Source organism: Enterobacter sp. Crenshaw (genome assembly GCF_024734705.1).
In the GTDB taxonomy this organism is placed as follows: domain Bacteria; phylum Pseudomonadota; class Gammaproteobacteria; order Enterobacterales; family Enterobacteriaceae; genus Enterobacter; species Enterobacter asburiae_B.
This window is the reverse complement of sequence record NZ_CP102932.1, coordinates 1,439,289-1,554,631: the sequence shown is the minus strand read 5'-3', so window position 1 is coordinate 1,554,631 and position 115,343 is coordinate 1,439,289. Positions and strand designations below refer to the sequence as shown.

At 55.7% G+C, this 115,343-nt stretch carries 97 protein-coding genes (2 of these 97 cut by a window edge); 30 read left to right on the top strand and 67 right to left on the bottom strand.

The genetic code is table 11. The features are described from left to right. Positions 1-1,061, top strand: partial view of an aspartate transaminase gene (gene aspC, locus NWV12_RS07240; RefSeq protein ID WP_033145106.1) — the 3' portion only. The gene continues 130 nt to the left of window position 1, outside the view; the window shows 1,061 of its 1,191 coding nt (coding positions 131-1,191); the start codon falls outside the window, past its left edge; the stop codon is at positions 1,059-1,061. 48 nt (positions 1,062-1,109) lie between these two features. On the opposite strand, the gene NWV12_RS07235 is transcribed toward aspC, so the two are convergent. The 7 genes from NWV12_RS07235 to cmoM form a co-directional block, all read right to left on the bottom strand. Then, positions 1,110-1,757, bottom strand: coding sequence for an MBL fold metallo-hydrolase (locus tag NWV12_RS07235; protein ID WP_033145105.1), 648 nt, complete (start codon positions 1,755-1,757; stop codon positions 1,110-1,112). A gap of 20 nt (positions 1,758-1,777) precedes the next feature. Further along, positions 1,778-2,329, bottom strand: coding sequence for a YcbK family protein (locus NWV12_RS07230; protein ID WP_033145104.1), 552 nt, complete (start codon positions 2,327-2,329; stop codon positions 1,778-1,780). A 174-nt stretch (positions 2,330-2,503) separates the two neighbouring features. Next, positions 2,504-4,327: a L,D-transpeptidase gene (gene ldtD, locus NWV12_RS07225; RefSeq protein WP_033145103.1), complete on the bottom strand. Its 1,824-nt coding sequence runs from the start codon at positions 4,325-4,327 to the stop codon at positions 2,504-2,506. 178 nt (positions 4,328-4,505) lie between these two features. Beyond that, entirely contained in the window at positions 4,506-8,957 is a 4,452-nt protein-coding gene (gene mukB, locus NWV12_RS07220) for a chromosome partition protein MukB (protein WP_101744466.1), read from the bottom strand. Next, positions 8,957-9,661: a chromosome partition protein MukE gene (gene mukE, locus NWV12_RS07215; protein ID WP_008499954.1), complete on the bottom strand. Its 705-nt coding sequence runs from the start codon at positions 9,659-9,661 to the stop codon at positions 8,957-8,959. Before mukE ends, mukB begins: the two co-directional genes overlap by 1 nt. Further along, on the bottom strand, positions 9,642-10,964 hold the full coding sequence (gene mukF / locus NWV12_RS07210) for a chromosome partition protein MukF (protein WP_048979733.1): 1,323 nt from the start codon (positions 10,962-10,964) through the stop codon (positions 9,642-9,644). The genes mukE and mukF overlap by 20 nt, the downstream gene beginning before the upstream one ends. 3 nt (positions 10,965-10,967) lie before the next feature. Beyond that, positions 10,968-11,747, bottom strand: coding sequence for a tRNA uridine 5-oxyacetic acid(34) methyltransferase CmoM (gene cmoM / locus NWV12_RS07205; RefSeq protein WP_023311004.1), 780 nt, complete (start codon positions 11,745-11,747; stop codon positions 10,968-10,970). Between the two features lie 123 nt (positions 11,748-11,870). Here cmoM and elyC point away from each other — a divergent pair, with 123 nt between their 5' ends. Next, entirely contained in the window at positions 11,871-12,650 is a 780-nt protein-coding gene (elyC, locus tag NWV12_RS07200) for an envelope biogenesis factor ElyC (protein WP_048979731.1), read from the top strand. Here the strand turns inward: elyC and NWV12_RS07195 are convergent. The 13 genes from NWV12_RS07195 to NWV12_RS07135 all read right to left on the bottom strand — a co-directional run bounded on the left by NWV12_RS07195 (position 12,627) and on the right by NWV12_RS07135 (position 27,554). Then, a complete protein-coding gene (locus NWV12_RS07195) occupies positions 12,627-13,520 on the bottom strand; it encodes a YcbJ family phosphotransferase (RefSeq protein WP_047651301.1) in 894 nt (297 codons plus the stop codon). The two genes, elyC and NWV12_RS07195, sit on opposite strands and share 24 nt — an antisense overlap. A 142-nt stretch (positions 13,521-13,662) precedes the next feature. After that, the gene (kdsB, locus tag NWV12_RS07190; RefSeq protein ID WP_048979729.1) at positions 13,663-14,409 is read right to left on the bottom strand and encodes a 3-deoxy-manno-octulosonate cytidylyltransferase; all 747 of its coding nucleotides are present in this window, start codon (positions 14,407-14,409) and stop codon (positions 13,663-13,665) included. Next, a complete protein-coding gene (ycaR, locus tag NWV12_RS07185; RefSeq protein WP_006174474.1) occupies positions 14,406-14,588 on the bottom strand; it encodes a protein YcaR in 183 nt (60 codons plus the stop codon). Before ycaR ends, kdsB begins: the two co-directional genes overlap by 4 nt. Positions 14,589-14,633: 45 nt before the next feature. Beyond that, complete coding sequence (locus tag NWV12_RS07180) at positions 14,634-15,863, bottom strand: winged helix-turn-helix domain-containing protein (RefSeq protein WP_048979727.1); 1,230 nt, start codon at positions 15,861-15,863, stop codon at positions 14,634-14,636. Positions 15,864-15,907: 44 nt separating this feature from the next. Further along, entirely contained in the window at positions 15,908-16,885 is a 978-nt protein-coding gene (lpxK, locus tag NWV12_RS07175) for a tetraacyldisaccharide 4'-kinase (protein WP_048979725.1), read from the bottom strand. Beyond that, on the bottom strand, positions 16,882-18,630 hold the full coding sequence (gene msbA, locus NWV12_RS07170; RefSeq protein ID WP_033145094.1) for a lipid A ABC transporter ATP-binding protein/permease MsbA: 1,749 nt from the start codon (positions 18,628-18,630) through the stop codon (positions 16,882-16,884). The genes lpxK and msbA overlap by 4 nt, the downstream gene beginning before the upstream one ends. Positions 18,631-18,666: 36 nt before the next feature. Beyond that, complete coding sequence (locus NWV12_RS07165; RefSeq protein WP_048979724.1) at positions 18,667-20,931, bottom strand: ComEC family protein; 2,265 nt, start codon at positions 20,929-20,931, stop codon at positions 18,667-18,669. Positions 20,932-21,145: 214 nt separating this feature from the next. Continuing rightward, complete coding sequence (gene ihfB, locus NWV12_RS07160; protein ID WP_008499965.1) at positions 21,146-21,433, bottom strand: integration host factor subunit beta; 288 nt, start codon at positions 21,431-21,433, stop codon at positions 21,146-21,148. A 170-nt stretch (positions 21,434-21,603) separates the two neighbouring features. Then, positions 21,604-23,277 (bottom strand): 30S ribosomal protein S1, encoded by a 1,674-nt coding sequence (gene rpsA / locus NWV12_RS07155; protein ID WP_014169387.1) that lies wholly within the window; start codon positions 23,275-23,277, stop codon positions 21,604-21,606. 111 nt (positions 23,278-23,388) lie between these two features. After that, positions 23,389-24,072 (bottom strand): (d)CMP kinase, encoded by a 684-nt coding sequence (gene cmk / locus NWV12_RS07150; RefSeq protein WP_013097305.1) that lies wholly within the window; start codon positions 24,070-24,072, stop codon positions 23,389-23,391. Between the two features lie 185 nt (positions 24,073-24,257). Further along, positions 24,258-25,541 carry a 3-phosphoshikimate 1-carboxyvinyltransferase gene (gene aroA / locus NWV12_RS07145; protein WP_048979722.1) on the bottom strand — a complete coding sequence of 428 codons (1,284 nt, stop codon included), beginning with the start codon at positions 25,539-25,541 and terminating at the stop codon, positions 24,258-24,260. A 69-nt stretch (positions 25,542-25,610) separates the two neighbouring features. After that, positions 25,611-26,699 carry a 3-phosphoserine/phosphohydroxythreonine transaminase gene (gene serC / locus NWV12_RS07140; RefSeq protein WP_029739497.1) on the bottom strand — a complete coding sequence of 363 codons (1,089 nt, stop codon included), beginning with the start codon at positions 26,697-26,699 and terminating at the stop codon, positions 25,611-25,613. A gap of 162 nt (positions 26,700-26,861) precedes the next feature. Beyond that, positions 26,862-27,554: a DUF421 domain-containing protein gene (locus NWV12_RS07135; protein ID WP_023310994.1), complete on the bottom strand. Its 693-nt coding sequence runs from the start codon at positions 27,552-27,554 to the stop codon at positions 26,862-26,864. A 127-nt stretch (positions 27,555-27,681) separates the two neighbouring features. On the opposite strand from NWV12_RS07135, the gene ycaO reads away from it, so the two are divergent. From ycaO to pflA, 4 genes are all read left to right on the top strand, one after another. Next, positions 27,682-29,442, top strand: coding sequence for a 30S ribosomal protein S12 methylthiotransferase accessory factor YcaO (gene ycaO, locus NWV12_RS07130; RefSeq protein WP_033145089.1), 1,761 nt, complete (start codon positions 27,682-27,684; stop codon positions 29,440-29,442). Positions 29,443-29,848: 406 nt separating this feature from the next. Next, positions 29,849-30,706 carry a formate transporter FocA gene (gene focA / locus NWV12_RS07125; RefSeq protein ID WP_008499974.1) on the top strand — a complete coding sequence of 286 codons (858 nt, stop codon included), beginning with the start codon at positions 29,849-29,851 and terminating at the stop codon, positions 30,704-30,706. A gap of 51 nt (positions 30,707-30,757) precedes the next feature. Further along, positions 30,758-33,040, top strand: coding sequence for a formate C-acetyltransferase (gene pflB, locus NWV12_RS07120; protein WP_048979720.1), 2,283 nt, complete (start codon positions 30,758-30,760; stop codon positions 33,038-33,040). A gap of 204 nt (positions 33,041-33,244) precedes the next feature. Beyond that, positions 33,245-33,985, top strand: coding sequence for a pyruvate formate lyase 1-activating protein (gene pflA, locus NWV12_RS07115; protein ID WP_048979719.1), 741 nt, complete (start codon positions 33,245-33,247; stop codon positions 33,983-33,985). A 35-nt stretch (positions 33,986-34,020) separates the two neighbouring features. Here pflA and NWV12_RS07110 read toward each other — a convergent pair whose 3' ends face one another. From NWV12_RS07110 to lrp, 10 genes are all read right to left on the bottom strand, one after another. Next, positions 34,021-34,542 (bottom strand): anti-virulence regulator CigR family protein, encoded by a 522-nt coding sequence (locus tag NWV12_RS07110; RefSeq protein ID WP_048979717.1) that lies wholly within the window; start codon positions 34,540-34,542, stop codon positions 34,021-34,023. 123 nt (positions 34,543-34,665) lie between these two features. Further along, positions 34,666-35,814 (bottom strand): MFS transporter, encoded by a 1,149-nt coding sequence (locus tag NWV12_RS07105; RefSeq protein WP_048979716.1) that lies wholly within the window; start codon positions 35,812-35,814, stop codon positions 34,666-34,668. Positions 35,815-36,089: 275 nt separating this feature from the next. Further along, a complete protein-coding gene (locus NWV12_RS07100; RefSeq protein WP_101744465.1) occupies positions 36,090-36,953 on the bottom strand; it encodes a dimethyl sulfoxide reductase anchor subunit family protein in 864 nt (287 codons plus the stop codon). 1 nt (position 36,954) lies between these two features. After that, positions 36,955-37,572: a DMSO/selenate family reductase complex B subunit gene (locus NWV12_RS07095; RefSeq protein WP_021240882.1), complete on the bottom strand. Its 618-nt coding sequence runs from the start codon at positions 37,570-37,572 to the stop codon at positions 36,955-36,957. 10 nt (positions 37,573-37,582) lie between these two features. Continuing rightward, positions 37,583-40,027 (bottom strand): dimethylsulfoxide reductase subunit A, encoded by a 2,445-nt coding sequence (dmsA, locus tag NWV12_RS07090; RefSeq protein WP_048979713.1) that lies wholly within the window; start codon positions 40,025-40,027, stop codon positions 37,583-37,585. A 211-nt stretch (positions 40,028-40,238) separates the two neighbouring features. Continuing rightward, positions 40,239-41,531, bottom strand: coding sequence for a serine--tRNA ligase (serS, locus tag NWV12_RS07085; protein WP_008499983.1), 1,293 nt, complete (start codon positions 41,529-41,531; stop codon positions 40,239-40,241). A gap of 92 nt (positions 41,532-41,623) precedes the next feature. Continuing rightward, positions 41,624-42,967, bottom strand: coding sequence for a replication-associated recombination protein RarA (gene rarA / locus NWV12_RS07080; protein ID WP_033145084.1), 1,344 nt, complete (start codon positions 42,965-42,967; stop codon positions 41,624-41,626). Positions 42,968-42,976: 9 nt separating this feature from the next. Continuing rightward, positions 42,977-43,591, bottom strand: a complete 615-nt coding sequence (gene lolA / locus NWV12_RS07075; RefSeq protein WP_023310983.1) for an outer membrane lipoprotein chaperone LolA — start codon at positions 43,589-43,591, stop codon at positions 42,977-42,979. A 128-nt stretch (positions 43,592-43,719) separates the two neighbouring features. After that, positions 43,720-47,430: a DNA translocase FtsK 4TM domain-containing protein gene (locus NWV12_RS07070; protein ID WP_048979712.1), complete on the bottom strand. Its 3,711-nt coding sequence runs from the start codon at positions 47,428-47,430 to the stop codon at positions 43,720-43,722. Between the two features lie 135 nt (positions 47,431-47,565). After that, positions 47,566-48,060 (bottom strand): leucine-responsive transcriptional regulator Lrp, encoded by a 495-nt coding sequence (gene lrp, locus NWV12_RS07065; protein WP_000228469.1) that lies wholly within the window; start codon positions 48,058-48,060, stop codon positions 47,566-47,568. 544 nt (positions 48,061-48,604) lie between these two features. Here lrp and trxB point away from each other — a divergent pair. The 5 genes from trxB to infA all read left to right on the top strand — a co-directional run bounded on the left by trxB (position 48,605) and on the right by infA (position 54,428). Beyond that, the gene (gene trxB, locus NWV12_RS07060; RefSeq protein WP_032638969.1) at positions 48,605-49,573 is read left to right on the top strand and encodes a thioredoxin-disulfide reductase; all 969 of its coding nucleotides are present in this window, start codon (positions 48,605-48,607) and stop codon (positions 49,571-49,573) included. Between the two features lie 114 nt (positions 49,574-49,687). Further along, a complete protein-coding gene (gene cydD / locus NWV12_RS07055; protein WP_048979709.1) occupies positions 49,688-51,454 on the top strand; it encodes a cysteine/glutathione ABC transporter permease/ATP-binding protein CydD in 1,767 nt (588 codons plus the stop codon). Further along, positions 51,454-53,175: a cysteine/glutathione ABC transporter ATP-binding protein/permease CydC gene (gene cydC / locus NWV12_RS07050; RefSeq protein ID WP_048979707.1), complete on the top strand. Its 1,722-nt coding sequence runs from the start codon at positions 51,454-51,456 to the stop codon at positions 53,173-53,175. The genes cydD and cydC overlap by 1 nt, the downstream gene beginning before the upstream one ends. Before the next feature lie 45 nt (positions 53,176-53,220). Continuing rightward, positions 53,221-53,925 (top strand): leucyl/phenylalanyl-tRNA--protein transferase, encoded by a 705-nt coding sequence (gene aat / locus NWV12_RS07045; RefSeq protein ID WP_048979706.1) that lies wholly within the window; start codon positions 53,221-53,223, stop codon positions 53,923-53,925. Between the two features lie 284 nt (positions 53,926-54,209). Beyond that, entirely contained in the window at positions 54,210-54,428 is a 219-nt protein-coding gene (gene infA / locus NWV12_RS07040; RefSeq protein WP_002211347.1) for a translation initiation factor IF-1, read from the top strand. 167 nt (positions 54,429-54,595) lie between these two features. Here the strand turns inward: infA and NWV12_RS07035 are convergent, their stop codons facing one another. Both NWV12_RS07035 and NWV12_RS07030 read right to left on the bottom strand, forming a co-directional pair. Further along, positions 54,596-56,125 (bottom strand): aryl-sulfate sulfotransferase, encoded by a 1,530-nt coding sequence (locus NWV12_RS07035; protein WP_048979705.1) that lies wholly within the window; start codon positions 56,123-56,125, stop codon positions 54,596-54,598. 22 nt (positions 56,126-56,147) lie between these two features. Next, complete coding sequence (locus NWV12_RS07030; RefSeq protein ID WP_048979704.1) at positions 56,148-57,701, bottom strand: bifunctional UDP-sugar hydrolase/5'-nucleotidase; 1,554 nt, start codon at positions 57,699-57,701, stop codon at positions 56,148-56,150. 122 nt (positions 57,702-57,823) lie between these two features. Here NWV12_RS07030 and NWV12_RS07025 point away from each other — a divergent pair, with 122 nt between their 5' ends. Further along, positions 57,824-59,098, top strand: coding sequence for an IS1 family transposase (locus NWV12_RS07025; RefSeq protein WP_143345999.1), 1,275 nt, complete (start codon positions 57,824-57,826; stop codon positions 59,096-59,098). A 144-nt stretch (positions 59,099-59,242) separates the two neighbouring features. On the opposite strand, the gene NWV12_RS07020 is transcribed toward NWV12_RS07025, so the two are convergent. The 3 genes from NWV12_RS07020 to clpS all read right to left on the bottom strand — a co-directional run bounded on the left by NWV12_RS07020 (position 59,243) and on the right by clpS (position 62,789). Next, positions 59,243-59,680, bottom strand: coding sequence for a hypothetical protein (locus tag NWV12_RS07020; RefSeq protein ID WP_048979700.1), 438 nt, complete (start codon positions 59,678-59,680; stop codon positions 59,243-59,245). A 481-nt stretch (positions 59,681-60,161) separates the two neighbouring features. Further along, complete coding sequence (clpA, locus tag NWV12_RS07015; protein ID WP_008499992.1) at positions 60,162-62,441, bottom strand: ATP-dependent Clp protease ATP-binding subunit ClpA; 2,280 nt, start codon at positions 62,439-62,441, stop codon at positions 60,162-60,164. 27 nt (positions 62,442-62,468) lie between these two features. Then, on the bottom strand, positions 62,469-62,789 hold the full coding sequence (clpS, locus tag NWV12_RS07010) for an ATP-dependent Clp protease adapter ClpS (RefSeq protein WP_006174393.1): 321 nt from the start codon (positions 62,787-62,789) through the stop codon (positions 62,469-62,471). A 267-nt stretch (positions 62,790-63,056) separates the two neighbouring features. Here clpS and cspD point away from each other — a divergent pair, with 267 nt between their 5' ends. Further along, positions 63,057-63,278, top strand: coding sequence for a cold shock-like protein CspD (gene cspD / locus NWV12_RS07005; RefSeq protein ID WP_006809408.1), 222 nt, complete (start codon positions 63,057-63,059; stop codon positions 63,276-63,278). Between the two features lie 70 nt (positions 63,279-63,348). Here the strand turns inward: cspD and macB are convergent, their stop codons facing one another. Both macB and macA read right to left on the bottom strand, forming a co-directional pair. Further along, the gene (gene macB / locus NWV12_RS07000) at positions 63,349-65,289 is read right to left on the bottom strand and encodes a macrolide ABC transporter ATP-binding protein/permease MacB (RefSeq protein WP_048979698.1); all 1,941 of its coding nucleotides are present in this window, start codon (positions 65,287-65,289) and stop codon (positions 63,349-63,351) included. Beyond that, complete coding sequence (gene macA / locus NWV12_RS06995; RefSeq protein ID WP_045887634.1) at positions 65,286-66,401, bottom strand: macrolide transporter subunit MacA; 1,116 nt, start codon at positions 66,399-66,401, stop codon at positions 65,286-65,288. Before macA ends, macB begins: the two co-directional genes overlap by 4 nt. 159 nt (positions 66,402-66,560) lie before the next feature. On the opposite strand from macA, the gene NWV12_RS06990 reads away from it, so the two are divergent. Next, on the top strand, positions 66,561-67,517 hold the full coding sequence (locus NWV12_RS06990) for a VirK/YbjX family protein (RefSeq protein ID WP_048979696.1): 957 nt from the start codon (positions 66,561-66,563) through the stop codon (positions 67,515-67,517). On the opposite strand, the gene NWV12_RS06985 is transcribed toward NWV12_RS06990, so the two are convergent. After that, positions 67,514-69,172, bottom strand: coding sequence for an ATP-dependent endonuclease (locus tag NWV12_RS06985; protein ID WP_048979695.1), 1,659 nt, complete (start codon positions 69,170-69,172; stop codon positions 67,514-67,516). The genes NWV12_RS06990 and NWV12_RS06985 overlap by 4 nt on opposite strands. 372 nt (positions 69,173-69,544) lie before the next feature. On the opposite strand from NWV12_RS06985, the gene aqpZ reads away from it, so the two are divergent. The 4 genes from aqpZ (at position 69,545) to hcr (ending at position 74,097) form a co-directional block, all read left to right on the top strand. Then, positions 69,545-70,240 carry an aquaporin Z gene (gene aqpZ / locus NWV12_RS06980; RefSeq protein WP_033145073.1) on the top strand — a complete coding sequence of 232 codons (696 nt, stop codon included), beginning with the start codon at positions 69,545-69,547 and terminating at the stop codon, positions 70,238-70,240. Positions 70,241-70,421: 181 nt separating this feature from the next. Beyond that, positions 70,422-71,321: a lysine exporter LysO family protein gene (locus NWV12_RS06975; protein WP_033145072.1), complete on the top strand. Its 900-nt coding sequence runs from the start codon at positions 70,422-70,424 to the stop codon at positions 71,319-71,321. Between the two features lie 144 nt (positions 71,322-71,465). Further along, positions 71,466-73,118, top strand: coding sequence for a hydroxylamine reductase (gene hcp / locus NWV12_RS06970; RefSeq protein WP_033145071.1), 1,653 nt, complete (start codon positions 71,466-71,468; stop codon positions 73,116-73,118). A gap of 10 nt (positions 73,119-73,128) precedes the next feature. Further along, positions 73,129-74,097, top strand: coding sequence for an NADH oxidoreductase (hcr, locus tag NWV12_RS06965; protein ID WP_039261537.1), 969 nt, complete (start codon positions 73,129-73,131; stop codon positions 74,095-74,097). Positions 74,098-74,187: 90 nt separating this feature from the next. On the opposite strand, the gene NWV12_RS06960 is transcribed toward hcr, so the two are convergent. After that, on the bottom strand, positions 74,188-74,622 hold the full coding sequence (locus NWV12_RS06960) for a DoxX family protein (RefSeq protein ID WP_033145069.1): 435 nt from the start codon (positions 74,620-74,622) through the stop codon (positions 74,188-74,190). 151 nt (positions 74,623-74,773) lie between these two features. Between NWV12_RS06960 and poxB the strand changes: the two genes are divergently transcribed. The 4 genes from poxB (at position 74,774) to NWV12_RS06940 (ending at position 80,085) form a co-directional block, all read left to right on the top strand. After that, on the top strand, positions 74,774-76,492 hold the full coding sequence (gene poxB, locus NWV12_RS06955) for a ubiquinone-dependent pyruvate dehydrogenase (RefSeq protein WP_039261536.1): 1,719 nt from the start codon (positions 74,774-74,776) through the stop codon (positions 76,490-76,492). A 38-nt stretch (positions 76,493-76,530) separates the two neighbouring features. Beyond that, positions 76,531-77,532 (top strand): low-specificity L-threonine aldolase, encoded by a 1,002-nt coding sequence (ltaE, locus tag NWV12_RS06950; RefSeq protein WP_033145067.1) that lies wholly within the window; start codon positions 76,531-76,533, stop codon positions 77,530-77,532. A gap of 10 nt (positions 77,533-77,542) precedes the next feature. After that, a complete protein-coding gene (locus tag NWV12_RS06945) occupies positions 77,543-78,979 on the top strand; it encodes an SDR family oxidoreductase (protein WP_048979694.1) in 1,437 nt (478 codons plus the stop codon). A gap of 92 nt (positions 78,980-79,071) precedes the next feature. Next, positions 79,072-80,085, top strand: a complete 1,014-nt coding sequence (locus NWV12_RS06940) for an NAD(P)-dependent oxidoreductase (RefSeq protein WP_048979761.1) — start codon at positions 79,072-79,074, stop codon at positions 80,083-80,085. Between the two features lie 102 nt (positions 80,086-80,187). Here NWV12_RS06940 and NWV12_RS06935 read toward each other — a convergent pair whose 3' ends face one another. The 15 genes from NWV12_RS06935 to gspC form a co-directional block, all read right to left on the bottom strand. Further along, positions 80,188-82,017, bottom strand: a complete 1,830-nt coding sequence (locus NWV12_RS06935) for a chitinase (RefSeq protein ID WP_029739472.1) — start codon at positions 82,015-82,017, stop codon at positions 80,188-80,190. A gap of 142 nt (positions 82,018-82,159) precedes the next feature. Continuing rightward, positions 82,160-82,612, bottom strand: a complete 453-nt coding sequence (iagB, locus tag NWV12_RS06930; protein ID WP_029739471.1) for a type III secretion system invasion protein IagB — start codon at positions 82,610-82,612, stop codon at positions 82,160-82,162. A gap of 133 nt (positions 82,613-82,745) precedes the next feature. After that, entirely contained in the window at positions 82,746-85,514 is a 2,769-nt protein-coding gene (locus NWV12_RS06925; RefSeq protein WP_101744464.1) for a glycosyl hydrolase family 18 protein, read from the bottom strand. 257 nt (positions 85,515-85,771) lie between these two features. After that, entirely contained in the window at positions 85,772-86,569 is a 798-nt protein-coding gene (locus NWV12_RS06920; RefSeq protein WP_101744463.1) for an A24 family peptidase, read from the bottom strand. Then, the gene (gspM, locus tag NWV12_RS06915; protein ID WP_033145062.1) at positions 86,566-87,051 is read right to left on the bottom strand and encodes a type II secretion system protein GspM; all 486 of its coding nucleotides are present in this window, start codon (positions 87,049-87,051) and stop codon (positions 86,566-86,568) included. Before gspM ends, NWV12_RS06920 begins: the two co-directional genes overlap by 4 nt. Then, positions 87,048-88,193 carry a type II secretion system protein GspL gene (gene gspL, locus NWV12_RS06910; protein ID WP_101744706.1) on the bottom strand — a complete coding sequence of 382 codons (1,146 nt, stop codon included), beginning with the start codon at positions 88,191-88,193 and terminating at the stop codon, positions 87,048-87,050. The genes gspM and gspL overlap by 4 nt, the downstream gene beginning before the upstream one ends. 15 nt (positions 88,194-88,208) lie before the next feature. Further along, positions 88,209-89,228 carry a type II secretion system minor pseudopilin GspK gene (gspK, locus tag NWV12_RS06905; RefSeq protein ID WP_101744462.1) on the bottom strand — a complete coding sequence of 340 codons (1,020 nt, stop codon included), beginning with the start codon at positions 89,226-89,228 and terminating at the stop codon, positions 88,209-88,211. Further along, a complete protein-coding gene (gene gspJ, locus NWV12_RS06900) occupies positions 89,225-89,905 on the bottom strand; it encodes a type II secretion system minor pseudopilin GspJ (protein WP_096151227.1) in 681 nt (226 codons plus the stop codon). The genes gspK and gspJ overlap by 4 nt, the downstream gene beginning before the upstream one ends. Then, complete coding sequence (gene gspI, locus NWV12_RS06895; protein ID WP_023310955.1) at positions 89,898-90,281, bottom strand: type II secretion system minor pseudopilin GspI; 384 nt, start codon at positions 90,279-90,281, stop codon at positions 89,898-89,900. Before gspI ends, gspJ begins: the two co-directional genes overlap by 8 nt. After that, positions 90,274-90,759, bottom strand: a complete 486-nt coding sequence (gene gspH, locus NWV12_RS06890) for a type II secretion system minor pseudopilin GspH (protein WP_023310954.1) — start codon at positions 90,757-90,759, stop codon at positions 90,274-90,276. Before gspH ends, gspI begins: the two co-directional genes overlap by 8 nt. Beyond that, on the bottom strand, positions 90,759-91,208 hold the full coding sequence (gspG, locus tag NWV12_RS06885) for a type II secretion system major pseudopilin GspG (protein WP_072196680.1): 450 nt from the start codon (positions 91,206-91,208) through the stop codon (positions 90,759-90,761). Before gspG ends, gspH begins: the two co-directional genes overlap by 1 nt. 2 nt (positions 91,209-91,210) lie before the next feature. Next, on the bottom strand, positions 91,211-92,419 hold the full coding sequence (gspF, locus tag NWV12_RS06880; protein ID WP_101744461.1) for a type II secretion system inner membrane protein GspF: 1,209 nt from the start codon (positions 92,417-92,419) through the stop codon (positions 91,211-91,213). After that, on the bottom strand, positions 92,419-93,897 hold the full coding sequence (gene gspE, locus NWV12_RS06875; RefSeq protein WP_101744460.1) for a type II secretion system ATPase GspE: 1,479 nt from the start codon (positions 93,895-93,897) through the stop codon (positions 92,419-92,421). The genes gspF and gspE overlap by 1 nt, the downstream gene beginning before the upstream one ends. Before the next feature lie 12 nt (positions 93,898-93,909). Beyond that, positions 93,910-95,835 carry a type II secretion system secretin GspD gene (gene gspD / locus NWV12_RS06870; protein ID WP_101744459.1) on the bottom strand — a complete coding sequence of 642 codons (1,926 nt, stop codon included), beginning with the start codon at positions 95,833-95,835 and terminating at the stop codon, positions 93,910-93,912. 13 nt (positions 95,836-95,848) lie between these two features. Beyond that, complete coding sequence (gspC, locus tag NWV12_RS06865; RefSeq protein ID WP_101744458.1) at positions 95,849-96,580, bottom strand: type II secretion system protein GspC; 732 nt, start codon at positions 96,578-96,580, stop codon at positions 95,849-95,851. 300 nt (positions 96,581-96,880) lie between these two features. Here gspC and NWV12_RS06860 point away from each other — a divergent pair, with 300 nt between their 5' ends. Together NWV12_RS06860 and NWV12_RS06855 are read left to right on the top strand one after the other, a co-directional pair. Continuing rightward, positions 96,881-98,455: an ExeA family protein gene (locus tag NWV12_RS06860; protein ID WP_101744457.1), complete on the top strand. Its 1,575-nt coding sequence runs from the start codon at positions 96,881-96,883 to the stop codon at positions 98,453-98,455. Further along, the gene (locus NWV12_RS06855; RefSeq protein WP_048979692.1) at positions 98,455-99,069 is read left to right on the top strand and encodes a hypothetical protein; all 615 of its coding nucleotides are present in this window, start codon (positions 98,455-98,457) and stop codon (positions 99,067-99,069) included. The genes NWV12_RS06860 and NWV12_RS06855 overlap by 1 nt, the downstream gene beginning before the upstream one ends. An 18-nt stretch (positions 99,070-99,087) precedes the next feature. On the opposite strand, the gene NWV12_RS06850 is transcribed toward NWV12_RS06855, so the two are convergent. The 3 genes from NWV12_RS06850 to NWV12_RS06840 form a co-directional block, all read right to left on the bottom strand. Beyond that, a complete protein-coding gene (locus NWV12_RS06850; protein ID WP_058842134.1) occupies positions 99,088-99,711 on the bottom strand; it encodes a helix-turn-helix domain-containing protein in 624 nt (207 codons plus the stop codon). A 260-nt stretch (positions 99,712-99,971) separates the two neighbouring features. After that, complete coding sequence (locus NWV12_RS06845) at positions 99,972-100,802, bottom strand: N-acetylmuramoyl-L-alanine amidase (protein WP_048979688.1); 831 nt, start codon at positions 100,800-100,802, stop codon at positions 99,972-99,974. Beyond that, entirely contained in the window at positions 100,799-101,122 is a 324-nt protein-coding gene (locus tag NWV12_RS06840; protein ID WP_023310944.1) for a heavy metal-binding domain-containing protein, read from the bottom strand. The genes NWV12_RS06845 and NWV12_RS06840 overlap by 4 nt, the downstream gene beginning before the upstream one ends. Positions 101,123-101,219: 97 nt before the next feature. Here NWV12_RS06840 and NWV12_RS06835 point away from each other — a divergent pair, with 97 nt between their 5' ends. From NWV12_RS06835 to artJ, 6 genes are all read left to right on the top strand, one after another. Further along, entirely contained in the window at positions 101,220-101,738 is a 519-nt protein-coding gene (locus tag NWV12_RS06835) for a lipoprotein (RefSeq protein ID WP_048979686.1), read from the top strand. Positions 101,739-101,964: 226 nt separating this feature from the next. Continuing rightward, positions 101,965-102,693, top strand: a complete 729-nt coding sequence (gene artP, locus NWV12_RS06830) for an arginine ABC transporter ATP-binding protein ArtP (RefSeq protein ID WP_047061479.1) — start codon at positions 101,965-101,967, stop codon at positions 102,691-102,693. Between the two features lie 19 nt (positions 102,694-102,712). Further along, positions 102,713-103,444, top strand: coding sequence for an arginine ABC transporter substrate-binding protein ArtI (gene artI / locus NWV12_RS06825; protein WP_008500032.1), 732 nt, complete (start codon positions 102,713-102,715; stop codon positions 103,442-103,444). A gap of 6 nt (positions 103,445-103,450) precedes the next feature. After that, the gene (gene artQ, locus NWV12_RS06820) at positions 103,451-104,167 is read left to right on the top strand and encodes an arginine ABC transporter permease ArtQ (RefSeq protein WP_023310941.1); all 717 of its coding nucleotides are present in this window, start codon (positions 103,451-103,453) and stop codon (positions 104,165-104,167) included. Continuing rightward, entirely contained in the window at positions 104,167-104,835 is a 669-nt protein-coding gene (artM, locus tag NWV12_RS06815) for an arginine ABC transporter permease ArtM (RefSeq protein ID WP_033145048.1), read from the top strand. The genes artQ and artM overlap by 1 nt, the downstream gene beginning before the upstream one ends. Positions 104,836-105,030: 195 nt before the next feature. Then, entirely contained in the window at positions 105,031-105,762 is a 732-nt protein-coding gene (gene artJ, locus NWV12_RS06810) for an arginine ABC transporter substrate-binding protein ArtJ (RefSeq protein WP_021240923.1), read from the top strand. 81 nt (positions 105,763-105,843) lie between these two features. On the opposite strand, the gene NWV12_RS06805 is transcribed toward artJ, so the two are convergent. The 10 genes from NWV12_RS06805 to rimK form a co-directional block, all read right to left on the bottom strand. Beyond that, a complete protein-coding gene (locus NWV12_RS06805; RefSeq protein ID WP_039261494.1) occupies positions 105,844-107,313 on the bottom strand; it encodes an ATP-binding protein in 1,470 nt (489 codons plus the stop codon). Then, positions 107,297-108,004 (bottom strand): response regulator transcription factor, encoded by a 708-nt coding sequence (locus NWV12_RS06800; RefSeq protein WP_048979684.1) that lies wholly within the window; start codon positions 108,002-108,004, stop codon positions 107,297-107,299. The genes NWV12_RS06805 and NWV12_RS06800 overlap by 17 nt, the downstream gene beginning before the upstream one ends. A gap of 72 nt (positions 108,005-108,076) precedes the next feature. Continuing rightward, positions 108,077-109,204, bottom strand: coding sequence for a 23S rRNA (uracil(747)-C(5))-methyltransferase RlmC (rlmC, locus tag NWV12_RS06795; RefSeq protein ID WP_048979682.1), 1,128 nt, complete (start codon positions 109,202-109,204; stop codon positions 108,077-108,079). Between the two features lie 40 nt (positions 109,205-109,244). Further along, a complete protein-coding gene (locus tag NWV12_RS06790) occupies positions 109,245-109,718 on the bottom strand; it encodes a YbjO family protein (RefSeq protein WP_023310935.1) in 474 nt (157 codons plus the stop codon). A gap of 65 nt (positions 109,719-109,783) precedes the next feature. Then, positions 109,784-110,629: a putrescine ABC transporter permease PotI gene (potI, locus tag NWV12_RS06785; RefSeq protein WP_029739447.1), complete on the bottom strand. Its 846-nt coding sequence runs from the start codon at positions 110,627-110,629 to the stop codon at positions 109,784-109,786. Further along, positions 110,626-111,579, bottom strand: a complete 954-nt coding sequence (gene potH, locus NWV12_RS06780) for a putrescine ABC transporter permease PotH (protein WP_033145043.1) — start codon at positions 111,577-111,579, stop codon at positions 110,626-110,628. The genes potI and potH overlap by 4 nt, the downstream gene beginning before the upstream one ends. Positions 111,580-111,589: 10 nt before the next feature. Then, complete coding sequence (gene potG, locus NWV12_RS06775) at positions 111,590-112,723, bottom strand: putrescine ABC transporter ATP-binding subunit PotG (protein ID WP_024907855.1); 1,134 nt, start codon at positions 112,721-112,723, stop codon at positions 111,590-111,592. A 143-nt stretch (positions 112,724-112,866) separates the two neighbouring features. Next, a complete protein-coding gene (gene potF / locus NWV12_RS06770) occupies positions 112,867-113,979 on the bottom strand; it encodes a spermidine/putrescine ABC transporter substrate-binding protein PotF (protein WP_048979680.1) in 1,113 nt (370 codons plus the stop codon). 351 nt (positions 113,980-114,330) lie between these two features. Further along, on the bottom strand, positions 114,331-114,807 hold the full coding sequence (locus NWV12_RS06765) for a YbjN domain-containing protein (protein WP_014169308.1): 477 nt from the start codon (positions 114,805-114,807) through the stop codon (positions 114,331-114,333). A 188-nt stretch (positions 114,808-114,995) separates the two neighbouring features. After that, positions 114,996-115,343, bottom strand: the end of a protein-coding gene (gene rimK, locus NWV12_RS06760; RefSeq protein WP_033145042.1) for a 30S ribosomal protein S6--L-glutamate ligase. It continues 555 nt past the right edge of the window; 348 of the gene's 903 nt are visible here — the last part of the coding sequence; its start codon lies off the right edge, out of view; the stop codon is at positions 114,996-114,998.

The following is a 115,343-nucleotide window of genomic DNA, read 5'->3' as shown; positions in this document are numbered from 1 at the left end:
CGGTACTGACCAGCGTTAAGAAAGCTGAGCAGTATCTGCTGGAAAACGAAACCACCAAAAACTACCTCGGTATTGATGGTATCCCTGAGTTTGGTCGCTGCACCCAGGAGCTGCTGTTCGGTAAAGGCAGCGCAATTGTGAGTGACAAACGTGCCCGTACAGCACAGACCCCAGGCGGTACCGGTGCGCTGCGCGTAGCGGCGGATTTCCTTGCGAAAAACACCTCTGTTAAGCGCGTATGGGTGAGCAACCCAAGCTGGCCGAACCACAAGAGCGTGTTTAACTCTGCGGGTCTGGAAGTGCGTGAATATGCATACTACGACGCGGCAAACCACTCTCTCGACTTTGACGGCCTGCTGGCGAGCCTGAGCGAAGCGCAGGCAGGTGACGTGGTTCTGTTCCACGGCTGCTGCCACAACCCAACCGGTATCGATCCGACGCTTGAGCAGTGGCAACACCTGGCGAAGCTGTCCGTTGAAAAAGGCTGGCTGCCGCTGTTTGACTTTGCCTACCAGGGCTTTGCCCGTGGTCTGGAAGAAGATGCCGAAGGCCTGCGCGCGTTCGCAGCCGTTCACCAGGAGCTGATTGTCGCAAGCTCGTATTCCAAGAACTTCGGTCTGTACAATGAGCGCGTGGGTGCCTGTACGCTGGTTGCCGCTAACGAAGAGACCGTCGATCGTGCGTTCAGCCAGATGAAATCGGTTATCCGCGCGAACTACTCTAACCCACCGGCACACGGTGCGTCTGTTGTTGCCACTATCCTGAGCAACGATGCGCTGCGCGCTATCTGGGAACAAGAGCTGAACGATATGCGTCAACGTATTCAGCGCATGCGCCTGCTGTTTGTGAACACACTGGCTGAGAAAGGCGCGGACCGCGACTTCAGCTTTATTATCAAACAGAACGGCATGTTCTCGTTCAGCGGCCTGACCAAAGAGCAGGTTCTGCGTCTGCGTGAAGAGTTTGGCGTGTACGCCGTGGCCTCAGGCCGCGTGAACGTTGCTGGCATGACGCCTGACAACATGGCGCCACTGTGCGAAGCGATTGTCGCCGTACTGTAATTTGTGCCCATAAAAAAGCCTGCATTATGCAGGCTTTTTTTATTCTGGTTACCAGACAGGCATCTCATCCTGAAGGAACGGATTATGGAGCCGTTCGTAGCCCAGCGTCGACATCGGACCGTGTCCAGGGATAAACGTAACGTCATCACCCAGCGGCAATAACTTTTGTTTAATCGACTGAATCAGCTGCCCGTGATCGCCGCGCGGAAAATCGCTGCGTCCTACGCCACCTTTGAAGATCACATCGCCGGAAATCAGCAGACGGGACTGGTCATCAAAGAAGACGATATGGCCTGGCGTATGCCCAGGACAATGCAACACCTGTAAAGTCACATTCCCTACGTTAACGCGCTCTCCTTCGTTCAGCCAGCGATCGGGCGTCAGGGGCTGACACTCATCAAGGCCAAACATGCGGCTTTGGGCGGGTAACCCCTGCAGCCAGAACTCATCTTCTTTTTCCGGACCGACGATCGGCACACCGTAGTGTTTAGCGAGTTCAGCCGCTGCACCCACATGGTCGAGGTGACCGTGCGTCAGTAAAATCTGCATGAGCGTCACGCCGCTGTCGGCGACTTCCTGCTTGATTTTCTCAGCGTCACCGCCGGGATCGACAAGCGCGGCCAGTTTAGTCTGTTCGCACCAGATCAATGAACAATTCTGGGAGAACGCGGTAACCGGAATAATACGATAGTTCATACTGCTCCTGTGTTTCGTTATTACCAGTGCCGAACCGGACCGGTATCAATATGCACAAAGTTGCTGCTGGGGTAATATCCTACACCACCTGCGCGCATAGATAACGCGGCTTTGCGAATATTGGCTAACGAAACGCCTTCAATATGGAAATCCATTGCCTGTCCCTTCGTGTGATAGCTTTTTTTGGCTACCCCGCGACTGTGGGCGCGCAGTTCATTATTGGTATCAATCGAACGATAGCCAGAAATGAGCTGCACCGGCCTGCTGGTGCCCAGCAGGCCCTGAAGGCGGAAAATCTGATCAAACAGTCCTGGATCGATGGCTTTTATTTTATTCGCGCGGAAATCACGGAAAAAATGGTTAAGTCTTGCTAATTCATCCTGAATATAGCCTCTGCCATCGAAAAACTCCGCTTTTAGCGACTCACCGGTATGCAGGTTATTGAGCGTTAAAACTCGCGGACGAGGTGTCGAGAGGGTGGCAAATGCTGGCGTCGGCAAGATGGCCGCTGCGCCAAGCGCAACACCACCTAACGCCAGCAGTTTGCGGCGATTAGCGTCAAATTTGTCCATGATAATCAGGTCTACAGGTAAAAGAAATCGTAATATGCTTAGCGCACGAAGGGCACCTTAACTGGCAAAACCAGGTACGTCAAGGCGCCCAACCCCAGTGAATACGCGGCTTACAGCGATATTGCCCCCTATTCACCCTAACTTACGACAATCATTTTTCCCGAACTGCTTCATTTACCTGATTAATTGTTCCGCTTTTGGCAAAATTTGTGCGCCGGATCGCGCGGTGAGATCATAATTGTAAATATCTGTACGATACTGGGTACGCCCGTCCTCACCCACAAATGCCGTCAGATAGTAAAGATTGACCGGAATATTGTGGCGAATATTCACGTAACGCGTATCCCCCTGCTTCAGGGCATCCGAGATACGCGTATCGTTCCAGCCCGCATCCTGCAACAGCATATTGGCCAGCTCTGAAGCTTTGTTCACGCGCACACAGCCAGAACTCAGCGCGCGCGTATCTTTCTGGAACAGATTGTGGTTCGGCGTATCGTGCAGATAGATCGCTTCTGAACTCGGCATGTTGAATTTGTAGCGCCCTAAAGAGTTATGCGCTCCGGGAGCCTGCTGGAAGCGGAACGGCAGATTCGACGCTGTGATGGTCGACCAGTCGACCATATAAGGATCGATGGCCTCTTTACTGTTCCATCCACGCATCACCGTGTAGCCATGACGTTCCAGATAACCCGGATCGTTCCAGACTTTCGGCAGAATGTCTTTACGCGCCAGCGTCGGCGGTACGTTCCACGGCGGGTTAACCACCACGTTATTCAGCGCGCTGCTCATCATCGGTGTTTTACGATCCGGACGCCCGACAATCACGCGCGACGCCAGCACTTCGCTGCCGTTCTGGTAATAGACCAGGGAATACGCCGGGATGTTAACCATAATTCCGGTAGAGAGCGTTCCCGGCAGCAAGCGCAAACGCTGGATATTGAGCGCCAGCACCCCTGCCCGCTGCGCAGGCGATACGTTCAGCCAGTCGCGCGTCGTCTGGCCTATGACGCCATCGGCCCCCAGCCCCTGAGCGGCCTGGAACTGTTTAACGGCCGCAACCAGCTCGCGATCGTAAGCCGCGGGTTTGTTGCTCAGGGCAACGGCTTTCTTCTCTTTAACTGGCGCTGACGGGCTGACGGCGACGTTTTGTGGATCGTCACCCGGGAGAACAATCTTTGGCCCGCCGTCAAGAAGACCGGAACGCGTCAGGATCTCGCGCAGGGCAGGAACATCGCTGCTCCACTGTCCCGGACGCAGCGTCGCGGTGCCGCGCATCTGCGGCCATGGACGCGTGTCCCCCACCAGCGTGAGGAGCGACTGGTGCAGAGTGGCATAGTGCGGATGCGCCGGTGCCAGGCTGGCAATAAAGCGCGGCAGTTCGCCGTTATCCAGCGCGAGCTGCCACTGGTTAATCACCGACAGCGCCGGCGTCGCCAGCTTGTACGGCTTATCGCTGTACAGCCAGCGGTTGCCGTTGACCGGAATACCCGCCACGAACTGCAGGTAGCCCATCATGGCATCGGAAAGCACCACGTCCCGCGCCTGCCCGGTGACGGCAGGATCGGTTAACAGCTCAACCCACTTTGTAAACTGCGGCTGAAACCCTGCAATCGCAACCTCTGCCAGCTGCTGCTGGAAGGCGCGCACGGCATCGCGATTTTCCCACATCGGTTTCATATCGCGGGCAGCATAGAGGAGCGTGAGCTGGTTGATATAGACAGGCGTGTAGCCTGACGGCAGCTCCGACTGCAGCTGCTGACTGAGCGATTCCGCGTCGATGCCTTCCGGCAGCGGTTTAATACCGGCCATGATAGCCGTCGCCGGAGACTGCTCCAGCGGCTGGGACAACGACGTTGGCTGAGCGCCTGTCGTTGCCGAGCTGTCAGTCGGCACAATTTCAGGCTCGTCGGCCTGGGCGGTTAACAGCGGAGCAAACATCACTGCCAGGCATAAACTCAGCGCAGACAGCTGACGACCACATTCTTTCTTTAGCAACATCCCTTGCCCCCTGTTTTCACGACATGCCCATCACGCTGGGGCTTTCTTTCATTATAGGTAGACGGCTAAGCTGTTGCCTTACCTTATGTAAAGAAGTTTAAAGATAACGCAGCCCCAAGCACAAGTTAAGTTTAAAAAAAAAGCGGCGCCAGTGCGCCGCTTCGGGTCAGAAGACGCTTCAGGAAGCGTCCGCCGTGGTTTCCGTCAACGACTCCGGCGGCTGCGGCGCAAAGCCACGCAGCCCCACAACGTGAACGTGTTCGCTGTTCTGGAACACCTTACGCACCAGTTTGTAGGTGGTGCCCTTCTCGGGGCTGATGTTCTCCGGCGCCGCGATAATGAGCTGCATATCGAGACGTTCGCAAAGCTCGAACAGCGTGGCAATCGAGCGGGCATCAAGTCGCGCCGCCTCATCCAGGAACAGCAGTCGGCATGGCGAGATATCTTTGCCGCGCAGGCGGCGCGCTTCATCTTCCCAGCTCTGTACGACCATCACGAGAATTGACATGCCGGTACCGATCGCTTCACCGGTAGAGAGCGCCCCGGATTCCGCACGCAGCCAGCCGTCTGAGCCACGGTTTACCTCGACTTCCATTTCCAGATAGTTACGGTAGTCCAGCAGCTCTTCACCGATGGTTTGTGGCGTACGCTGGCCCATATCAATCTGCGGGTTCAGGCGCTGATACAGCTTCGCCAGCGCTTCGGAGAAGGTCAGACGGTTGCTGTTGAACAGATCCTGATGCTGCTCGTGCTGCTCTGAGAGCACTTCCAGCAGCGTCGCGTGGGCCTCACGCACGTTGACGTTGAGGCGCACGCTGTTCACCTGGCCAAACGACACGCTCTGCAGGCCCTGGTTCAGCTGGCGGATACGGTTCTGCTCGCGCTGAATGGTTTTACGAATAATGTTCGCCACGCTGCGGGAGCTGATCGCCAGCTTCTGCTCGCGGGAGGTCAGTTCTTCCGTCAGACGGCCCAGCTCGATTTCCATCTGTTCGATGGCTTCGACCGGATCGTCGGTACGGATGATGTCCTGACGAATACGCTCGCGCAGGTGCTGGTAAACTGCCACGAAGAACTGGATTTTACGTTCCGGACGTTTCGGATCCTCCGACATGCGCAGCACGTCGCGCAGGTGTTCGTTATCCGCCACCGCCAGACGCAGCGCACCCAGCGCCTTATCCGACATGGAGCGCAGCTCATCGGCAGAGAGATACGCCAGCTCGCGGCGGTGCAGACGACGCTCAACGTTATTGTCTTTCACCATGCGCATCACCGCGCACCAGCCCGCCTTGGCGGTCACGACCTGCTCGCGCATTTCGTGATAGTCGCGTTCCAGCTTGCGCAGGCGACGGGTCAGGTTATCCATTTCGGCTTCGCAGAAGGTCAGCGCTTTTTCCAGCTGATTACGACGCGCGCGGTTATTGCTGAGCTGCGAATGCAGCTCGTCACGACGAATACGCGCGCGCTCTTCTGCCCCGCTGTCGGCACGAACGCCGATGTCCTGAAGCTCTTTCTGCAGATCGTTTAACAGCTCTTTCTTGGTGTCGAAGGAGCTTTTCAGCGAGGCTAGCACCTGGTTGTACTGGTTCAGCTGAGCGGAATGGCTGCGCATTGCTTCGCGGGCGCGAGTACGTTCCGCCTCCGCCTGCTCAAGGCGCTGACGCAGTTTTTCGTTCAGATCGCTGTTACCGCTCAGCATTTCAGCCGAATCGGAGTAGCCAAAGTGGGCCCGACGCTGCACCACTTCCGTCAGGGCAAACGCCTGCTGACGCGCTTCGCGCTGCACCTGCTGCGACCAGGCATAATCTTCTTTTAACTGCTCGAACTGTTCCGGGTCGCTCTGCAGGACAGACACGACGGGCTCCAGCTTCGCCAGCTGATTGCCATGCTGCTGAACGAAACGCGCGGCTTCCTGCGCTTCATCCAGACGCTCCTGGATCTCATCCACACGGTCAGCCAGCGTGTCATCCGCCAGCAGATTCAGGCGCGGCAGAATGCGGTTAAGGGCAGCGACGCCCTCTTTCGCCTGTTCAAACTGAACGCGACTCTGCTGGTTATCACTTTCATGGCTTGCAATCGCACGTTCCAGCTCGCCACGGCGGGTATTGAGCTTGCGGATTTCGGCTTCCGGATCCGCGTCAAACGCTACGGCGAGATGGCTGCCGATAAAGCGGCTGAACGACTGGTGCAAACGCTGGGTTTTCTGCACGTCAAACGACAGGGTCGCAAAACGTTCAGACAGCGTTTCACGCTCGGCGTGCAGGCTCTCGATGCGGCTTTCGCGCGCGGCGCGGCCAAACAGCGGCAGCTCCGGGAAGCGGGAATAACGCCACTGACGGTCGGCAATTTTCACCACCACCGCTTTTTCCAGCTCGTCGACGCTGAATACGCTGTCATCGAACGACTGCGGATCCCCTTCGATCAGATAGAGATCTTCCGGGCAATCTTCCAGGCCGGCAAGCTGCTCAGAAATCAGCGACAGATCCGGGACCACAATCGCGTTGCGGGATGGACCGTACAGCGCGGAGAAGTACGGGGCATCATCGAGGCCAACGTCGTCATAAATCTCGGACAGCAGCACGCCGCCAAAACGCTCCGCTAGCGCATTCAGGCGTGGATCTTCTGACCCGCCCGGCTGGCTTAAGCGCTCAATTTCTTCATCGACGTCGCGCTTGCGGGCGCCCACTTCATCACGCTCAACGATGGCTTCACGTTCGCGCTCCAGCAGCTGCTGCAGGTATTCGGTCACTTCCTGACTGGATTCGAACTGCTCGCCGCACTGCTCGCTGAGCTGGTTCAGGCTGCTTTGAGCCGCCAGCCAGACCGGCGCACGCTCCAGGAGCGTCTTCGAACGGGACTGAATCCGCTCCAGCTCCTGACGCAGGGCCATACGCTGTTCGCTGGCGTTTGATACAGTATCGGACAGGGCCGCAATACGCGCTTCCAGCTCCTGATGCAGGGCCTCAAGCTCGTCGAAATCGTAATTTTTCCCCTGACGCTTGCAGAATTCCGCCAGCAGACGCTCGGCTTCCTGCTGCTCACGCAGGCGCTGCTCCAGCTCGTTCAGACGCATACGCAGCGGCTGAACCTGCTCGGCCAGATGGCGCTGGTTCACACCGTCGCGCAGCAGTTCACGGGCAACGTCCCAGGCTTCGTTACGCGCCAGCGGGCCGTTAATCGCGACTACCAGCTGATAAGCCTGCTCAAACTGGCTGTGCGCCGTTTGCGCGACGCTCATTTTCTGTTCGAGGGAGAGCAGTTTCTCGGTGGCGTCCTGCTCTTTGGCCTGGAAGGTATCCAGCCACTCGTCGGCGCTGTCCGGCGTCAGGTCAGGCAGATGGCACAGCTCTTTTGCACGCTGTAATGCCTGCAGTGCCTGGGTGTACTGAATCGCTCGCGTCTGCTGCACGTCGAGTGCCTGCTGGTAATCGGCAAGCTGGCTTTTCAGCTCATCCACTTCCAGCTCGGCCGCTTCGGCGCGGGCTTCGTTCTCTTCCTGCATGTCGGCGGCTTCAGCCACCACTTCATTTTGCTCTTCGAGACGAATCTGCAGCTCATCGAGGTCCGCTTCATAGCGCTCGATTTTTTCTTGCTGACGCAACGCGGTCTGCACCAGGTTCAGGTGATCGCTGGCGGCCTGGTAATCGGCTTCCAGGTCGCCTTCAGCACCGTTGTGCTCACCCAGCTCGCGCGCCATTTCGACGTGCTTGTACTGCTCGGCCACAAGCTGTTTACGGGAGGTAAACAGCTCGCGACGGTATTCTAATGCCTGATCGAGATGCACGCGGCGCTCGTTGGCGTGGCGCATGTAGTCTGCCGCCACGTAGTTGGTGGCTTCGCTGATCAGGTGTTTAAACAGGTCGCGGTCAGACTGGGTAACGCGAATCGCTTCCAGCGTCATGCGGTTTTCGCGCAGCGCCGCTTCCATATCCTGGAAGGCCTTACGTACGCCGCTGTTTTCCGGCAGCAGGTAGTCGCGCAGGGAGCGGGTAATCGCGCTGGAGATACCGCCGTAAAGAGACGCTTCGATCAGGCGGTAGTATTTGCTACGGTCTGATGCCGTGCGCAGACGACGCGCCACCACGCCCAGATCGAACATCAGCGAGTGGTAGTCGGTAATGGAGTTAAACTGCTTGAACTGTACGCCTTCGATGGCTTCAAGCTTGTCTTTCAGCTCCTGCAGCGTCAGCACGCGCGCCTGGCGTTCGTTCAGGGTTTCCGTCAGCAGCGCCGTCGGCTGCACGGAGGTCGGCAGTCCCTGGATCGCAAACGGCTTGATATCCACTTTACGGTCGCGACCGGCGACCTGCTGCAGGCGCACGCCCACTACCACACGCTGATGACGGGAGTTAATGACGTCCAGAACCGAATAACAGACGCCGGCCTTCAGCTTACCGTGCAGACCTTTATCACGTGAGCCGCTTGTGGCTCCCGCTTCGGTGGTGTTACGGAAGTGAAGCAGCGTCAGATCGGGGATCAGCGCCGTAACAAAGGCCGCCATGGTGGTGGATTTACCCGCACCGTTACCGCCGGAGAGCGTCGTGACCAGCTCATCCAGATCGAAAGTTCGGGCAAAGAAGCCGTTCCAGTTAATCAGCGTCAGTGAGCGAAATTTACCGCGTTCAATCATTACTCTTCCTCCCCGCTATCCGGCAGATTCTCTTCATGCTCGTCATTGAGCTGCAAATGGTTTTCCACCGGCATCGCTTCACCGTCGCGGATCATGCGGAGCTGCGCTTCACGCGCGTCATCGCCCGCGCGCACGTCGGCGCCGAAGCGGAAGACAGATTCCGTAATGCGGAATTTGCTGCTGTCGTGGCCCATAAACCAGACCATCCCCAGACGGCGCAGACGGTTCAGGGAAGAGCGAACTTTTTCCTGTAATTTCTGACGGTCAAGATCCGACCCCGTGGAGCGGTTGTTCACCAGCTTCAGCAGCTTGCTTTCATCTGCCAGCGTCAACAGCTCGTCGTAAAGTTCCTGCTGGGTGAAGATCCCTTCATTCGCCAGACGTTCCGGGCTGAGGTAGAGGTAGCAAAGAATTTTGCCTACCATCATATCCAGCTCGGAGAGCACGGAACGCGGGATCAGCGTCGTGGAGCGCGGACGCAGGTAGAAAAACCCTTCCGGCGCGCGGATAAGCTCCACGTTGTAGCGCGCGTAAAACTCTTCCAGGTACTCCTGGAAGTCCATCAAAAAGGCGTGATTATCCAGCTCGTCTAAGCCAATGTGACGACCGGCACGCAGCTGGCTGTCCAGCGCCGGAAATAACGGATTCGCCAGCGCCTGTGCCAGCTTAACTGGCATCACTTGTTCAATATTTGTCAATGACATGCGCCTGTACCTTGGCTCCGTAATCGTTGATTGGCTGCCACTTCGGCGGCAGTCCGGTGAAATCTGCTTGCGCAACGCCCAGGCGCACCGCCTGGTCTACCACAATGCGGGCAATGTCGAAGTGGCGCGCGCGTGGATATTGCGCCAGATAGTCGCGCACCACGAGCCCAAGATCCAGCGGCACTTGTCTGGTTTTGTAGACAGCGAGCTGTTCTTCAATCATCGCCGCAAGCTGCTCGCGAATTTCGTTAAATTCTTCGTATTCCAGATCCGGCGGCAGTTCACCGGTCACCTCTTCATCGCGCAGCGCCATCTCTTCGTCGCGCATATCCAGCAGACGCTCGGCATTGGCGTAGGTCAGCGCCCACGGCGCATCGAAATAGGTCTGCACCGACTGACGCAGACGCTGAGCAAAGACGCGGTTTTTATCCATATCAATCGCGGTACGGATAAATTTATGCACGTGTCGGTCGTAGCCGATCCACAGGTCGATCGACTGCTGGCCCCAGCTGATAATGCGATCGAGTTTGCTTTGCAGGTCGAAGACCAGACGATCGACAAAATGCAGATCGTCGTGCGCCAGCGTCGCATCCTGGATGCGTAGCAGGTTAGCCTGCAGCTTGTCCCCTGCGGCTTCCAGCGTATCCTGGAGCTCACGCAGCGTGCCGGAGGTTTCTGACAGCAGAAGTTCACAGCTGGAGATGGCCGCTCGCCAGTCTTTATTCAGCAGCTGGGCAATATCATCTTTCACCTGCTGCTGCTGTTCGTCCATCAGGCGCTGGGTGAGATCGATACTGTCGAAAATCTCTGCCACCGAATATTTCAGCGGCGCGTAGACGTTACGGTGCCAGTGGAATTCGTCACCGTTTTCATCCGCCGCGTCGGCGGCGCGCTTAAGCTCACCCGCCACGATCGAGAGCTGCATGGAAAGACGCAGCGTAGAAAATTCACGCTGGCGAATATAGTAATCGGTGATGCCGATGCCCAGCGGCGTCAGGCGATAGATGGCGTTTCCTTCCGCCTGCTCGCTGGTAAAGCGGTTCAGCAGACGTTGACGCACCATATCGTTGATTGCGTTGTTGGCACGCACGCTAATGGTTTCGCTGGTTTGCTCAAACGCATCACTGACATGGCGGAACGCATCCACCAGTTCACCCTCGCTCATTTCACCGTCCAGCCGCTCGCCGTTCAGCGTGGCAACCGCCAGCAGGAAAGAGAGTCTGTCTACCGGCAGCGAGATGGAGAAATCGTTTTTCCTGGCCCAGGCAACCAGTTCGGGGACTGTCTGGGAAAATTCACTCATAGGTTATCCTTGCATCTGCGGCTTGTGCGCGGTGACGTGAATATAGCGGCCAAGGCTGATAAAAGGCTCCTGACGGCAATACCGCGTTTCTAATTCTGTTAAGGTGTCAAAACAGTCACGCTGTTTGTGTTTTTCACGCAGATAATCATGAAACACCCTGACGCCCGTCTTCCCGACGATCTGCCAGCCAATCGCTTCCAGCCAGCCATAAACCTGCTGTGGATCGCGCGGATAGTCCGGGGAAAGCGTGCGCTTTTTCTTTTTGGGCATCCCGACCTGCACATAGTCGAAGTTTCCTGCAACCATGTTGTGCATCAGGAAGCCGTTAGCATTGTAGAACATCAGCGACAGCGTGCCGCCCGGGCGCAACATAGACCACAGGGTTTGTAACACGCTTTGCGGATCGGCAACCCACTCCAGCACCGCATGAAACAATATCAGATCAACCTGTGTTTCCAAATGCTGTGCGATGTCCTGAGCGGCGCATTGTATAAAATGCATGTTGTCGCTCACACCTTTCTCTTCTGCAGCACGCGTCGCGCGGGCGACCATTTCAGCAGAAAGATCGCAAAGCGTGACGTGATGACCGCGCTCGGCCATTTTTATCGCCGTCTGCCCTTCACCGCCACCGGCGTCCAGCACGCGCAACGTTTGACCACCAAAGGTAGCCAGAATGGTGTCCAGATCCTGCCAGAGGATCGTCTGACGGAGCTGACCTTTCGTGGTGCCATAAATGTTGCGCGAAAACTTTTCCGCGATGTCATCAAAATTGCGATCCCGCATTGGGAAGTTCCACTCGCTAACTGCAAAACCGCTATTTTGTCACACCCGCGCGGAGAATGAACCTCTCTGGTGTAATATCACGGGTAATCACCTGCTATATGGTCAAAAAAGGAACCAAAAAGGATGCTTTTTACCCTTAAGAAATACATTGGAGGGATGATGCTTCCCCTTCCGCTGCTGCTCATCACCATCGCGCTGGGGCTGGCGCTGGTGTGGTTCAGTCGCTTTCAGAAGAGTGGCAAAACGCTTATCTCGCTCGGCTGGTTTGTCCTGCTGCTGTTGAGCCTGCAGCCGGTCGCGGATGGTCTGTTACGCCCCATCGAAAACACGTACCCAACATGGCAGGGAAATCAGAAAGTGGCGTACATCGTGGTGCTGGGCGGCGGATATACCTGGGATCCTGACTGGGCCCCCAGTTCAAACCTGATCAACAACAGCCTGCCGCGGCTAAACGAAGGCATTCGCCTCTGGCTGGCGAACCCGGGTTCAAAAATGATCTTCACCGGCGCGGCGGCCAAAACGAACCCGGTAAGTACGGCTGAAGCGGGTGCCAGGGTCGCAGAATCACTCGGCGTGCCGCGTTCCTCGATTATCACTCTGGACAGTCCAAAAGATACCGAAGAAGAGGCTGCCGCAGTGAAGCAGGCAATTGGCGATGTCCCGTTCTTACTGGTGACCTCCGCCTCACACCTGCCCCGCGCGATGATTTTCTTCCAGAAGCAAGGCCTGCACCCGCTGCCCGCACCGGCAAACCAGATGGCCATCGACGCGCCGCTCAACCCGTGGGAACGGGCGATCCCATCCCCGGCCTGGCTGATGCATAGCGATCGCGTCGGTTATGAGACGCTCGGGCGCCTCTGGCAGTGGCTGAAAGGATCGTCAGGCGAGCCAGGGCAAGAGTGATTTTGTTGCCAGATCGAAATTTGCGCGATTAAAACGTCCGGTGTTGACCAACTGCGCGACTTCGTCCCAGAGCAGGTAAAGCCAGCGCCGCCAGAGAAACGCTTCTGCAACGGGCGCGCGTTGAAGGTAGTGCCACAGTAAACCTTCCGCCGCCCCGCTGTCGCTGAGCCTGAACAGCTCGTATTCGCGCGGAGCCCAGAGCATGATCCCCGGCCCAAGCATCGCCAGAAGCTGATCGCTGCGGGAGTCCTTGAGCATGCTGCGCAGGGTGAAATTACCGTGAATCAGCACGCAGTTGTCATTAAAACCGTCGAATAGCGCCGGTAAGCACTCGCGGGTGCGAAACAGAATACGTTTGTCCTGCATGGTTAAACCGGTATTGCTGAACTGGTTGAGCGTTCCCCACAGCACTTCCACCCGCTGGCGATACCACAGCGGCCACAGGTTTTCCTGAGTGCTGTCGACCGGACCGACAAGCCCGCGGCTATCCTGACGGTGCCAGGCCAGCAGCGCCTCGACAATCTGGTCTTTTAACTGCTCCCAGCGTTCCGGCGTGCGCGCGGGCGCTTCAACGGGCACGCCGCGTAAACGCTCAATCAGCAGCACGTCCGGGCCGGGGTGTTCCTCGTGGGTCATCACGCCGTACACCGTCGGCATACGGACGGTTCCCTCCCGTGCCAGCATCGACATTTTCCATGCCAGCTGCCTGGCAACGCCCGGCGAGGTGAAACTTCTGGCCATCAGCGGCATTGGGTTGCCCTGACTGTCATACAACGACCAAAGCGCGGTATCGGCCTTTTCACTCACGCATTCGACCCGGCTTAATTTCTCACCCAGCAGATGGCTAAGTTCGGCACGCAGCTGTTCCATATGAGATTACCCCCATTAAGACTACTGCTTTTATAATGAGCGTCCTGAAGGGAGATGTCACCCGGAAGAGAACAATTAGGAAAAAGAAAGGGGAATTAGCGAGGGAGAGAACATCCCTCCGACAGGAGGGATGCAGGCGGGATTAGCGCAACTCGGCGCGAACGCGCTCAAGATCTTCCGGCGTATCAACGCCCGTTCCAGGCACTTCGCTGGCAACGGCAACGTGAATTTTTTCGCCGTACCAGAGCACGCGAAGCTGCTCCAGCATTTCGATCTGCTCCAGCGGACTCGGCGCCCAGGTAACATATCGACGAATAAAACCGGCCCGATAGCCGTAGATCCCGATATGACGCAGGAAAGTATCACCGATTGTCTCTTTAGAGAGCGCAAAGCGATCGCGATCCCACGGGATCGTGGCGCGGGAGAAATAGAGCGCATAGCCTTCGGCATCCATGACCACCTTCACCGCATTGGGATTGAATGCCTCTTCAGCGTGGTGAATGGGCACCGCGAGCGTCGCCATACCGACCTGACGCTGAGCCAGGTTTTCTGCCACCTGACGGATAATCACCGCCGGGATCATCGGCTCGTCACCCTGCACGTTCACGATGACCGTATCATCACTGAAGCCACATTTCTCAACCACTTCCGCCAGACGCTCGGTGCCGGACTGGTGATCGGCGCGGGTCATGCATACCTCACCGCCTGCCGCCTCAACCGCACGGGCGACGTCAGGATGATCGGTAGCAACAATCACGCGATCGGCACCGGATTCACGCGCACGCTCAAGGACATGCACAATCATCGGCTTGCCGTTGATATCCACCAGAGGTTTACCCGGCAGACGCGTTGAGGCATAACGCGCAGGAATAATGACAACAAAACTCATGGTTTGCTCTCTTCTGCCACCAGGGAACGAGCTTCATTTTCCAGCAGTACCGGAATGCCGTCACGCAGCGGGAAAGCCAGGCTGTCCAGCTTGCAGATCAGCTCCTGTTTGTCCTGGCTGTAGTAGAGTTTGCCGTTGCATACCGGGCAGGCAATAATTTCAAGTAAACGGTGATCCATAGTTCCTCCGTATGGGTAATCGCTAAAGCTTAACACATTCCCTTTTCAGGGAGTGCCTGTTTCCCAGCCACTTCGACAGGATGTAAACAGTCCGTCGGGCATCCGGCCCAGCGTCACGTCGCAGGCACCCTGCCAGCGCGCGAATTCGCTAATGGCGAACGTTAACCCTTTTTCCAGGCTCGCCGTCACCCTGACACCCTCTTCCAGATAAAGCGCAATAATTTCAAGCGTGCCTGTCTTGCGGTGCATTTTGGCGTCCATACGCCCGACCAGTTGCCCCTTATGCAGCAGCGGGAGAACAAAGTAACCATACTGGCGCTTTGGCGCTGGGGTATAACATTCCAGCCGGTAGCTAAAATCGAACAGCTGCTCGGCACGTTTTCTGTCCCAGACGACCGGGTCGAAAGGCGACAACACCGCACTGTGGGTTGCCTGAAGTTTCCCCTCCTGGGCCAGAGGCAGTAGCGGGAGGAGATCCGCATGCAGCCACATTTCGCCCAGCGTTTCCACCGTGACGGGGATGATGCGCTGTTCGCGTTGCCAGATATCCAGCAGCGGTTTCAGCGCGGGCTGGCGAAGGCGATAATAATCAGCCAGCCATTGCGGGCGGAAAATTCCCAGGCTGCGGGCGCTGTTTTCGAGCATGATAGCCTCGGCCGCCTCCTGGGTAAGCAGGTCACGCTCGTCGTCCCAGTGCGGCATCACGCGATGCGTCAGGTCGTAGACGCGCTGAAAATTACGCCGCTCAATCACCATGACTTTGCCAGAGGTAAACAGCCCTTCGAGATGACGTTTATGCGGCTTCCACTCCCACCAGCCGCTGGTGCCTTTGCGCGGGTGTTCAAAATCGGCGGAGCGTACGGGACCGTTTTCCTGAATATGCGCGATAAGCTGCTCAATTTCGGCAGCATGTTCCAGCATCCACGCCTGACGGTATTTCCAGCCCATCTTTTGAGGGGCAAGCATACGGTGGCGAACCAGGGCAAAATCGCTGCGGGGCAGGAAGCAGGCTTCGTGCGCCCAGTACTCCATTAACTCCCCCTTGCTGAGCGCCTCATCCAGCCACTGCGAAGGATAATTTCCCAGTCGGCTAAACAGCACCAGGTAAGGGCTACGGGCCACAATGTTAATGGTGTCAATTTGAAGCAGCGACATGCGCTGGACGGTAGAGAGAATATCGGCAGGCTGCGCGCGGCGGCGGGGCTTTTTAAGCAGTCCCTGGGCGGCAAGATGTAAATGACGTGCGGCTGAAAGCGAGAGTTGCGGTAAAGACATGCGTTATCCTGTCAGTCAAAGCGCCACCAGAACCGCGTAAGCGTTTATTTCACCAACGCAATCAGTTCCTTGAGCAAACGTTCCGGCTGCTCGCCGCTGAGTTCAGCGTCAACCGGCAGATACCACCAGTTATCTTTCGCAAAGGCACGGCATTTTACCGCATCTTTTTCGGTCATGATCAGCGACTGCCCGGGTACGGTCAGGGCGTCTACCTCCCCTTCCACCAGCGCCTGGTGGTCGGCCAGCGGAACGCGTTTTTCCAGCCGGGCCCCACACTGTTCCAGCGTCGCGAAGAAGCGCGGGGGATGACCAATCCCCGCCATCGCCACCGGTGAAGGCAGCTCAGCAACTGACCGGCGTTCCCCCGTCACCAGGTTGATCGCCAGGCCTGGCTGCAGGTACATCGGGATTTCACCCGCGTTTGCCTCACCGCCGTTCACAATCACCGCATCAACGGACTTAAGACGCGAAGCTCGTTCGCGCATAGGCCCGGCCGGCAGCCACCAGCCGTTACCGAAGCGGCGAACCCCGTCGATGACCACAATTTCTTTATCACGCGCAAGGGCGTAATGCTGCAGGCCATCGTCAGTGATAATGATTTGTACCGCGTGTTCGGCAAGCAGTGCCTGAACGGCGTCGCTGCGCACCGGGGAGACCGCAACCGGCGCGCCGGTACGCTGGAAAATCAATACCGGCTCATCACCCGCTTCGGCAGTCGTGGTTTCCGCCGTCAGCAGCAGCGGATAACGCGCCGCTTTACCACCATATCCGCGCGATACCACCCCCGGGCGGATACCGCGTTTTTGCAATTGCTCCACCAGCCAGATCACCACCGGCGTTTTACCGTTGCCGCCCGCCGTAAGATTCCCGACCACCACCACCGGAACCGGCGCGCGCCAGGCACGTTTCAGCCCCAGACGGTAAAGCAGACGGATAATGCCGCTCACCAGGCCGTATAGCCAGGAGAGCGGCAAAAGCAGGAGCCACAGCGGGGATTCACCGGACCAGATGCGTGCAATCATTCGCCAAACTGCATCTTATGAAGCTGGGCGTAAACGCCGCGGTGTTCCAGCAAATCAGCATGGCTTCCGCGTTCAACAATGATACCGTCCTCAACCACGACGATTTCGTCAGCCTGCTCGATAGTCGACAGACGGTGCGCAATCACCAGCGAGGTACGGTTCTTTTGCAGCTCATCCAGGGCAGACTGAATAGCGCGTTCAGATTCCGTATCCAGCGCGGAGGTAGCTTCGTCCAGGATCAGAATCGGGCTATCGCGCAGCAGCGCACGCGCAATGGCGATACGCTGACGCTGACCGCCGGAGAGCAGTACACCGTTCTCACCGATTATCGTATCCAGACCGTTATCCATCTTGTTGATAAAGTCCATTGCGTAGGCCATACGCGCGGCATTCTCAATCTGCTCACGGCTGTATTCATCCGTGCGCGCATACGCAATGTTGTTTGCCACAGTATCGTTGAACAGGTGCACGTTCTGGGAAACCAGCGCCACCTGGTTACGCAGCGACTGCAGGGTATACTCCCGCAGGTCATGACCGTCCAGGAGGATCTCACCTTCGTTAATATCGTAGAAACGGGTGATCAGGCTGGCAATCGTCGATTTACCCGAGCCGGAACGGCCCACCAACGCCACGGTTTTACCCGCCGGAATGGACAGGTTGATATTACGCAGCGCCGGCGTTTCACGTCCAGGATAGGCGAAAGTGACATTGCGGAATTCAACATCGCCACGGGCGCGCTCAATCTCGCGAGTACCTTCATCTTTTTCCTGTTCGGAATCCAGAATGCTGAACAGCGTCTGACAGGCGGCCATCCCGCGCTGGAACTGGGCGTTCACGTTCGTCAGGGATTTCAGCGGACGCATCAGGGCGATCATTGAGGAGAAGACCACGGTGATAGTACCCGCCGTCAGCGTCTCCATCACGCTAGGGAAACTTGCCGCATAGAGGACGAATGCCAGCGCCAGTGACGCAATCAGCTGAATAATCGGGTCAGAGATGGAAGAGGCCGAGACCATTTTCATCCCCTGCAGACGCATTTTATTGCTGACTTTATCAAAGCGTTTGGTTTCGACGTCCTGACCGCCAAAAATCAGAACTTCTTTATGCCCTTTCAGCATCTGTTCCGCGCTGGTCGTCACCTGCCCCATCGTGTTCTGCATATTCTTACTGATATTGCGGAAGCGCTTTGAGACGACGCGGATAGCAATAGAAACTATCGGCGCCAGAACGATAAGGATGATCGACAGCTGCCAGCTGTAATAGAACATCATCGCGAACAGGCCGATGATTGACGCGCCCTCACGCACAACGGTAATCAGCGCGCTTGAGGACGAGGAGGCTACCTGCTCTGAGTCGTAGGTGATACGGGACAGCAGCGTCCCGGTAGACTGCTTGTCAAAGAACGAGACCGGCATGCCCATCATGTGGCTGAACAGGCGACGGCGCATGGTCATCACCACTTTCCCTGATACCCAGGAAATACAGTAGCTGGAGATATAGCTGGTGATGCCGCGTAAGATCATCAGTCCGATAACCACCAGAGGCATCCATAGCAACACTGAGCGATCCGTTTTACCAAAACCGTCGTCCAGTAACGGTTTGAGAAGCGATAGCATAAAAGTATCGCTGGCTGCGTTGAGGATTAACGCTACTCCCGCCACGATCAGGCCTGTTTTAAAGGGCGCAATCATCGGCCAGAGTCGGCGGAAGGTTTGCCACGTGGAGAGATCTTTGTCGTTATGCATTCAAAAAACCAGCATTCGTTGAAATAGCCGCATATTCTACCCGTTATCGACGGGCTCGCCAAACCACTGATGATACCAAACGGGTAAAAATTGCTCTCGCAAGCGCCGGATTTGCCAGTGATGTTGCGAGAATGTCACCGATATTTGTCCAGAATGAGGGGTATCGTGCCAGATATACCCCTCTTTTCGATAACGTCGAACAACTTTTGCCGACGGGAATCGCCATGCGTTATAGCGGGCCGCTGAATCCAGGGCGATCTGACCTTCCACCCGCTGCACCAGCGGCAATGACGACGAAGTATTGCTGCCATGATGGGGCACCTGTATAAGCGTGGACGTCAGATAACGCCAGTAATGGCTAAGCATAGCCTGTTCCGCTTGCGCTTCAATATCCCCCGTAAGCAGAACACTCTGCTCACCGTCGTCCACCTTGACCACGCAGGAATGGTTATTTCCCTGAGCCGGGTAATTTTCGGGGGGCCAGTGGACGGTGAAGGAGAGTCCCTGCCATTTCCATCTCTGCCCGCGAAAACAGGGGCGATGTCCCGCCTGGCGCAATGGGCTTCTTACCCACGCGTCAGGCCACGCTTTTTGCAACGATGCGAGTCCTCCCGCATGGTCAAGATGCTCATGACTGAGAATAACGCCTTCAGGCCGCAGGTGATGCCAGCGAAGCCACGGGATGATCAACCGCTGCGCGCTATCCCCGCCCGGCCAGGCGAGCCCGGTATCATAGAGAATGGCTTTTCCCTGCCGTTCAATGACCATCGCCAGCCCCTGCCCCACATCCAGCATATGCAGCGTCCAGCTCTCGCTTTTTTCCGTTCGCCACAGAGGAAATGTCAGTAAGGCACTTCCTGCAAGACAAACGGCAGGAAGGGTTTTCCAGGCACGAAAGCGCCAGCCGATGATGATAAGCCAGGGCAGTAATGTCATGTACTGCCAGCGTTGGTCGACATTTTGCCAGCCGTCAGGCAGGCGCATGAGGAGCCAGAACAGCCCCGCAAGTGATTTATCGGCTGCGAACCAGACAACGCTTTCAGGTGCCGCCAACGGCAACAGATGAAGCAGCATACCGAGCAGAATCAGCGGCACGGAGACAAACGTCACCAGGGGAACGGCAAAGAGATTCGCGACCAGAGAAGAAATGCTGAAGCCGTGGAAAATCAAAACCTGTAGCGGCATCAGCAGCATCAGCATGCCGACCTGCAGATAGAGCAGGTTCAGCAACGGCCGTATACGTCGTGCCCTGTGCCAGCCAGGAAGAGGCAGCCACTGAAACCAGAAAATCAGCGCGCCGACGGCAAATGCAGACAAGAGCAGACTCTGTGAAAGTACAGCTAAGGGATCGCTTATCAGGATCGCCGCGATACAGCAGACCCATACCTGCCAGGGAGACCATTGCCGGGCAGCGATCCGCAACATTGCAAGCACAGCAAGCGCGATGACCGTTCGTAGCGCAGGAGGTTGCAGACCGGTAAGCCAGGCGTAGAAAGCGGCAAAGCATAACCCGGCCAGGAGAGGCATTTGCCAGTGGATCCAGTGGCTGGGTAATAAAAACTGTAGCCCACGTGCGAGTAACCAGGCGAGGGATGCCGCCAGCGCGATATGCAGTCCCGAAATCGCCATCAGATGCAGCGTCCCGGTTTCGCGCATCAGGTCTTGTATTTCCCGGGGCACATCCAGACGTTCACCCATTCCCAGTCCGAGTATAACCGCCCCCCATCGGTAAGCAGAAAGGCGGTTTTGCAGTGACATGAGATATTGCGCTCGCAGGCTGCAGCGTCCATCGACGAGTTCCGCACGTGTGAAGCGTCCGCTCAGCGTTTGATGGCGTGCAAAGGCGCTGCGCTGGGAATCATAACCGCCGTCGTTCAGTTCGCCATGGACAGGTCTGAGCCTGAGCGTCATGGTCCAGCGCTGACCGGCACACGCTTTCTGTGGCAGATAATTGCCATACAACGTTACGCCGGTAGAGGCCCACCAGCGCTTACCATCAACGCTAAGAATGTTTCCCTGATGCTGCGTTGCGCCATCTGTGGCGGTGATCGCTACCTCAGCCTGCACGGCCCCCGTGGTTAAATGCTGCATCGGCCAGACGCTCTCCTTCGCAGCCAGAATACCCCACACGCAACATAACAGCGTGATCCCCGCATACTTCAGTCGTACGTTTCGCCGTGCGACCAGCACGATCCCGCCAACAATCATTATCCACACGGTATGACGTGATGGCAGTTCAGGTAACCAGAGTAACGGGGCTATCGCCAGAATGACGCAGATGCTAAGCGCGGGAATTCCCATTGCTACCTCCCTGTTTCAGAGGGGCAGTATGTAATCAGGTAGAAGGAATTGTCAGATGGGAAAAGTGCGTTTTACAGCGTGCGCTGTGCTGTTTTTATCGGTTTGCAGAAAACGAAACGGAAAATGCGGGGTATCTTCAGAATGAAAGCGACAGACACAAAAAAAGCACCCGCAGGTGCTTTCTTTCGAACCCAGTTTAACCTGCTGGCTAAACTCAGTTGCCGTAAATATTGGCGCGATCGCGCAGTTCTTTACCCGGTTTAAAGTGTGGAACGTACTTACCTTCCAGCTCGACTTTATCGCCAGTTTTCGGGTTACGCCCGGTACGTGGAGCACGATAGTGCAGAGAAAAACTACCGAAACCGCGGATTTCAATGCGCTCGCCCTGGGCAAGAGTGGAGGCCATATGCTCCAGCATCTCTTTTACGGCATCTTCCACTGCCTTGGCAGGGATATGCGGTTGCTGACTGGCAAGTCTTTCAATCAATTCTGACTTGGTCATGATTCCTCCGGTTCCTTTCAAACCAATTAGCTGAACAGCTCATTAAACAAGGGCGGCCGTAGCCGCCCTTTGTTATTGATTACAGGACGAATCCTGCAATCTGTCAAGTTTGCTCCTCATCCTTCACGCTGTAAATGCGTTACAGCGCAAATGATGCTGAGAACCTGATATTACTCGCCTTTAGCTGCTTTGAAAGCTTCAGCCATTGCGTTGTTAGAGAAGTTTGCATCTTCCTGTTTGTTAACAGTTGCGATTGCATCTTTCTCATCAGCTTCGTCTTTAGCACGAACAGACAGGCTGATTGCACGGTTCTTACGGTCAACACCGGTGAACTTAGCTTCAACGTCGTCGCCTACGTTCAGAACCAGAGTGGCATCTTCAACGCGGTCACGTGAAGCTTCAGAAGCGCGCAGGTAACCTTCAACGCCGTCAGCCAGTTCTACGGTTGCGCCTTTAGCGTCAACTGCAGTCACTTTACCGTTTACGATTGCGCCTTTCTTGTTCAGTGCAACCCAGTTGTTGAACGGATCTTCTGCGAGCTGTTTAACGCCCAGGGAGATACGCTCACGCTCTGCGTCAACCTGCAGAACAACTGCAGCGATTTCGTCGCCTTTTTTGTATTCACGAACTGCTTCTTCGCCTGCAACGTTCCAGGAGATGTCAGACAGGTGAACCAGGCCATCGATGCCGCCGTCCAGGCCGATGAAGATACCGAAGTCAGTGATAGACTTGATTTTACCTTCAACACGGTCGCCCTTGTTGTGGGTTTCCGCGAACTGCTGCCATGGGTTGTTTTTGCACTGTTTCAGGCCCAGGGAGATACGACGACGTTCTTCGTCGATATCCAGAACCATTACTTCCACTACATCACCAACGTTAACAACTTTGGATGGGTGGATGTTTTTGTTGGTCCAGTCCATTTCGGAAACGTGCACCAGACCTTCAACGCCTTCTTCGATTTCAACGAAGCAGCCGTAGTCAGTCAGGTTGGTTACGCGACCAGTCAGTTTAGTACCTTCTGGGTAACGCTTAGCGATAGCTACCCATGGATCTTCGCCCAGCTGTTTCAGGCCGAGGGATACACGAGTACGCTCGCGGTCGAACTTCAGCACTTTAACAGTGATTTCGTCGCCCACGTTCACGATTTCGCTTGGGTGCTTAACGCGTTTCCACGCCATGTCGGTGATGTGCAGCAGGCCATCAACGCCGCCCAGGTCAACGAATGCGCCGTAGTCAGTGAGGTTCTTAACGATACCTTTGACTTCCATGCCTTCCTGCAGGTTTTCCAGCAGCTGATCGCGTTCTGCGCTGTTTTCGGATTCGATAACGGCACGACGGGAAACAACAACGTTGTTACGCTTCTGGTCCAGCTTGATTACTTTGAATTCAAGCTCTTTGCCTTCCAGGTGCAGAGTGTCACGAACTGGACGAACGTCTACCAGAGAACCTGGCAGGAACGCACGAATACCATTCAGCTCAACAGTGAAGCCACCTTTAACTTTGCCGTTGATAACACCGACCACAGTTTCAGCTTCTTCGTAAGCTTTTTCCAGCGTGATCCATGCTTCGTGACGTTTAGCTTTCTCACGAGAAAGCAGGGTTTCACCGAAGCCGTCTTCTACTGCGTCCAGAGCAACGTCAACTTCGTCACCTACCTGGATTTCCAGCTCGCCCTGGGCGTTTTTGAACTGCTCTGCCGGAATGGCGGACTCAGATTTCAGACCGGCGTCAACCAGTACTACGTCTTTGTCGATAGCAACAACAACACCGCGAACGATGGAACCCGGGCGGGTTTCGATTGTTTTTAAGGATTCTTCAAACAGTTGAGCAAAAGATTCAGTCATGTTTAATCTTCAGGTTAATATTAACGTCCACCTGGCTCCGTGCCGGATGGGGTTGTTTCACATACCCGCCGTCAATCCATTGCAGCGGGGGTACTACTAAATCGGTCGCGATTACGCGAGTGCCAGTTTTTGGCGCGCATATTGTAGCGCTTTTTCAATCACTTGCTCAATAGTTAAACTGGTTGAATCCAGAACTAATGCATCTTCTGCAGGAACAAGTGGGGCGACGGCGCGGTTACGATCGCGGTCATCGCGCTCTTTTATCTCGGATAAAAGGCGATCAAAGTTAACACTAAACCCCTTTTCCTGCAACTGAAGCATGCGGCGTTGAGCACGTTCTTCCGAAGAGGCGTCAAGAAAAATTTTCACTGGCGCATCAGGGAATACCACCGTTCCCATATCGCGTCCGTCAGCGATCAGCCCCGGGGCTTCACGGAACGCGCGCTGACGACGTAACAGCGCCTCGCGAACGCGCGGGAACGCCGCGACCTGAGAGGCCGCATTAGCCACTTCCTGCGTACGGATTTCGCCGCTCACGTCTTCCCCTTCAAGGATGACTTCCAGGTTGCCATCGGTCGATACGAAACGCACATCCAGATGCGCAGCCAGCGGAACCAGCGCTTCTTCAGACGCTACATCCACATGGTGATGTAGCGCGGCCAGCGCCAGCACGCGATAGATTGCTCCCGAATCTAAAAGATGCCATTGCAATGCTTCCGCCATCGCTTTGCACAGAGTACCTTTCCCTGCGCCACTCGGCCCATCAATGGTGATTACCGGGGCAACTGCCGTCATCTTTTTCTCCTTAAATAAGGCATACCGTTTACATGAACGCCGCGCATTATACGCGCCAACGTGCGCAACTGTTACCTTTGCGTGCAAATTACGGAATGATTGAAGCAGAGTGTAGAAGAAATGAGCGGAGGTGTTCGTAATGAAGCGTAAGCAAATGCCGCATCGGGCGATGCGGCAAGGCGTTATCAGGCCAGCGTGCTAATGCGTGCCAGCTGTTCGAAGTAGTCCGGGAAGGTTTTCGCGGTACATTTCGGATCAAGAATGGTGACAGGCGTGTCTGACAGCGCCACCAGCGAGAAGCACATCGCCATGCGGTGATCGTTGTAGGTGCCGATTTCCGCAAACTGCAGTTTTGCCGGAGGGGTCACGCGAATGTAGTCTTCGCCCTCTTCCACCTCGGCACCGACTTTTCGCAGCTCTGTCGCCATCGCGAACAGGCGGTCCGTCTCTTTTACGCGCCAGTTGTAGATATTACGCAGCGTGGTCGTGCCTTTGGCAAACAGCGCCGCCGTGGCAATGGTCATCGCCGCATCCGGAATATGGTTCATGTCCATGTCGATGGCGTTCAGCTCGCCGTGGGTACAGGAGATGAAGTCATCGCCCCAGGTGACAATGGCGCCCATTTTTTCCAGCACGTCCGCAAAACGGATGTCGCCCTGCACGCTGTTACGGCCAATACCGGTCACTTTTACCGTGCCGCCTTTAATCGCACCCGCGGCCAGGAAGTAGGACGCGGATGACGCATCCCCCTCAACAAGGTAGTTGCCCGGAGACTGGTACTGCTGCGCCCCGCGCACCACGAAGCGCTGATAAGACTGGTTTTCCACCTCAACGCCGAAGGTTTTCATCAGGTGCAGGGTGATATCAATGTACGGTTTGGAGACCAGCTCGCCTTTAATCGTAATAACCGTATCCTGCGGTGCCAGCGGCGCGGTCATCAGCAGTGCCGTCAGGAACTGGCTGGAGACGCTGCCGTCAACCTCGACGTGACCGCCGTTAAAACCGCCGCGCAGACGCAGTGGCGGATAGTTTTCCTGCTCAAGATACTCAACCTGCGCGCCGCCCTGACGCAGGGCATCCACCAGATGGCCAATCGGACGCTCTTTCATGCGAGGTTCGCCGGTCAGCACGATGTTGTTGCTACCCAGACACAGGGCCGCCGCCAGCGGGCGCATCGCGGTACCGGCGTTGCCCAGAAACAGCTCAAGCTCTTCGTCCGAGCGCAGCGCGCCGCCGTTGCCGGTCACTTCGCAGCGGGTACGATCGTCGGAGAGAGTGTAATGAACGCCCAACGCTTTCAGCGCATTGAGCATATGGCGCACGTCATCGCTGTCCAGCAGGTTTGTGAGGACGGTGGTGCCGTTTGCCAGAGCTGCCAGCAGCAGAGCGCGGTTCGAGACACTTTTTGAACCAGGCAGATTGATGGTGCCATCTACCCGCGCGATAGGTTGTAACGTCAGGGATTCCATGAAAACTAAACTCTCAACTCAACATAATAAAAACCCCGCAGGGACGCTGCGGGGGTGAAAAACAGCAAATTAACCGTGACGACGTTCGAAGTCGATCATGAAATCCGTCAGGGCCTTAACGCCCTCCAGCGGCATCGCGTTATAGATGGAGGCACGCATGCCGCCAACGACACGGTGACCTTTGAGCGCATGCAGACCTGCCGCGAAGGACTCTTCCAGGAACACTTTGTCCAGGCTGCTGTCCGCCAGCTGGAACGGCACGTTCATACGGGAACGGTTCGCTTTCGCCACATCGTTGCGGTAGAAATCGCTCTTGTCGATCACGCCATACAGCAGTTCAGCTTTCTGCTGATTGACCTTGTCCATCTGCGCCACGCCGCCGTTTTGCTTCAGCCATTTGAAGACCAGGCCGGAGAGATACCAGGCAAACGTTGGTGGGGTGTTGAACATCGAATCGTTATCGTTCAGCACGGTGTAATCGAGAATCGACGGACAGGATTTATGTGCTTTACCCAGCAGGTCTTCACGCACGACGACGATAGTCAAACCGGCCGGGCCGATATTTTTCTGCGCGCCCGCATAGATAACGCCGTAGCGGCTGACATCAATTGGCGCAGACAGAATGGTGGAGGAGAAGTCGGCGGCAACCACGACATCGCTGCCGAAGTTTGGCGTCTCGTCGATGGCAATCCCGTCAATGGTTTCGTTCGGGCAGTAGTGCAGATACGCTGCGTTATCGGAAAGCTGCCACTCGCTCATGGGCTTCACGGCGCGCAGACCGTCAACGGTCACTTTGGCGTCGATAACATTCGGCGTGCAGTATTTATGCGCTTCTTTAACGGCGCTTGCCGCCCAGTAACCTGCGTCAACGTAGTCAGCCGTCGTTTTGTCGCCGAGGATATTCAGCGGAACGCCTGCAAACTGGCCGCGTCCACCGCCGTGACAGAACAATACTTTGTAGTTCGAGGGAATATTCAGCAGATCGCGAAAATCCTTTTCTGCCTCTTCCGCCACCTGAATAAACTCTTTACCACGGTGGCTGATTTCCATCACCGACGTACCGAGACCGTTCCAGTCACAGAGTTCCTGTTGAGCCTGTTTAAGCACGTCTGCCGGTAACATTGCCGGACCTGAACTGAAATTAAAGACTTGAGCCATTTCCCCTCACCACGCTAAAAGCCATAAGTTATAACTGTGGATATCGGTTTTATCATTCAGTGACACGCGCCGCAATGTCTAAAACTTATGACCCGCGAAATGTGCCCCGCGTCACACAAAACAATCTGCCGCCTCGCCAGGACAAAACCGACAAAATGGCTGTCAGGTGATGCGTTTGGCCCGGCTAACCTTCGTCCATTCCGGATTTGCACAGCGGGGGCATAATTGACGATCCCCCGGCTGCATCGCGACTACATGGCTACATCTTACGCAAGCATACTCGCCTGACTCAGGTACGGTTCTGAAACGCTCGATCAGCATATCCGGCAGGATACACAGTCCCGGCTTCACCTCGTCGTCAGAATAGTAATAGACGCTGATCTGCCCGTTGGTTTCCATGATCGCCAGACGCACCTGCCCGAGCTGTTCAACGCTGTTCAGGCGAAGCTCCATAAAGAACTCAAACTCGGTCATATTGGCGCTTTGTACATTTTCCCAGGCCAGCTGTCCGTCCTCGACGATAACGACCGGCTTCCCTTCAAGCAGATCTTCCAGCTTTTCGCTTTTCGACATCAGCCACATGACAAGGCGATAAAGTAGCGCCAGTGAGACAAAAACGATAAACACCGGCACCATCGGCACGTCGTCATAAAAAGCGACGTCACCCGCCGCCGAGCCCAGCGTCAGGATGATCAACACCTCAAAGAGCGACATCTGCCGCACGCCTCGCCGGCCGGTGATTTTAAGAAACAGGAAGACGAGGACGAAGGTATACAGGCTGCGCAGCGCCACTTCACCCAGAAATTCAGGAGGAACTTTATCAAACGCCATCCGCTGGAGATCAAATGCTTTCATTTTTCTATGCCTTAACAGTCAGTTACTGCCACTAAGCATAGCCCAGCCTTTTATTTTCGCCGAAGATAGCACCCGTCACGCAAAACCCGTATCATTGCGCGCTTTACGTACGATAAAAGTGAACGCCATGACTCAAACGTTTATCCCCGGCAAAGACGCCGCTCTGGAAGATTCCATCGCTCGCTTCCAGCAGAAACTGACCGACCTGGGTTTTAACATCGAAGAAGCCTCCTGGCTCAATCCGGTACCTCACGTCTGGTCCGTGCATATTCGCGATAAAGACTGTGCCCTGTGCTTTACCAACGGTAAAGGCGCGACAAAAAAAGCGGCACTGGCCTCTGCGCTGGGTGAGTATTTTGAGCGTCTGTCCACCAACTATTTCTTCGCTGACTTCTGGCTGGGCGAAACCATCGCTAACGGCCCGTTCGTTCACTATCCAAATGAAAAATGGTTCCCGCTGACCGAAGATGACGAGCTGCCGGAAGGTATTCTCGACGCGCGCCTGCGTGCCTTCTACGATCCAGACAGCGAACTGACCGCCAGCATGCTGATCGATCTGCAGTCTGGCAATGAAGACCGTGGGATCTGCGCCCTGCCGTTCACCCGTCAGTCTGACGAGCAGACCGTATATATTCCGATGAACATCGTCGGCAACCTGTATGTGTCCAACGGTATGTCCGCCGGTAACACCCGCAATGAAGCACGCGTGCAGGGTCTGTCTGAAGTTTTCGAACGCCACATTAAAAACCGCATCATCGCTGAATCCATCAGCCTGCCAGAAATTCCGGCAGACGTGCTGGCGCGCTACCCGGGCGTAGTGGAGTCCATCGCTAAGCTGGAAGCAGAAGGTTTCCCAATCTTTGCCTATGACGGCTCGCTGGGCGGTAAGTATCCGGTTATCTGCGTAGTGCTGTTTAACCCGGCCAACGGTACCTGCTTCGCCTCATTCGGCGCGCACCCTGACTTCGGCGTGGCGCTGGAGCGTACCGTTACCGAGCTGCTGCAGGGCCGTAGCCTGAAAGATCTCGACGTCTTCACCCCGCCAACGTTTGACGATGAAGAAGTGGCCGAGCATACCAACCTTGAAACCCACTTCATCGACTCCAGCGGTTTAATTTCCTGGGATATGTTCAAGCAGGACGCCGACTATCCGTTCGTGGACTGGAGCTTTGCCGGTACCACGGAAGAAGAGTTCGCCACGCTGATGGCGATCTTCAACGCGGAAGATCGGGAAGTTTATATTGCCGACTACGAACACCTTGGCGTCTACGCGTGCCGCATTATTGTTCCAGGCATGTCCGACATCTACCCGGCTGAAGATCTGTGGCTGGCGAATAACAGCATGGGCGCGCACCTGCGCGAAACGCTGCTGGCTCTGCCGGGCAGCGAGTGGGAGAAAGAAGATTATCTGAACCTGATCGCCCAACTGGACGAAGAAGGCCACGATGACTTTACCCGCGTACGCGAACTGCTGGGCCTGGCGACCGGTAAAGACAACGGCTGGTATACCCTGCGCATCGGTGAGCTGAAAGCGATGCTGGCCCTGGCAGGTGGCGATTTGGATCAGGCCCTGGCCTGGACCGAGTGGACCATGGAATTCAACCAGTCGGTCTTCTCTGCCGAGCGCACCAATTATTACCGCTGCCTGCAAACCCTGCTGCTGCTGGCCCAGGAAGAGGATCGCGAGCCGCTGCAATACCTGAATGCTTTCGTGCGGATGTACGGAGCTGAGGCCGTAGAAGCAGCCAGTGCAGCCCTGAGCGGCGAAGAGCCCTTCTATGGCCTGCAGGCTGTTGATAGCGATCTGAAAGCCTTCCCGGCGCATCAGTCGCTGCTGAAGGCCTACGAAAAACTGCAGAAAGCAAAAGCCGCTTACTGGTCAAAATAAGCGCACATAACATTACCAGCTGTAGGCGTATTCAATCGTCTGGGCTATATTACGGGGCAATTTCATTGCCCCGTTTTTTATTTTCTTCGGCAATGACTGTTGATTGTAATAATAAAGTTAAACATGGGTAAATATAATAATATTTACCTGGGCTTTACTGTTACTTTTTATGGTAAATACTCCATATTAATTAACTGTGTCAGAGGTGGCTGAACGAAAAAATTCAACTCTTTTCATAACTTTTAAAATTTATTTTTATACGGATAATCAATTACTTACTCCGCATTTGCTGTAAAACCATACACACTGCGGGCCTATAAGCCAGGCGAGATATGATCTATATCAATTTCTCTTCTATAATGCTTTGTTAGTATCTCGTCGCCGACTTAATAAAGAGAGAGTTAGTGTGAAAGCTGACAACCCTTTTGATCTTTTACTCCCTGCTGCGATGGCCAAAGTTGCCGAAGAAGCGGGTGTCTATAAAGCAACGAAACACCCGATGAAGACGTTCTATCTGGCGATCACGGCTGGTGTGTTCATCTCTATCGCTTTCGTCTTCTACATCACCGCCACCACCGGTACTGCCGGAATGCCTTTCGGCATGGCCAAACTGATTGGCGGCATTTGCTTCTCACTGGGTCTGATTCTCTGCGTCATCTGCGGCGCCGACCTCTTCACCTCAACGGTGCTGATTGTCGTGGCAAAGGCCAGCGGAAGAATTACCTGGGGTCAGCTGGCACGTAACTGGCTTAACGTCTACGTGGGTAACCTGGTTGGCTGTCTGCTCTTTGTTTTGTTGATGTGGCTTTCTGGCGAGTACATGACCGCCAACGGTGGCTGGGGCCTTAACGTCCTGCAAACCGCCGACCACAAAATGCACCACACATTTATCGAAGCCGTTGCTCTCGGCATCCTCGCTAACCTGATGGTCTGCCTGGCTGTATGGATGAGCTACTCGGGTCGTAGCCTGATGGACAAAGCCTTAATTATGGTTCTGCCGGTTGCGATGTTTGTTGCCAGCGGCTTTGAGCACAGTATCGCGAATATGTTCATGATCCCAATGGGCATTGTCATCCGCGACTTTGCAAGCCCGGAGTTCTGGACCGCAGTTGGTTCATCCCCGGAAAGTTTCTCTCACCTGACTATTATGAATTTCATTACTGATAACCTGATCCCTGTCACTATCGGGAACATTATCGGTGGGGGTCTGTTAGTTGGGTTGACATACTGGGTCATTTACCTGCGTGGCGACGATCATCATTGATGGTTTTCTCAGGCAGTAAATAAAAAATCCACTTAAGAAGGTAGGTGTTACATGTCCGAGCTTAATGAAAAGTTAGCCACAGCCTGGGAAGGTTTTGCGAAAGGTGACTGGCAGAATGAAGTAAACGTACGTGACTTCATTCAGAAAAACTATACCCCGTATGAAGGTGACGAATCCTTCCTGGCTGGCGCAACTGACGCGACCACCAAGCTGTGGGACAGCGTAATGGAAGGCGTTAAACTGGAAAACCGCACTCACGCGCCAGTTGATTTTGACACCTCCGTTGCTTCCACCATCACTTCTCACGATGCTGGCTATATCAACAAAGCCCTTGAGAAAATCGTTGGTCTGCAGACTGAAGCACCACTGAAACGCGCAATCATCCCGTTCGGTGGTATCAAAATGGTTGAAGGTTCCTGCAAAGCGTATAACCGCGAGCTGGACCCAATGCTGAAAAAAATCTTCACCGAATACCGCAAAACCCACAACCAGGGCGTATTCGATGTTTACACCAAAGACATTCTGAACTGCCGTAAATCTGGCGTTCTGACTGGTCTGCCAGATGCGTATGGCCGTGGCCGTATCATCGGTGACTACCGTCGCGTTGCGCTGTACGGTATCGACTTCCTGCTGAAAGACAAATACGCACAGTTCGTCTCCCTGCAGTCTGACCTGGAAAACGGCGTAAACCTGGAAGCGACTATCCGTCTGCGTGAAGAAATCGCTGAACAGCACCGCGCGCTGGGTCAGATCAAAGAGATGGCAGCAAAATATGGCTGCGATATCTCTGGTCCGGCTACCAACGCTCAGGAAGCTATCCAGTGGACCTACTTCGGCTACCTGGCCGCTGTTAAGTCTCAGAACGGTGCAGCAATGTCCTTTGGTCGCGTATCCACCTTCCTGGATGCGTACATCGAACGCGACATCAAAGCAGGCAAAATCACCGAGCAAGACGCTCAGGAAATGATTGACCACCTGGTCATGAAACTGCGTATGGTTCGCTTCCTGCGTACTCCTGAATACGATGAGCTGTTCTCTGGTGACCCAATCTGGGCAACAGAATCAATCGGTGGTATGGGCGTAGACGGCCGTACTCTGGTAACCAAAAACAGCTTCCGCTTCCTGAACACCCTGTACACCATGGGTCCTTCTCCGGAGCCGAACATCACCGTTCTGTGGTCTGAAAAGCTGCCTCTTAACTTCAAGAAATTCGCCGCTAAAGTGTCCATCGATACCTCTTCTCTGCAGTACGAGAACGATGACCTGATGCGTCCGGACTTCAACAACGACGATTACGCTATCGCTTGCTGCGTAAGCCCAATGGTTGTTGGTAAACAAATGCAGTTCTTCGGTGCGCGTGCAAACCTGGCGAAAACCATGCTGTACGCAATCAACGGCGGCGTTGATGAAAAACTGAAAATGCAGGTTGGTCCTAAGTCTGAGCCGATCAAAGGCGACGTTCTGAACTTCGACGAAGTGATGGAACGTATGGATCACTTCATGGACTGGCTGGCTAAACAGTATGTCACTGCGCTGAACGTAATCCACTACATGCACGACAAGTACAGCTACGAAGCCTCTCTGATGGCGCTGCACGACCGTGACGTTATCCGCACCATGGCGTGTGGTATCGCTGGTCTGTCCGTTGCTGCTGACTCCCTGTCTGCAATCAAATATGCGAAAGTTAAACCAATTCGTGACGAAGACGGCCTGGCTGTAGACTTCGAAATCGAAGGTGAATATCCGCAGTTTGGTAACAACGACTCTCGCGTTGATGACATGGCGGTTGACCTGGTAGAACGTTTCATGAAGAAAATTCAGAAACTGACTACTTACCGTAACGCTATCCCGACTCAGTCTGTTCTGACCATCACCTCTAACGTTGTGTATGGTAAGAAAACCGGTAACACCCCAGACGGTCGTCGTGCTGGCGCGCCATTCGGCCCAGGTGCTAACCCAATGCACGGTCGTGACCAGAAAGGTGCGGTTGCCTCTCTGACTTCCGTTGCTAAACTGCCGTTTGCTTACGCGAAAGATGGTATTTCTTACACCTTCTCTATCGTGCCAAACGCGCTGGGTAAAGACGACGAAGTGCGTAAAACTAACCTCGCGGGTCTGATGGATGGTTACTTCCACCACGAAGCGTCCATCGAAGGTGGTCAGCACCTGAACGTGAACGTCATGAACCGTGAAATGCTGCTCGACGCGATGGAACACCCTGAGAAATATCCTCAGCTGACCATCCGCGTATCTGGCTACGCAGTACGTTTTAACTCCCTGACTAAAGAACAGCAGCAGGACGTTATCACCCGTACTTTCACTCAGTCCATGTAAGTGGAATTGACTGAAATCACGCGTTAAAAAGCGTACAATAAAGGCTCCACGTCAGTGGGGCCTTTTTAGCACCCTCTCCACCTCAGTCTCTTTTGTCCGCTATCTATACTCTATGGATATCAGCCAAAACAGACTTCAACACAGCCGGCTTTGAGCTGTGCATACTCAGGCCCCGGACGGGCCGATGCTGGAGATATCACCGCAATGTCAATTATTGGTCGCATTCACTCCTTTGAATCCTGTGGCACCGTCGATGGCCCGGGCATCCGCTTCATCACTTTTTTCCAGGGCTGCCTGATGCGCTGCCTGTACTGCCATAACCGTGACACCTGGGATACGCACGGCGGTAAAGAAGTGACCGTTGAAGACTTGATGAAAGAGGTGGTGACCTACCGCCACTTTATGAACGCGTCCGGCGGCGGCGTCACCGCATCCGGGGGTGAAGCCATTCTGCAGGCTGAATTTGTCCGCGACTGGTTCCGCGCCTGCCATAAAGAAGGCATTCATACCTGCCTCGACACCAACGGCTTCGTACGCCGTTACGATCCGGTTATCGACGAGCTGCTTGAAGTGACCGATCTGGTCATGCTCGATCTCAAACAGATGAACGATGAGATCCACCAGAACCTCGTTGGCGTCTCAAACCACCGCACGCTGGAATTCGCCAAATACATTGCCGATAAAGGCATCAAAACCTGGATCCGCTACGTGGTGGTTCCCGGCTGGTCAGATGATGACGACTCCGCGCACAGCCTGGGGGAATTTACCCGCGACATGGGCAACGTCGAGAAAATCGAGCTTCTGCCCTATCACGAGCTGGGTAAACATAAATGGGTGGCAATGGGCGAAGAGTACAAACTCGATGGCGTGAAGCCGCCGAAGAAAGAGACGATGGAACGCGTCAAAGGTATTCTTGAGCAATACGGCCACAAGGTGATGTATTAAAGAAAAGCCCGGTGAAAACCGGGCCTTTTTATATTCTATTTAAAGACGCCGTTAATAACGGACGTCACAATGGCTGTACTCAGCGCAATTAAAACCAGGTCGTCTCCGACCACGCGCCATTCATAGCCAGGGTAGGAAGGAAGCTGGCCCAGCATTGAGGCCGGCACGGTTTTCTTCGCAATGCCCGGAGGCAACGGCTTACCGCGCGCCAGGTTTTTCGCGATCCCCGGAGGCAGAGAGTCATAGCCCGTTAAGCCATAGTTCAGCGCCAGATGGCGGGCATGATCGAAGCTCACGCGAGCGTCGACATCGTTACCGACATCTTTACTGCTTTTAAAGCTTTTATCCGATTTTCCAGGGTTATCCTGACCGTTATTTTGCTTATTGCCATGGTTACCAGAATTCCCGTTACCATGATTGCCGCCATTACCTTGCCCGCCACCGTTTCCGTGACCACCGCCATTCCCGTTTCCAAGATTAGCCATGACCGGAGCCGTTGCAAACGTTAAAGACAACACTACGGCAAGTGCGGTAGTGGAAAAACGACGAATAGACATGATTGCTGCCTTATAGTGGTAGGACTCACATGAATTATCGCCTGGCGCAATAAACAAACAATAAGTAAAACTCTTAGTTGTGACAGGGACAAAAAAGCCTGTCATCGACAGGCTTTTATTTAATCAGGCATGTGCCACAGGCGTTGGGTGTTCGCCCACTTTGCGCAGCAGCATTAAGAGATAAATAAACGATACGCTGGCGATCATGATAAACAATAAATTATCAGAGTAATTCTGCATCAGCATCGCGGTAAATGTCGGCCCTAATAAGCTGCCGATGGTATAGCTCAGTAACAGCGCCTGGTTCATTGCCACCAGTTGGTGATGTTCAACTTTCTCACAGGCCCAGGCCATCGCGACCGGATAGAGCGTAAAGCCGGCGGCCCCGAGAATAAACAGCGCAGGCGCCATCGCGGCGTTGCTGAGCATGGCAAGGCATCCCATGATGACCACAAAGACCTGAACGCGCAGCACCAGCAGACGACCGAAGCGGTCCGCCAGACGGCCAATCGGCCACTGCCCGACGATCCCCGCACTCACCATCACCGCCATCCAGAAACCAATTCCGGAATCGCTGACGCCCTGATGATTCAGATAGAGCGGCATCAGGCCGTAGAGCGAGCCCAGTACAATCCCCGAGATAATGCAGCCGTTAACGCCCAGACGCGCCTGACGGAGTCTGAGCATCGGCCAGACGTGGGTCGATTCCTGATGCTCGCTGTTCTGGTTCACAATGCGCGTGAAGAGCAGCGGCAGGATCGCGGCGAGCACCATGCCTGTTACCCACGGCAGAACGCTCATCAGGTCGGTTGGCAGCTTGCTGACCATCAGTTGACCCAGCACGGTGCCGACGTAATAAACCATCATATAGGCCGCCAGCAGGCGTCCGCGGTTGCGGGAGGTGCCGCTGCACATCAGCGCGCTTTCAACCACCACCCAAATCATCGCGCAGCCTACGCCTGCGATAAAGCGCCATGCCATCCAGCTCCAGAAGCCGACCATCAGGCCCAGCCCGGCACACCCGGCGGCGAAAATCAGCGAAGCCAGATAATAGCTGCGATTAAAGCCAAAGCGCTTAATCAGGCTCCCGGTCATTAGCGTACCCAGCAGGTTCCCGGTAAAAAAGGACGAGCTGACCATACCCACCTGCCAGGTCGGTAAGTTTTCATGGGCGAGCCATAGCGGGACGAGCGTATTTAACACTGCGATCGCCAGGGTCAACAGAAGCAGGCCACAAAGCAACAGAAGCACTGGCCGGGTATAGGTGGTCATGGATTAAAAACCGTGAGGAAGTTCAGATTTCGTGCGCATCATGCCACTGGCAAAACCAAAGTCAATCCACTGACTTAGCCGCCTCGCACAATATGTTCCCTGTCGATTTAAAAAACTTATCCTGCTAATGCCACGCCTGCTATAGATATTAATTATGTGTCTGTTTTTATTTATTAATGGGCGAAATTAAAACAAAACGACAGTCGAAAAATTTCATGATCGAAAAAAGAAAAAGCCGGGCACTCAGGCCCGGCTTGATATAACTCAATGCAACGTTAACTGGCGATAGCCATACCAACGGTCATATGCAACCCGTAGAACACACCGCGGCCAATCAGTTCACCCGCCAGGACCAGCACAAAGGCCAGTGACAGCAGCGGCAGCGCGGGCTGATAACCTTTAAGCTGAGGAGCGATCCAGAATACCAACGCCGCGACCAGCAGAACGATGCGCCAGGCCATCAGAGAACCGTAGTCCGGCACCAGGGCAGAAGCCTGCTGGATAGAGCTGTGAATGGTTGCCAGTTCTGCCCCCTGCATCAGGGCGACCATCGCACTCACCACCAGCGCCAGCAGCGAAACAGCCGGCAGAAAACGCATTGCCCACCCGTCTACGCCCGCCACGCGCAGCAGCAGGTAGCCCAGCAGCGGCCCGCCGATAAACATCGTCAGGAAGAAGCTCATCGGCGTCCAGACGCTGTACCAGGTTGGAACGGTATCGATGGTGTTATAGACGCGCACCATCATCCACACGAACACCACGCCCAGCACCATGGTCACGATCAGCCACAGGCTGCGCAAACCCGCAGGCAACTTCTTCATAGCGGCCAGCAGCCAGCCCAGCCCACCGACGGCAAAGAAAATTGCCCCGCTGGCAATCTCGTTACTGAGGGATGAGGCCCCCACGCGGTTCAAAGAGTTAAACGCGCGCATCGGCGAACCCAGGTGCAGCGTAGAGGCTATAAAGCCAATCCCCATCAGCACCCACAGGCCAAACATGCTCAACACTAAACGCTGCTGCTGTTCGGCATTGAGGTTCCCTTTTAACAGCGCCAGCGCGAGCACAATGAAACCGCCCGCCACGCACTGGCCAAAGACCGTGAAGATCATCAGCGGCCATTCATGCCATCCACTTCCCATCTCACACCTCCTTCGGATTTGCCAGGTAGCCGGTGGTGTCACCTGTAGGACGGCTGTTGGCGTTAGGTTTAATCACAATGCTCGGCTTCGTGAAGTGCGCAGACGGCAGCGGTGCCACTGCGGCAAGCTGACCGTGTTTTTGACGCAGTTCTTCAATCGGGCCGAAGTCCAGCGCGCGCAGCGGACAGGACTCGACGCAAATCGGCTTTTTGCCGTCCGCCACGCGGGTGTGGCAACCGTCGCATTTGGTCATATGACCTTTAGCGGCGTTGTACTGCGGCGCGCCGTACGGGCACGCCATGTGGCAGTACCGACAGCCGATGCAGACATCTTCGTCCACCACCACAAAACCGTCTTCACGCTTGTGCATCGCCCCACTCGGGCAGACCTTGGTGCAGGCCGGATCTTCACAGTGGTTACAGGCAATCGACAGGTAATAGGCAAAGACGTTCTGATGCCAGACGCCGTTATCTTCCTGCCAGTCGCCCCCGGCGTATTCGTAGATGCGGCGGAAGCTGACGTCAGGAGTCAGGTCTTTGTAATCTTTACAGGCCAGCTCGCAGGTTTTGCACCCGGTGCAACGGCTGGAATCGATAAAAAATCCATACTGGGTTGTCATCGGCTACTCCTTAAACCTTTTCAACCTGGACAAGGTTTGTGTGGGATGGGTTGCCCTTCGCCAGCGGCGACGGACGCTGCGTGGTCAGCACGTTAATACTGCCCGCCTGGTCTATGCGGTTGGCATCAGGGCTGTACCAGGCCCCTTCCCCCAGCGCCACCACGCCTGGCATCATGCGCGGCGTCACCTTAGCTTCAATGTGCACCTCGCCGCGGCCGTTGAAGATGCGCACGCGATCGCCATTGCTGATGCCGCGTGCTTTAGCATCCATCGGGTTGATCCACATCTCCTGACGGCAGGCGGCTTTCAGTACGTCGACGTTGCCGTAGGTGGAGTGAACGCGCGCTTTGTAGTGGAAACCGGTCAGCTGCAGCGGGAATTTCGCCGTCAGCGGATCGTTGTAGTTCTCAAAACCCGGCGTGTAGATCGGCAGCGGATCGATAACGTCCCCTTCCGGCAGCTCCCAGGTCGACGCGATTTTTGCCAGCTCTTCGGAGTAGATTTCGATTTTGCCCGACGGCGTGGTCAGCGGGTTCGCCTGCGGATCTTCACGGAACGCTTTGTACGCCACGTGGTGCCCTTCCGGATCGCGCTGTTTGTACATACCCTGCTTGCGGAAGGTATCGAAATCAGGCAGGTCAGGGACCGCCTTACGGGAGAGTTCATGCAGATGGCGCATCCACCCTTCCTGTGTACGCCCCTCGGTAAACTGCTGCTCAACGCCAAGACGTTTCGCCAGCTCAGAGGTCATCTCATAAATGGTTTTGCACTCGAAGCGCGGTTTGATGGCCTGATCCGTAAAAATCACGTAGGACATGTTGCCGCAGGAGGCATCCAGCGCGAAATCCATCTGCTCAGAGGCGGTGCAGTCCGGCAGCAGGATATCGGCGTATTTCGCCGAGGAGGTCATGTGGCAGTCGATGACCACAATCATCTCGCACTTCTTGTCATCCTGCAGGATTTCATGGGTGCGGTTGATTTCGGAGTGCTGGTTGATGAGACAGTTACCGGCATAGTTCCAGATCATCTTGATCGGCACGTCCAGCTTGTCCTTGCCGCGCACGCCGTCGCGCAGGGCGGTCATTTCAGGACCACGTTCAATCGCATCGGTCCACATAAACATGGAGATGCTGGTCTGAACAGGGTTATCCAGCGTCGGCATACGTTCAAACGGCACTTCATACGAGCCTTCACGCGCGCCGGTGTTCCCGCCGTGAATACCGACGTTGCCGGTCAGAATGGAGAGCATGGAGATCGCACGGGTCGCGATTTCGCCATTCGCATGGCGCTGCGGTCCCCAGCCCTGGCTGATGTAGGCCGGTTTGGCCGAGCCAATCTCACGCGCCAGCTGAACGATACGCTCGGGCGGAATACCGGTGATGGTGGACGCCCACTCGGGCGTTTTCGCCACGCCGTCGCTGCCCTGCCCGAGAATATAGGCTTTATAATGACCGTTAGCAGGCGCGCTGGCTGGCAGGGTTTTCTCGTCATAGCCGACGCAGTATTTATCCAGGAAAGGCTGATCGACGAGATTTTCTGTGATCATTACCCACGCAAGCGCCGAGACCAGCGCTGCATCGGTACCCGGACGGATTGGGATCCACTCGTCTTCACGTCCGGCGCCGGTGTCGGTATAGCGCGGATCGATAATGATCATGCGGGCATTGGATTTGGCGCGGGCCTGTTCGAGGTAATAGGTTACCCCGCCGCCGCTCATGCGGGTTTCGCCCGGGTTGTTACCGAACAGGACGACCAACTTACTGTTTTCGATATCGGACGGGCTGTTGCCGTCCGCCCAGCCGCCGTAGGTGTAGTTCAGGCCCGCAGCAATCTGCGCCGATGAGTAGTCACCATAGTGATTGAGATAACCGCCGCAGCAGTTCATCAGGCGTGCCACCAGCGTTTTACCCGGTGGCCAGGAGCGGGTCAGCGTACCGCCGAGCGTCCCGGTGCCGTAGTTCAGGTAGATGGATTCGTTGCCGTACTCTTTGATAAGGCGCTGCATATTGGTGGCGATAATGTCGTAGGCTTCATCCCAGCTAATCCGCTCGAACTTCCCTTCCCCACGCTTACCGACGCGCTTCATCGGATATTTCAGGCGGTCCGGATTATACACGCGACGACGCATGGAGCGGCCGCGCAAGCAGGCACGAACCTGATGTAACCCTTCATAGTTATCGTCCCCGGTATTGTCGGTTTCGACATAATTAATTTCGCCATCCACCACATGCATACGCAGCGGACAACGGCTACCGCAGTTAACGGTACAAGCACTCCACACCACTTTTTCCGGAGCTGAAGCTGGGGATAGTGCATCCGCCGCTGAGGCCAGTCGGGTAAAAGGAAGCGTGAAGGCGCTGCTGGCTACGGCCAGGCCGCCTATCGCCGTGGTTTTCATCAACCCACGGCGAGTGACCTCGGCAGCCATTAATGCTTCAGGCGCGTTGATTTTCATAGAGACTCACTTTGGTTGCTCACAAAGAAAAGAGTGGCGGCGCAAACCGCTATGTAGTTTTATATACAACGAATTTTTACGTAATCAGCTTTTTATGCTGACTTTCATTCGGAGGAGTATTACTACTTTAGAGGGAGGGGGTATTGCGTCGTGTCAATTCAGCGGCATAAAAAAAGCGCCTTAAGGCGCTTTTTTGTTGTGAGGCAAAGAATTAGCCGATGTACTGCTGGCCTTTCATGTATGGACGCAGCACTTCAGGGATCTCAATACGACCGTCTGCCTGCTGATAGTTTTCCAGCACGGCAACCAGCGTACGGCCTACAGCCAGACCAGAACCGTTCAGGGTATGCACCAGACGGGTTTTCTTGTCAGATTTGCTGCGGCAGCGTGCCTGCATACGACGCGCCTGGAAATCCCAGACGTTAGAGCAGGAGGAGATCTCACGGTAGGTGTTCTGCGCAGGAACCCACACTTCCAGATCGAAGGTTTTGCAGGCGCCAAAGCCCATATCACCTGTGCACAGGGCCATACGACGGTACGGCAGACCCAGCAGCTCCAGCACTTTCTCAGCGTGACCGGTCATCTCTTCCAGCGCGTCCATGGACTCTTCAGGACGGACGATCTGCACCATCTCAACTTTGTCGAACTGGTGCATACGGATCAGACCGCGCGTGTCGCGACCGTAAGAACCTGCTTCAGAACGGAAGCACGGTGAATGTGCCGTCAGCTTAATTGGCAGGTCGTCTTCATCGATGATCTCATCACGCACGAGGTTAGTCAGCGGCACTTCAGCGGTTGGGATCAGCGCGTAGTTGCTGCTGTCTGCTTCCTCGTCCAGCGGACGGGTATGGAACAGATCGCCGGCAAATTTCGGCAGCTGGCCCGTACCGTACAGCGTATCGTGGTTGACCAGATACGGCACGTAGGTTTCGCTGTAGCCATGCTGCTCGGTGTGCAGATCCAGCATGAACTGCGCCAGCGCGCGGTGCAGATGGGCAATCTGGCCTTTCATCACCACAAAACGAGAGCCGGTCAGCTTAACCGCTGCCGCAAAGTCCAGGCCCGCGTGCATTTCGCCCAGCGTCACGTGATCGCGCACTTCGAAGTCAAACTCACGAGGCGTACCCCAGCGTTTCACTTCAACGTTGTCGTTTTCATCTTTGCCGACAGGCACGCTGTCGTCAGGAATATTCGGGATAGCCAGGGCAATATCACGAATCTCGGCCTGAAGAACGTCCAGCTCAGCTTTTGCCTGATCCAGTTCTTCACCCAGTTTGTTCACTTCCAGGCGTAATGGCTCAATATCTTCCCCGCGCGCTTTCGCCTGGCCGATGGATTTCGATCGAGAGTTACGCTCTGCCTGCAGATTTTCAGTTTGTACCTGCAGAACTTTACGACGCTCTTCGAGAGCGCGCAGCTTATCTACATCCAGCTTAAAGCCCCGGCGTGCCAGTTTTTCAGCGACTGCGTCTGGCTCATTACGCAGCAGATTGGGATCGAGCATGCTTATCCTGTGCTTATCGAATTAAAATAGGAAAATGTGACCACAGCCTGCGGCCACAAGGATACATTGCCAACATTACCGCAACGATTGAACTAACGGTAGCGTTTTATAGGGCTATTTTGATCCTGTCCGGCGAGCCAGGTGAGCTTTTCACCAATCTTGCCTTCAAGACCTCTGTTTGTGGGGTGATAATAGCGCGTTTGTGCCATCTCCTGCGGGAAATATTCCTCCCCGGCAGCGTAGGCATTGGGTTCATCATGAGCGTAACGATACTCCTGCCCATACCCCATCTCTTTCATCAGTTTGGTCGGCGCGTTACGCAGGTGAACCGGCACATCGTAGTCCGGACGTTCACGCGCATCGGACATCGCCGCTTTAAAGGCGGTATAAACCGCATTGCTTTTCGGCGCGCAGGCCAGATAAACAATCGCCTGCGCAATGGCACGTTCGCCTTCCGCAGGTCCAACGCGGGTGAAGCAGTCCCAGGCCGACAGCGCAACCTGCATGGCGCGAGGATCGGCATTGCCGACATCTTCTGACGCAATCGCCAGACAGCGACGCGCGACATACAAAGGATCGCCGCCCGCAGTGATAATGCGCGCGTACCAGTAAAGCGCCGCATCCGGTGCGCTGCCGCGCACGGACTTATGCAGCGCCGAGATCAGGTCATAAAAACGGTCGCCTTTGTTATCGAAACGCGCGCTGCGTTCACCCGCAATTTCAGTGAGCAGTTCCGGTTTCAGAACCCGCTTCCCGGCATCGTCGATTTCGGCCATATCGGCCATCATTTCCAGCGTGTTCAGCGCACGCCGCGCATCACCGTTGACCAACTCGGCAATCGCACGACGCGTGTCGTCAGGCAGAACGATATCCTGCCCGCCGTAGCCGCGCGCTTTGTCGTCCATCGCCTGGGTGAGAACCTTTTCGATATCCTCGGTGGTGAGCGATTTGAGCAGGTAAACGCGCGCGCGGGAAAGCAGCGCCGAGTTCAGTTCAAACGATGGGTTTTCGGTGGTCGCACCAATGAAGAAGATCGTGCCGTCTTCAATATGCGGCAGGAAGGCATCCTGCTGGCTCTTGTTGAAGCGGTGGACTTCGTCCACGAAGAGGATGGTACGCCGCCCGGCGTTGCGGTTCTGCCGCGCACGCTCGATCGCCTCACGGATCTCTTTCACGCCGGAGGTGACCGCCGAGATACGTTCAACGTCCGCGTTGGCATAGCGGGCGATAACTTCTGCAAGCGTAGTCTTGCCGGTGCCAGGGGGGCCCCAGAGGATCATGGAGTGAAGATGCCCGGCCTCAATGGCGCGCGGCAATGGCTTACCGGCAGCCAGCAGATGTTGCTGGCCGATGTACTGCGCTAAATTTTCTGGCCGCATACGGGCGGCCAGAGGTTGAAACGCGTTATCTGAAAAATCGAGCGACAGATTGCCCACTCACGCCTCTTACTTATTGCGTTGGTCGTCCACCGTTACGCCCTGCGGCGGGGTAAAGGTGAATTTCGATGCATCAACGGCGCCGTTTTGCTGAGACTTGAGCTGGTAGCTGCTGCGCTGATCGTCCTGCTCAACCGCGCCAAACTGATTAATCGTACCGTTGGTGCTTACGTTAATGGTGAACTGCTTCAGGTTGCCGTTACTGCCTTTCGGCGTCAGGACAAACTCGTCACCCGTCTGTTTAATATTGTACTGCTGCCAGTCGCTGGACTGGTTACGGGCAATCAGCATAAACGGCGTATTGCTGGTGGCATCTTTCAGCCAGGTCGCCGTTGCCTGCTCAACGAACGGGTTGAAGAACCATAAGGTTTTGCCGTCAGACACCAGGATGCTCTCATCCGGCTGGGTCATGTGCCAGTTGAACAGATTTGGGCGTTTTACCCACAAATCTCCCTGACCTTCCTGCACCGCGTTGCCGCTGCCGTCAGTCACTTTTTGCGTGAAGCTGGCGTGGAAGCTGCTTACTTTATCCAGTCGGCTTTTAAGGTCGCTGGCTGCATCAGCCCAGACGCTGCTGGCGACAAAACTGGTGAGTAATGCACAGGCGATGGCGATTTTTTTCATTGTTATTCCTTAAAATACGTCTTCCCGATATGGGGTTTCCGTCTTCTATTCTGGACCTGCCCGAAGGCAGGCGACAGAAGAAAATGCTTAATTTTGGCTGATTTACCCTTCTTTGCAATCGCTGAAGGTTAATCAAACGGCGGCGGTGCCAGCACCTCGCGGTTACCGTTATGCCCCTGCTCGCTCACAATGCCCTGCGCTTCCATCTGCTCAATGATGCGCGCCGCGCGGTTATAGCCGATGCGGAACTGACGCTGCACGCCAGAGATGGACGCTTTGCGTTTTTCGGTAACGAAGTTAACCGCCTGATCGAATAACGGATCCAGCTCTTCGCCGCCGTCGAAGCCACCGCCGCCGCCTTCGCTTTCCGTGTCGCTGGTAATACCGTCAACGTATTGCGGACGACCGCGCGCTTTCCAGTCCTGCACGACGGCGTGAACTTCCTCATCGCGGACGAACGCACCGTGGACACGCACCGGAGAGGTGGAGTTCGGGCCTGAATAGAGCATGTCACCCATACCCAGCAGCGATTCTGCGCCGCCCTGGTCAAGAATGGTACGGGAGTCAATTTTACTGGATACGGTAAAGGCGATACGCGTCGGGATGTTCGCTTTGATAAGACCAGTGATCACGTCCACGGAAGGACGCTGGGTCGCCAGCACAAGGTGAATACCGGCCGCACGCGCTTTCTGCGCCAGACGGGCAATCAGCTCTTCTACTTTCTTACCGACGGTCATCATCAGGTCAGCGAATTCATCGACCAGCACGACGATATAAGGCAGTTTTTCCAGCACCGGATGCTGGGCATCCATGCTGTCACCCGGCTTCCAGTAAGGATCCGGGATCGGACGCCCCATGCGCACAGCCTGGGCAATTTTCTCGTTATAACCGGCCAGGTTACGCACGCCCAACGCAGACATCAGCTTGTAGCGGCGTTCCATCTCGTTGACGCTCCATCGCAGGGCGTTGGCGGCGTCCTTCATATCGGTGACCACTTCGGTCAGCAAATGTGGGATGCCTTCGTAGACCGACAGTTCGAGCATTTTCGGGTCGATCATAATGAAACGCACATCTTCCGGCTGCGCTTTATAGAGCATGCTGAGGATCATGGCGTTCACACCAACAGACTTACCGGAACCGGTGGTACCCGCGACCAGCAGGTGAGGCATTTTGGCGAGATCCGCGACTACCGGATCGCCAGCGATATCTTTACCCAACACCACGGTCAGCGGAGATGGGTTATCGCGGAATTTGGTGTTATCCAGCACTTCACGCAGGTAGACGGTCTGACGTTTCTTGTTCGGCAGCTCAAGGCCAACGTACGGTTTGCCCGGTATCACTTCCACCACTCGCACCGCAACGGTCGAGAGAGAACGCGCCAGGTCGCGGGACAGGTTAGAAATACGCGCGGCTTTAACGCCGGGCGCCAGGTTCAGTTCAAAACGGGTGATCACAGGACCCGGCGAGTAGTTCACCACGTCCGCTTTGATGCGGAAGTCAGCCAGACGCGCTTCAACCAGACGCGCCATCTGCTCCAGCGCGAAGGTATCGACCGGCTCCACTTCTGACGGCGGAGGCGTTAACAGATCCAGCGACGGCAGCGGCGTGCTTGGACGCTGTAGCGGACGGCTGTCACCGTTACGCATCAGCAGAGGGTGAATCAGACTTTCCTGCGGCTGAGGCGCAGGCTGCTGGAACTGCGGCGGCTGTGGTGGCTGCTGCGGTTGCTGAACAGGCTGCTGCGGCTGCGCATACGGCTGTTGAACAGGCTGCTGCGGCTGCGCGTAGGCCTGCGGCGCTGGCTGCTGGCGCACAGGCTCCGCTTCCGGCATCACGCTCGGGGTAAATAAAGGCTCGCTAGGGCCATCATCCACCAGATCCTTCATCGGCGAGAATTCAAAATCAGACAGCGAGAACGGATTTGCACCAGCCGGTTGTTCACCGGAATAGCGCTGCTGCTGGGTGGCGGCGAACTGGCGCGCCAGTTCTGCTTCAGCCGCGTCCTCTTCGTCTTCCAGCATAGGTTCATCGTGCTGGTATTCATCACCGTAGCGCTGATTCTGCTGCGCGGCGAACTGACGGGCCAGCTCGTCCTGCTGCATTTCATCGGCGTCATCTTCGTACTCAGGCTCGCGCGCTTTCTCTTCCGCCATACGCTGGGAAGGCAGCTTGATGCCATAAGAGGCAAGCTCACGGCGGGTTGGAACGCGAACGCGGTTAGGGCGAGGCAGTTGCGGACCAATTCCCTCCTTCACCTGAGGACGTGGTGTGCCACTGGTTGCCAGGCTAAAAACAGGTGCAGCCACGGCAGCGGCCGCGGTAGCCTGCTTCACGCTTTCCGCTACGGGTGCGACTGCAGGCGTCGGGTCGATCGGTGGAACGGAAACAGGAGGCGCTTTCGTCACCGGCTCCTGCACCGGTTCAGGCACAGGCTGGTACCAGGCCGCCAGCTGCTCGCGTTCACGCGCGCGACGCTCTTCAACTTCTTCAAAATAGTACATCGGCGGACGAGAGGGTTTTACCTCTTCCACGATTTCAGGTTCAGGCTGCGGCTCTACATAAGGCTGCACAGGTTCAACCGGTTCAGGCACATACTCCTGATAAGGTTGGGCCACAGGCTGTTCATAGTGCGGGTACTCTTGTGGTTCATACGCAGGCTGCGGCGGCTGATATGGCTGCTGCCACTGCTCCTGCTGCACAGGGATGTAGCTCTCTGGTTCAGGTGCGATAACCGGCTCCGGCGTGTGAACGCCTGGCGCAGTCTGCCAGTCAACCTGAGGCTGCTGAATAACGGATTCCGGCGGCGAAACCGGCGCCGTTGGCATCACGGCGTCGACAGGCGCGGCATACGCCTGGGCAGCGGTCGTCGCGGCGGCGGCGGCTGCAACCGGCTCGGTAACCGAATGACCATTTAACAGCGGATCGTATTCGTCGAAGTCACCCGGAGTGGCCCGGCTGCCGGAGAAGAGTACATCGTCAGGATCGACGGCGACACCTGCAGCGCGATACGCCACCTGCTCGTCTTCATCCATGCGTTTACCGGAGAAGAGCGCCGCATCGGTTTTACGACCCAGCGGGTTGGCAAATTTCTCAGCAACACGCTGACGACGCGCCAGCGCGCCGCGCAGAATACGCGCACGACGAGACTCTCGACGCTGCACAGGCGCGTCATCTTCCTCTTCATCTTCGTACTCGTCTTCATCAACCCACGTATCGTCACGGCGAGTACGGTTGCTGGCGAAAGTCAGAATGGTGAGGATAAAACTTCCGATCTTCTCGGCAATGCTTACCCAGGACCAGCCGGTAAACAGCGTCAGCCCGGCCGCCCAGATGCAGAGCAGCGCCAGCGTGCCGCCGCTGCTGTGCAGCATCGGCTGCAGCGCAGAACTGAGTAAACTGCCGATCACTCCGCCAGAGGCGAAGTACCAGATATCATCCGCATTGATTGCCGCCAGCCCGCACGAGGTGAGGATCAGCGCCAGCGCGCCAATCAGGCGCAGCGACACGGCAAAATAGTCGATGTAATCATCGTTCTGACGATGACGCCACGCAAACCAGCATCCGCCAATGATAATGACGGGAAGGGTGTAGGCCATCACACCGAAAATGAAGAACAGCGTGTCCGCAAGCCAGGCACCGGGGACACCGCCTAAATTATGGATAGGCTCATGCCATGCAGTTTGTGACCAGCTGGGATCTGAGGGGTTGAAACTGAGTAAGGCTGCCATCAGCCAGACGGCAAAAAGGGCAATAACAATCAGCAAAGCCTCGAGGAGACGACGTCCGCTGCTTAGCTTCGATAGTGTGACTTCTTTGTCTTCAGTGTATTCCTGGCTCAAAAAAGGCTCTCCAGGTATCAGGCATATCCTGCCTTTTTGCTAAAACGGACAACAGCGCCGGGACTCCCCGGCACTGTTGCTGTATGGATTAACAGGAGTGTAATCAAACTACGCTGATTTTGCACCTGTTCCGTGTTAGCGCGTCTTAATAACCAGACGATTGCTCTGTTTGACCTCTTCCATCACCACATACGTACGGGTGTCGTTCACGCCTGGCAGACGCAGCAGGGTTTCCCCCAGCAGCTTACGGTAGGCGGACATATCAGGCACACGGGTTTTCAACAGGTAGTCGAAATCACCGGACACCAGATGACACTCTTGAATTTCTTCAAGTTTTTGTACAGCGGCGTTAAATTGCTCAAACACATCCGGCGCACCACGATTCAGAGTAATCTCAACAAATACCAGAAGTGAGGCATCCAGATAATGCGGGTTCAGCAGAGCAGTATAGCCCTGAATGAAACCCTGTCTTTCCAGTCGGCGCACACGCTCAAGGCACGGCGTCGGGGAAAGTCCCACACGTTTTGAAAGCTCGACGTTGGAAATACGCCCATCCTTTTGCAATTCATTAAGAATGTTACGATCGATACGGTCGAGATCTTTGCCAGGGCGCTTCTTGCTATCTACCATTATTATTGTCTCTCTGTATTCCTTCCCTACTCCTGCCTGGACCCTGTGCACATCACTGTTCAGAGCCTGTACCCGTTAGTCATCACATCGCCTGGTTTTGTATTAGACGCGATGCGGATTCGGGTTCTGTTGGTAAGAAGACCGTTGCCCGAAGGCAGTCACCGACATCACGTATGGCGTCTGTCCACGCCATGCGTAGATTTCACTGACCCGGTAAAAATGGCATTTACGTGCATGCCTATGCGGCATACGGTTAACGCGGTTTTTTTTCTTCCTTGAATGTTTTCGCAAAAGCGCAGGGGATTGTCAAAGCAAAACATCGTTTTTTAGTACAACATGCCGGATATTCATTACGGCAGGGTATTAATCCTCATTTTATTGCCTTACAAACGACCGGTTTTCAGGCGAAAGCGTGATGTTATAGCGCCTCATTCATCGCCCGTGGCTATTACACAGATTGATATCAAAATTGCTGCGCTCTTTTTTTACGACAACAAATTCCCTACAATCCAGCCAAATGTCTGCCAACAACAATGGGGATCTCATGGGCACGGCCAAACACAGTAAGCTGCTAATCCTTGGTTCTGGACCTGCGGGATATACCGCAGCGGTCTATGCTGCACGCGCTAACCTGCACCCGGTACTCATCACCGGCATGGAAAAAGGCGGTCAGCTGACCACCACCACCGAAGTGGAAAACTGGCCAGGGGACCCGAACGACCTGACCGGGCCGCTGCTGATGGAACGTATGCACGAGCATGCCGCTAAATTCGAAACTGAAATTCTGTTCGACCACATCAATAAGGTCGATCTGCAGAACCGTCCGTTCCGCCTGACGGGCGACAGCGGCGAATACACCTGTGACGCGCTGATCATCGCCACCGGCGCCTCTGCCCGTTACCTCGGTCTGCCATCCGAAGAAGCGTTCAAAGGCCGCGGCGTCTCTGCCTGCGCAACCTGTGACGGTTTCTTCTACCGCAATCAGAAAGTCGCGGTCATCGGCGGCGGCAACACCGCAGTGGAAGAAGCGCTCTACCTGGCGAACATTGCCTCTGAAGTGCACCTGATCCACCGTCGCGAAACCTTCCGCGCGGAGAAGATCCTGATCAAACGTCTGATGGATAAAGTGGCAAGCGGCAACATCGTGCTGCACACCAACCGTACCCTGGAAGAGGTGACGGGCGACCAGATGGGCGTTGCCGGTCTGCGTATCCGTGATACCCAGAACACCGATAACGTCGAAACGCTTGAAGTGGCGGGTCTGTTCGTGGCGATCGGTCACAGCCCGAACACCGCGATCTTCGACGGTCAGCTGGAGCTGGAAAACGGCTACATCAAAGTGCAGTCCGGCATTCACGGTAATGCGACCCAGACCAGCATCCCGGGCGTGTTCGCGGCTGGCGACGTGATGGACCACATTTATCGTCAGGCGATTACCTCTGCGGGCACCGGCTGTATGGCCGCTCTGGACGCTGAACGCTACCTCGATGGACTGGCTGAACAAGGTAAATAATCTTTACAAGTCAGTAACAAACGTAAATAAAGGCGGCGATAAGTCGCCTTTATTGTCTCCCCGTTGTAACATTGCGCTGCCCAATTTCTAATAACGTCACCTGCAAAGTACGCAATGGAAAAAACCCGTCAACAAGAGTTAACACGCTGGCTGAAACAGCAAAGCGTTATTTCCCGCCGCTGGCTTACGATTTCCCGTCTCCTGGGGTTCGTTAGCGGTCTGTTGATTGTTGCCCAGGCATGGCTGCTGGCCCGCATTCTTAATCACATGATCATGGAGAACATCCCGCGCGAAGCGCTGTTGCTGCCTTTTATTGTCCTGATCCTGATTTTTATCCTGCGCGCCTGGGTGGTGTGGCTGCGTGAGCGCGTCGGTTTTCACGCCGGACAGCACATCCGCTACGAGATTCGCCGCCAGGTGCTCGATCGTCTTCAGGAAGCCGGGCCCGCGTGGATCCAGGGTAAACCTGCCGGTAGCTGGGCGACGCTGATCCTTGAGCAGATTGACGATATGCACGACTACTATGCGCGCTATCTGCCGCAAATGGCCCTTGCCGTCTTCGTTCCGCTGCTGATCGTGATCGCCATCTTCCCGGTGAACTGGATGGCTGCGCTGATTCTGATGGGCACCGCCCCGCTGATCCCGCTGTTTATGGCGCTGGTCGGCATGGGGGCAGCGGATGCCAACCGCCGTAACTTCCTGGCACTGGGTCGCCTGAGCGGCCATTTCCTCGATCGTCTTCGCGGCATGGAGACGTTACGCATTTTTGGCCGCGGTGAAGCGGAAACCGAAAATATTCGCCAGGCATCGCAGGACTTCCGTCAGCGCACCATGGAAGTGTTACGCCTCGCCTTCTTGTCTTCCGGCGTACTGGAATTCTTTACCTCGCTGTCGATTGCCCTCGTGGCGGTCTACTTTGGCTTCTCCTACCTTGGCGCGCTGGATTTCGGCCATTACGGCACGGCGGTGACCCTTTCTGCCGGGTTCCTGGCGCTGATCCTGGCCCCGGAGTTTTTCCAACCGCTTCGCGATCTGGGGACCTTCTATCACGCCAAAGCGCAGGCGGTTGGCGCAGCCGATAGCCTGAAAACATTCCTGGAAACGCCGCTGGCACACCCGGAGCGGGGTGACGTGACGCTGAATGCTAAAGATCCCGTGACCATTGAAGCGCAGGACTTTTCTATTCTGTCACCCGAAGGCAAAGTGCTCGCGGGTCCGCTGAATTTTACCTTACCTGCCGGACAACGGGTGGTGCTCGTCGGCACCAGCGGTTCCGGTAAAAGCTCGCTCCTGAATGCGCTATCCGGCTTTATGGCCTACACGGGTTCACTGCGGATCAACAAAACCGAACTGCGTAACCTCGATCCAGACGCCTGGCGTAAACAGCTCAGTTGGGTAGGACAAAACCCGCAGCTTCCAGCCTCTACGCTGCGTGAAAACGTTCTGCTGGCGCGCCCGGACGCGCGTGAAGATGAACTGCTATCGGTGCTCGACCGCGCCTGGGTCAGCGAGTTTCTGCCGCTGCTTCCGCAGGGGGTAGATACCGTGGTCGGCGATCAGTCCGCCGGGCTGTCGGTCGGACAGGCGCAGCGCGTAGCCGTTGCCCGCGCGTTGTTGAATCCTTGTCAGCTGATGCTGCTGGATGAGCCCGCCGCCAGCCTGGATGCCCACAGCGAGCAGCGCGTAATGGAGGCCCTGAACGCCGCCTCCCGGCAGCAAACCACCCTGATGGTTACCCATCAGCTGGAGGGAATTGCCGACTGGGATCAGATCTGGGTCATGGAGAACAGCCGTATTGTTGAGCAAGGCGATTACGCCTCTCTCGTTGCCGCGCAGGGACCGTTTGCCGCCCTGCTGGCGAACCGTCAGGAGGACATCTGATGCGTGCTCTGCTGCCTTATCTTGCGCTCTATAAACGCCACAAATGGATGCTGACGCTGGGGATTGTGCTGGCGATTGTCACGCTGCTCGCCAGCATTGGCCTGCTCACGCTTTCCGGCTGGTTCCTGTCGGCCTCGGCCGTCGCGGGCTTTGCCGGTTTATACAGCTTCAACTATATGCTCCCGGCTGCCGGCGTTCGCGGTACCGCCATCACGCGGACTGCCGGACGCTATTTCGAACGGCTGGTCAGCCACGACGCCACTTTCCGCGTGCTGCAGCACCTGCGCATCTACACCTTCAGCAAACTGCTGCCCCTCTCCCCTGCCGGGCTGGCGCGTTTTCGTCAGGGTGAGTTACTTAACCGTGTCGTTGCGGATGTCGACACGCTGGATCACCTTTACCTGCGCGTGATTTCCCCGATCGTGGGCGCGTTTGTGGTGATTGTGGTGGTCACGCTGGGGCTGTCTGTTCTGGATGTTTCCGTTGCGCTGACGCTGGGCGGGATCATGCTGCTGACGCTCATCATTCTGCCGCCGCTGTTTTACCGCGCCGGGAAATCCACCGGGGAAAACCTGACGCGCCTGCGCGGGGACTACCGCCAGCAGCTCACCTCCTGGCTTCAGGGGCAGGCAGAGCTGACGATTTTTGGCGCCAGCAAGCGCTATCGCGCCCGCATGGAAAGTACGGAGCTTAACTGGCATGAGGCCCAGCGCCGCCAGTCGGAGCTGACGGCCTTCTCTCAGGCGCTGATGATGTTAATCGGCGGCGTGGCGGTGATTGCCATGCTGTGGCTGGCTTCCGGCGATGTCGGGGGGAATTCACAGCCGGGTCCACTTATTGCCCTTTTCGTCTTCTGCGCGCTGGCGGCGTTTGAGGCGCTGGCCCCGGTAACGGGCGCCTTCCAGCATCTGGGCCAGGTGATCGCCTCTGCCCTGCGCATCACGCAGATTGCCGAGCAGGAGCCTGAAGTCACGTTCAGTGCCGGGCAGACCGCGGTACCAGAGCAGGTTGCGCTGACGCTTGAAGATGTCACCTTCGCCTATGACAAACAGGCGCAGAACGCGCTGGACGGTATTAACCTTTCTGTTAACGCAGGTCAGCGGATGGCGATCCTCGGCCGTACCGGCTGCGGTAAATCGACGCTGCTGCAGTTGCTGACCCGCGCCTGGGATCCGCAGCGCGGACAGATTCGTTTTAATAACACGTTGCTGACCGATTTCAGCGAGCAGGCCCTGCGCAAGACGGTGAGCGTCGTTCCGCAGCGCGTGCATCTGTTTAGCGCCACACTGCGCGATAACCTGCTGCTGGCCGCGCCAGAGGCCTCTGATGATGCGCTTCGCGCCGTGCTGGAGCAGGTCGGGCTGCAAAAACTGCTTGAGGACGACGGGCTTAACAGCTGGCTGGGCGAAGGCGGCCGTCAGCTGTCCGGCGGTGAACTGCGCCGTCTGGCAATTGCGCGCGCGCTGCTGCACGATGCGCCGCTGATGCTGCTCGACGAACCCACCGAGGGGCTGGATGCCACCACCGAGAGCCAAATCCTTGATTTGCTGGCGAATGTCATGACCGGCAAAACCGTGCTGATGGTCACACACCGCCTGCGCGGACTGGCGAGTTTTGATCGGATAATTGTGATGGACAACGGACACATTATTGAGCAAGGTAGTCACGCAGAGCTGTTGGCGAAACAGGGTCGCTACTACCAGTTTAAACAGCGTCTGTAGACTATATTTGTAGCGTCCTTACTCGCGTACTGGAGTTTTGCTGTCATGCGCCTGGTCCAGCTTTCTCGTCATAACATCGCGTTCCCTTCTCCGGAAGGGGCGCTGCGTGAGCCCAACGGGCTGCTGGCCCTTGGTGGTGACCTCAGTCCCGCACGGCTTTTAATGGCGTACCAGCGCGGTATATTTCCCTGGTTTTCCCCCGGCGATCCGATTTTATGGTGGTCCCCCGATCCGCGTGCCGTGCTGTGGCCAGCGCAGTTTCACGCGAGCCGCAGCATGAAGCGTTTCCATGCGAAATCACCCTACCGCGTCACCCTCAATCACGCCTTTGGTCAGGTCATTGAAGGCTGTGCCGAAGACCGCTATGAAGGGACATGGATAACCCGCGATATCATTACCGCCTACCACCAGCTCCATGAGCTTGGCTATGCCCACTCCATCGAGGTGTGGGAAGGCGGAGCACTCGTCGGCGGCATGTACGGCGTGGCGCAAGGCACGCTATTTTGCGGCGAGTCGATGTTCACTCGTGCGGTTAACGCCTCGAAAACCGCACTGCTGGTCTTCTGCGAGGCGTTTGCCCAGCGCGGCGGACGCCTGATCGATTGTCAGGTGCTCAACGAGCACACGGCCTCGCTGGGTGCTGTTGAAATCCCGCGACGCCAGTACATCGAACATCTCGATACCAGCCGTCAGGAGAAGCTTCCGCGCGACTTCTGGATACCGAGAACGCTCTTTATGCCCAATGCCTAAATGTTTTCCGCATATTTTTTGTGAGGGTGTTATAATTATGCCGCAGAGTAGCTTCTGCCTGTTGCCCCGCCGCCGTTTGGGACCCTCGCTTCAGATAACGTCCTGACGTTTATCCTGTTGTCTCCCCTTTACGAATGCGCTTCCTGTTCGGTTGTACCGTGACGCTTGGGCAATGCGCCGAAACTGTTTTGCTGCGTTTTAATCGCGCAATTCTTTACTTAATTGATGAATTTCGGCATTATCTTGCCGGTTCAAAACTTGGTAGTGATACCCCAGAGGATTAGATGGCCAAAGAAGACAATATTGAAATGCAGGGTACCGTACTTGATACGTTGCCTAATACCATGTTTCGCGTAGAGCTGGAAAACGGTCACGTGGTAACTGCGCACATCTCCGGTAAAATGCGCAAAAACTACATCCGCATTTTGACGGGCGACAAAGTGACTGTTGAACTGACCCCGTACGACCTGAGCAAAGGCCGCATTGTCTTCCGTAGTCGCTAATTGTTTTCGCCTGTAATGGCAGATGAATATTAATTAAGGCCGGGATTTTCCCGGCCTTACTTTTTTGTGCTGCAGGCTATTATTTGAACAATTATTTGTCCGTTCGATTCAGCGTCAGGGCTGTATGTTCGACAGCAATGCCCTTTTAATGGCTGTGTCTGGCTATGCTACCAGCCGTTTGCCACCTGATAACCTATATTTATCAAAGCATCAAGCTCGTCTTTTGCAAACAACCTTGCCCGGTAGCATTCACCAGGGAACTCTGGATAGCCATCCATCGAGCAAATCAGATCGTAGATTGTGGCAATAATATGGCCTGTTGCATCGCTGATAAAGAAAGAGCGTGCGTGGTTGGTGTAGATGCCATAGTAGTCACCATAATCTATTGCTGCCCCCATAAAATCAGTGACCTGAGGAACACGATCGGAGGGTAACTGGATAATGCTACCTGTCTGGGTTGCTGTATTGGCGACGAGATCAACAGCATAGAACATGACTCTCGCAGGATCGGTTTTGTAAGCATCAGCCGTTGAATCACGTGTAATATCTCGAGTAACCGCATTGCCTTCATTATCAACGCAGGAGCGATTATCAAAGAGCGAAAGAACTAATTTTCCTTCAGTCTCATTGCTTAACCCAGCAAAAGCGCTATTTTTAGTGACGAATACGGTATGAGCACCATTTTCAAAACTCTCAATACCGGAAGTATCTATCTGCGTAACGCCCTGTCCTGCTGCGAAATTACCGTTAAATCCCCCGGTATTAATACTCCATAATATCTTGCCGTCGGCAGGAGAAATACCAAACGTCAGGCCTGCAGAGCGAGTATGAACAACAATCGCTTCAGCATTTGCCTCGCCCGCGGGGATCCAGGAAAGCGAGTTAAGGTGAGCATCGTTTGTGGGGCTGTTATTCAGGATCTGAGTATTATCAAATGCGCGGGTATAATTTTTTGCCCACAGCATCACGCCTGTCTTTTCATCAAATTTTAAAATTGATGCGTCCTGTCTCATCGTGTTGGTCGAACGGTCCGGGTTATCATTACCAATCATGAAAAGATTATCGGCGGAATCCCAGATCAGATCGTGGGTGTTAGCATAGCGGTTACCATCGTGGTCACGTAAATCAAACTCCAGAATCTCGTTGCCCAAAATATCGATTTTGAAAAAGCGTCGCCCATACCAGTGTTCATCTTCATCACTGCCGATATAGAAATAACCATTATGCGTTTTTAGCATCTGATTACGGTAGGGCTGAGCATAATAGCAGCGAAGATCGCCGTTCCGGTCGTAGCCATCACAATTGGTAGTCATTAACCAACTGTTTCCCCATACGGTCGTGAAGTTAGCGGGATCCGTTTGCTCAATATCGATATGGAAAATTGTCCCATCGCGGTAGAGTTGTTCCTGTGTGCTTACCTGGATGGTTTGATTAAAAACTTCCACTCCGCTAAGGTTTTTAAAGACAACCTGCACATGGTTAAGGTAGTTTGCATACAGTCCAATAACCGGAATTTTTATCTCAGGTAAAGAGACAATGTCATTTGATGAATACGTAAAGTCTAAACTTGTCGTGCTAGTCGATCTTCCCAGTACCGTATAGGAATATGTTATCGCCTCATCAATTATAAACTTCAGATAGACCGCAAGCTGGTTGTTAGCAGGGGCGAGTTCCATTCCAAGATAGGTAATTGCCATATTATTCACCTGTTGTTAATTATTACTGTGTAACTTCTTTTACTCGCATCTCATTCACCTGTTGGGGAATGATCTTATTTCCTTTCACCAGGTAATCAATAACCGCATCGGAAAGGTTATATCCACCTTTTACCTGTTTGTTCTGACCATCAATGAATGCAGTAAAGCCATCGCCACCAGGAGCAAGGAAACTATTTGTCGCTACGCGATAGGTTTCAGAGTCTACAATTGGCTTGCCATTAAGCGTAAATAGTACAACGCGTTGCCCGACAGGTTTATGTTGGTCGTAGCGCATCTCCAGTCCTTTCGACATCTGCAAAACACCGTTAGTGAGTGACGCACTATGCTCCATAAGATTTCGTAAGGATTTCCCATTCAAATCCATTACGGTAAGCTCATTTGGAAACGGGAACGCGCTAATAACATCGCCGAGGGTTATCGGACCGGCATTCAAATCAGCCCGCAGACCACCTGAATTAGTGAGCGCCAGTTGCGCATCAGGCGCAGCAGCAAGCATTGCATCGGTAAATAAATTGCCCAGCGAAGATGATTCCCCGTAGGCGCGCGTAAGCGTAACAGGCGTCTCTCCAACTTTTTGGCGAACCGTTTCGGAGAGCTGTTTATTCCAGCTATCAATAACACTCTGAGTTGCCGGATCGGGTTTCCATTCATCAGCGTAAAGGGTTTTAAGTTCGAAGCTTTTTATTTTGTTGTGATGTTTTTTTAGATCCACATCCAGGACCAGCTTACCAATATCAACCCCACCGCTGTCAGTCGAAAGCACCAGCGTGTTACCTACTTTAAGCGGCTCCGGCGTTCCAACATGCGCATGTCCGGTAATCAGAATATCCAGTCCTTTCACCTGCTTCGCCGTCTGGATATCCTTATCAAGGGCGCGTTTGACATCAGTATTGCCGATACTTGACTGGCGTGCAGGGAAACCTTCATGCATGAGTGCAACGGTTATATCTACTTTTCCACGTAGTTCATCCAGATAACGCTGGAGATATTTCACCTCGTCACGCGCTTCAATACCCTGACGCATTGACGATGAAACGGTATCATCGAAAGCGAATACGCCATGCAACCCAATGACCCCAATTTTAACGCCATCCTTTTCGATGATGATATACGGCTTATTCCAGAAAAGGACATTACTATTTTTATAAAACACGTTCCCTAACAGTATCGGCAATTTAGCCTGACTGAGCTGTATCAGCGTATTATCCCATCCATGGTCGAACTCATGATTGCCGACAGACGCAGCATCAAATGACATTGTATTCATAATATCTATGATTGCCCGCCCTTTTGTCAGGCTGCTAATGTACGGACCGGTAAAGTAATCTCCAGCATCGAAATAAAATGTAGCCTTATTCTTTTGCTTTTCTTGCTTAACGTAAGTCGCAATATTTGCGAAGCCACCGACAGCTCTTTTACCTTCTGCAACATAAGGGAGTTTATAGGGCTCAACATGTGCATGCAGGTCATTGGTATAAATGACGGTAACGTCCTGCGCTGGACTTAGCGAAGCATATCCCGATAGTAATAAAACCGCGATTACTGTTTTTTTCATTTTTTAACTCTCGAATTAAAGAAAGAATTTCATTATCGATTAGCAAAAAACAGATTTTGTGAACCTTCTCACGACATATGGAAAAGGGAGACGCGAAAATTTGCGACTAACAGAATCAGTTGGTGAAGCACATGGAATCCGCTCCAAAAATAGATCTCAATGTTTGTAAAAGCTGGTCATGTCCAAATCTCGGAATACCAGATGCGAGTGATTATGTTTTTCCTGTTTATCGTCTGGGCTACGCTGCTCTTGAATGTCAAAAATGTGGCAGTCTTCCTCCACTGTTTAATACAAAAGAATGTGACGAGTGGTTCAGTCAATTCATGCAACGAAAATTAGGAAATACAGGACAAGGTTGTCCCCGCTGTTTTACAGCGCACATCATTCGCTATGGATACACAAAAGCCAGAACACCCCGCTTTCAATGTTGCACCTGCCGTTATGTATTTACTCCACACAATGACAATGCTGTAGGCCTGAATAAAAATATCACCCTTCTTTCCCAGCTCGAACAAGGGGTGCACTCTGGTGAAACGACAAACCAAAGGGTCCTTGCACACGCGGTTAACGGGTTCGAACACGATCTGCATGTTTCACTCCCTGCGCTAACAAGGGTGTCAACGACCACAATGGTTATACCGTTTCAGGGTCATTCTGCGAGGCAGAAACTGTATGTTGTGATCAGTGCCGATGCTGACTCCGGCAAAATTATTCAAGTAACAACCAACTATTGCGACTGGAAGGCAGGTGATTCATTGCTCTATCAGGGTTCTAAGTCTTTCCCTTCTTCGATACTACCGTCGAGCGATACCGACCTTATTCGGGAGCAAGAGATGCAATTTCTTAAACGGAGTCAATTTGATGAAATTCAGTACGGTAGTGCCGAGCTTAAGCGAAACGACCGGGGAAGCATGGTCCGTCCTGTCATTACCATACACAGTCATTTCCAGAGATTAAAACGACGCTTCCCGGGTGTAACCGATCATTATCTCGCCCATGAGTGCGTTTTGCGCGGCGGGGCTATAACTGCCTGGTCAACAGAAGTCCGACTTGGGAAAACCGATCTTTGGTTTGTGTCTGAAAATATTGAAAACGCCAACCTCTCTGACAAAGCATTTTGCCTTACTGGTAGCTGGAAAATGGGATGGTGGAAAAATGTGTGGCAGCGTTGGGATAATGGCGAGATATGCAAGATGATTGGCCTGCTGACCGGACAGCAAAGTACAGCGGAACCCGCGTTGATTTCACTTGCATCCTGCACTGCATTTGCTGTCTGGCTGAAATCCCATCCATGGTCATTACAGTGTCATAACTTTGGGGCGCGGGTAGTGAGCCAGCATTTAGTGGGTCTTGGCTGTATTTACAACCAACAGATGAAGGAAAATTCAGGCAGTTAAGGGCTACATAACGCGAGCTGTACGGCAGCGAACTGCACTATTTTATTGTCATCAAAAGTTATTAACGTCTTCCCGTAACACCCATTTTTACGAAGATTAATCCATTTGGCGTCAGAGGAACTCCCCCGACGCCTCGGATCGACGTCAGGAAATAATGTGAATTACCGTTTTTGCACTTTGAGGTGCAACGACATCTGCGGCCATCGAATGCGTTATGTCATGCAGCAGCCCCGTCAGGTGCGGCAACATATCGCGGTCAAAATGCGATACCAGCAGTATGTGGTTTAACGCCCGGCAGTAATCACACTTTGTTTCGGTATCTTCCAGCAGCCACTCTTTTTGTCTCGGTTGTTCCGCGTCGTCCTCAAATTCCACCACCTGAAAATCACGCATTGATTCTGTGAGGCCAGCTTTCATTTCTTCCAGATACGCACCCAGGCAGCGGCAGACGGGCTGCTTTTGTGGGAGTGATGTGCAGTCGAGGAGGATTTCAGTGAGCAGTTTGCAGCGCTCTGCAAGGGTTGGGAGATCGGGGTTGAGGGAGAGTTCGCTGTAAAGCAGTGAAAGATTGTTATGTTCCATTTGATTTTGACTCCGTGTGAAATGATGAGATCTCCACCCGAACGCCAACTCAGGTGGCAGACTGAACCGGTTTGGCGTACCGACCCACACGGGAAAATCGGCGCTTCAAAAGAAGCCCCGGTTCAGCCCACCATAATTGAGTCTGCGGATTATATCGCTAGCTTTCAAAAGTGTGAACGAACCTGATGATAGTTGACGTATCAACATCATTTCTCGTGTGTAATCAGGACGCCAATCCCGGCACCTGATTTTGCAGGTGCGCCGCCATTTTATTACTGTTGATTTATCCAGCAACTGACTTCGAAAGAAACTGGAAAGCGCCTCGCAAAATTCCTCTGCGGCCTGATGCCCTCACCCCAGCCCTCTCCCACAGGGAGAGGGAGAAAACACTAGAAACGACAACACTGTTGTCGTTTTGCTTTTACCTTGGCAGGCATAAAAAAACCGGGCAAATGCCCGGTTTTTAACATTAACGTTTAACTCAGTGAGCCGCTTCCGGCTTGTGCTTCGCCGCACTCTGGAAATCATACGTCAGTTCGTTCTTCGCCTGGTCCAGCGCCACGGTCACCTGACCGCCGTCCACCAGCGAGCCAAACAGCAGCTCGTTCGCCAGCGGTTTCTTCAGGTTGTCCTGAATCACGCGCGCCATCGGACGGGCACCCATCGCACGGTCGTAGCCTTTCTCGGCCAGCCAGTTGCGGGCCTCCTGGCTCACTTCCAGCGACACGCCTTTCTGATCCAGCTGAACCTGCAGCTCGACGATGAACTTGTCCACAACCTGATGGATCACCTCGGTAGACAGGTGATCGAACCAGATAATGTTGTCCAGACGGTTACGGAACTCCGGCGTGAAGATCTTCTTGATCTCCTCCATCGCATCGGTGCTGTTATCCTGGTGGATCAGGCCGATGGATTTACGCTCGGTTTCACGCACGCCGGCGTTGGTGGTCATCACCAGCACCACGTTGCGGAAGTCCGCCTTGCGCCCGTTGTTGTCGGTCAGCGTCCCGTTGTCCATCACCTGCAGCAGGATGTTGAACACGTCCGGGTGCGCTTTCTCGATTTCATCGAGCAGCAGGACCGCGTGCGGATGCTTGATCACCGCGTCGGTGAGCAGGCCGCCCTGGTCAAAGCCCACGTAGCCCGGAGGCGCACCAATCAAACGGCTGACGGTGTGACGCTCCATATACTCGGACATATCAAAGCGCAGCAGCTCAATGCCCAGCGCTTTGGAGAGCTGAACCGTCACCTCGGTTTTCCCCACGCCGGTCGGGCCAGCGAACAGGAAGGAACCGACAGGCTTGTGGTCATGCCCCAGCCCGGCGCGGGCCATCTTGATTGCTTCGGTTAAGGCCTCAATGGCTTTATCCTGACCAAAGACCAGCATTTTCAGGCGATTGCCGAGGGTGCGCAGCGTGTCGCGGTCGCTCTGAGAAACGCTCTTCTCAGGGATACGCGCGATGCGGGCCACCACGGACTCAATATCCGCCACGTTAACGGTTTTCTTACGCTTGCTGGCCGGCATCAGGCGCGCACGCGCCCCTGCCTCATCAATCACGTCAATCGCCTTATCCGGCAGATGACGGTCGTTGATATATTTCACCGCCAGCTCCACCGCCGCACGTACCGCTTTCGCGGTGTAACGCACGTCGTGGTGCGCTTCGTACTTCGGCTTCAGGCCGTTGATGATCTGCACCGTTTCCTCGACGGACGGTTCGGTCACGTCGATTTTCTGGAAGCGGCGCGCCAGCGCACGGTCTTTCTCAAAGATGTTGCTGAACTCCTGGTAGGTCGTGGAGCCAATCACGCGAATCTTGCCGCTGGAGAGCAGCGGTTTGATCAGGTTCGCGGCATCCACCTGGCCACCGGAGGCCGCACCTGCGCCGATGATGGTGTGGATCTCATCGATAAACAGGATGCTGTTGGTGTCCTGCTCCAGCTGTTTCAACAGCGCCTTGAAGCGTTTTTCAAAATCACCGCGGTATTTGGTGCCCGCCAGCAGCGAGCCGATATCCAGCGAGTAGATGGTGCAGTCGGCAATCACTTCCGGCACGTCGCCCTGCACAATGCGCCAGGCAAGCCCTTCGGCAATCGCGGTTTTACCCACGCCTGACTCACCCACCAGCAGCGGGTTGTTCTTGCGGCGACGGCACAGCACCTGGATCGCGCGCTCCAGCTCTTTATCTCGACCAATCAGCGGGTCGATACCGCCAACGCGAGCAAGCTGGTTAAGGTTGGTGGTGAAGTTTTCCATACGATCCTCCCCGCCTGCTTGCTCTTCATTGTTATTGACCTGATTGCTGGAATCCGATGCCTGGTTAGGCTCGTCTTTGCGCGTTCCGTGAGAAATAAAGTTAACCACGTCGAGGCGGCTGACTTCGTGTTTGCGCAGCAGGTAGGCAGCCTGTGACTCCTGCTCGCTGAAGATGGCGACTAAGACGTTTGCGCCAGTCACTTCGCTACGCCCGGAAGACTGGACGTGGAATACCGCGCGCTGCAGCACGCGCTGGAAGCTGAGCGTCGGCTGCGTGTCGCGCTCTTCTTCACTGGCTGGCAGCACCGGTGTGGTTTGTTCGATGAAGGCTTCGAGTTCCTGACGTAGCGCCACCAGATCCACGGAGCAGGCTTCCAGCGCTTCGCGGGCAGATGGGTTGCTAAGCAGTGCGAGCAGTAAATGCTCGACGGTCATAAACTCATGTCGGTGCTCACGCGCTCTGGCGAAAGCCATGTTTAAACTGAGTTCCAGTTCTTGATTGAGCATAGGCACCTCCCCCAATTTTATGCCTTATCAGGCCTTTTCCAGCGTACACAGCAACGGATGCTCGTTCTCCCTCGCATAGTCGTTCACCATCGCCACTTTGGTTTCCGCCACTTCGGCTGTGAAGATGCCGCAGATAGCTTTGCCACGATAATGAACGGTAAGCATCAGTTGCGTTGCACGTTCTACATCATAAGAAAAGAACTTTTGTAGCACGTCAATAACAAATTCCATCGGCGTGTAATCATCGTTCATTAACATAACTTTATACATAGATGGCGGTTTTAGCGCGTCGCGCACTTTGTCTTCCGCCAGCTGGTCGAAATCCAGCCAATCGTTGGTCTTACCCATTATGCATAACCACTTTGAATCTACCTCAGATGTTAGATAACAATCATCTATTACTGTCATCCGCGATGTCTGTCACAAACTGTTGCAATAGCGTTAACTGCTTCAAACTTTGGTTGATTATTGTCCCATCTCCAGCGCCAAACGCTTGACGACTTCTTTCGTTTCTCTAAATTGTACAAGCGTGAGATGGCGAGGTTTTGAACAGCCCCCACTCCACCACCGGTTCATTCCATCTTAACTTATAAGATTTACGAAGGATGTCGAAGCATGGAAATGGGTACTGTTAAGTGGTTCAACAACGCCAAAGGGTTTGGCTTCATCTGCCCCGAAGGCGGCGGCGAGGATATCTTCGCTCACTATTCCACCATTCAGATGGATGGTTACAGAACGCTCAAAGCCGGGCAGTCCGTCCGGTTCGATGTACATCAGGGACCAAAAGGCAATCATGCCAGCCTAATCGTACCCGTTGAAGCAGAGACGGTTGCATAGCTCTCTGTTTTATTGTGTACATCCCGCAGTCAAAATGCCAGCCCGATCGGCTGGCATTTTTATTTTCGGGTTATTCCCGAGCCAGCGCGTCCACCGGATCCAGCCGCGCCGCGTTGCGGGCGGGCAACCAGCCAAACAAAATGCCGGTAAAGGTCGAACACAAAAATGCGGTAATAATGGCAACCGGCGAGAAGCCAATCTCCCAGCCGGGTAAAAAGAGCTGAAGCGCAAACGCGATCATCATCGAGAGCGCAATACCCATCGCCCCGCCGACCAGACACACCAGCACCGCCTCAATCAAAAACTGCTGCAGCACGTCACTGGCCCGGGCGCCGACCGCCATGCGAATGCCGATCTCCCGGGTACGTTCGGTGACCGACACCAGCATGATATTCATCACCCCGATGCCGCCGACGACCAGCGAGATCACCGCCACCAGCGTGAGGAACAGCTGAAGAGTACGTGTGGTCTTTTCCGCCGTTTTCAAGAGGCCGTCCATATTCCAGGTGAAGAAATCTTTCTTCCCGTGGCGCAGGGTTAACAGCCGTTCAAGCTGCTGTTCGGCCAGCGCGCTGTCGTAGCCCTCCTTCACGCGTACGGTGATGGAGTTGAGCCATGACTGCCCCATAATCCGCCCGGAGATGGTGGTGTAGGGCAGCCAGACGCGCAGGATTTTGCTGCTGCCAAACATCGACTGCTTTTCTTCCGCCACGCCGATGACCGTGGCAGGCATGTTGCCGACCAGGATCACTTCGCCCACCACGTTGGCTTTGTTTGGGAAAAGCTGCCTCCGCGAGTTCGCGTCCAGCACCACCACCTGCGCCCTGCCCGCCAGCTGCTCTGCGTTGAAGGTAGCGCCTTCGCTGAAGGTCATGCCGTAGACGTTGAAATAGTCTCCGCTCACACCGTTAGCGCTGGCGGCCACGTCAACATTGCCCACGCGCAGACGCAGGTTCTGCGAAACCGCAGGCGTGGCGGAGTTCACCCACGGCTGCTTCTGAATCGCCGCCAGATCGTCGTATTTCAGCGCCTGCTGATACTGCGGCTCGTCGTCGCCAAAGTCTTTGCCGGGATAGACGTCAATGGTATTGGTGCCAATGGCGCGGATATCGGCCAGCACCAGCTGCTTCGCCGCGTCGCCCACCACCACGATCGACACCACCGAGGCGATACCGATAATGATGCCGAGCATCGTCAACAGGGTACGCATTTTATTGGCCGCCATCGCCAGCCAGGCCATGGTCAGCGCTTCGCGAAAGCCGCTGGAGAACTGCCCCCAGCCGGTTGATGCCGGCAGCGCTTCTTTCGGCGCCGCTGCCCTGGACTCACGCGGCGGCGGATTGCTGACCAGCTCGCCGTCGTGGATCTCGATAATGCGTTCCGCCTGCGCCGCCACCTGCGGATCGTGGGTAACAATGATGACCGTGTGGCCCTGATCGCGAAGCTGGTGAAGGATCGCCATCACCTCTTCGCCGGAATGGCTGTCAAGCGCCCCAGTCGGTTCATCCGCGAGGATCACCTGCCCGCCGTTCATCAGCGCACGGGCAATACTCACGCGCTGCTGCTGCCCGCCGGACAGCTGCGAGGGCTGGTACTCCACCCGCTCCGCCAGCCCCAGACGCGTCAGCAGCATCTGCGCGCGCTCAAGCCGCTTTTTCCGCTCGACGCCCGCATACACCGCAGGCACTTCCACGTTCTGCGCCGCATTCAGGTGAGAAAGCAAATGGTAACGCTGGAAGATAAAGCCGAAATGTTCCCGACGCAGCTTCGCCAGCGCGTCGCCGTCCAGCGTGGAGACATCCGTCCCGGCCACGCGATAGCTACCGCTGGTCGGTTTATCCAGACAGCCGAGAATGTTCATCAGCGTCGATTTACCGGAACCCGATGCCCCGACAATCGCCACCATCTCGCCCGCCTCCACGCGCAGGGAGATGCCCTTCAGCACCTCCACCGGACCGTCGCCTGACGGATAGCTGCGACGAATGTTATTCAGCTCAAGCAGCGCCGTCATTTAGCGGCTCCGGGCAGGCTTTCGCTGACAACAACCTCCTCGCCCTCTTCCAGACCTTTCACCACCACCACGTCGGTGTCGTTGCGCGCGCCGATCACGACCTCGCGCTCGCGCGTTTCGCCGTTGCGCAGCACTTTCACTTTATAACGGCTCTCCCCGGCGGACTCGCCGAGCGCTGAGAGCGGAATGGTCAGCACGTTCTTCACGCCAGTCAGCTGGATATGCACCTGTGCGGTCATGTCCAGACGCAGCACGCCCTGCGGATTTGGCACCTCAAAGCGGGCATAGTAGAAGATAGCGTCGTTAACTTTTTCCGGCGTCGGCAGAATGTCTTTCAGCACGCCTTCGTAGCGCGTCTGCGGGTCGCCAAGCACCGTAAACCAGGCGTTTTGTCCGGGCTTAAGATGGATAACATCCGCCTCTGAGACCTGGGCTTTGACCAGCATGGTGCTCATGTCAGCCAGCGTCAGAATGTTTGGCGCCTGCTGCGCGGCAATCACCGTCTGGCCCTGCAGCGTGGTGATCTGGGTGACTTCGCCCGCCATCGGCGCGACGATTTTGGTGTAGTCGAGGTTGGTTTTTGCCGTATCCAGCGAGGCCTGATTGCGTTTGATTTGCGCGTCAATCGTGCCAATTTGCGCCTGTTTCACCGCCAGTTCAGTGGTGGCAGTATCTAAATCTTGTTTCGAAATAGCCTGGGTTTTGGCCAGCGCCTGCTGACGGGTCAGCGTCACCTGAGCCAGGTTACGTTCTGCCAGCGCCTGCGCACGCTGCGCGCGCAGCTCCATCAGCGTGGCTTCCACCTCGCGGATCTGGTTCTCAGCCTGCTCAGGATCGATAACGCCGAGCAGCTGGCCTTTTTTCACCTTGTCGCCAATCTCAACCGACAGCGTTTTCAGCTGGCCGCTGACCTGAGCGCCGACGTCAACCTTGCGCAGCGCGTCAAGCTTGCCCGTCGCGAGGACGTTTTGCTGCAGTTCGCCCGGGCGAACAATCAGTGTCTGATACTGCGGCACCGGCGCATTCAGCACCTGCCATAGCCAGTACCCACCGGCTAAAACCGCGACCGCCAGCAGCAGAAACAGCGTTCTGCGTTTTCCCTTGAGGTTCATAAATATTCCAAATAAATGTTCTGGCAATTATAAATGTTGATTCTATCTAAACGACTCCTCAACGAAACCCCTGTTCTCCGAAATCGCCCTAATTTGTTTACGAGACGTTGACATTTCCCCTGTTGAAATAGCGATATTCCAAAAGGATCAGGATCTACCATGTCTTCTATCGTCGATACATCACTTTCAAACCTGCCGCAGCCAAAAACCGGCTGGCAACTCTTCAAAAACCTGGCTTTTGGTGAGATCGCACCCGGGCTGGCATGGGAAAAAACCGCCTACCGACGTAAGTTCATGCTGCGTTCACTGGCGACACCGCTCAGCACCGCTCGCCTGCTGTCTGATCTTGCGAAACATCCGCACCTGATGCAAATGCTCCAGGTTCAGCCGGGGCTGCCGTGTCGCCTTCATCGTCCGTGGCTGACGGTCAATATGGATCGACAGCGTGCGCTGGAATCGCTGTCCTGGCACTATCAGATGATGTGTCGCCAGCTGCCGGCGACGCTGACAAAGGGTTACCTTTCAAAGCAGGGCGTGACTCTGCTGACCTTAACCGGAAAAGATGAACAGCAATTTACCGTCCGCCTGTGTGCCGACGCGTTTATGGATAAAGAGGGAGAAGCTACCCTCGTTTTCTGTGACAGTCAAAATACGGCGCTGGCGGAGATGACCTTTACGCTATGCCAGTTTGAGGGAAAATCAACGCTGTTCATTGGCGGTTTGCAGGGCGCAAAAGCGCATGTTCCCCACGAGCTGATCCAGGGTGCGACGAAAGCCTGCCACGGTCTGTTCCCGAAACGTCTGCTGGTCGAGGCCGCAATGACGCTCGGCGCCGCGTTCCCGGTAGAGCAAATAGTCGCCGTCAGTAACGATACCCATATTTATCGCAGCTGGCGCTACCGCAAGAAAAAAGAGGGGAAACTGCTGGCCGATTACGACAGTTTCTGGATCTCCATCGGCGGTGAAAAGCAGGACAACGGTAACTTTATGCTGCCGCTCGTCATGCCGCGTAAACCGATGGAAGAGATTGCCAGCAAAAAACGTTCCGAATATCGCCGCCGCTACGAACTGCTGGATAGCCTGATTCAGCAGGTGAAACAGGCGACCCAGCGCTAATCCGCTTTCCCGCGTGCCAGCCACAGCACGCGGGAGAACATCTTCCGCAGCAGGGTCGGTACCGCCTCCACGCCCCGCCTCCCCGCTTCCGTCGCCACTTCAATGGCTAAATCCGGTTTTGACGAACGGTGAATGGCTTTGGCGATCACCCGCCGCATGTTCATCGGGACATCGACCGGCACCATGGCAATTCGGTGAAAGACGTCGTCGAACCCCTGGCGATACATAAAGTGTTCCATGTCCATCGCGGGCAGCATGGTTAAATGGTCGCGCTCTTCCTCGCGCTCGTTATTCAGCAGGCTCCGCACGGTCGAGGCATATTTTTTGCCCGCCTCATCACCGTCTACCAGCACGTGCCACTCGATCCCCATCCGGCGGGCAAATTTTATCAGCGGCTTTAATCCCGACTGGGCGAATTCGATCACCTTAATGCCTTCCGCATCAAAATGGTGGCCACACTGGCGCGCCAGTTCGTTGATGACCCAGGTTTCCGTCTCCCCCTCCACCAGCAGCCAGCAGCGGGCAAAGAGCGACGACGCCCGATTAAAGCGAATATGAAACGCGATGCGCCGCCCGTCTTCCGCATTCAAACCGCCCGGCCCAAGCCGGAAAGCGGAGACGCGGGAGGATTCACGCACCAGGCGACAGACGTGTTCTACCGGCGTCAGCGATAATAATTCCCCGGAATTAGTGGTCGTGATGCGCTGGAGCGGCAGCAGGTTCAGCAGATGCCATGCCACGGAGAGCATGATGGGATGCAGGCGCGTTTCCGGGTCTTCCACCAGCAGCAGCGGCCGGGCGTCCCGGTCCAGACGAACGGTGCCTTTGGCCTGCAGAAGCGTTGAAAACAGCCCCAGCAGAATCACCCGATGGGTGCGACCGCCGGGCCGGTCGATCATCCGGTTAATGATGTCGAGGTAACGCCAGCTTCGCTGCTCATCATGAGAGCGGCGGCGCATCAGACGATGGCGCGACTCAGAGGTTCCCTGCTCGGAAAAATAGTGCTCCAGGAGTTGCACCATTGCGGACAACCCCTGACGAATTTGGCCATCGGTCAGATTCTGCGGACGCGACACCAGCTCTCTGGCCAGAAAATCCAGCTCGCGGGCGGTGACTTCCACTTCCGGCATATTGGGTACGGTACCGTTACGAATACGCCGCATAAAGCGCGCATCGCGCAGGCGTAACACCGGCGTCAGGCGGATCAGGTGGCGGGCCAGATCGTCGATATTGTCCAGCGGGATCGGGTTGGCTTTCTCATCGAGAAAATCACGCAGGGTGAGTACCCCCTCGTTCTCCGCCATCTCGCCTTCCAGCCGATAGAAAATCCGGCGGAAACCGTCATCGCACGGCACCCAGCAGGGTGACAGCGGGCGGAAGCGACGCACGCGGTGACGTCCGGGTTCGGATTCGCGGAACGTCAGGATGATATGCAGGTGCTTCTCGCGCCCCGTCACGTCGCCGGGCGGGAACCAGAAATCGTCGCGGACGAAGTGATACAGATCGTCCTCGGGCGAAAGCAGTAGCGTCAACGCATCCAGCAGGCTGGACTTACCCCACGCGTTCTCGCCGATCAGGACGTTGTTTTGCTCCAGCTGCAGCGACAGGCGGTTAATACCGCGAAACCCGACAATTTCCACACGTTCGAGAAGCATAAATCCCCCGCGATATGATCACTTTTTCCTTCAAGTTATCAGCAGTATAGCGGGATGCAGACGGGCTTGACACTGCAATCCGCCTCCATAACCTGGCGGAAGCACGAAAAATTCAGAATTTATCCATCAGGTTTCATTTGAAATAACCCACATCTCGCAAGATACTACCGCCCGCAAATTGGACTATGCTCTATTTACCTCCAGTTTGAACAAGGATTGACATCACATTGCCTTAAATCAAATTAATCGAATTTATTTAAGTGGCGAAGGGGTGTTGTTGGTTTTTAAAATACGGGCTCTTTGAGTCGTCATCCCTTTATGGCGATATATCCCGCGCGCGGGAATGCGTGCGGATAATTATTTGAGGTGGTTATGTTTAGAAAATTGGCAGCAGAATGCTTTGGTACATTCTGGCTGGTATTTGGTGGCTGCGGTAGCGCCGTTCTGGCAGCAGCATTCCCGGAATTAGGTATCGGTTTTGTCGGCGTCGCGCTGGCGTTTGGTTTAACCGTATTAACCATGGCGTTTGCCGTGGGGCATATTTCCGGCGGTCATTTTAACCCGGCAGTGACGTTAGGTTTATGGGCGGGCGGCCGTTTCCCGGCGAAAGACGTGATTGGCTATATTGTGGCGCAGGTGGTTGGCGGTATTATCGCGGCGGGCGTTCTGTACGTGATTGCCAGCGGTAAAGCTGGGTTCGACGCGGCGGCCAGCGGCTTTGCCTCTAACGGCTTTGGCGAACACTCTCCGGGCGGCTACTCCATGCTGTCTGCCATCGTGATCGAAATCGTGCTTACCGCCGGCTTCCTGCTGGTGATCCACGGCGCAACGGACAAACACGCCCCAGCCGGTTTTGCCCCGATTGCCATTGGTCTGGCGCTGACGCTTATCCACCTGATTTCTATTCCGGTCACCAACACCTCCGTTAACCCGGCACGCAGTACCGCCGTCGCCATCTTCCAGGGCGGCTGGGCGCTTGAGCAGCTGTGGCTGTTCTGGGTGATGCCAGTTATCGGCGGTATTCTGGGTGGCGTGCTGTATCGCACCCTGCTGGAAAAACGCGATTAATCTTTCCTCCCTCTCCCCGTGGGAGAGGTCCGGGGTGAGGGCTTCAGGCCGCACACCCCACGTAGACACAAGCCGGGTAAAGCGTAGCCGCCGCCCGGCTTTCTTTTGCCGCTTTACTGAACAGCCTTTATTGGGTAGTGTCACTGGCGCTTAACCGATACTCAAAAAGGACCGGCTGTTCATGTTTTCAGGACTCCTCATCATTTTGCTGCCCTTGATCGTGGGCTATCTTATTCCGCTGCATCGTGAATCCGCATTAAGGCTCATTAATCGATTCCTGAGCTGGATTGTCTACGTTATTCTTTTCTTTATGGGGATTAGCCTGGCATTTCTGGACAACTTATCGGCGAATTTACTCTCCATCCTCCATTATTCTGTCGTCACAGTAGTGGTTATTTTGCTGTGCAATATTGCCGCGCTGCTGTGGCTGGAACGCACTATTCCATGGAAAAATCACCATCATCAGGAAAAACTCCCTTCACGAATTGCAATGGCGCTTGAATCATTAAAATTATGCGGCGTCGTGGTGCTCGGTTTTCTTCTTGGGCTGACCGGTTGGGCATTTTTACAGCACGCGACTGAGGCCAGTGAATATACGCTGATCTTCCTGCTGTTCCTGATCGGTATTCAGCTGCGAAATAATGGCATGACGCTGAAACAAATTGTCCTCAACCGTCGGGGAATGATGGTTGCGGTTATGGTTGTTGCCAGTTCAATGGTGGCGGGCGTCATCAACGCCTTTATTCTCGATCTGCCGCTGAAAACCGGCCTGGCGATGGCATCCGGTTTTGGCTGGTATTCGCTCTCCGGTATTCTGCTGACCGAATCATTCGGACCGGTGATCGGCAGCGCCGCCTTCTTTAACGATCTGGCGCGCGAGCTGATTGCCATCATGCTGATCCCGAGCCTGGTTCGCCGCAGTCGTTCTACCGCGCTGGGTCTGTGCGGCGCGACGTCGATGGACTTTACCCTGCCGGTACTACAACGCTCCGGCGGGCTGGAGATGGTGCCCGCGGCTATCGTGCACGGCTTTATTTTAAGCCTGCTGGTTCCGGTCCTGATGGCCTTCTTCTCTGCCTGATACTTCTTTGGCGGTAGGTTTCCTGCCGCCAAAATTGCGCTAAATCAATCTCCCTCTATTTTGTAGCAGAAAGCCCTTTTCTCCGTTCTGGCACAGGCATAACCTTAAACATGTATATCAAATATAACTTTAACAGGTGTGATTATGTTTTGTGTGCAATGTGAACAAACCATCCGTACCCCGGCAGGCAATGGCTGCTCTTACGCACAGGGTATGTGCGGCAAAACCGCAGAAACATCTGACCTGCAGGACCTGCTGATTGCGGCTCTGCAAGGCCTTTCCGCATGGGCGTTCAAAGCCCGCGAATACGGCATTGTCGACCACTACGTCGACAGCTTCGCCCCGCGCGCGTTTTTCTCCACGCTGACCAACGTTAACTTCGACTCTCCGCGCATTGTCGGCTACGCCCGCGAAGCGATTGCCCTGCGTGAGGCGCTGAAAGCCCAGTGCCTGAAGGCGGATGCCTCCGCTCGCGTGGAAAACCCGATGTCAGAACTTCAGCTGGTCAGCGACGATTTGGGCGACCTCCAGCGTCAGGCGGCAGAATTCACCCCGAATAAAGACAAAGCGGCGATTGGCGAGAACATTCTCGGCCTGCGCCTGCTGTGCCTGTACGGCCTGAAAGGCGCTGCGGCCTATATGGAGCACGCGCACGTTCTGGGTCAGTACGACAATGAGATTTATGCCCAGTACCACAAAATCATGGCGTGGCTGGGCACCTGGCCTGCCGATATGAACGCCCTGCTTGAGTGCTCAATGGAAATCGGCCAGATGAACTTCCGCGTGATGAGCATTCTGGATGCCGGTGAAACCAGCACCTACGGCCACCCGACGCCGACGCAGGTCAACGTCAAGGCAACCGAAGGCAAGTGCATTCTGATTTCCGGTCACGACCTGAAAGATCTCTACAACCTGCTGAAGCAAACCGAAGGCACCGGCGTTAACGTTTATACCCACGGCGAAATGCTGCCGGCGCACGGCTACCCGGAGCTGCGTAAATTTAAGCATCTCATCGGTAACTACGGCAGCGGCTGGCAGAACCAGCAGGTGGAGTTCGCCCGCTTCCCTGGCCCTATCGTGATGACCTCTAACTGCATCATCGACCCGACCGTCGGCGCGTACGATGACCGCATCTGGACCCGCAGCATCGTTGGCTGGCCGGGCGTGAGCCATCTTGAAGGTGACGATTTCGGTCCGGTTATCGCCCAGGCGCAGCAGATGGCAGGCTTCCCGTACAGCGAGATCCCGCACCTTATTACCGTCGGCTTCGGTCGTGAAACCCTGCTGGGTGCCGCTGATTCGCTGATCGATCTCGTCAGCCGTGAAAAGCTGCGCCACATTTTCCTCGTCGGCGGCTGCGACGGCGCGCGCGGCGAGCGTAACTACTTCACCGATTTCGCCACCAGCGTGCCGGAAGACTGCCTGATCCTGACCCTGGCATGCGGCAAATACCGTTTCAACAAGCTGGACTTTGGCGACATCGAAGGTCTGCCGCGCCTGATCGATGCGGGCCAGTGTAACGATGCTTACTCGGCCATCATTCTGGCGGTCACCCTGGCGGAGAAACTGGGCTGCGGCGTGAACGACCTGCCGCTGTCGCTGGTGCTGTCATGGTTCGAGCAGAAAGCGATTGTCATCCTGCTGACCCTGCTCTCGCTCGGCGTCACCAACATCGTGACCGGCCCGACCGCGCCTGGCTTCCTGACGCCGGACCTGCTGGCGGTGCTGAACGAGAAATTCGGCCTGCGTTCCGTGACCAACGTTGAAGATGATATGAAACAGCTGCTGAGCGCGTAAGGAGTAATTCATGACCATGCCAACCTCACAATGTCCGTGGCGGATGCAGGTTCATCACATCCATCAGGAGACGCCGGATGTGTGGACGCTGTCGCTGCTGTGCCATGACTACTATCCGTACCGTGCAGGCCAGTACGCGCTGGTCAGCGTTCGCAATTCGGCGGATACGCTGCGCGCCTACACGATCTCCTCCACGCCGGGCGTGAGCGAGTACATTACGCTCACCGTCCGCCGCATTGACGACGGCGCGGGCTCTCAGTGGCTGACGCGGGACGTCAAGCGCGGGGATTATATCTGGCTGTCCGACGCGCAGGGGGAATTCACCTGTGACGATAAGACGGACGATAAATTCCTGCTGCTGGCGGCGGGCTGTGGCGTAACGCCAATTATGTCGATGCGCCGCTGGCTGGCGAAGAACCGCCCGCAGGCCAACGTGCAGGCGATCTTCAGCGTCCGTTCCCCGGAAGATGTGATTTTTGCCGGGGAGTGGCGTGATTATCCGGTGACGCTGGTGGCGGAGCACAACGCGACCCACGGCTTTGTGCCCGGTCGCCTGAGCCGCGAGCTGCTGCAAAGCGTGCCGGATATCGCGAACCGCACCGTGATGACCTGCGGCCCGGCGCCGTACATGGATATCGTGGAGAAAGAAGTGAAAGCGCTTGGCGTGACCCGCTTCTTCAAAGAGCAGTTCTTCACGCCGGTGGCGGAAGCGGCAACCAGCGGCATTACCTTCACCAAACTGCAGCCTGCGCAGACCTTCTTTGGCCGCGTGGGGACCACGCTGCTGGAGGCGCTGGAAAGCAACAAGGTGCCGGTAGTGGCTGCCTGTCGTGCGGGCGTGTGCGGCTGCTGTAAGACGAAGGTGGTTTCCGGGGAGTACACCGTCACCAGCACCATGACGCTGTCCGACGCGGAAATTGCCGAGGGTTACGTGCTGGCATGCTCATGCCATCCACAGGGCGATCTGGTCCTCGCATAAACGGTAAGCGTTCGATCGTAGGCCCGGTAAGCGTCAGCGCCACCGGGCTTTTTGTCGGGTGACACTGCGTTTACCCGACCTACAACAACCTCACCGCCACGCGGGCGCTTTACCCAGCGCAAACCGCCCCGCCCCTAAAAACGCGACCGCCAGCGAGCCGATAAAGAAGTACACCAGGCTTTCAATCGCCCATGCGCCTACCTTATCGAGGGCGAGCGTTTCCCCCATTCCCACCATCAGCCACGCCACAATCATCGTAAAGGCCAGCACCAGCGCGGCCGGACGCGTAAAGAGCCCGACAATAATCAGGATCGGCGCCACCACTTCGCCAACTAACACCCCGTAGGCGATAAATCCCGGCAATCCTTTTTCCACCAGCATGCCGCTAATAAAGCCCACGCCGCCAAAAAGCTTGTGCAAACCGTGAAAAAGCATCAGCCCGCCGACGGCAAGTCGTAACAAGAGTTTGCCAAGATCGTCGCACGATAGCTTTTCATTAACAGCGATTAACAATGATTTAACCATTTGAAATAATTCCTGTTTTTACTGAGGTAGCACCAGATTATGCCGAATAATTGCGCATGAAAAGCACCTTTTAATTGGGGGCATGCGACGGGCAATACGGAGACTTTCTTCTAAGCTTGTAAGCGATATCACAAAAAGGAGACGGACAACCATGAAACAAACCGTGGCTGCATATATAGCGAAAACGCTCGAACAGGCTGGCGTGAAACGTATCTGGGGCGTAACCGGCGATTCCCTGAACGGACTTAGCGACAGCCTCAACAAGATGAAGACCATCGAATGGATGCCCACCCGCCATGAAGAGGTTGCCGCCTTCGCCGCAGGCGCTGAAGCGCAGATCACGGGGGAACTGGCCGTCTGCGCCGGATCGTGCGGGCCGGGTAACCTGCATCTGATCAACGGCCTCTTTGACTGTCACCGTAATCACGTGCCGGTGCTGGCGATTGCCGCCCATATCCCCTCTTCCGAAATCGGCAGCGGCTATTTTCAGGAGACGCATCCGCAGGAGCTGTTCCGTGAATGCAGCCACTATTGCGAGCTGGTTTCATCCCCGGAGCAGATCCCGCAGGTGCTGGCGATCGCCATGCGCAAAGCCGTGCTGAACCGCGGCGTTTCTGTGGTCGTTATCCCGGGCGATGTGGCCCTCAAGGCCGCGCCGGAAGGGGCCAGCACCCACTGGTATCACGCCCCGCAGCCGGTGGTGACGCCTGCGGAAGAGGAGCTGAAAAAGCTGGCACAGCTGCTGCGGTACTCCAGCAATATCGCCCTGATGTGCGGCAGCGGCTGCGCGGGCGCGCACAAGGAGCTGCTTGAATTTGCGGGTAAGCTTAAGGCCCCCATTGTTCACGCCCTGCGCGGCAAAGAGCACGTCGAGTACGACAACCCCTTTGATGTGGGGATGACCGGTCTGATCGGTTTTTCCAGCGGCTTCCACACCATGATGAACGCCGACACGCTGATCCTGCTCGGCACCCAGTTCCCGTATCGCGCGTTCTACCCGACGGATGCCAAAATCATTCAGATTGATATCAACCCGGCCAGCATCGGCGCGCACAGCAAGGTCGATATGGCGCTGGTGGGCGATATCAAATCCACGCTTGCCGCCCTGCTGCCGCTGCTGGAAGAAAAAACGGACCGCAAGTTCCTTGATAAAGCCCTGAGCGACTATCGCGACGCCCGCAAGGGGCTGGACGACCTCGCCAAACCGAGCGACAAAGCGATTCACCCGCAGTATCTGGCGCAGCAGATCAGCCATTTCGCTGACGACGACGCCATCTTTACCTGCGACGTGGGCACGCCAACCGTCTGGGCGGCACGCTATCTGAAGATGAACGGCAAGCGTCGCCTGCTCGGCTCGTTCAACCACGGCTCGATGGCCAACGCCATGCCGCAGGCGCTGGGCGCAAAAGCGACGGCCCCGGAGCGTCAGGTGGTGGCGATGTGCGGCGACGGCGGGTTCAGCATGCTGATGGGTGATTTCCTGTCGGTGGTGCAGATGAAGCTCCCGCTGAAAATCGTGGTCTTTAACAACAGCGTGCTGGGCTTCGTGGCGATGGAGATGAAGGCCGGAGGCTATCTCACGGACGGCACCGAGCTGCACGACACCAACTTCGCGCGCATCGCCGAGGCCTGCGGCATCACCGGTATTCGCGTGGAGAAAGCCTCAGAGGTGGACGAAGCCCTGCAGCGCGCATTTTCCATCGACGGTCCGGTGCTGGTGGATGTCGTCGTCGCCAAAGAAGAGCTGGCGATCCCGCCGCAGATCAAGCTTGAACAGGCCAAAGGCTTTAGCCTGTATATGCTGCGCGCCATCATCAGCGGACGCGGCGACGAGGTGATCGAACTGGCAAAAACCAACTGGCTCAGGTAAAACATTTCGCATGACCTCTTAAAATAAAGGGATGTGAAATGATTGATTTACGCAGCGATACCGTAACCCGCCCGAGCCGCGCCATGCTCGAAGAGATGATGGCCGCCCCGGTCGGGGATGACGTTTACGGCGATGACCCAACGGTCAACGAACTGCAGCGTTACGCGGCAGAGCTGAGCGGCAAGGAAGCGGCCCTGTTTCTGCCAACCGGCACGCAGGCTAACCTGGTGGCGCTGCTCAGCCACTGCGAGCGCGGGGAAGAGTATATCGTCGGCCAGGGCGCGCATAACTATCTCTACGAAGCCGGCGGCGCGGCGGTGCTCGGCAGCATTCAGCCGCAGCCGATTGACGCCGCGCCGGACGGCTCCCTGCCGCTCGATAAAGTCGCGGCGAAAATCAAAGCTGACGATATTCACTTCGCCCGCACCCGACTGCTCAGCCTCGAAAACACCCACAACGGCAAAGTGCTGCCGCGCGAATACCTGAAAGCAGCGTGGGAATTCACCCGCGAGCGCCGGCTCGGCCTGCACGTTGACGGCGCGCGTATCTTTAACGCCGTCGTGGAGTATGGCTGCGAGCTGAAAGAGATTGCGCAATACTGCGACTCGTTCACCATCTGCCTCTCTAAAGGGCTGGGCACGCCGGTGGGTTCTCTGCTGGTGGGCGACGCGGACTACATCAAGCGCGCCAACCGCTGGCGTAAAATGACCGGCGGCGGCATGCGTCAGGCAGGTATTCTGGCGGCTGCCGGGCTGTATGCCCTGAAAAATAACGTGGCGCGCCTGAAGGACGATCACGACAACGCCGCGTGGATGGCGGCGCAGCTGCGCGAGATTGGCGCCGACGTGATGCGCCACGACACCAACATGCTGTTCGTACGCGTGGGCGATGACCGCGCCGCCGCGTTGGGTGAGTTTATGAAATCACGTGGCGTGCTGATCAACGCCTCACCCGTCGTGCGCCTGGTCATGCATCTCGACGTGAGCCGCGAACAGCTGGCGGACGTGGTGAAACACTGGCAGGCGTTTTTACAGCGATAAGGAGCATCACGTGCCGCAACGAATTCTGGTGCTCGGCGCCAGCGGGTACATCGGTCAGCATCTTACCGCGGCGTTAAGCCAGCAGGGACACCAGGTGCTGGCAGCGGCACGCAACACCGAACGCCTGCAAAAGCTCAGTTTGCCTGGCGTCACCTGCCACAGCGTTGACCTCAACTGGCCGAAGGAACTTCCCGCCCTGCTGGAAGGGGTCGACACGCTTTACTACCTGGTGCATAGCATGGGCGAAGGCGGGGATTTCATCGCCCACGAGCGGCAGGTGGCGATGAACGTTCGCGACGCCCTGCTGCAAACCCCGGTGAAGCAGGTCATTTTTTTAAGCTCGCTCCAGGCGCCCGAACACGAGCAGTCCGATCACCTGCGCGCCCGCCAGCTGACGGCTGACACCCTGCGCGGGGCGAATATCCCCGTCACCGAACTGCGCGCCGGGATCATCGTCGGCGCAGGCTCCGCCGCCTTCGAAGTGATGCGCGATATGGTTTACAACCTGCCCGTACTCACGCCGCCGCGCTGGGTACGCTCGCGCACCACGCCGATTGCGCTGGAGAATTTACTGCATTATCTGGTGGCCCTGCTGGATCACCCGGCGGAGCAACACCGCGTGCTGGAGGCGGCAGGCCCCGAAGTGCTGAGCTATCAGGAGCAGTTCGAACATTTCATGCGCGTCAGCGGCCGCCGCCGCTGGCTGATCCCCATCCCCTTCCCGACCCGCTGGATTTCGGTGTGGTTTTTGAACGTGATCACCTCCGTGCCGCCGACGACCGCCAAAGCGCTGATCCAGGGGCTCAAACACGATTTACTGGCGGACGATCGCGAACTGCGGGCACTCATTCCCCAGGACCTGATCCGCTTTGACGATGCCGTGCGCAATACGCTGAAAGAGGAAGAGCAGCTGGTGAACTCCAGCGACTGGGGTTACGACGCTCAGGCGTTTGCCCGCTGGCGGCCGGAATACGGCTATTACCCGAAACAGGCGGGCTGCACGGTGAAAACCCACGCCAGCCTGGCCGCGCTGTGGGAGGTGGTGAACCAGATTGGCGGCAAAGACGGTTATTTCTTCGGTAATATCCTGTGGCAAACGCGCGGAGCAATGGATCTGCTGGTGGGGCACAGGCTGGCAAAAGGCCGTCCGGCACGCCCGTATCTTGAGGTGGGCGACGCGGTCGACAGCTGGAAGGTCATCATCGTCGAGCCGGAAAAACAGCTGGCGCTGCTGTTCGGTATGAAAGCCCCGGGGCTGGGCCGACTCTGCTTTACCCTGAAAGACAAAGGCGATTGTCGTGAACTGGACGTCCGCGCCTGGTGGCATCCGCACGGAATGCCGGGTCTGTTCTACTGGCTGTTGATGATCCCCGCCCACCTGTTTATCTTCCGCGGGATGGCAAAGCGGATTGCGCAACGGGCAGAACAAAAGACGGAAAAGATCTAAATAAAACTCTCTTTCTTTCACCTTTCCCATTGCATAGCGCCGTAATTCACGAAAGAATGCGCACGAAATTCTTTTCAACACAGTGGATTGATATGAAGGTACTGGTTACCGGGGCGACCAGCGGCTTAGGCCGAAATGCGGTCGAATTTCTGCGCAACAAGGGCATCAGCGTCAGGGCTACCGGTCGCAACGAAGCGATGGGAAAGCTGCTGCAAAAAATGGGCGCGGAGTTCGTCCATGCTGACCTGACGGAGCTGGTCTCCTCTCAGGCGAAAGTGATGCTCGCCGGTATCGACACGCTGTGGCACTGCTCCAGCTTCACCTCCCCGTGGGGTACCCAGGAAGCCTTTGATCTCGCCAACGTGCGGGCAACCCGCCGTCTGGGCGAATGGGCCGTTGCCTGGGGCGTGCGTAACTTTATTCATATCTCGTCACCTTCACTCTATTTCGACTATCACCACCATCGTGAGGTGCAGGAAGATTTCCGTCCCGCTCGCTTTGCCTGCGAGTTTGCCCGCAGCAAGGCGGCCAGCGAAGAGGTGATTGACCTGCTGGCACAGTCGAACCCGCACACCCGTTTTACGGTCTTACGTCCGCAGAGCCTGTTCGGGCCGCACGACAAAGTGTTTATTCCGCGCCTGGCGCAGATGATGCACCACTACGGCAGCGTACTGCTGCCGCGCGGCGGCGATGCGCTGGTGGATATGACCTATTACGAAAACGCCGTTCACGCCATGTGGCTGGCAAGCCAGCCGGACTGCGATAAGCTGATCTCCGGTCGCGCCTACAACATCACGAACGGCGAACCGTGCACGCTGCGCAGCATTGTGCAGCGTTTAATTGACGAGCTGCAGATCGACTGCCGCATCCGTTCAGTTCCTTACCCAATGCTGGATATGATTGCCCGCAGCATGGAGCGTTTTGGCAGTAAATCGGCCAAAGAGCCTGCGCTGACGCATTACGGCGTATCGAAGCTGAACTTTGATTTCACGCTGGATATTTCGCGGGCGGAGAACGAGCTTGGGTACAAACCGATCGTGACGCTGGATGAAGGGATTACGCGTACGGCGGCGTGGCTGCGGGATCACGGGAAGCTTCATCGGTAGATCGGGTCCTGCATTTTTACGATGAGAAAAAAAACGGCAACCCGAAGGTTGCCGTTTGTCATTTTGCTGTTTTGCTGTTTTGCTGTTTTGCTGTTTTGCTGATTACAGCGCAGTCCACGCGTCCTGCCATGCAATCCCTTTACCTGGCTCGTAGTAGGACGGCGCGTTATTGCACCAGCCGCTGTACGGATAAGGTTTGCACTGGAACAGCTGGCCGCGGTTGTTAACGATATCGCCTGCTTTCCATTTGGTTTTGGAGGTCCAGGTCGGGTAAGTCCCGGTCTGGCCGCCGTTGGTCTGCTTAGCCTGTACGTTCAGCGTATAGGTTGTGGTGCTGCTCAGCTCGCCGTCGCTGACGGTAAGGTTGATCGGGTACTGCGTCGCCGCCGCCACTTCCGGTGCGTTGAACGTAATAATCGCTTTATCATCGCCGCTTACGGTCTGGCCGTTCGGAGCCGTCCAGGTATAAGTCAGGTGGTTACCGTCTTCGTCGGTCGAGCCAGACGCGTTCAGAGAAACAGATTTACCCGCTTCAACCGCCCCCACCGGACCGGCGATTTTTGCTACCGGCGCATGGTTTACCGGCGCTGGCGTATTATCTTCCGGAGCCGGGGTGTTATCGTCCGGCACCGGCGTGGTGTTGCCTTCGTCCGTTGGGTCGACAGGGGTCGGCGTCGGAGCTGGCGTGACGCTACCGCCGTCGGAAGTCCCGTCTTCACCCACCACGTTGACGTTGAAGTAATGCTTCACGCATTTGGTGTAGTCACCCTCTTTAAAGGCGCTGAATGGCGTCTGGTAACCCACCAGCTGGCAAGAGTAGGTCTGGCCTGACGGGGTATCCGCGCTCCATCCCCAGTCCTGTTCCCAGTAGATCTTCAGCGCGCCGGCACCGCCTTCGTCGAACTGCTTCATGTTGGCGCAGCCCAGCACTTCGTTAGACGGAACAGGCACCTTCAGGTAGTTGGCGAACTCTTTGTAGTATTTGATACGGTTTTGAGACTGGGCGATCTCAGTCGGGCCACCGCACTCCACGCCGCCGTTGATGATCTGCGTGGTCACGCCGAAGCCCGGAACCAGACCATTCGCCTTATCGTGATCGTTCGGCTGCCAGGTGCCGTCGATAACCTGCAGCATGCTCGGTTTTGGCGGCTGCGGGTAGGCGAAGAAGAAGATCGCGGAAGCAAGGTTCAGCCAGGTGTCCGCCACCAGCTCAGGTTTGTCCAGCAGTACGCGGACGTCGCCGTACATCGCTTCAGAGAACGGGCCGTAGTTGTAGTTATAGGAGAGCTGTTTCGCACCGCGACCAAAGTAGCTAACGAAATCGCCATCTTTGTCTTTACCGCACGGCCAGGTCTGACCCTGCCAGACATCCGGGTTACATTCGCCGTTATAGCCGCCCTTCTGACCTTCGCTCCAGCCCATCTCACGCACGTAAACCAGCGCCTGACGCCACTCGGCTTCCGGACGCCAGGACTCGTGGCCGCCGGTTTCCTGCGCGAAGTGCGCGAACATGGTTGCCAGAGACTTACGGCAGATGGCATCGCTGTTACGACCATCGGTATAGGTCTGGCACAGTGCCGGGAATTTACCGACCGCTTTCAGGAAGTTGCTGTAGGTATATTCCGGCGCACGCAGTGGGAAGAGATATTCCCAGTCGCTGGCCTTGATAATCCCTTCCACGCGCTTGACGTTTTCCGGGTTTGTCGATTTACCCGGCTCAATTTGTTCCACCAGGCTGTTGTCCAGCGTGCGGATGGTTGACTTCACTGAAGCCATCAGCGGGAAGTTGGTCAACTCCTGCTCTTTCTTCTGCAGATCGCTGGCCTTAACGGTGTAAGGTTCGCTGCTGGCCTGCAGCTGGGTTGCCTGAGCCATAAACGGTGCAACACATGCGCCCGCAATAAGAACACTGAGTAATGTTCTTTTGTTCATGTCAATGGTCCTCTTAATTATATTAAGGGTTTATAAAAGTTAATTTGTTTCGCGGTTTATTTATTAATCATTTAATAAATAAACCCGGGAGCAGTTTTCGTTTTATGAAGAACACCAGTTGGTACTCTTCAAAAAACAAAAATCAATAATAATAACGGTTACGGGTGCTACGTTTTAATTTCTGATATTTATTCCAGACCTTACGGGCATAGACCATACGCTGCGGGTAATTCTCTTTTTTCAGACCCGCGTTATAGGCGCCGACCGCCTCCCAGTTATAGCCATAAACTTTAATCATTCCGGATAATATCGATGCGCCAACCATAATCGAGGTGCAGGGCTCGGTAATTAACCGGTACTCATTAATGCCTTTTCGCTCCAGCTCGGAAAAATGTGAACTGTTAATCTGCATCAGGCCGACATCACGCGTGCCATCATTATTCTGTCCAATCGCATTGGGATTCATTCCCGATTCAACATTAGCAATGGCATACAACAGATAAGGATCCACATGGTAATAACTGGCGGCTTTATCCCAGCAGTTGGCAAAGACGCTATGACTTATTATCAGCAACAATAAAAATAACGTTTTCATTTTCAGTCCGGCTCTTTTTCATTGTCTCCTTACGCGCTTATCACTCTGTTTCCTGATTTACGGTCCACGTCCGTCGCGGGACGTGGACCGTGATAGCGGGCAAGTTACTTACCCGCATCGTTATGGCTGTGACTTACTGGCAGTCAGCCGCAGGGCCTTTTTTCACCCAGACATCGCTACTACCGGGTTTATCACCCTTCGTCCACCATTTCGCGGTGTAGGAGTAACCGTTGTAGGTAGTGGTGTCGCCGCCGTTATAGACCACGTCGGAGCGCCAGTTGAATTTCACCTGACTTACCAGCTCCCATGCATCCACACCGAAGCCCGGCTGGTTGCCCTGAGTCCAGTATTTTGCTTTCCAGACCAGGTTGTCGAAGCTGACGGTATTGCCCGCGTTGTAAACCTTGCTGGCGCTCCAGGCAGCGTATTTGCTGGCGTTGGCGTCAACAGGCTTATCGCAGCTATTGGTGGCAGAACCTTCGTCAGACGGCGTATTGCCTTCATCGGATGGGGTGTTACCTTCGTCAGACGGCGTGTTGCCTTCATCGGAAGGAGTGTTACCTTCGTCAGACGGCGTGTTGCCTTCATCGGAAGGGGTATTGCCTTCGTCAGACGGCGTTTCAGCCGCTTTAGGCGTTACCGTTACCTGTACGTTAGTCTGTACGCTGGACTTGCCATCGCTTACCACCACGGTCAGCGTGTAAGTAGATTCCGCGTCTACATCCGGCGCGGTGATGTTCAGGTTCGCGGTGTCTGCGCCTGTCGCCTGCATATTCGCAGGAACGCTCCAGGAGTAGGTCAGCACGTCGCCATCAGGATCGTTAGCCTGAGCGTGCAGAGAGTAGCTCTGGCCCGCTTCCAGCGTCACGGCTTCCATCTGGTTCACGACCGGCGCCTGGTTTGCTTTCGGCGCTTTGTTCACGACCTGGACGTCAGCGGTGCTGCTCAACCCTTTCGCGTCAGTGACCGTCAGGCGGAACGCCAGAGTCTGGTTACTGGTGACAGCGGCAACGTTGAAGGTCGCTTTCGCTTTGGTACTGTTGGTGAGGGTCACCGACGGGCCAGAGATCTGCGTCCACTTGTAGGTAATGGCATCGCCATCCGGATCGGTAGAAGCCGAACCATCCAGGGTCACCGTCGCCGGACCGGTTACGCTCTGGTCAGCGGAAGTCGCTACCGGCGCATGGTTGGTCACCACCGGATCAACCGGCGCAGCGCCGCCGCCTGTCAGGCTTTCATTCATCGCGTTCAGAATGTCTCCGGTATCGGAGTCGATAGACCAGGCAAACAGACCGCCCAGGTTTTTCGCCAGCACATACTGACCTTTCGCCGTTGCGGAACGCGCATCCTCATAGGTGATCAGATCGCCGGTGGTTTTGTTAAACAGATACGGCGCTTCAGCGGTAGCATCATAGTTGTATTCCCAGCCCGCTTTGCCTTTGTACTCGTTAACGATCTGACGATAGTCAACCACGCCAGGTTCCCAGGTCCCTTTCACCATGCCCGTTGCCGTGCCGGTGAACGGGTTGTTATTGCTGTAACCGTGAACGCCGGTCCAGCCGCGACCATACATGGCCGTCCCCACGACAATTTTGCCGGGCTGTACACCCTGCGCCAGCAGCGCATTGACGCCGTTTTCGGTGGTGTAATTAGTATCCGGTTTGTTCGCCGGCGCACGCAGTGCCGCCTGGTGACCCAGATCGGTGTTGCTCCAGCCGCCGTAGAAGTCGTAGCTCATCAGGAAGATGTGATCCATGTACTGCTGGGCAGTGGTGTAATCAACGTCTTCAATTTTGTCGCTGCCTGAACCGATTGCTGAGGTCAGTTCAAAAGTACGGCCGGTTTCGGCTGACAGTTCATTCATCATGGCGCGCAGTTCGCGCATCAGTGCGGTATACGTCTCTTTATCCTGCTGCGGGTTGCCCAGCGTTTCGTTCTGACCGCCGCCGCCCGGGAATTCCCAGTCGATGTCCACGCCGTCGAAGAATTTCCAGGTTTTCAGGAAATCTTTCACGGAAGCCACGAAGCGATCGCGGATCGCTTTGTCATGCATTTTGAAGAACGGATCGGAGAGGGTCCAGCCACCGATAGACGGCAGCACTTTCAGCCCTGGATTGGCTTTCTTCATTGCCATCAGCTGGCCGAAGTTGCCTTTGTAGGGCTCGTCCCAGCTGTCGAGGCCAGTCCGGGATTCCTGCAGTGCGGCCCACGGGTCGTGAATCGCCACCTGGAAGTCCTGACGGCCCGCACAGGCGCGCTTCAGCGCTTCGAAGCTGTTACCCCCTTCGATGGTTTTCAGGCTGTCGTTGATGCCATCGCCGCCGCAGATTGGAATGAAGCCATACAGAATGTGGTTAAGGTTAGCTGCCGGGATTTTATCCACCGGGAATTTACGGTCATAAACGCCCCACTCAGGGAAATAGGCACCGACCACTTTATCGGTATGCTTAGAGAGGGTTTTATTATTTTCCTGCATGGTGGTATTAAGCGGCAGCAGATGGCTACCGTCGGTATCCGCGACGATAATCAGTTTGCTGGCGCTGGTGCTGCACCCGCTGGCGTTGCAGAGTTCAACCGTTTCCTGATAGCGACCGCCTTTGGTCACTTTAAATGCTGCCGTGCCGGACATGCTGCCTGCACCGGTCCAGACGGTTTTGCCGTCGAGCAACACTTTCGCTGAAGTCGGCGCCGCGCCGCTCCAGACATCCCACTGCACTTTAACATCGGCGCCATCATGGACTTTGACGAGGTTGTTGTATGCAGTAGCAGACTGATCAACTTCGACAATGGCAAATTTATCATTACCGCTGGCGATAGTTGCTTTACCTGGCACGGCTGCGAACACCGGGCTTGCAGCCGCTGCAACGAAGAGTGCCAGATATTTAGGCTTCAGAAATTTCATTATTTGATCCTGATAATACGATTTGTGAAATTAAATACCCATGCTTTTCCATTAAACATGGACAAACGTTATTTACTGATAAATTAATCGTGAACGTTTCTGGTTCGCGAAAGACCTGCTTATTATTGCGCTGTACCTTCCTCCACTTATAAACTTCGACAAATGTTTTATTGCGTAGAGAAGAATACAGCGGGGAATTTATTTTCGCCTTTCATTCCCCCGATGAAAAAATTTCAAAAAAAACTTGACTGCATTATTTAAAAGATGAGGTGTGGAATTTGCGCGATAAATACAACCAGCCCGGAAAATGCAATATATGGACCAAAGGAAATAAGGTTATTTTTATTCTCAAAGGGCTTTAACAGGCAATGCATGATAATGCCCCCCAGCGCCGCGATCAGCACGATAGAAGGTAACGCTTGCCAGCCGCACCAGGCGCCCAGCGCCGCAAGCAGCTTAAAATCACCATAGCCTAATCCTTCCCGGCCGGTCAGCAGGCGGAATGCCCAGTAAACCAGCCAGAGCGACAGATATCCCGCCACCGCGCCATAGATAGCATCGGTCAGCGGTAGCGTACGGAACAGGGCATGGAACATCAGCCCCGTCCACAGCAGCGGCTGGGTCAGACAGTCCGGCAGCAGCATATGGCGCGCGTCGATCACCACCAGCGGCAGCAGCAGACTCCACATCACCCACAGCGCGATCAGCGCCAAAAACGACGGCGCCAGCGCGGCGCTGGCGGCAAAGAAGAGAGCGCTACAGACTTCCACCAGCAGCAGTCGCAGCGGAATCGCGCTATGGCAGTGGCGGCAGCGGCCGCGCAGCGCACACCAGCTAATGATGGGAATATTTTCCCACGCGCTCAGGGCGTGGTTGCATTCCGGGCAGTGAGAGGCGGGAAACAGCAGATTGCCTGCCCCCTCTTCTTCCATTACCAGCGGCGGAATACGCTCCGCCACGACGCCGAGGAAACTGCCGAGGATCGCGCCCAGCGCTCCGCTCATGACGCACAGACCCTGCAGATTCGCCTGCTGCAACAGCATTAGTGGGTTCATGCGCTTTTCGCCCAGCTCAGCGTAATGTGCGCTTTCACGTCACTCTGACGATCCACCGGCGTCAACGCGAGTTTCTCCAGATGGATACCGGAAGAGACGTTCATCTCACGCAGCCAGTTTTGCAGGGCAGAAACGCTGACGCGCTCGACATCAAAGGTCAGCGACTGCTCTTCCTGACGCACGTTTGTCAACGCGACGTGCACGACTTTGGCACTTTCTTCCACCACGCTGCGCGGGTTCGGGGTATTGACGATTCTGGACTGGAGATGGTTTTTATCAATTTCCTGGCGCATCCAGTTCAGCGTCTGCTTCTGCTTAAATAACACGGCCTCGTTATTTTTGATGAGAGTATCGAGCGGCATCATCGCACCGTAATAAACCATCGCGCAGCAGAGTGCCCCGCCGCAGAGTTTAAATAAATTACGCTCGCGTGGACTGTAATGTTGCCAGCGGTTTTTTAGCTGGGCTATTTGCGTTTTCATTTATAGCTCCCGGTAATAATGGCGGTATAAGGCGCCTCGCCGGAAATCGGCTGCATCGTAAATTCAAAGGTATCGGCGCTGCGGGCGACAAAATCCTGCAGGGTCTGTTTATCCATGGATTTCACATTCAGCGTCAGCTGATTTTGCGTTTCGTCATATTCCGCGCTATTGATCTCCAGAGACGGCAATGACTGCCTGATTTGATTCAGCGCTTCGAGCTGCAGGAAGATCCCTTTCTTCGCCTTGCTGATATTTTGCCCGACGTAGTATTTCAGGTTGCTGGTCTGGCGCAGGGTCGGGAAATAGTGCTGCGCTACGGTGGTCATCTCCCGGTGGATCTCGTTTTGCTGATGAGTGAGCATCCACGCCATACCAACGCGGGGGCCGATCAGCAGTCCGACGCAAAGCAGCGCCGCCGCCGCGAGGGCCTTTTTCGCGTGGCGAAAACGCGGACCGCTGGCGCTGCGCCCGGAAAACTCCCCGTGCAGCATGTTGATACGACAGCCCTGCCACTGGGGCTGGATCAGCACCAGCGGATGCTGCCACGCCAGCCGTTCATCCACCTGTACCTCCTGCGGCGCATCGCCGTAGCAGCACACCTCACCCGCCCGGCATTTACTCAACAGCAGCGGCAGCAGGACCGTATCGGCTTCGCCAGCGCTGCCGGGGGAAAAACGCAGCCAGTAGCTCTCCTCCAGGCTCACCAGCGTCGTGCCCCCTTCGCTCACCGGCAGCAGCCAGGCATCCGGCAGCGCCTGGGCCACCGTGAGCCCCGCCTGAGCGAACAGCTCCAGCCAGTGGCGCAGACGTTTAGCGTCGATGGCCACGGCATCCACCTCCGGCCCCTTTTTGTTCAGCACCGTCCAGTGCAGCGTATCCACCTCGCCGAGCAGCGTCTCTTCCGCCATCCATGAGAACTGCGCCGTCTGGGCGGAAAGTCCTTTTTTCGGCAGGGTAAAATGACGAAAGATCGTCTCGCTCGCCGGCAGCAGCAGGCACACCTGCTGAGAAAGCGGGTGGCAGGAAAGTTCGCTCAGTGCGCTCCAGCCCGTCAGATATTCCACCCGATCGTTACCGGATTCACACCACCAGATTTTGCCGTCCTCACGGGTGTCGGGACGAATAAAAAGCACCTTTTTCATTATCATCTACTTATCTTATTCAACCATTCGGTAGCGGCGTTGCCAGGTCACGACCTTGCCAGCCTCACTGTCAACGTGAAGCTGGCTGACGACGCGCAGCGTTAAATCATCGGTATTGCCGGTGGTTTCCACCCGAAAATAGCGACTGTTGACCGCAACCCTGTCCTGAATCTGCGCCAGGATATCTTTGGTCTGCGGATAGTTGCTCTCCAGCACTTTGCTGAATGCCTCCAGCGACGCCCACCCCTCCTCCGGGCGTGAATCGATCAGGCGGGCAGCGTCGTCCGTGTTTAGCACGCCGGTAAAAACCGCCGCCAGCAGCGGCGCCTGTTCGCGTGTTAAGGTATTGACATTTATGTTGCCATCCGTATCCGGCAAGGCGCACAGCAGCTTGCCAGCCTTCGGCCACGCAGCCTGCGGAAAGGCGGGCAGCAGTCTGATTTCGTTGATGGTGCGCATCATTTGATTCGCCGGACCGCGGGCGGGCGTCACGCTCGCCCAGGCGTCGGCCTCCTGGCCCTGTTTCGCCGTCACGTCGTCGGCGTCAAGATAATCCACCAGCTGCTGGTAAATCTCTTCTGCCGCCAGCGTACCGACGCCACTTTCAGCCAGCAGCTGTTCGATAATCTGCTCTTTGACCGGTTTTTCCGGCAGCGCAGTTGGGTCGGCCGGGGCCGCTGGCGCCGCGTCACCGCCCAGCAGACTATTGACGTTAAAGCAGGTCCGGGCATCCTCCACCTGACTCACCACGGTGTAATTATCCCCGTGGGTTTTCAGCGGCTGTGCCCAGTCACCTTGCGGCGACAGCCCCGCCCCTTCTGAACTGGCCGCTTTCTGCAACACGTTTTCCAGTACCTTCTGTTGACGGGCAATGGCCCAGCGCAGCGTCTGCTGGCTGACCTGATAATGCGTTTTTTGCAGGTGGCGGCAGAACTGCTGACTGATTTTCGCCGCCAGGGCGGACATCATCACCAGCAAGATCAGCACCACCAGCAGCGCCACGCCACGCTCTTTTCGCGCTGTTTTGCCGCTCATGAACTCACTCCTGGATCGACTGCCGTATCGGGCTGCGGGGTTGTTACGGGCTGGGCCGCATTCTCCGCTGCCGGCTGCGCCGGGTCCGCATTCGTCTCTTTTGGCGCGGTCTGGATCTCAGGCATATCGCCGGGAGTGAGAAAAACCCAGCGCCAGGTTTCGCCGTTTTCCATGGTCAGATTCAGCTCAACGCCATCAGGCTGATGGGCGATGTCGGTCCATTTTTCCTTCCAGCCTTCGTGCCAGAAGCGCCATTTCATCTCTTTCACATCGCTCAGAATCGGCACTTCTTCCGGCTGCGCGCTGGCAGGACCGTCGATAGCAGCCCAGACGTTGCGCCACACGCGCTTGTCCTTTAACGTCCAGCGCACCCGCTCCAGCTGCACCTGGCCGCTAATGCCGTTCAGGGTTGTCATTTCCACCCCATTCTGCTGCTGGACGAACACCTCGCCGCTGTTGCGCGGCGCGCGCGCCTGTTGCTGATAAAAGTCACGCGAGAGGAGGTTGTACGTGCGCTGAAGCGCCGTCACTTTTGTCGCCGCCTCGTCGCTGGCCGTCGAGGTCCGCATCGCGCCGTCGAGCGTTTGCCAGGCGAGAATGCTGATCACCGCGAAGATGGCCAGCGCAATCATAATTTCCAGCAGGGTAAAGCCCTGCTGACGCTGCACCTTACTCACGATCTACCTCCGGTTCGGCGAGCTGAAGCGCCACCACCGGTTGCGCATCGCTTGCTTCGCTGTAAACCCGTACCTCATCGGCAAAGGTATTTTCGGCGGTTTTCACCCGCTGGATATGCCAGGTCCAGGTTTGTCCGCCCATGGTTTCGGTACCCACCTGCTCGGCGTCCGGGAAGTCGGTCTGAGCCAGCTGCGCTTGCGCCAGCTGATTTTCCGCCACCCAGCCGGCCTGCAGCGTTTCCGACAGGCTGTGGGTAAAGCGCACGTTCAGGGTGACGGAGTTCATCAGCGCCAGCGCCGCGGTGGAGAAAATCACCAGCGCCACCATCACTTCCAGCAGGGTCATCCCCTGCTCTTTGGTTTTGCGTTTAGTCATCGTTTTCCACCACCACGGGAACAGAGCCCTGTGACGTCACGTGAAAGCGCTGCTTTTTATCCAGGCTTTCGAGGCTGAGCGTGAAGCGGCTAAGCTCGCCGTCCGGCAAAAAAATGATTTGCGGTTCATCGTCCAGCGTGGCCGCCAGCGTTCGCGATGAGAGGGAGACATGCATCTCCTCAGGAAACTCGCCGCGTGTGGCGATCCGCCCCGACTTTAACGGTGCCCAGTGGCGCTCGCCGTTATTTACAACCTGCGTCACCAGTTCAAATTCTGACGAGGTCATCACCAGCCCGACAATATTTCCGTCCATTACCGCACGGTCAGAACCATATTCAACGAGGGATTTTAGCTGCTGACCAAATGTATCTGCGCCGCTGCGTGATGGAATGGTAGTGACCACCATCATGGCGCTCAGGGCGAATATCACCAGCGCCACGATAATTTCCAGCAGGGTAAATCCACGTTGCTTATTCATTACTTAGCTTTTTTATCAAAAGACCAGTTGCTGATATCGTCGGCAGTATTAGCTTCTGCATCCGGACCGGCTGAGAAAATATCAACAGCGCCATGTTCACCCGGGCTGACCAGAATATAGTCATTGCCCCATGGATCCTGCGGCAGGCGACGAATATAGCCATCGTCACGGTAGCCTTTCGGAATAGGCGCAATTTCAGGTTTGGTCACCAGCGCCTGCAACCCCTGCTCGGTGGTCGGATAGCGATGATTGTCGAGTTTGTACATATCCAGCGAACCTTCCAGCGCCACAATATCGCTGGTCGCTTTCTGAATATCGGCTTTTTCTTTATTGCCCATTAAATTAGGCACAACCATACTGGCCAGCACACCGAGAATAACGATAACTACCATTAATTCGAGCAGCGTGAACCCCGCCTGACGCTTCAGGCTATTTTTTTTCAAAGACATGATTAACCCACCATATTATTAAGTTGAAGAAGCGGTTGTAATATTGAAAGAACGATAAATAAAACAACGGTCGCCATAGTTACTACCAGTGCCGGTTCAAATACCGACAGCGTTAACGTAATTCGATGCTGTAATGCAGATTCCTGGTTTTCCGCCGCACGATCCATCAGCGAGCCCAGCTCGCCGCTCTCCTCCCCGGAGGCCACCATGTAGAGCATGGTGGGTGGAAAAATTTTCGCCTGTTCCAGCGCGTTGTAGAGGGAAGCCCCCTGGCGCACGGTGTCCGCCGCCTGCTCAAGCACCTGCCGGGCATAGAGGTTTTCAATCCCGTCCATCGCGATGTACATCCCCTCCAGCAGCGGAACGCTGCTGGCCTGCAAAATACTCAGCGTACGGATGTAGCGCGCGCTGTTGATGGCGCAGACCAGTTTTTTCAGCGGTGACTTTAGCAACAGCCACCGATGGTAAACAAACCGGTTCTTTTCTACTTTTATCCAAAATTTAAAGCTCGCCGACGCCCCGAACAGGCCGCTGGCAATAACGATGCCCCAGGCCTGTAAAAAGTCGCTCACCGCGATCAGCGTGCGGGTGGTCACCGGCAGCTCTTGTTTCATGTGGGTGAACTGGTCGATGACCTGCGGCACCACGGCGACCAGCAGAATGGAGATCACCGCGATCGCCACCACCGTCAGGGTGATGGGGTAGACCATCGCCTGAGTGAGCTTGCTTTTCATCTTCTGGCGCTGCTCGTTGTACTCGGCGAGCTTTTCCAGCACGCCACCGAGATGACCGGTCTTTTCACCGGCCATCACCAGGGTGCAGTAGAGCTTGTCGAAGCTGCGCGGAAACTGGCTGAAGGCGTCGAACAGCGTGTGACCTTCCACAATCTTGTCGCGGATTTCGGTCACCATCGCCGCCAGGGTTTTATCTTCCGTCTGCTTCGCAATCGCCTTCAGCGCACTCTCCAGCGGCAGCGCGGCATTGACCAGCGTCGCGAGCTGTCGGGTAAACATCGACAGCACCGGAATCGACAGTTTTGCCCCTTTACGGGCGTTTTTTCCCGCCGCCGGATCGCTGGTCGGCGCAATGTTCACTGGCATCAGCTTCTGTTCGCGCAGCATCTGGCGCACCTGCTTTGGCCCTTCGGCCTGCAGGGTGCCGCGCTGGGTTTTCCCCGCGGCGTCCGTCGCGGACCACGCATACCAGGCCATTACGCATCCCCCCCGCGCTCGGCGGTGACGCGCATCACCTCTTCCAGCGAGGTCACGCCGGTTATCACCTTCAGCAGACCGTTTTCACGCAGGCTGTACGCCTCTTTGAAAAGCTGCGTTTCGATGGACATCTCATCTTTATCTTCATGGATCGCACGGCGCATGGCGCTGTCGACCACCAGAAATTCATGGATGCCTGCGCGTCCCTGGTAGCCGCTCTGGCGACACTGTTCACAGCCCACGGCGCGATAAATCGCTTTCGGCGGCGTTTCCATAAAGGTGAACAGCGCTTTCTCATTGTCATCCAGCGGACTGGTCGTGCGACAGTGCGGACACAGCCGACGCACCAGACGCTGGGCAATGACGCCAAGCAGCGACGAACCAATTAAAAATGACTCCAGCCCCATATCACGCAGACGGGTAATAGCGCCCGCAGCGCTGTTGGTGTGCAGCGTGGACATCACCAGGTGTCCGGTGAGCGAGGCCTGTACCGCGATTTGCGCGGTTTCCCCGTCACGAATTTCCCCGATCATCACCACGTCCGGGTCCTGGCGCAGAATGGCGCGCAGTCCGCGCGCAAAGGTCATGTCCACGCGCGGGTTGACCTGGGTCTGCCCGACCCCTTCCAGTTCATACTCGATCGGGTCTTCCACGGTCAGAATGTTGCGTTCATGGCCGTTAAGCGCCGACAGCAGCGCGTACAGGGTGGTGCTTTTCCCCGAACCGGTCGGGCCGGTCACCAGGATGATGCCGTGCGGACGTTCAATCAGTCCTTTTAACTTCACCAGCTCTTCGTCAATCAGACCGAGCTTGTTGATGTCCGGCTTAAGGTTGCTTTTGTCCAGCAGACGCATCACCACGCGTTCGCCGTACTGAGACGGGATAGTGGAGACACGCACGTCAATGGCCTTACGACCAATGCGCAGCGAGATACGACCGTCCTGGGGAAGACGTTTTTCGGCGATGTCCAGTCTGGACATCACTTTGATACGCGACACCAGCAGCGGCGCGAGCTTGCGCGCTGGCTGCAGCACCGGACGCAGCACGCCGTCAACGCGAAAACGAATGCTCAGGGTGCGCTCGAAGGTCTCGATATGAATATCGGAGGCCCCCTCTTTCACCGCTTCGCCCATAATGGCGTTGATCAGGCGGATCACCGGCGAGTTCTCGTCGTTATCGAGCAGATCTTCGTTGTCAGGGATCTCCTCGGTTAACGCCATCAGGTCAATATCGGCGTCCATGTCGTCCACCAGCTGCTGCGAGACGCCGCTGTTCTGCTGCCAGATGTTGGTCAGCAGTTCGTCAAACGCTTCCGCCGTCAGGATCGTCGGGGCATAGGAGCGCCCCAGCACGCGGCGCATCTCCAGCAGGGCATACGCCTGCGCATCCTCGCGGATATAAACCTCATCGTTATAGAACAGGACCCCGTTCTCTTTCGCCCAGGTGCTGGTACAGAGCGCATTACTCATCTCGGTCATATCGCTTGCGCCTTACTCTTTAAACGGGTTGCGGGACGACACCGGCGCACTGGCGCTCACCGGCGCGGCGCGGCTCTGGGACGGATAGGCTGGCAGCATCGGTGAATCCGCATTCTCTACGATGCCCAGCTTGTGCTCTTCCATACGATGCTGCTGACGCGCCTGGATCTGCTCATATTTTTCTTTCGACGCCGCGCCGTAGTTGTCGTCGTCGCGCAGTACGGTGGTGTGGATAAACACCATCAGGTTACGTTTGGCGCTGTCCTGGGAGGTATAGCGGAACAGCTGACCCACCACCGGAATATCGCCCAACAACGGCACTTTCGAGACCGACTGTTTGGTGACGTTTTCCATCAAACCACCCAGCACCACCGTCTGCCCGCTGTGGACCATCACTTCGTTATTGATGGTGCGGGTGTTGAAGGTTGGGCCCAGGCTGGCATCGGCCGTCGAGGTGTTATCCACGCTGGAAACTTCCTGCTCGATCTTCAGATGGATCATGTCGCCATCGTTGATCTGCGGTACGATTTTCAGCTTCGTACCGACGGTTTTACGTTCCACCGAGTTAAAGACGTTATCGCCGCTGGTGGTCTGTGAACCGGAGAGGACCGGAACATCCTGACCGACGTTGAACGACGCCTCTTTGTTATCCAGCGTCACCACGCTCGGCGTCGACAGAATGTCGTTTTTGCCGTTAGTGGACAGCGCCGTCATCAGCGCGCCAAAGTCGCCGTTAAAGAAACCGGTCGCCAGGCCCGTATAGCTGCCAATGACTTTTGACTTCTTGATTTGGCTGATCGGCAGGCCGGTCGAACCAAACTGGACCCCGCCGTGCTTACTGGTCCACTGCACGCCCAGATCCAGACCGTTACCGTCCTGAACTTCGGCGATGATCGCCTCCACCAGCACCTGCGGACGGCGGATATCCAGCTTGTCGATCACTTTTTCCAGCGAATTCATAACGTTTGGCTGAGCGGTGATCACCAGCGAATTGGTCGACTCGTCGGCGGAAATATTCAGATCGCCTGCCATCGGCGCGGCTTTGCTCTTGCCACCGCCCGCTTTATCCTTCAATTGCTCGCCGATCCCCGTCAGCACCGGCACAACTTTGCTGGCGTTGGCGTATTTCAGGTAGAAGACGCGGGTGTTGCCCTCGTTGTTCTGCTCGCGATCGAGCTGGGAGATCAGCGTCCGGGTGCGCTGACGCGCCTCCGGGCTGCCGCTGATCACCAGGCTGTTAGTTTCATCGTCGGCGACCACTTTGGTCGCCAGCTGCGGGGCGTTTTGCCCTTTCTGCTCTTCGTTGTTGAGGTTGTTCAACATGTCAGAAAGCTCTTTGGCCGAGGCAAAACGCAGTGGCACGATTTCACGGCGCTGGACGCCGCTTTGATCCACACGCTGTACCAGATCCACCAGGCGGTTAACCACCGAGGCTTTGCCGGTTAACAGCAGCACGTTTGACGGTTCAAAATGGACCACGTTGCCGATGCCGGAGGCGTCGTTCAGCTGACGCAACAGGGGGGCCAGCTCACGTACCGGGACGTTCTCCATCCGCACCACGCGGGTGATGACTTCGTCGCCTTTGCCAGGGTTTTTGCTGTCGGCAATGGGTGCGCCCGACATGCGGGCCACCGAAGAGCGCACGACTTTCACCATCCCGTTATCCATCGGAATCACCGACAGACCATAGAGATCCAGCACGCTCAGGAAGAACTGGTAATATTCATCTTCCGTCAGTACGTTGTAGGTGCGAACCGACACCGTTCCCTGAACGGAAGGATCGACCAGAATGGTTTTATTGAGGTTACGCCCGACGGTATCGATAAATTCGCGGACATCGGTATTTTTAAAACTGGCGCTAAAGTTCGCCGCGAACAGCGAACCTGAATATAACGACAATGCGGTCAGCGCTACGCACGCCCATGGAAATTTCTTCATGTCTGTACACTTATTAATTGTTAAGAACATTGACCCGAATATTTTCAAGGTGAGCGTGACGCCGGATAACGACATCCGCTTCTTTCATTTTTGACCAGCGGGCAACGAGCTCTTTTGCCTGCGCCTCTTTAGTCATATCCACATCGTCAACTTTTACCACCACATCACCTTTTTCCAGGCCAGCATGGCTGTAGAAAGGCGACGCATTGCGTGGATTAATGTTGTAGCCTTCCAGCTGGCCTTTTTCGATTAATGGTTTTAACACCAGATAATCATCCAGATGCAGATTATCTAACCCTGCATCTTTCTTCGATTTGGTTACCGGGGCGCTGTCAACGCCGCCTTTGAAATAGTCTGGTTTTTTTAGTGAAATAACCTGCGGCGCGCCTTCATAATTCACCACCACATTATCAGGATGAATTTCGGCAATATAGGCATTGTCAAAACCGGCGAGCATTTCGCCCTCGCGATAGCTCTTTTGTCCTGCGGGAGTTTTTATCACCGCAAAGGACAGCCAGGCTTCATCGCTGCTGAGAATACCTTCGATTTCCGCACTGAGCGGCTTTTTCACCGCCGCTGGCTGTTTCGCTGGCATCACCGCCGGCGTAAAAAGCACAAACTGGGTTTCATCGTGACTTTTTTTTTGCATAGTCTTTTTTGAATCAGACAGCCTGTTCGTCACTTTTTTATAATCTTTATAAACCATATACCCTTGCTGGCCGCAGAATATAAGCAGCACAAACATGACGCAGGGCATAATCAATTGAGTAACAAATGACATCCGCATTTTTTAACGAGCCTTTCTGCCAGTCAGTAATTCACAGCACAGGGCTGTATGAGTAAGTGGCGTAAATACTAATGTGTATCCTCACTCCCGCCTATTCACACTTCCGCTAACAATAATTTAGAAAAAGATTGATCGTTAAATAAACCTATGATAGAGGCGCAGACAGAATATTTTTATCCTGCATTCAAATTGCCCCTTCCGCCTATATCCTTTACTTTTCCGGCTCCTTGCTATGAATCAAAGAGACGGTAATACGCTATGTATATGCGCCATTTTAATTTCACTACCCAGCCTTTCCGGGCTATCACCCGGATGTCAGGTGATTTTTTTGTTCCGTATCATCAGGATGTGTTCGGTTTGCTGAAAGAGAAGTGCCAGACAACAGGCGTCACTGCGCTCTTTAGCGACGACAGCTATCTCGCCTCGCAGTTTTGCGATGCGCTGAAAAAGCATGACGGCACGCTGCTTGCCATTAACGCCTTCCCAAAACTCAGCGCCAGCGGCCTGCTCTATAAACTCAACGCCACCACTAAAGAGAGCAAAACCCGGATCCAGGCTATTGATGCCGTGCTGCGTCAGTGGCAGGACGAGATGGTGTCCCGCAAAACCACGCGTAAAGTGCTGGTCATTTCGCATATTCAGTCGATGAAAGCGAATTGCCATGAGGCATTGTCCATGTTGTTAACCCGCGCGCAGGAGCTGGATGTGGCTCTGTCGGTTGTGTTGATGGGATCGGCCGACCAGGAAGCCGCCCTCCAGCAGTCCGGGTTGCGTGAATCTCTTCATACGCACCACACGCTCCGGCCCCTCACCTGCCGCGAGTCCCTGAGCTATGTTCAGGCCCAGTGTGAAGCGCATGGCAGCGACGCGACGCCGTTCACCCGGGCCCGCATGCGCAGGATGCATGTTCTGACCAAAGGACAGACAGGCAAACTCAACGAGCTGGCGCACCTTGCGATGCTAGCCGCCTGGACCGAGCGTTCAGCGCAGGTATCGCCGCGCCATCTGCGCCTCGCCGCAGGAGAAGTTCTGCCGGCGAAACCGAAGGGCAAACGCCTTGCCGTTATGGGCCTTTTTGCCTCCGTACTGTTTGCCGCCTGCGGCTGGACATTGATGCCCACCATTACCGCCAGACTGCCGGTACAGCTGCCCGTGATGGCCAGCTGGAAACCGCAGACGCCAAAAACCGACGCCCCAGCGGTGCCGGTTATTGATAATGAAGTGGTGAATAAGCCCGATGCGATGCATCAGCTCTATACCATGTGGGGTTATGACGCCACGATGGAAGAGGCGCTCTGCCAGAACGCCGGGCAGGTCAACCTGATGTGTAAGGAGGGCAGCGCTCCGGTCGAGGAGCTGGCAAAAGAGGGTTACCCGTGGATCGGCGAGATCAAAACAGGCGATCACCTGAACTATGCCGTGGTGGCCAGAGTAGATGATAACTCGCTGGATCTGCTGATGAATAATCGCACCTGGCAGGTGAGCCGTAGCTGGTTTAACCAGCATGCGACCGGCAATTACACCCAATTGCACCGCCTTACGCCGCAGGGGAAAGATGCCGTGAGCGCCGAAAGCAGCGCCAAAGATCTGGGCTGGATGGATCAGCAGCTTAGCCTGGCGCTGAATCTACCCGAAACCCATACAAAGGCGTGGACGGCCGAACTGATGCAACGTACCCGCGAGTTTCAGCAGAAAATGCATCTGCACGTGGACGGGATTGCGGGTGAAGATACATTGATGCAGTTAATGCGTGAAACCCGGACTACGCCAAGCGTACTTATTCAGTCCGCAAATGTATCTGCGACCCCCACCGCGCAGGAGAAACATTCATAATGTCGACAATTACTCTGGCTGCTCAGCGCAGCTATACCCTGAACGCACCGGTCTGGTTTTCTTACCGGCGCCCCTCGCTGAAAAAAGCAGTCTGCACCACCCTGCTCTGGGTGGTGGGAATAGTGATGACGATCGCTGCGGGACTCTACGCTCATCTCTACTGGGATCTGCGCCATCCGGCACCTGAGCCAATAAAAGCGAGCGCCGTTAAGCCAGAAACGACGCTATCGGATATGCATTATGTCTATGTCAGTAAGCCGTTCCCGCAGCCTGAACCAAAGCCAGAACCGGTAACAAAAGAGATGCCGCCGCTGCAGGAGATGCCCATTGATAGCGGCGATGCCGACTGGCAGCAGGCGCCCGACGGTGAAATGCCGAATAATCTTTCCCGGGATACACTGCCAGGGACAGAAGTGAGCCATTCTGCTATCCCCGAACGGGATAATACCGGTCAGACAGTTGATGACGGGGCGATCAAGGCATTATTGATGAAGGCGTTAAAAGAGCAGGAAAAAGATTATTCGCAAGGGAAAATGCCCGCGCCTCCTGTAGATGAATCCACGGCAGGAACGCAGGCAAATAATGTAATGAACCATAGCCCTCCTTTCAGTTAAAAAGGAGGCAAATAGCGATTAATATTTCTCCGGCAATGCTGATAAATACATAAGGCGGCCTTTCTCAACCTGAATATAATTACCTTTCTTCAGGTCGGCGAGAATTTTAATAATGGTACTGCGGGCCAGGCTGGTATATTCCTGAATATAGTCATAAATATTGATATCGCGCTGATGGTGCACAATCAGTTCGTTAATTTCCAGCAAGAACTCGCGAACAATCGAGTACGCGCTGCGGGCCACCAGCACTTCGTCACGCTTGCTGAGCAGGCAAACGTACCAGGAGAGGACTTTACTCAAGGCTTCCCACAGGTTTTTTTCGCTTATCAGACGGACAAAATCATCTTTTTTAATGGTGCGCACCACGGTATTGGCACGAACCAGGCCGTACATATGCGTTGAGTTGTAATAAATAGAGGAGAGACCAAAAATACATTTATTCTGTAAGGTGAACATACACAGTTCATCCGACTCGCGGCGGAATTCAACTTCACCGCTAACGATAAAATGAATATCTTCGTTGTTATCGGTACTGATACGCTGCCATTTGCGTAAGGTTCTTTCTTCAAAACCTTCAGTTGCCGCGATAAGGGCGTCAAGTTCTGCTTGTGGACGGCTATTTTTACTGTAGATACTTAACATTGTTATACCTATTAATATTAAATTGAAAAAGGTGAACGTGTGCAATCACAGCGCTTAAATGCGTAGTCCATTTAACAAATGTAAAGTAAAGCTAAGACTTTAGAACATCCGTATTTCTTATTTGTCGTGCTGATATATTGTCAACCACGTTTGCGAGTAATTTCGACTGAGGAAACTATAAAACATTTACGACGTGAATGTGATTAAAAAATCAGTCCAAAAGAAGACCCTATAAAGGTGAAGTCGGGTAACCCGAAGGATTACCCCTGCCCGTAGCGCTCCAGCAGCGCCTCCGCGATAGCCAGCGTTTCGCGATCGGCCACGCCGTCCCAGCGCGCCGGGCGAAAATGCATCTGAAACGCGACGATAACGCGCTTCTGCTGCGCGTTCGTCATGTTATCGGTCACCTCATAGCCGTAGCGCGCCAGCAGATCGAGCAACACCTTCGGCTCCACGAGCTCGTCGCGCGGCTTGCCGTTCAGGTAAAACGCCACCCGCGCCGGGTCGGGCCATGCACCAATCCCCTGCTGCGCCAGATCACGCCACGGGAACAGCGGGCCGGGATCGTCTTTGCGCTGCGGGGCGATGTCGGAATGGGCCACCACATTTTCAGGCCTGATGTTGTAGCGGGTAATAATGTCTTTGGCGAGCGGCACCAGCGCCGCAATTTGCGCCGGCTCAAACGGCGTAAAATGCTTAACGCCCGACGTTTTTTGCCAGCCGCGGTTCTCCAGCTCAATGCCGACAGACGTATCGTTAATCCGGTTGGTGCCGCGCCAGAAGCTGATGCCCGCATGCCAGGCCAGTTCGCTTTCGGGCACCAGCTGCCAGATGCGCGGCTTACCGTCCGGAGCAGGGGGTTTAGCCGGGATCAAATAGTGAGAGCTGACGTTCTTATCCGTCAGCGTGGCGAGCGAGCTGTCAAAGTCATCCGCGGTGTAGTGGATCACCAGCACCTTTATACGCGGGTAAGCCGCCTGCGCCTGATGACGCGTGTCCAGCTCGTAGGCGCCTTTGTCGATAATCCCTTTTTCCGTGACGCATCCTGCCAGCAGCAGCGCCAGCAGGAGCGTGGCAAACGAACGCGTCATCGAAGGGTTTTCACCGCCGTACCGCTTACGCTCACCATCAGCATGCTGGCATCTTTCCCGACCGTTTCGTAGTCGATATCAATCCCCACAACCGCATCAGCGCCGAGGGCTTCCGCCTGCTCGCCAAGCTCTTTAAAGGCGATTTCACGCGCTTTGCGCAGCTCTTTTTCGTATGCGCCCGAGCGGCCGCCAACGATATCGCGGATACCGGCGAAAAAGTCGCGGAAGATATTGGCGCCGAGAATCGCTTCGCCGGTAACCACACCGCAATACTCGGTTATTGTTTGCCCTTCCAGGGTTGGCGTTGTTGAAAACTGCATGGTTTCTCTCCTTCTTTAGCGTTCAATGCCTTAGGCACAGCATTATCGGTTCGTTACGCTATGATTGAAAGGATAGTTAATAAATAAGGAAATCAACATGCGCTATTCTGCTTTAACACTTTTGGTGCCCTGCGCGCTGGTGCTCAGCGCCTGTACCACCACGGTCACGCCAGCCTTTAAGGATATCGGTACCCGCAGCGGCCCCTGCATTGAGGGTGGCCCGGACGCCGTGGCGCAGCAGTTCTATGATTATCGCATTCAGCACCGCAGCAACGATCTCACCGGCCTGCGCCCGTATCTGAGCGACGGTCTGGCAAAACTGCTTAACGACGCTACCCGCGATCCTCAGCACAACACATTGCTGAAATCCGATCCGTTCTCCAGCCGCACCACGCTGCCGGACAGCGCCGAAGTAGCCAGCGCGTCAACCATCCCGAACACGGATGCCCGCAATATTCCGCTGCGCGTGAAGCTGAAGCAGGGAACCCAAACCTGGCAGGATGAAGTGCTGATGATCCGTGAAGGACAGTGCTGGGCGGTAGACGACGTGCGCTACGTTGGCGGCAGCGTTCATGCCCCGGCAGGCACGCTGCGCCAGTCGATTGAGAATCGCTAAACCCGCCGATACAACCCGGTAACCCCCGTAAAATGTGCGGCATTTCATGCGGAATGCCGACATTTATACTCGCCGACCTTACCGTTCGCTATTTTGTGCTATGTTTAAGAGGAAACGCGGGTTATATTTAACTTTTAACGCATAAATATTGCATAACTATTCTGTCAACGGTACTATCTGCGGCCTCAATTGCTATAGATTGCCTGGATGAGTAAAGACTGCCCCGATGAGTATTAAACTAAACGGCATTAACTGCTTCTACGGCGCACACCAGGCGCTGTTTGACATCACGCTGAACTGCCCGGAAGGCGAAACGCTGGTTTTGCTTGGCCCAAGCGGTGCAGGCAAAAGCTCCCTTCTGCGCGTCCTTAATCTGCTTGAAATGCCCCGTTCAGGTACGCTGGCAATTGCCGGTAACCATTTTGACTTCGCGAAAACGCCGTCTGATAAAGCGATTCGCGAACTGCGTCAAAACGTCGGCATGGTCTTCCAGCAATACAATCTCTGGCCGCATCTGACCGTCCTGCAAAACCTGATTGAAGCGCCGTGCCGCGTGCTGGGGTTAAGCAAGGATCAGGCGATCGCGCGCGCTGAAAAGCTGCTGGATCGTCTGCGTCTTAAGCCTTACAGCGACCGCTTTCCGCTGCACCTTTCCGGTGGTCAGCAGCAGCGCGTAGCCATTGCCCGCGCGCTGATGATGGAGCCTGCGGTACTGCTGTTTGATGAACCGACCGCGGCGCTGGACCCGGAAATCACCGCCCAGATCGTCAGCATCATTCGCGAGCTGGCGGAAACCAATATTACTCAGGTTATCGTCACCCACGAAGTGGAAGTGGCGCGTAAAACCGCCAGCCGTGTGGTCTACATGGAAAACGGGTATATCGTTGAGCAAGGTGATGCGAGCTGCTTCGCGAACCCGCAAACCGATGCCTTCAAAAACTATTTATCTCATTGATTGTGTCAGGGGAAATATAATGAAAAAAGTATTACTTGCCGTGCTGCTTGCTGGCGTTACCCTTTCCGCTACCGCAGCTCAGACCATTCGTTTCGCCACGGAAGCCTCTTACCCTCCGTTTGAGTCCATTGATGCGAACAACAAAATTGTTGGCTTCGACGTGGACCTGGCTAACGCCCTGTGTAAAGAGATCGACGCGACCTGTACCTTCAGCAACCAGGCGTTCGACAGCCTGATCCCAAGCCTGAAGTTCCGCCGTATCGACGCCGTGATGGCCGGTATGGACATCACCCCGGAACGTGAAAAGCAGGTGCTGTTCACCACCCCTTACTACGACAACTCCGCCCTGTTCATTGGTCAGAAAGGTAAATTCACCTCTGTCGATCAGCTGAAAGGCAAAAAAGTTGGCGTGCAGAACGGCACCACGCACCAGAAATTCATCATGGATAAACATCCGGAAATCACCACCGTTCCGTATGACAGCTACCAGAACGCGAAGCTGGATCTGCAAAATGGCCGTATCGACGGCGTATTTGGTGATACCGCGGTCGTGACCGAGTGGCTGAAAGCCAACGATAAACTGGCGCCAGTGGGCGACAAAGTGACCGATAAGGATTACTTCGGTACCGGTCTGGGGATTGCCGTTCGTCAGGGCAACACTGAGCTGCAGCAGAAATTCAACGCTGCGCTGGAAAAAGTGAAGAAAGACGGCACCTACGAAACCATCTACAAAAAATGGTTCCAGAAGTAATTCCTGATGAATGAAATTTTTCCTTTAGCAAGCGCCGCCGGGATGACCGTCGGCCTTGCCGTTTGCGCACTGATTATCGGCCTCGTGCTGGCGATGTTCTTTGCGGTGTGGGAATCCGCGAAATGGTTCCCCGTCGCCTGGACAGGCTCCGCGCTGGTCACCGTGCTGCGTGGGCTTCCGGAAATTCTGGTGGTCCTGTTTATCTATTTCGGCTCCTCACAGCTGCTGCTGACGCTGTCGGACGGCTTCACGATCAATCTTGGCTTTGCGCAGATCCCGGTGCAGATGCAGATTGAAAACTTCGACGTCAGCCCGTTCCTGTGCGGCGTGATTGCCCTCTCCCTGCTCTACTCCGCGTACGCGTCGCAAACCCTGCGCGGTGCGCTGAAAGCCGTGCCGCAGGGTCAATGGGAGTCGGGTCAGGCGTTAGGCCTGTCGAAATCAGCGATCTTCTTCCGTCTGGTCATGCCGCAGATGTGGCGCCATGCCCTGCCGGGCCTCGGCAACCAGTGGCTGGTGCTGCTGAAAGATACCGCGCTGGTGAGCCTGATCAGCGTTAACGATTTGATGCTGCAAACCAAAAGCATCGCCACCCGCACCCAGGAGCCTTTTACCTGGTACATTGTGGCGGCGGCTATCTACCTGGTGATCACGTTGCTCAGTCAGTACATCCTCAAGCGTATTGACCTGCGTGCGACGCGCTTTGAACGGAGACCAGGCTGATGCTTGAATATTTCCCCGAGCTGATGAAAGGGCTGCACACCAGCCTGACGCTGACCGTGGCGTCCATTATCGTGGCGCTGATCCTGGCCCTTATCTTCACCATCATCCTGACGCTGAAAACGCCGGTGCTGGTGTGGATTGTGCGCGGCTACATCACCCTGTTTACCGGTACGCCGCTGCTGGTGCAGATCTTCCTGATTTACTACGGCCCGGGCCAGTTCCCGTCGCTGCAGGAGTATCCGGTTATCTGGCATCTGCTTTCTGAACCGTGGCTGTGTGCCCTGATTGCCCTTTCGCTGAACAGTGCGGCCTATACCACCCAGCTGTTCTACGGCGCGATCCGCGCCATTCCGGAAGGACAATGGCAGTCCTGCGGAGCGCTGGGCATGAGCAAGAAGGACACGCTGGCGATCCTGCTGCCGTACGCCTTTAAGCGCGCGCTCTCCTCTTACTCCAACGAAGTGGTGCTGGTGTTCAAAAGTACCTCTCTGGCTTACACCATCACCCTGATGGAGGTGATGGGTCACGGACAGCTGCTGTACGGGCGCACCTATGACGTGATGGTGTTCGGTGCGGCAGGCGTGGTTTACCTGGTGGTTAACGGCCTGTTGACGCTGATGATGCGCCTGATCGAGCGTAAAGCGCTGGCGTTTGAGCGCAGATCGTAGGCCGGGCAAGCGCAGCGCCGCCCGGCAAGAAGTGCATAAATGTGATTAATCAATGCGGATAACTTTTTGGTTATCCGCTTTTTTTTATCCAAGTATAAATATTTACTCATATATATTGCATACAAATTCATTAAATGGCATTGTACATCCATGCCGCAGACACGGCGCATAAATAAGACAGACGGGAGCATTACAATGAAAAAGTTAGTTCTGGCCGCATTACTCGCCACCTTCGCCGCTGGCGCATCCGCAGCTGATAAAATCAATTTTGGCGTGTCCGCCACCTATCCGCCGTTTGAATCGCTGGATGCCAGCAACCAGATCGTGGGCTTCGACATTGACCTGGCGAAAGCGCTGTGCAAACAAATGCAGGCCGACTGCACCTTTACCAACCATGCCTTCGACAGCCTGATCCCGTCGCTGAAATTCAAAAAATACGACGCGGTGATCTCCGGGATGGACATCACGCCTGAGCGCAGCAAGCAGGTTGCGTTTACCGACCCGTACTACGCCAACTCGGCGGTCGTGATTGCGAAGAAAGGCGCCTATACCTCTTTCGATCAGCTGAAAGGCAAACGCATCGGGATGGAAAACGGCACCACGCACCAGAAATACCTCCAGGACAAACATCCTGAAGTGAAAACCGTGGCTTATGACAGCTACCAGAACGCGATTATCGACCTGAAAAATGGCCGTATCGACGGCGTGTTCGGCGATACCGCCGTGGTGAACGAATGGCTGAAAACCAATCCGCAGCTGGGCACCGCAACCGAGAAAGTGACCGATCCGCAGTACTTCGGCACGGGTCTGGGCATCGCGGTACGTCCGGATAACAAGGCCCTGCTGGAAAAACTGAACGGCGCGCTGAAAGCGATTAAAGCTGACGGTACGTACCAGAAAATCAGCGAGCAGTGGTTCCCGCAGTAAGATTTTTTTTGCCGGGTGGCCCGGCCTACGGGGGTGGTAGTCTGTAGGCCGGGTAAGGCGAAGCCGCCACCCGGCACTCTCTCACAACGGCACAAAGAACCTGAACCGCGCCCCGCTCACCGACTCCATCAGCCTGATCCCACCGCCGTGCAGCTCCAGCATACGTTTCACGATTAACAGCCCCAGTCCGCCGCGATTCTCCCGCGATGCCTGGGTGTTCAACGCCGATGGCCGCTGGAACAGATCGTCGCGCAGCGAGGCATCCACGCCCGTTCCGCTGTCAGCCACTTCGACCTGAAGCCGTTCATTCTCCTGCCAGACCGCCAGACGAATTTCCCCGCCAGATGGCGTATGGCGCATCGCGTTATCGAGCAGGTTGGTCACCACGCGTTCGATCATCGACACGTCGGCGTTAATCAGCGGCAGCGGTCCCGGCACGTCAATATGCAGATTCACTTCGCGCGTGCGGGCGGTGAGCTCAAACTTCTGCGCCACGTCGGAAATCAACTCCCCCATCGCGAAACGCTCGCGCTGCGGCTTAATGCCGCCGTGCTCAAGGCGCGCCAGCTCGAACAGCTGCTGCGATAGATGACGGACTTTTTGCCCCTGACGCAGCGCGGTGGCGAGATACTGCTGGTGCTCCTGCGGCGTCAGCGTGGCGGATTTTAGCGACAGGGTTTCCAGATAGCCCAGCAGCGAGGTCAGCGGCGTACGGAGATCGTGCGAAATGTTGGCGATAAACTCCCGGCGCTGGCGATCGCTGTCGGCCAGCTGGTCCCACTGGCGGGTGATTTTGCGTGCCAGCTCGATAAAGCTGTTGCGCAGGATCGCCACTTCATCCCTGGCCGCCGCGTCCAACGGCTGCGCCGCCAGCTGTCTGATAGCGCTGATGCTGTCCTGCTCCAGCCCGGCGACCTCCACCGTCAGCTGTTTTACCGGGCGCGTGACCCAGTACCAGACCAGTAAACCTGCCAGCAGGCCAAACAGCGCGACCCACAGCAATGACCACAGTACCGTGCTCCACAGCGCCTTATGCCAGGCCATTTCAGCCAGGGCGTTTGACTCTTCGCCCTGCAAAATAATGTACAGATAGCCTTTTAGCTCGCCGTCCTGCCGCAGCGGCGTGGCGCTAAAGACCTTTTTATTTTGACTGCGAGGATCGTCGCCCAGAACCGGTATGGCGGTACCGCTCAGGAAGGTCTGAACCGGGGCCAGATCGATTTTTTGCCGCTGAATGTGGCCCGGCGGTGCGGCATCGGCCAGGATATCGCCGTCCGGGGAGACAACGTACAGCTCAACGCTCGGATTAAAGGTCATCAGCCGATCGAACAGCGGCTTGAGCGCCGTTCGGTCGACCCTGCCCTGCGCGTCCAGAATCGGTTCACGCAGGACTATCTGCTGTGCCAGCCCGCCCGACAGCCGCTGCACCATCGCGTTGCCGTACTGCGTACTGGTGTAGAGTTGTACCGCACAGGCGACGGTGGCGCAGAGCATCATCAGCAGGATAAACAGCAGCGTCAGTCGCTGGCCCAGGCTAAAGCGGCGCATCATGATTTGGCTCCGCAAATTTATAGCCCTTGCCCCAGACGGTGCGAATAATCTCCGGCTCGGCGGCGTCCTTCTCAATCTTGATGCGCAGGCGGTTGATATGGGTGTTAACAGTGTGCTCATAGCCTTCGTGCTGATAGCCCCAGACCTGCTCCAGCAGCGCCAGACGCGAAAAGACCTCGCCAGGATGACGGGCAAAGAAGTACAGCAGCTCAAATTCGCGCGGGGTGAGATCCACCACCTGGCCGTGAAGCAGCACGCTGCGCGCCAGCGGATCGATGGTCAGACCGTGGGCCTGAATTTGACCGTCGGTTTGCGCCTGCCCCATCGCCTGCTGGCGGCGGAACAGCGCTTTGATGCGCGCAATGAGTTCCTGCACCGAGAATGGCTTCGCCAGATAATCATCGGCGCCGGTTTCCAGCCCGGTAATGCGGTCGGTTTCGCTGCTGCGGGCGCTGATGATGATCACTGGCAGGTAGCGCGTCATCTGACGGATGCGGCGGCAAATCTCCAGACCGTCAACGCTGGGCAGCATCAGGTCGAGGATCACCGCATCCCACGGCTGTTTTTCAAGACGCTGTAAGGCCTTGCCCCCGTCGGGCTCGTGGGTAATGGCGTAGCCTTCGTCTTCTAAATTGAGTCGCAGAAGCGCCGCGATATCGTGGTCGTCTTCCACCAGCAGGATCTGCTTCATGGGTAAGCCTTTATTCATCTCTTATGACGTAAGCTTACCTGATTTCGAGCGGGGGAAGAGTTCACATTTTGTTTAAGATTTCACGAGCAACGTCAGCACTTCGTAATGCGCGGTATGCGGGAACATATCGAAAAGCTGAACGCGTTCAATGCGGTAGCCCGGCAGGCTGGCGATGTCTTTCGCCATGGTCTGGGCGTTACAGCTGGAATAGACGATGTACTCGGGTGCCATCTGGCTCAGGTAGTCGCACAGCGCCTTGCCGATGCCGCGGCGCGGCGGGTTGACCAGCACCAGCTCCGGCACGTTGCCCTGGCCGGTCGCAAACTGCGTGGAGTCGAGCGCCTGGAAGTGCAGATTCGTTAACCCCAGCCCGGCGGCGGACTGCTTCGCGCAGGCAATCGCTTCGGCAGAGATCTCTATTCCGGTGAGCTGCATCTCTGGCGTGGCGCAGTGCAGGCCAAAGCCGCCCACGCCGCAGAAGAGATCCCACATATGATGGACGTTTAACGCACGTACCCAGTCGCGGGCGGTGGCGTACAGGCTGCTTGCCACGGTCGGGTTGGTCTGGAAGAAGCTTTGCGGGCGGATCCACAGCGGCACGCCGTTGAAGCTTTCGGCCAGCGCGTGCTGGTCGGTGAAGAAAATCTCTTTCTCCCCTTCCATGATCGCCATATGCACCGGCTGAACGTTTGCCGTAATGACCTTCAGCTGCGGCAGCTGTTCCTGCAGCCACGGCAGCGCCGCGCGCAGCTGCTCCAGCTTGGTTTCGGAGCGCAACACAAAGCGCAGCATCATGCCGCCGTCGAGTTGGCTTTCCGTCAGCAGAAGGTATTTCAGCTCGCCGCGCCTGCGGGCGACGCTGTAAGGCGTTAATCCTGCACGCGCGATAAATGGTTTCAGCGCGGCAAAGACGGGCTCAAAGGAGGCGGGATACAGCGGGCAGCCGGTCAGGTCTTCCGGCGTGCCGTCGCGGTGCAGCATTCCCAGCAGCGGTTTTTCAACGCTGCCGCTGACCACCATTTTGGCTTTATTACGAAAGCCCTGCTCCGGGCCGCTGACGGGTGCGCACCACTCGCCCACCGCGTGTGCTGCAAGCAGCTGTTGCAGGTCGGCCATTTTGGCGGTGAGTTGTTGAGAGACCGGCTGTTCTATCCACTGACAGGAGCGGCAGCGTCCGGCGTCATAGAGTGCGCACTGCATATGAAAACCTTAAGAATCACGAGGGCTGCGATTATACACATTATTGCAGGCGGAAGAACCGCCGGCTTGAGGCCGGAACGAAGAGTAGACAGAGCACCAGCATATCCGGCAGTTTTTGCATAAACAGCGCGCGCAGGATCTCGCGTTTGGATTCCCCGGCAATGCTGAACAGCTCCGGGTAGCCGTATCCCAGCGAGGCGGCCCACAGATAGCTGGCGGCGGTAATTTGCGTCAGCAGATAGACCCAGCGCGCCCAGTTGCGCCCTTTGACCAGCGAAAACGCGCAGTAGATCTCGATAAACACCAGCACCAGGCTGCTCAAAAAGACCAGCGTCAGATTCCACGTCTGCACGCTGCGGTGAATGAATTCACCGATGCCGCGCACGCCCAGGGTGTTCAGAATCATCAGCACGTCCAGGCAGCGGATCATAATAATGGCGAGCGCCGCCACCTGAACCAGAGCAGGTACGTTAGGACGCGCGTGCGTAGTACGTGATTTTTTTAATAATCCCAATGTTTTACTTCCCTGAAAAACAGTGCCGCGTCATGCGCGGCACTTCACTGGAAATTTTAAATCCTTCAGCCGCGTCTTGCACGCTGGATATCGCGCACGCGCTGTTTTTCCGCGCGCGCCATCAAATACCAGGCGATAAATCCGACAATTCCGACCACGCCGAGGATGATGGAAGCCAGGGCGTTGATCTCCGGGTTGACTCCCATGCGCACGCTGGAGAAGACCAGCATCGGCAGCGTCGTCGCGCCCGGTCCGGAGACAAAGCTGGCGATAACCAGATCGTCCAGCGACAGCGTAAACGCCAGCAGCCAGCCGGAGATCACCGCCGGCATAATCATCGGCAGGGTAATGATGAAAAAGACCTTCAGCGGCGTCGCGCCAAGATCCATCGCCGCCTCTTCAATGGAGCGATCCAGCTCGCGCATGCGCGAGGAGATCACAACCGCCACGTAGGCCGTACAGAAGGTGACGTGCGCCAGCCAGATGGTGAGCATGCCGCGATCCGCCGGCCAGCCGATGGCGTGCGCCAGGGCCACGAACAGCAGCAGCAGCGCGAGACCGGTGATCACGTCCGGCATGACCAGCGGCGCGGTGATCATAAAGGCGAACCCGTTTGAGCCGCGAAAACGCCCGAAGCGCACCATCACCAGCGCGGCGATCGTGCCCAGCACCGACGCCATTGTCGCCGCAAGGGCTGCAATGGTCAGGCTCAGCCCCACCGCGCTCATCATCGCATCGTCGTGAAACAGCTCGCTGTACCAGCGCGTCGACCAGCCCGCCCAGACCGTTACCAGCTTAGAGCTGTTGAACGAGTAGATCACCAGCATCAGCATCGGCGCATACAGGAAGGTAAAGCCGATAACGAGAATCGCAATTCGCCACGGGGAGCGCACTACCGGTAAGTTGTTCATCCGTGGTCTCCCATCTGTTTCTGCTGATGCTTGTGGAACCACATGATCGGCACGATCAGCAGCAGGAGCATAACAATCGCTACCGCCGAGGCCACCGGCCAGTCGCGGTTATTGAAGAACTCCTGCCACAGCACGCGGCCAATCATGATGCTGTCCGGGCCGCCGAGCAGTTCAGGGATCACAAACTCCCCTACCGCCGGGATAAAGACCAGCATTGACCCGGCGATAATGCCGCCTTTGGTCAGCGGGACAATCACGCTGAAGAAGGTTTTTAACGGACGGGCGCCAAGATCGAGCGACGCTTCCACCAGCGAGTAATCAATACGCGTCAGGGCCGTGTAGATCGGCAGAACCATAAACGGCAGATAGGCGTACACAATACCGATATAGACCGCGAGGTTGGTGTGCAGGATCGTCAGCGGCTGATCGATAACCCCGAGCCACATCAGGAAGTTATTCAGCACGCCGTTGTTTTTCAGGATCCCCATCCAGGCATAAACGCGGATCAGGAACGAGGTCCACGACGGCAGGATCACCAGCAGCAGCAGGATGTTACGCGTCGACGGCTTGCTGTGCGCCACCGCCCACGCCAGCGGGTAGCCCATCACCAGACAGCAGAGCGTCGAGATCGCCGCCACCTGCAGCGACTGCAGATAGGCTTCGAAATAGAGCGGATCGTCGGTGAGCTGCAGGAAGTTGCCGAGGTTAAGCGTCAGCGTCAGCTGCCCGTCGGCCCAGTCCAGCAGGTTGGTATAGGGCGGGATCGCCCGCGCCATTTCCGCCAGGCTTATCTTGAAAACAATCAGGAACGGCAGCAGGAACAGCAGGATCAGCCACACGTACGGCATGGCAATCACCAGCTTGCGGCCGTGGTTCATCTGCAAGCGCGTCAGCCACTGGGCAAAACCGCCCGGCTTTTCTGCGCGAGCTGGAGGTTCAAGTGCACTCATTTGCCGCTCCTTATACCGTCAGCACGACGCAACTGTCAGCATCCCAGCACAGGCGCACTTCGTCACCCCATGTTGGCTGCCCCTTGCGGTAGCGATGTTCGTTCTGTAGCTGCGCGCTGAGCATCTGCCCGCTTTTCAGCCGCACGTGGTAGATAGACAGATCGCCCAGATAGGCAATGTGCACCACTTCGCCCACGGCAAAGTTATAGCCATCGGCAGGCGGATCCTCACAGAGCATGATCTTCTCCGGACGCAGCGCGACGTAGACCGGCACGTTGTCCACCACGGAGTTATCCGGATCGACCTTAAGCGGATGCTGCAGCCCCGGCGATTCGATGACCAGGCCATCTTCCTGACGATCTTTCAGCAGCCCTTCGAAGACGTTGACCGAGCCGATGAACTCCGCGCTGTAGCGGGTAGTCGGATGTTCATAAATCTCTTCCGGCTCGCCAATCTGCACGAACTTCCCGCGGTTCATGATCGCGATGCGTCCGGCCATGGTCATCGCTTCTTCCTGGTCGTGGGTCACCATCACGCAGGTCACCCCCACGCGCTCGAGGATATCCACCACTTCGAGCTGCATACGGTCGCGCAGCTTTTTATCCAGCGCGCCCATCGGCTCATCGAGCAACAATAATTTCGGGCGTTTTGCCAGACTGCGGGCCAGAGCCACGCGCTGGCGCTGGCCGCCGGAGAGCTGGTGCGGCTTACGCTTCGCGAACTCCTGCATGTGCACCAGGCTCAGCATCTCGGCCACGCGCGCGGTAATTTCGGCCTTCGGCAGCTTGTCCTGCTTCAGGCCAAAGGCGATGTTCTGCTCCACCGTCATGTGCGGGAACAGCGCGTAAGACTGGAACATCATGTTAATCGGGCGCTGATACGGTGGCACGCTGGAGAGATCCACACCATCGAGCATGATTTGCCCGGCGGTGGGCTGTTCAAACCCGGCCAGCATACGCAGCAGGGTCGATTTTCCGCAGCCAGAAGCTCCCAGGAGGGCAAAAATTTCGCCTTTATAGATAGTCAGGCTGACGTCGTCCACGGCATGCTGGCCATCGAAAGATTTGGTGAGGTTACGAATTTCAAGAAGCGGGGTCAGCGCTTTACGGACTTTCGCCTGCGGGCGGGGGATCGCGTCATTCACGGGGTGTTCTCCGGCATAGATCAGTACTGGTGCAAACGCACCGTCAGGGTGCGCATCGCCGGGCGGCGCTAACGCTTGCCCGGCCTACGGGTTGTACAGGCCCGGTAGGCGACAGCGCCACCGGGCAACAATACCCAACGCCGTTATTTACCGCTTTTCACCTTGGTCCACGCGCGGGTACGCACGCGGTCAATTTTTGGATCCTGCACTTTCAGGGTGAAGAGCTTGGCGAACACATCCGCTGGCGGATAGATAGCCGGGTTGTTACGGATTTCTTCGCTTACCAGCGGCACGGAGGCCTTGTTACCGTTCGCGTAGTAAACGTGGTCGCTGATGTGGGCGATCACCTCAGGACGCATCAGGTAGTTGAGGAACTGATAGGCTTCGTCTTTGTTCTTCGCATCAGCCGGCATCGCGAAGACGTCGAAGAAGGCCAGCGCCCCCTCTTTCGGAATGAAGTAAGAGACGTTCACGCCGTTTTTCGCCTCTTTCGCGCGGTTAGCCGCCTGCCACACGTCCCCTGCCCAGCCGATCGCGACGCAGATGTCGCCGTTCGCCAGGTCGTTAATGTACTGAGACGAGTGGAAGTAACGAATATTTGGACGCAGCTTCAGCAGCAGTTCGGTCGCCGGGCCGGTGTAATCATCGGCTTTACTGCTGTTCGGGTCTTTGCCCAGGTAGTTCAGCACGGTGGCGAAAATCTCTTCCGGCGCATCGAGGAAGGAGACGCCGCAGCTTTTCAGCTTCTCAAGGTTTTCCGGCTTCAGCACCACGTCCCAGCTGTCCAGCTTGACGTCCGGGCCCAGCACTGCTTTGACTTTATCCACGTTGTAGCCAATACCGGTGGTCGCCCACAGGTAAGGCATCGCGTATTTGTTGTCCGGGTCATGCTTCGCCACCAGCTTAAGCACTTCCGGATCGAGGTTTTTCCAGTTCGGTAACTTGCTCTTGTCCAGAGGCTGGAAGACGCCTGCCGTCAGCTGGCGCTCGAGGAAGCTTGCAGAAGGCACCACGAGATCAAACCCGGTGCTGCCCGCCATCAGTTTTCCTTCCAGCACTTCGTTGGAATCGAAAACGTCGTAGACCACTTTAATGCCGGTCTCTTTTTCAAAATTCGCCACCGTGTCCGGCGCAATATAGTCAGACCAGTTGTAAACGTGCAGCGTTTTTTGTTCCGCAGCGAGCGTGCCGGCAGAGACGGCCATCAGAGCACCCGCAACCAGACCCGATAACCATTTTTTATTCAAGGCGATCATATCTTTATTCCTTCTGAAAGCTCGTTAACAAACGAACTAAAACTGTGCAATCTGAAGATATGCAATAATCATGCATAGTTTGTCGCTCTGCCCAAAATAAAAAGAAACCTCTTTACCCGGCAGCTTCCGCTCGCTTTTTTAAGCATCGCAAGAATAACTGTAGCCCGTGTCTCCGGCTATAGCCCAGACGAAAAAACGCCTTTTATCAATTTTTTATGCAGGTTATGTCTACGTGATAAGCCGAAACGGCCTTCAGGGAGGTGAAAAATTCTTTAAAGAAAGGTTAAAAGCAGCAGAAAAAATGGCCTTCTGCAGCCGCTATGGCAGCGACTGCGCAAAAGTCAGACAGGTTCAGTGAAGAAAATTGGGAGATGCATCATTATTCTCTGCATCATCTTCCGCGCTATACAGCAGATGGTGTGCATTGGCTTCCATCATGACCATGGAAATTTGCTCTTCGCTCAAGCGCATAAACCAGGAGAACTGCTTGAAAGACAGCCCGGCACCGGAGAATAAAGACTGGCAAACGACCAGTTTTGGCAGATTATCATCCTGTATGTCGAGAAATGCTTTCACCGTCAAAGAACTGGCGTTGATCGCCGACAGGTCGGAGGCCAGCGCCAGCAGCGCGGAGGGCTTCACTTCGGCCAGCGCGGAGAAAAGGATCACGTCGTTAATGAGATCGATTTTGGCATCGAAAATGCCGTCGAAATTCTGCATATGAGGCAGATGCAGCGCCTGGCAGGAATCGCATTCGAAGAACGTAATTCCGGCATCATCAAGCCATTGACGTAACGTATCCAGTGTAGGTACGACCTGTAAATCCATCGCTGTGCAGCCTCTTAATTAAAAACTTCGCATATACCCGTCATACTTCAAGTTGCATGTGCGTTGGCTGCGCTCGTTCACCCCAGTCACTTACTAATGTAAGCTCCAGGGGATTCACTCCCTTGCCGCCTTCCTGCAACTCGAATTATTTAGGGTATAGATTACGCAAAAAGTGCGTTCAATACCATTTAACCGCCCGTTTTCAGACAGTAGCCTGGCGTGGCATGACGCTCGATCCATGCGATCATTTTACCCGCAATATCGACACCTGTGGTTTTTTCTACGCCTTCCAGCCCCGGCGAGGCGTTCACCTCCATGACCAGCGGCCCGCGCGTCGCCCGCAGAAGGTCTACGCCCGCCACGTCCAGCCCCAGGGTTTGCGCCGCTTTGACGGCAATTTCCCGTTCGCGATCGCTAATATCAGCTACCCGCGCCACGCCGCCGCGGTGAAGGTTAGAGCGGAAATCGCCCTCTTTCGCCTGGCGCTCAATAGCTGCCACCACCTCATTGCCGACCACGAAGCAGCGAATATCGCG

What these genes read in the sequence shown, in the direction of transcription:
- iagB (WP_029739471.1), bottom strand. Translation starts at nt 82,612, where the DNA reads ATGAAAACGTTATTTTTATTGTTGCTGATAATAAGTCATAGCGTCTTT.
- ycaR (WP_006174474.1), bottom strand. Translation starts at nt 14,588, where the DNA reads ATGGATCACCGTTTACTTGAAATTATTGCCTGCCCGGTATGCAACGGC.
- NWV12_RS06975 (WP_033145072.1), top strand. Translation starts at nt 70,422, where the DNA reads ATGTTTTCAGGACTCCTCATCATTTTGCTGCCCTTGATCGTGGGCTAT.
- mukB (WP_101744466.1), bottom strand. Translation starts at nt 8,957, where the DNA reads ATGATTGAACGCGGTAAATTTCGCTCACTGACGCTGATTAACTGGAAC.
- NWV12_RS06920 (WP_101744463.1), bottom strand. Translation starts at nt 86,569, where the DNA reads ATGAACCCACTAATGCTGTTGCAGCAGGCGAATCTGCAGGGTCTGTGC.
- NWV12_RS06960 (WP_033145069.1), bottom strand. Translation starts at nt 74,622, where the DNA reads ATGGTTAAATCATTGTTAATCGCTGTTAATGAAAAGCTATCGTGCGAC.
- artI (WP_008500032.1), top strand. Translation starts at nt 102,713, where the DNA reads ATGAAAAAAGTATTACTTGCCGTGCTGCTTGCTGGCGTTACCCTTTCC.
- kdsB (WP_048979729.1), bottom strand. Translation starts at nt 14,409, where the DNA reads ATGAGTTTTGTTGTCATTATTCCTGCGCGTTATGCCTCAACGCGTCTG.
- hcp (WP_033145071.1), top strand. Translation starts at nt 71,466, where the DNA reads ATGTTTTGTGTGCAATGTGAACAAACCATCCGTACCCCGGCAGGCAAT.
- NWV12_RS06840 (WP_023310944.1), bottom strand. Translation starts at nt 101,122, where the DNA reads ATGCAGTTTTCAACAACGCCAACCCTGGAAGGGCAAACAATAACCGAG.
- cspD (WP_006809408.1), top strand. Translation starts at nt 63,057, where the DNA reads ATGGAAATGGGTACTGTTAAGTGGTTCAACAACGCCAAAGGGTTTGGC.
- NWV12_RS07135 (WP_023310994.1), bottom strand. Translation starts at nt 27,554, where the DNA reads ATGAAAGCATTTGATCTCCAGCGGATGGCGTTTGATAAAGTTCCTCCT.
- cydC (WP_048979707.1), top strand. Translation starts at nt 51,454, where the DNA reads ATGCGTGCTCTGCTGCCTTATCTTGCGCTCTATAAACGCCACAAATGG.
- NWV12_RS06850 (WP_058842134.1), bottom strand. Translation starts at nt 99,711, where the DNA reads ATGTTAAGTATCTACAGTAAAAATAGCCGTCCACAAGCAGAACTTGAC.
- ycaO (WP_033145089.1), top strand. Translation starts at nt 27,682, where the DNA reads ATGACTCAAACGTTTATCCCCGGCAAAGACGCCGCTCTGGAAGATTCC.
- ldtD (WP_033145103.1), bottom strand. Translation starts at nt 4,327, where the DNA reads ATGTTGCTAAAGAAAGAATGTGGTCGTCAGCTGTCTGCGCTGAGTTTA.
- NWV12_RS07230 (WP_033145104.1), bottom strand. Translation starts at nt 2,329, where the DNA reads ATGGACAAATTTGACGCTAATCGCCGCAAACTGCTGGCGTTAGGTGGT.
- NWV12_RS06805 (WP_039261494.1), bottom strand. Translation starts at nt 107,313, where the DNA reads ATGATGCGCCGCTTTAGCCTGGGCCAGCGACTGACGCTGCTGTTTATC.
- potI (WP_029739447.1), bottom strand. Translation starts at nt 110,629, where the DNA reads ATGAACAACTTACCGGTAGTGCGCTCCCCGTGGCGAATTGCGATTCTC.
- NWV12_RS06985 (WP_048979695.1), bottom strand. Translation starts at nt 69,172, where the DNA reads ATGCTTCTCGAACGTGTGGAAATTGTCGGGTTTCGCGGTATTAACCGC.
- NWV12_RS07035 (WP_048979705.1), bottom strand. Translation starts at nt 56,125, where the DNA reads ATGGCAATTACCTATCTTGGAATGGAACTCGCCCCTGCTAACAACCAG.
- trxB (WP_032638969.1), top strand. Translation starts at nt 48,605, where the DNA reads ATGGGCACGGCCAAACACAGTAAGCTGCTAATCCTTGGTTCTGGACCT.
- clpS (WP_006174393.1), bottom strand. Translation starts at nt 62,789, where the DNA reads ATGGGTAAGACCAACGATTGGCTGGATTTCGACCAGCTGGCGGAAGAC.
- artM (WP_033145048.1), top strand. Translation starts at nt 104,167, where the DNA reads ATGCTTGAATATTTCCCCGAGCTGATGAAAGGGCTGCACACCAGCCTG.
- NWV12_RS07100 (WP_101744465.1), bottom strand. Translation starts at nt 36,953, where the DNA reads ATGGGAAGTGGATGGCATGAATGGCCGCTGATGATCTTCACGGTCTTT.
- ihfB (WP_008499965.1), bottom strand. Translation starts at nt 21,433, where the DNA reads ATGACCAAGTCAGAATTGATTGAAAGACTTGCCAGTCAGCAACCGCAT.
- hcr (WP_039261537.1), top strand. Translation starts at nt 73,129, where the DNA reads ATGACCATGCCAACCTCACAATGTCCGTGGCGGATGCAGGTTCATCAC.
- gspE (WP_101744460.1), bottom strand. Translation starts at nt 93,897, where the DNA reads ATGACCGAGATGAGTAATGCGCTCTGTACCAGCACCTGGGCGAAAGAG.
- pflB (WP_048979720.1), top strand. Translation starts at nt 30,758, where the DNA reads ATGTCCGAGCTTAATGAAAAGTTAGCCACAGCCTGGGAAGGTTTTGCG.
- gspG (WP_072196680.1), bottom strand. Translation starts at nt 91,208, where the DNA reads ATGTCTTTGAAAAAAAATAGCCTGAAGCGTCAGGCGGGGTTCACGCTG.
- artP (WP_047061479.1), top strand. Translation starts at nt 101,965, where the DNA reads ATGAGTATTAAACTAAACGGCATTAACTGCTTCTACGGCGCACACCAG.
- NWV12_RS07195 (WP_047651301.1), bottom strand. Translation starts at nt 13,520, where the DNA reads ATGGAACAGCTGCGTGCCGAACTTAGCCATCTGCTGGGTGAGAAATTA.
- NWV12_RS06835 (WP_048979686.1), top strand. Translation starts at nt 101,220, where the DNA reads ATGCGCTATTCTGCTTTAACACTTTTGGTGCCCTGCGCGCTGGTGCTC.
- msbA (WP_033145094.1), bottom strand. Translation starts at nt 18,630, where the DNA reads ATGCATAACGACAAAGATCTCTCCACGTGGCAAACCTTCCGCCGACTC.
- lpxK (WP_048979725.1), bottom strand. Translation starts at nt 16,885, where the DNA reads ATGATTGCACGCATCTGGTCCGGTGAATCCCCGCTGTGGCTCCTGCTT.
- potF (WP_048979680.1), bottom strand. Translation starts at nt 113,979, where the DNA reads ATGATCGCCTTGAATAAAAAATGGTTATCGGGTCTGGTTGCGGGTGCT.
- NWV12_RS06935 (WP_029739472.1), bottom strand. Translation starts at nt 82,017, where the DNA reads ATGAACAAAAGAACATTACTCAGTGTTCTTATTGCGGGCGCATGTGTT.
- cmk (WP_013097305.1), bottom strand. Translation starts at nt 24,072, where the DNA reads ATGACGGCAGTTGCCCCGGTAATCACCATTGATGGGCCGAGTGGCGCA.
- NWV12_RS06765 (WP_014169308.1), bottom strand. Translation starts at nt 114,807, where the DNA reads ATGGATTTACAGGTCGTACCTACACTGGATACGTTACGTCAATGGCTT.
- clpA (WP_008499992.1), bottom strand. Translation starts at nt 62,441, where the DNA reads ATGCTCAATCAAGAACTGGAACTCAGTTTAAACATGGCTTTCGCCAGA.
- potH (WP_033145043.1), bottom strand. Translation starts at nt 111,579, where the DNA reads ATGAGTGCACTTGAACCTCCAGCTCGCGCAGAAAAGCCGGGCGGTTTT.
- lrp (WP_000228469.1), bottom strand. Translation starts at nt 48,060, where the DNA reads ATGGTAGATAGCAAGAAGCGCCCTGGCAAAGATCTCGACCGTATCGAT.
- lolA (WP_023310983.1), bottom strand. Translation starts at nt 43,591, where the DNA reads ATGAAAAAAATCGCCATCGCCTGTGCATTACTCACCAGTTTTGTCGCC.
- NWV12_RS07165 (WP_048979724.1), bottom strand. Translation starts at nt 20,931, where the DNA reads ATGGGAATTCCCGCGCTTAGCATCTGCGTCATTCTGGCGATAGCCCCG.
- pflA (WP_048979719.1), top strand. Translation starts at nt 33,245, where the DNA reads ATGTCAATTATTGGTCGCATTCACTCCTTTGAATCCTGTGGCACCGTC.
- rpsA (WP_014169387.1), bottom strand. Translation starts at nt 23,277, where the DNA reads ATGACTGAATCTTTTGCTCAACTGTTTGAAGAATCCTTAAAAACAATC.
- ltaE (WP_033145067.1), top strand. Translation starts at nt 76,531, where the DNA reads ATGATTGATTTACGCAGCGATACCGTAACCCGCCCGAGCCGCGCCATG.
- macA (WP_045887634.1), bottom strand. Translation starts at nt 66,401, where the DNA reads ATGAACCTCAAGGGAAAACGCAGAACGCTGTTTCTGCTGCTGGCGGTC.
- cydD (WP_048979709.1), top strand. Translation starts at nt 49,688, where the DNA reads ATGGAAAAAACCCGTCAACAAGAGTTAACACGCTGGCTGAAACAGCAA.
- NWV12_RS07105 (WP_048979716.1), bottom strand. Translation starts at nt 35,814, where the DNA reads ATGACCACCTATACCCGGCCAGTGCTTCTGTTGCTTTGTGGCCTGCTT.
- dmsA (WP_048979713.1), bottom strand. Translation starts at nt 40,027, where the DNA reads ATGAAAATCAACGCGCCTGAAGCATTAATGGCTGCCGAGGTCACTCGC.
- gspK (WP_101744462.1), bottom strand. Translation starts at nt 89,228, where the DNA reads ATGAGCGGCAAAACAGCGCGAAAAGAGCGTGGCGTGGCGCTGCTGGTG.
- NWV12_RS06860 (WP_101744457.1), top strand. Translation starts at nt 96,881, where the DNA reads ATGTATATGCGCCATTTTAATTTCACTACCCAGCCTTTCCGGGCTATC.
- gspI (WP_023310955.1), bottom strand. Translation starts at nt 90,281, where the DNA reads ATGACTAAACGCAAAACCAAAGAGCAGGGGATGACCCTGCTGGAAGTG.
- NWV12_RS06940 (WP_048979761.1), top strand. Translation starts at nt 79,072, where the DNA reads ATGAAGGTACTGGTTACCGGGGCGACCAGCGGCTTAGGCCGAAATGCG.
- rlmC (WP_048979682.1), bottom strand. Translation starts at nt 109,204, where the DNA reads ATGCAGTGCGCACTCTATGACGCCGGACGCTGCCGCTCCTGTCAGTGG.
- infA (WP_002211347.1), top strand. Translation starts at nt 54,210, where the DNA reads ATGGCCAAAGAAGACAATATTGAAATGCAGGGTACCGTACTTGATACG.
- mukE (WP_008499954.1), bottom strand. Translation starts at nt 9,661, where the DNA reads ATGTCATTGACAAATATTGAACAAGTGATGCCAGTTAAGCTGGCACAG.
- NWV12_RS06855 (WP_048979692.1), top strand. Translation starts at nt 98,455, where the DNA reads ATGTCGACAATTACTCTGGCTGCTCAGCGCAGCTATACCCTGAACGCA.
- NWV12_RS06800 (WP_048979684.1), bottom strand. Translation starts at nt 108,004, where the DNA reads ATGAAGCAGATCCTGCTGGTGGAAGACGACCACGATATCGCGGCGCTT.
- serC (WP_029739497.1), bottom strand. Translation starts at nt 26,699, where the DNA reads ATGGCTCAAGTCTTTAATTTCAGTTCAGGTCCGGCAATGTTACCGGCA.
- mukF (WP_048979733.1), bottom strand. Translation starts at nt 10,964, where the DNA reads ATGAGTGAATTTTCCCAGACAGTCCCCGAACTGGTTGCCTGGGCCAGG.
- macB (WP_048979698.1), bottom strand. Translation starts at nt 65,289, where the DNA reads ATGACGGCGCTGCTTGAGCTGAATAACATTCGTCGCAGCTATCCGTCA.
- elyC (WP_048979731.1), top strand. Translation starts at nt 11,871, where the DNA reads ATGCTTTTTACCCTTAAGAAATACATTGGAGGGATGATGCTTCCCCTT.
- gspC (WP_101744458.1), bottom strand. Translation starts at nt 96,580, where the DNA reads ATGTTTGTGCTGCTTATATTCTGCGGCCAGCAAGGGTATATGGTTTAT.
- artJ (WP_021240923.1), top strand. Translation starts at nt 105,031, where the DNA reads ATGAAAAAGTTAGTTCTGGCCGCATTACTCGCCACCTTCGCCGCTGGC.
- NWV12_RS07095 (WP_021240882.1), bottom strand. Translation starts at nt 37,572, where the DNA reads ATGACAACCCAGTATGGATTTTTTATCGATTCCAGCCGTTGCACCGGG.
- gspF (WP_101744461.1), bottom strand. Translation starts at nt 92,419, where the DNA reads ATGGCCTGGTATGCGTGGTCCGCGACGGACGCCGCGGGGAAAACCCAG.
- aqpZ (WP_033145073.1), top strand. Translation starts at nt 69,545, where the DNA reads ATGTTTAGAAAATTGGCAGCAGAATGCTTTGGTACATTCTGGCTGGTA.
- NWV12_RS07235 (WP_033145105.1), bottom strand. Translation starts at nt 1,757, where the DNA reads ATGAACTATCGTATTATTCCGGTTACCGCGTTCTCCCAGAATTGTTCA.
- gspD (WP_101744459.1), bottom strand. Translation starts at nt 95,835, where the DNA reads ATGAAGAAATTTCCATGGGCGTGCGTAGCGCTGACCGCATTGTCGTTA.
- NWV12_RS07020 (WP_048979700.1), bottom strand. Translation starts at nt 59,680, where the DNA reads ATGGAACATAACAATCTTTCACTGCTTTACAGCGAACTCTCCCTCAAC.
- gspL (WP_101744706.1), bottom strand. Translation starts at nt 88,193, where the DNA reads ATGAAAAAGGTGCTTTTTATTCGTCCCGACACCCGTGAGGACGGCAAA.
- artQ (WP_023310941.1), top strand. Translation starts at nt 103,451, where the DNA reads ATGAATGAAATTTTTCCTTTAGCAAGCGCCGCCGGGATGACCGTCGGC.
- NWV12_RS06925 (WP_101744464.1), bottom strand. Translation starts at nt 85,514, where the DNA reads ATGAAATTTCTGAAGCCTAAATATCTGGCACTCTTCGTTGCAGCGGCT.
- NWV12_RS06845 (WP_048979688.1), bottom strand. Translation starts at nt 100,802, where the DNA reads ATGACGCGTTCGTTTGCCACGCTCCTGCTGGCGCTGCTGCTGGCAGGA.
- serS (WP_008499983.1), bottom strand. Translation starts at nt 41,531, where the DNA reads ATGCTCGATCCCAATCTGCTGCGTAATGAGCCAGACGCAGTCGCTGAA.
- gspM (WP_033145062.1), bottom strand. Translation starts at nt 87,051, where the DNA reads ATGAAAACGCAAATAGCCCAGCTAAAAAACCGCTGGCAACATTACAGT.
- cmoM (WP_023311004.1), bottom strand. Translation starts at nt 11,747, where the DNA reads ATGCGGGATCGCAATTTTGATGACATCGCGGAAAAGTTTTCGCGCAAC.
- aat (WP_048979706.1), top strand. Translation starts at nt 53,221, where the DNA reads ATGCGCCTGGTCCAGCTTTCTCGTCATAACATCGCGTTCCCTTCTCCG.
- NWV12_RS07180 (WP_048979727.1), bottom strand. Translation starts at nt 15,863, where the DNA reads ATGTCTTTACCGCAACTCTCGCTTTCAGCCGCACGTCATTTACATCTT.
- NWV12_RS07110 (WP_048979717.1), bottom strand. Translation starts at nt 34,542, where the DNA reads ATGTCTATTCGTCGTTTTTCCACTACCGCACTTGCCGTAGTGTTGTCT.
- NWV12_RS06990 (WP_048979696.1), top strand. Translation starts at nt 66,561, where the DNA reads ATGTCTTCTATCGTCGATACATCACTTTCAAACCTGCCGCAGCCAAAA.
- NWV12_RS07030 (WP_048979704.1), bottom strand. Translation starts at nt 57,701, where the DNA reads ATGAAAAAAACAGTAATCGCGGTTTTATTACTATCGGGATATGCTTCG.
- gspH (WP_023310954.1), bottom strand. Translation starts at nt 90,759, where the DNA reads ATGAATAAGCAACGTGGATTTACCCTGCTGGAAATTATCGTGGCGCTG.
- aroA (WP_048979722.1), bottom strand. Translation starts at nt 25,541, where the DNA reads ATGGAATCCCTGACGTTACAACCTATCGCGCGGGTAGATGGCACCATC.
- poxB (WP_039261536.1), top strand. Translation starts at nt 74,774, where the DNA reads ATGAAACAAACCGTGGCTGCATATATAGCGAAAACGCTCGAACAGGCT.